This window comes from Streptomyces sp. NPDC088197, from assembly GCF_044741185.1.
GTDB lineage: Bacteria > Actinomycetota > Actinomycetes > Streptomycetales > Streptomycetaceae > Actinacidiphila.
On record NZ_JBIUSD010000014.1, the window covers coordinates 55639 to 167974 of the forward strand.

Annotated in this window: 106 protein-coding genes, 1 tRNA gene and 1 pseudogene (2 of these 108 running past the window's edge); 49 read left to right on the plus strand and 59 right to left on the minus strand. The window is 72.2% G+C overall.

The features are described from left to right. Positions 1-103: the end of a flavin reductase family protein gene (locus tag ACIOC1_RS27835; RefSeq protein WP_355342226.1), read on the plus strand. It extends 416 nt beyond the left edge of the window; the window shows 103 of its 519 coding nt (coding positions 417-519); its start codon lies off the left edge, out of view; its stop codon occupies positions 101-103. A 70-nt stretch (positions 104-173) separates the two neighbouring features. Here the strand turns inward: ACIOC1_RS27835 and arfB are convergent, their stop codons facing one another. Then, a complete protein-coding gene (arfB, locus tag ACIOC1_RS27840; protein WP_355342223.1) occupies positions 174-611 on the minus strand; it encodes an alternative ribosome rescue aminoacyl-tRNA hydrolase ArfB in 438 nt (145 codons plus the stop codon). Positions 612-788: 177 nt separating this feature from the next. Here arfB and ACIOC1_RS27845 point away from each other — a divergent pair, with 177 nt between their 5' ends. The 6 genes from ACIOC1_RS27845 (at position 789) to ACIOC1_RS27870 (ending at position 5730) form a co-directional block, all read left to right on the plus strand. Next, entirely contained in the window at positions 789-1364 is a 576-nt protein-coding gene (locus ACIOC1_RS27845; protein WP_355342220.1) for a TerD family protein, read from the plus strand. 167 nt (positions 1365-1531) lie between these two features. Further along, positions 1532-2020 (plus strand): hypothetical protein, encoded by a 489-nt coding sequence (locus ACIOC1_RS27850; RefSeq protein WP_391049648.1) that lies wholly within the window; start codon positions 1532-1534, stop codon positions 2018-2020. A gap of 145 nt (positions 2021-2165) precedes the next feature. Next, the gene (locus ACIOC1_RS27855; RefSeq protein ID WP_401856657.1) at positions 2166-3158 is read left to right on the plus strand and encodes a zinc-binding dehydrogenase; all 993 of its coding nucleotides are present in this window, start codon (positions 2166-2168) and stop codon (positions 3156-3158) included. A 149-nt stretch (positions 3159-3307) separates the two neighbouring features. Next, positions 3308-3763, plus strand: a complete 456-nt coding sequence (locus ACIOC1_RS27860) for a TerB family tellurite resistance protein (RefSeq protein WP_355342211.1) — start codon at positions 3308-3310, stop codon at positions 3761-3763. Between the two features lie 270 nt (positions 3764-4033). Next, positions 4034-4819, plus strand: coding sequence for a hypothetical protein (locus ACIOC1_RS27865; RefSeq protein WP_401856658.1), 786 nt, complete (start codon positions 4034-4036; stop codon positions 4817-4819). Positions 4820-4971: 152 nt separating this feature from the next. Beyond that, on the plus strand, positions 4972-5730 hold the full coding sequence (locus tag ACIOC1_RS27870) for a hypothetical protein (RefSeq protein WP_391049653.1): 759 nt from the start codon (positions 4972-4974) through the stop codon (positions 5728-5730). Between the two features lie 101 nt (positions 5731-5831). Here ACIOC1_RS27870 and ACIOC1_RS27875 read toward each other — a convergent pair whose 3' ends face one another. Further along, the gene (locus ACIOC1_RS27875; RefSeq protein WP_401856659.1) at positions 5832-6761 is read right to left on the minus strand and encodes an endonuclease/exonuclease/phosphatase family protein; all 930 of its coding nucleotides are present in this window, start codon (positions 6759-6761) and stop codon (positions 5832-5834) included. Positions 6762-7315: 554 nt separating this feature from the next. Here ACIOC1_RS27875 and ACIOC1_RS27880 point away from each other — a divergent pair. Both ACIOC1_RS27880 and ACIOC1_RS27885 read left to right on the plus strand, forming a co-directional pair. Continuing rightward, positions 7316-8707 (plus strand): ricin-type beta-trefoil lectin domain protein, encoded by a 1392-nt coding sequence (locus tag ACIOC1_RS27880; protein ID WP_401856660.1) that lies wholly within the window; start codon positions 7316-7318, stop codon positions 8705-8707. Between the two features lie 152 nt (positions 8708-8859). Continuing rightward, positions 8860-10536, plus strand: a complete 1677-nt coding sequence (locus ACIOC1_RS27885; RefSeq protein WP_391164061.1) for a beta-1,3-glucanase family protein — start codon at positions 8860-8862, stop codon at positions 10534-10536. A gap of 74 nt (positions 10537-10610) precedes the next feature. Here ACIOC1_RS27885 and ACIOC1_RS27890 read toward each other — a convergent pair whose 3' ends face one another. The 4 genes from ACIOC1_RS27890 to ACIOC1_RS27905 form a co-directional block, all read right to left on the minus strand. Then, positions 10611-11585, minus strand: coding sequence for a teichoic acid biosynthesis protein C (locus tag ACIOC1_RS27890; RefSeq protein ID WP_401856661.1), 975 nt, complete (start codon positions 11583-11585; stop codon positions 10611-10613). A 131-nt stretch (positions 11586-11716) separates the two neighbouring features. Next, a complete protein-coding gene (locus tag ACIOC1_RS27895) occupies positions 11717-12580 on the minus strand; it encodes an NDP-sugar synthase (RefSeq protein WP_401856662.1) in 864 nt (287 codons plus the stop codon). Between the two features lie 120 nt (positions 12581-12700). Continuing rightward, complete coding sequence (locus ACIOC1_RS27900) at positions 12701-13129, minus strand: hypothetical protein (protein ID WP_188280613.1); 429 nt, start codon at positions 13127-13129, stop codon at positions 12701-12703. 336 nt (positions 13130-13465) lie between these two features. Then, positions 13466-14596, minus strand: coding sequence for a sn-glycerol-3-phosphate ABC transporter ATP-binding protein UgpC (locus ACIOC1_RS27905; protein WP_355342187.1), 1131 nt, complete (start codon positions 14594-14596; stop codon positions 13466-13468). A 184-nt stretch (positions 14597-14780) separates the two neighbouring features. Here ACIOC1_RS27905 and ACIOC1_RS27910 point away from each other — a divergent pair. Together ACIOC1_RS27910 and ACIOC1_RS27915 are read left to right on the plus strand one after the other, a co-directional pair. Continuing rightward, positions 14781-14854, plus strand: a tRNA-Thr gene (locus ACIOC1_RS27910). 174 nt (positions 14855-15028) lie between these two features. Next, positions 15029-15577, plus strand: a complete 549-nt coding sequence (locus tag ACIOC1_RS27915) for a Uma2 family endonuclease (protein WP_401856663.1) — start codon at positions 15029-15031, stop codon at positions 15575-15577. Between the two features lie 216 nt (positions 15578-15793). Here the strand turns inward: ACIOC1_RS27915 and ACIOC1_RS27920 are convergent, their stop codons facing one another. The 7 genes from ACIOC1_RS27920 to ACIOC1_RS27950 form a co-directional block, all read right to left on the minus strand. Next, on the minus strand, positions 15794-17365 hold the full coding sequence (locus tag ACIOC1_RS27920) for a DoxX family protein (RefSeq protein ID WP_401856779.1): 1572 nt from the start codon (positions 17363-17365) through the stop codon (positions 15794-15796). Between the two features lie 342 nt (positions 17366-17707). Beyond that, on the minus strand, positions 17708-18667 hold the full coding sequence (gene rlmB / locus ACIOC1_RS27925) for a 23S rRNA (guanosine(2251)-2'-O)-methyltransferase RlmB (protein ID WP_355342096.1): 960 nt from the start codon (positions 18665-18667) through the stop codon (positions 17708-17710). Positions 18668-18849: 182 nt separating this feature from the next. Further along, positions 18850-20241 (minus strand): cysteine--tRNA ligase, encoded by a 1392-nt coding sequence (gene cysS / locus ACIOC1_RS27930; RefSeq protein WP_355342093.1) that lies wholly within the window; start codon positions 20239-20241, stop codon positions 18850-18852. A gap of 134 nt (positions 20242-20375) precedes the next feature. Continuing rightward, the gene (locus ACIOC1_RS27935) at positions 20376-20765 is read right to left on the minus strand and encodes a PPOX class F420-dependent oxidoreductase (protein ID WP_355342090.1); all 390 of its coding nucleotides are present in this window, start codon (positions 20763-20765) and stop codon (positions 20376-20378) included. A 97-nt stretch (positions 20766-20862) separates the two neighbouring features. Next, entirely contained in the window at positions 20863-21378 is a 516-nt protein-coding gene (gene ispF, locus ACIOC1_RS27940) for a 2-C-methyl-D-erythritol 2,4-cyclodiphosphate synthase (protein WP_401724563.1), read from the minus strand. 109 nt (positions 21379-21487) lie between these two features. Then, positions 21488-22219: a 2-C-methyl-D-erythritol 4-phosphate cytidylyltransferase gene (gene ispD, locus ACIOC1_RS27945; RefSeq protein WP_391164090.1), complete on the minus strand. Its 732-nt coding sequence runs from the start codon at positions 22217-22219 to the stop codon at positions 21488-21490. Between the two features lie 322 nt (positions 22220-22541). Beyond that, positions 22542-23024, minus strand: a complete 483-nt coding sequence (locus tag ACIOC1_RS27950) for a CarD family transcriptional regulator (protein WP_033174074.1) — start codon at positions 23022-23024, stop codon at positions 22542-22544. Between the two features lie 544 nt (positions 23025-23568). On the opposite strand from ACIOC1_RS27950, the gene ACIOC1_RS27955 reads away from it, so the two are divergent. Further along, complete coding sequence (locus tag ACIOC1_RS27955) at positions 23569-24186, plus strand: DUF461 domain-containing protein (RefSeq protein WP_355342083.1); 618 nt, start codon at positions 23569-23571, stop codon at positions 24184-24186. Positions 24187-24318: 132 nt separating this feature from the next. On the opposite strand, the gene ACIOC1_RS27960 is transcribed toward ACIOC1_RS27955, so the two are convergent. Together ACIOC1_RS27960 and ACIOC1_RS27965 are read right to left on the minus strand one after the other, a co-directional pair. Continuing rightward, positions 24319-24999 (minus strand): response regulator transcription factor, encoded by a 681-nt coding sequence (locus tag ACIOC1_RS27960; protein WP_093716893.1) that lies wholly within the window; start codon positions 24997-24999, stop codon positions 24319-24321. Next, complete coding sequence (locus tag ACIOC1_RS27965) at positions 24996-26342, minus strand: sensor histidine kinase (protein ID WP_401856664.1); 1347 nt, start codon at positions 26340-26342, stop codon at positions 24996-24998. Before ACIOC1_RS27965 ends, ACIOC1_RS27960 begins: the two co-directional genes overlap by 4 nt. Positions 26343-26524: 182 nt before the next feature. On the opposite strand from ACIOC1_RS27965, the gene phoU reads away from it, so the two are divergent. Further along, on the plus strand, positions 26525-27208 hold the full coding sequence (gene phoU, locus ACIOC1_RS27970; protein ID WP_355342077.1) for a phosphate signaling complex protein PhoU: 684 nt from the start codon (positions 26525-26527) through the stop codon (positions 27206-27208). Positions 27209-27930: 722 nt separating this feature from the next. Here the strand turns inward: phoU and ACIOC1_RS27975 are convergent. Further along, positions 27931-28689 carry a phosphoglyceromutase gene (locus ACIOC1_RS27975; RefSeq protein ID WP_401313784.1) on the minus strand — a complete coding sequence of 253 codons (759 nt, stop codon included), beginning with the start codon at positions 28687-28689 and terminating at the stop codon, positions 27931-27933. A gap of 92 nt (positions 28690-28781) precedes the next feature. On the opposite strand from ACIOC1_RS27975, the gene ACIOC1_RS27980 reads away from it, so the two are divergent. After that, positions 28782-30194 (plus strand): MDR family MFS transporter, encoded by a 1413-nt coding sequence (locus ACIOC1_RS27980; RefSeq protein WP_401856665.1) that lies wholly within the window; start codon positions 28782-28784, stop codon positions 30192-30194. Between the two features lie 79 nt (positions 30195-30273). On the opposite strand, the gene ACIOC1_RS27985 is transcribed toward ACIOC1_RS27980, so the two are convergent. The 3 genes from ACIOC1_RS27985 to mshA all read right to left on the minus strand — a co-directional run bounded on the left by ACIOC1_RS27985 (position 30274) and on the right by mshA (position 33995). Beyond that, positions 30274-31995, minus strand: a complete 1722-nt coding sequence (locus tag ACIOC1_RS27985; protein ID WP_401856666.1) for a glycosyl hydrolase family 28-related protein — start codon at positions 31993-31995, stop codon at positions 30274-30276. Between the two features lie 121 nt (positions 31996-32116). Beyond that, on the minus strand, positions 32117-32707 hold the full coding sequence (locus ACIOC1_RS27990) for a YbjN domain-containing protein (protein ID WP_401856668.1): 591 nt from the start codon (positions 32705-32707) through the stop codon (positions 32117-32119). Next, positions 32700-33995: a D-inositol-3-phosphate glycosyltransferase gene (gene mshA, locus ACIOC1_RS27995; protein ID WP_391164089.1), complete on the minus strand. Its 1296-nt coding sequence runs from the start codon at positions 33993-33995 to the stop codon at positions 32700-32702. The genes ACIOC1_RS27990 and mshA overlap by 8 nt, the downstream gene beginning before the upstream one ends. A gap of 871 nt (positions 33996-34866) precedes the next feature. On the opposite strand from mshA, the gene ACIOC1_RS28000 reads away from it, so the two are divergent. The 3 genes from ACIOC1_RS28000 to ACIOC1_RS28010 all read left to right on the plus strand — a co-directional run bounded on the left by ACIOC1_RS28000 (position 34867) and on the right by ACIOC1_RS28010 (position 38592). Then, on the plus strand, positions 34867-35655 hold the full coding sequence (locus tag ACIOC1_RS28000) for a class I SAM-dependent methyltransferase (RefSeq protein WP_355342062.1): 789 nt from the start codon (positions 34867-34869) through the stop codon (positions 35653-35655). 139 nt (positions 35656-35794) lie between these two features. Then, the gene (locus ACIOC1_RS28005; protein ID WP_391164053.1) at positions 35795-36847 is read left to right on the plus strand and encodes an NlpC/P60 family protein; all 1053 of its coding nucleotides are present in this window, start codon (positions 35795-35797) and stop codon (positions 36845-36847) included. 302 nt (positions 36848-37149) lie between these two features. Then, a complete protein-coding gene (locus ACIOC1_RS28010; RefSeq protein WP_401856671.1) occupies positions 37150-38592 on the plus strand; it encodes a SpoIIE family protein phosphatase in 1443 nt (480 codons plus the stop codon). Positions 38593-38691: 99 nt separating this feature from the next. Here the strand turns inward: ACIOC1_RS28010 and ACIOC1_RS28015 are convergent, their stop codons facing one another. From ACIOC1_RS28015 to ACIOC1_RS28025, 3 genes are all read right to left on the minus strand, one after another. Further along, on the minus strand, positions 38692-39045 hold the full coding sequence (locus ACIOC1_RS28015; RefSeq protein WP_355342053.1) for a DUF2516 family protein: 354 nt from the start codon (positions 39043-39045) through the stop codon (positions 38692-38694). A gap of 124 nt (positions 39046-39169) precedes the next feature. Further along, complete coding sequence (locus ACIOC1_RS28020; protein WP_355342050.1) at positions 39170-39775, minus strand: hypothetical protein; 606 nt, start codon at positions 39773-39775, stop codon at positions 39170-39172. Further along, positions 39772-40248 carry a helix-turn-helix transcriptional regulator gene (locus ACIOC1_RS28025; RefSeq protein WP_355342047.1) on the minus strand — a complete coding sequence of 159 codons (477 nt, stop codon included), beginning with the start codon at positions 40246-40248 and terminating at the stop codon, positions 39772-39774. Before ACIOC1_RS28025 ends, ACIOC1_RS28020 begins: the two co-directional genes overlap by 4 nt. Before the next feature lie 153 nt (positions 40249-40401). Between ACIOC1_RS28025 and ACIOC1_RS28030 the strand changes: the two genes are divergently transcribed. Together ACIOC1_RS28030 and ACIOC1_RS28035 are read left to right on the plus strand one after the other, a co-directional pair. Beyond that, the gene (locus tag ACIOC1_RS28030; protein ID WP_401724423.1) at positions 40402-40698 is read left to right on the plus strand and encodes a trypco2 family protein; all 297 of its coding nucleotides are present in this window, start codon (positions 40402-40404) and stop codon (positions 40696-40698) included. Beyond that, positions 40695-44252: a trypsin-like peptidase domain-containing protein gene (locus ACIOC1_RS28035; RefSeq protein ID WP_401856674.1), complete on the plus strand. Its 3558-nt coding sequence runs from the start codon at positions 40695-40697 to the stop codon at positions 44250-44252. Before ACIOC1_RS28030 ends, ACIOC1_RS28035 begins: the two co-directional genes overlap by 4 nt. An 80-nt stretch (positions 44253-44332) precedes the next feature. On the opposite strand, the gene ACIOC1_RS28040 is transcribed toward ACIOC1_RS28035, so the two are convergent. Next, a complete protein-coding gene (locus tag ACIOC1_RS28040) occupies positions 44333-45946 on the minus strand; it encodes an MFS transporter (protein WP_401856676.1) in 1614 nt (537 codons plus the stop codon). Between the two features lie 109 nt (positions 45947-46055). Between ACIOC1_RS28040 and ACIOC1_RS28045 the strand changes: the two genes are divergently transcribed. Further along, on the plus strand, positions 46056-46733 hold the full coding sequence (locus ACIOC1_RS28045; protein WP_401856678.1) for a helix-turn-helix domain-containing protein: 678 nt from the start codon (positions 46056-46058) through the stop codon (positions 46731-46733). Here ACIOC1_RS28045 and ACIOC1_RS28050 read toward each other — a convergent pair. Continuing rightward, on the minus strand, positions 46730-47704 hold the full coding sequence (locus tag ACIOC1_RS28050) for an NAD(P)/FAD-dependent oxidoreductase (protein WP_401856782.1): 975 nt from the start codon (positions 47702-47704) through the stop codon (positions 46730-46732). The two genes, ACIOC1_RS28045 and ACIOC1_RS28050, sit on opposite strands and share 4 nt — an antisense overlap. A gap of 334 nt (positions 47705-48038) precedes the next feature. Between ACIOC1_RS28050 and ACIOC1_RS28055 the strand changes: the two genes are divergently transcribed. From ACIOC1_RS28055 to ACIOC1_RS28065, 3 genes are all read left to right on the plus strand, one after another. Beyond that, positions 48039-48641, plus strand: coding sequence for a helix-turn-helix domain-containing protein (locus ACIOC1_RS28055; protein ID WP_401856680.1), 603 nt, complete (start codon positions 48039-48041; stop codon positions 48639-48641). Positions 48642-48868: 227 nt separating this feature from the next. After that, positions 48869-49777 (plus strand): class I SAM-dependent methyltransferase, encoded by a 909-nt coding sequence (locus ACIOC1_RS28060; protein WP_401856682.1) that lies wholly within the window; start codon positions 48869-48871, stop codon positions 49775-49777. Between the two features lie 322 nt (positions 49778-50099). Next, positions 50100-50978, plus strand: a complete 879-nt coding sequence (locus ACIOC1_RS28065; protein ID WP_401856684.1) for a hypothetical protein — start codon at positions 50100-50102, stop codon at positions 50976-50978. Between the two features lie 24 nt (positions 50979-51002). Here the strand turns inward: ACIOC1_RS28065 and ACIOC1_RS28070 are convergent. Both ACIOC1_RS28070 and ACIOC1_RS28075 read right to left on the minus strand, forming a co-directional pair. Further along, a pseudogene (locus tag ACIOC1_RS28070) lies at positions 51003-51574 on the minus strand (sigma-70 family RNA polymerase sigma factor); the annotation flags it as partial. 209 nt (positions 51575-51783) lie between these two features. Continuing rightward, the gene (locus ACIOC1_RS28075; RefSeq protein WP_401856686.1) at positions 51784-52689 is read right to left on the minus strand and encodes an alpha/beta fold hydrolase; all 906 of its coding nucleotides are present in this window, start codon (positions 52687-52689) and stop codon (positions 51784-51786) included. 244 nt (positions 52690-52933) lie between these two features. Here ACIOC1_RS28075 and ACIOC1_RS28080 point away from each other — a divergent pair, with 244 nt between their 5' ends. Then, on the plus strand, positions 52934-55009 hold the full coding sequence (locus ACIOC1_RS28080; protein ID WP_401856688.1) for a BTAD domain-containing putative transcriptional regulator: 2076 nt from the start codon (positions 52934-52936) through the stop codon (positions 55007-55009). A gap of 47 nt (positions 55010-55056) precedes the next feature. Further along, a complete protein-coding gene (locus tag ACIOC1_RS28085) occupies positions 55057-55563 on the plus strand; it encodes a macro domain-containing protein (protein WP_401856690.1) in 507 nt (168 codons plus the stop codon). A 349-nt stretch (positions 55564-55912) separates the two neighbouring features. Here ACIOC1_RS28085 and ACIOC1_RS28090 read toward each other — a convergent pair whose 3' ends face one another. After that, on the minus strand, positions 55913-57196 hold the full coding sequence (locus tag ACIOC1_RS28090; protein ID WP_355341969.1) for a M14 family zinc carboxypeptidase: 1284 nt from the start codon (positions 57194-57196) through the stop codon (positions 55913-55915). Between the two features lie 305 nt (positions 57197-57501). On the opposite strand from ACIOC1_RS28090, the gene ACIOC1_RS28095 reads away from it, so the two are divergent. Continuing rightward, positions 57502-58626, plus strand: coding sequence for a HesA/MoeB/ThiF family protein (locus tag ACIOC1_RS28095; RefSeq protein ID WP_401856784.1), 1125 nt, complete (start codon positions 57502-57504; stop codon positions 58624-58626). A 395-nt stretch (positions 58627-59021) separates the two neighbouring features. Here ACIOC1_RS28095 and ACIOC1_RS28100 read toward each other — a convergent pair whose 3' ends face one another. The 3 genes from ACIOC1_RS28100 to ACIOC1_RS28110 all read right to left on the minus strand — a co-directional run bounded on the left by ACIOC1_RS28100 (position 59022) and on the right by ACIOC1_RS28110 (position 62045). Further along, a complete protein-coding gene (locus ACIOC1_RS28100; RefSeq protein ID WP_401856692.1) occupies positions 59022-60317 on the minus strand; it encodes a M14 family zinc carboxypeptidase in 1296 nt (431 codons plus the stop codon). Positions 60318-60492: 175 nt separating this feature from the next. Further along, entirely contained in the window at positions 60493-61215 is a 723-nt protein-coding gene (locus ACIOC1_RS28105; RefSeq protein WP_355341975.1) for a flavin reductase family protein, read from the minus strand. Positions 61216-61331: 116 nt separating this feature from the next. After that, positions 61332-62045 (minus strand): M15 family metallopeptidase, encoded by a 714-nt coding sequence (locus ACIOC1_RS28110; protein WP_401856694.1) that lies wholly within the window; start codon positions 62043-62045, stop codon positions 61332-61334. 150 nt (positions 62046-62195) lie between these two features. Here ACIOC1_RS28110 and ACIOC1_RS28115 point away from each other — a divergent pair, with 150 nt between their 5' ends. Further along, positions 62196-63233 carry an ADP-ribosylation family protein gene (locus ACIOC1_RS28115; protein WP_401856696.1) on the plus strand — a complete coding sequence of 346 codons (1038 nt, stop codon included), beginning with the start codon at positions 62196-62198 and terminating at the stop codon, positions 63231-63233. Between the two features lie 46 nt (positions 63234-63279). Here ACIOC1_RS28115 and ACIOC1_RS28120 read toward each other — a convergent pair whose 3' ends face one another. Then, positions 63280-64398 carry a MerR family transcriptional regulator gene (locus ACIOC1_RS28120; protein ID WP_401856698.1) on the minus strand — a complete coding sequence of 373 codons (1119 nt, stop codon included), beginning with the start codon at positions 64396-64398 and terminating at the stop codon, positions 63280-63282. A gap of 211 nt (positions 64399-64609) precedes the next feature. Here ACIOC1_RS28120 and ACIOC1_RS28125 point away from each other — a divergent pair, with 211 nt between their 5' ends. Further along, positions 64610-65833 carry an FAD-dependent oxidoreductase gene (locus tag ACIOC1_RS28125; RefSeq protein ID WP_401856700.1) on the plus strand — a complete coding sequence of 408 codons (1224 nt, stop codon included), beginning with the start codon at positions 64610-64612 and terminating at the stop codon, positions 65831-65833. A gap of 28 nt (positions 65834-65861) precedes the next feature. Here ACIOC1_RS28125 and ACIOC1_RS28130 read toward each other — a convergent pair whose 3' ends face one another. Then, on the minus strand, positions 65862-66311 hold the full coding sequence (locus tag ACIOC1_RS28130; RefSeq protein WP_355342340.1) for a MarR family transcriptional regulator: 450 nt from the start codon (positions 66309-66311) through the stop codon (positions 65862-65864). Between the two features lie 250 nt (positions 66312-66561). Here ACIOC1_RS28130 and ACIOC1_RS28135 point away from each other — a divergent pair, with 250 nt between their 5' ends. Continuing rightward, positions 66562-67104, plus strand: coding sequence for an ion channel (locus ACIOC1_RS28135; protein ID WP_355341990.1), 543 nt, complete (start codon positions 66562-66564; stop codon positions 67102-67104). Positions 67105-67291: 187 nt separating this feature from the next. Here the strand turns inward: ACIOC1_RS28135 and ACIOC1_RS28140 are convergent, their stop codons facing one another. After that, on the minus strand, positions 67292-68332 hold the full coding sequence (locus tag ACIOC1_RS28140) for an aspartate-semialdehyde dehydrogenase (protein ID WP_401856702.1): 1041 nt from the start codon (positions 68330-68332) through the stop codon (positions 67292-67294). Between the two features lie 113 nt (positions 68333-68445). Next, the gene (locus ACIOC1_RS28145) at positions 68446-69321 is read right to left on the minus strand and encodes a dihydrodipicolinate synthase family protein (protein WP_355341963.1); all 876 of its coding nucleotides are present in this window, start codon (positions 69319-69321) and stop codon (positions 68446-68448) included. Between the two features lie 84 nt (positions 69322-69405). Between ACIOC1_RS28145 and ACIOC1_RS28150 the strand changes: the two genes are divergently transcribed. Then, positions 69406-69846 carry a GNAT family N-acetyltransferase gene (locus ACIOC1_RS28150; RefSeq protein ID WP_401856705.1) on the plus strand — a complete coding sequence of 147 codons (441 nt, stop codon included), beginning with the start codon at positions 69406-69408 and terminating at the stop codon, positions 69844-69846. Positions 69847-69922: 76 nt separating this feature from the next. Here ACIOC1_RS28150 and ACIOC1_RS28155 read toward each other — a convergent pair whose 3' ends face one another. The 3 genes from ACIOC1_RS28155 to ACIOC1_RS28165 all read right to left on the minus strand — a co-directional run bounded on the left by ACIOC1_RS28155 (position 69923) and on the right by ACIOC1_RS28165 (position 72822). Next, positions 69923-71065 (minus strand): phosphotransferase, encoded by a 1143-nt coding sequence (locus ACIOC1_RS28155; protein ID WP_391049719.1) that lies wholly within the window; start codon positions 71063-71065, stop codon positions 69923-69925. A 132-nt stretch (positions 71066-71197) separates the two neighbouring features. Then, positions 71198-71923, minus strand: coding sequence for an HAD-IA family hydrolase (locus ACIOC1_RS28160; protein ID WP_391049721.1), 726 nt, complete (start codon positions 71921-71923; stop codon positions 71198-71200). Next, on the minus strand, positions 71920-72822 hold the full coding sequence (locus ACIOC1_RS28165) for a GntR family transcriptional regulator (protein ID WP_355341952.1): 903 nt from the start codon (positions 72820-72822) through the stop codon (positions 71920-71922). The genes ACIOC1_RS28160 and ACIOC1_RS28165 overlap by 4 nt, the downstream gene beginning before the upstream one ends. Before the next feature lie 235 nt (positions 72823-73057). Between ACIOC1_RS28165 and ACIOC1_RS28170 the strand changes: the two genes are divergently transcribed. Beyond that, entirely contained in the window at positions 73058-73225 is a 168-nt protein-coding gene (locus tag ACIOC1_RS28170; protein WP_355341949.1) for a hypothetical protein, read from the plus strand. A gap of 62 nt (positions 73226-73287) precedes the next feature. Here ACIOC1_RS28170 and ACIOC1_RS28175 read toward each other — a convergent pair whose 3' ends face one another. Next, positions 73288-74544 carry a GNAT family N-acetyltransferase gene (locus tag ACIOC1_RS28175; protein ID WP_401856708.1) on the minus strand — a complete coding sequence of 419 codons (1257 nt, stop codon included), beginning with the start codon at positions 74542-74544 and terminating at the stop codon, positions 73288-73290. A gap of 154 nt (positions 74545-74698) precedes the next feature. Next, positions 74699-75385, minus strand: coding sequence for an ABC transporter substrate-binding protein (locus ACIOC1_RS28180; RefSeq protein WP_391049725.1), 687 nt, complete (start codon positions 75383-75385; stop codon positions 74699-74701). Between the two features lie 201 nt (positions 75386-75586). On the opposite strand from ACIOC1_RS28180, the gene dtd reads away from it, so the two are divergent. Next, positions 75587-76012 (plus strand): D-aminoacyl-tRNA deacylase, encoded by a 426-nt coding sequence (gene dtd, locus ACIOC1_RS28185; RefSeq protein ID WP_391049727.1) that lies wholly within the window; start codon positions 75587-75589, stop codon positions 76010-76012. 122 nt (positions 76013-76134) lie between these two features. Here the strand turns inward: dtd and ACIOC1_RS28190 are convergent, their stop codons facing one another. The 7 genes from ACIOC1_RS28190 to ACIOC1_RS28220 all read right to left on the minus strand — a co-directional run bounded on the left by ACIOC1_RS28190 (position 76135) and on the right by ACIOC1_RS28220 (position 82050). Continuing rightward, positions 76135-77145, minus strand: coding sequence for a YgfZ/GcvT domain-containing protein (locus ACIOC1_RS28190; protein WP_401856711.1), 1011 nt, complete (start codon positions 77143-77145; stop codon positions 76135-76137). A 29-nt stretch (positions 77146-77174) separates the two neighbouring features. Beyond that, positions 77175-77612, minus strand: a complete 438-nt coding sequence (locus ACIOC1_RS28195) for a Fur family transcriptional regulator (RefSeq protein WP_355341937.1) — start codon at positions 77610-77612, stop codon at positions 77175-77177. A gap of 176 nt (positions 77613-77788) precedes the next feature. Then, entirely contained in the window at positions 77789-78352 is a 564-nt protein-coding gene (locus tag ACIOC1_RS28200) for an FABP family protein (protein WP_355341934.1), read from the minus strand. A 253-nt stretch (positions 78353-78605) separates the two neighbouring features. Continuing rightward, the gene (locus ACIOC1_RS28205) at positions 78606-79379 is read right to left on the minus strand and encodes a hypothetical protein (protein ID WP_401856714.1); all 774 of its coding nucleotides are present in this window, start codon (positions 79377-79379) and stop codon (positions 78606-78608) included. 140 nt (positions 79380-79519) lie between these two features. Beyond that, on the minus strand, positions 79520-80395 hold the full coding sequence (locus ACIOC1_RS28210; protein WP_401856716.1) for a hypothetical protein: 876 nt from the start codon (positions 80393-80395) through the stop codon (positions 79520-79522). Further along, positions 80392-81252, minus strand: a complete 861-nt coding sequence (locus ACIOC1_RS28215) for a hypothetical protein (RefSeq protein ID WP_401856718.1) — start codon at positions 81250-81252, stop codon at positions 80392-80394. The genes ACIOC1_RS28210 and ACIOC1_RS28215 overlap by 4 nt, the downstream gene beginning before the upstream one ends. Positions 81253-81306: 54 nt before the next feature. Next, a complete protein-coding gene (locus tag ACIOC1_RS28220) occupies positions 81307-82050 on the minus strand; it encodes a hypothetical protein (protein WP_391164033.1) in 744 nt (247 codons plus the stop codon). A gap of 181 nt (positions 82051-82231) precedes the next feature. Here ACIOC1_RS28220 and ACIOC1_RS28225 point away from each other — a divergent pair, with 181 nt between their 5' ends. After that, entirely contained in the window at positions 82232-82594 is a 363-nt protein-coding gene (locus ACIOC1_RS28225) for a DsrE family protein (RefSeq protein WP_355341920.1), read from the plus strand. Positions 82595-82605: 11 nt separating this feature from the next. Here the strand turns inward: ACIOC1_RS28225 and ACIOC1_RS28230 are convergent, their stop codons facing one another. The 8 genes from ACIOC1_RS28230 to ACIOC1_RS28265 form a co-directional block, all read right to left on the minus strand. Beyond that, the gene (locus tag ACIOC1_RS28230; RefSeq protein ID WP_355341917.1) at positions 82606-82992 is read right to left on the minus strand and encodes a DUF3099 domain-containing protein; all 387 of its coding nucleotides are present in this window, start codon (positions 82990-82992) and stop codon (positions 82606-82608) included. Positions 82993-83112: 120 nt separating this feature from the next. After that, positions 83113-83403, minus strand: coding sequence for a DUF1416 domain-containing protein (locus ACIOC1_RS28235; protein ID WP_355341914.1), 291 nt, complete (start codon positions 83401-83403; stop codon positions 83113-83115). A gap of 19 nt (positions 83404-83422) precedes the next feature. Next, a complete protein-coding gene (locus ACIOC1_RS28240) occupies positions 83423-84259 on the minus strand; it encodes a sulfurtransferase (protein ID WP_355341911.1) in 837 nt (278 codons plus the stop codon). A gap of 167 nt (positions 84260-84426) precedes the next feature. Continuing rightward, complete coding sequence (locus tag ACIOC1_RS28245; protein ID WP_355342331.1) at positions 84427-84507, minus strand: putative leader peptide; 81 nt, start codon at positions 84505-84507, stop codon at positions 84427-84429. A gap of 236 nt (positions 84508-84743) precedes the next feature. After that, positions 84744-85445 (minus strand): DUF2993 domain-containing protein, encoded by a 702-nt coding sequence (locus ACIOC1_RS28250; protein WP_355341908.1) that lies wholly within the window; start codon positions 85443-85445, stop codon positions 84744-84746. A gap of 247 nt (positions 85446-85692) precedes the next feature. Continuing rightward, the gene (locus ACIOC1_RS28255) at positions 85693-87399 is read right to left on the minus strand and encodes a hypothetical protein (RefSeq protein WP_401856722.1); all 1707 of its coding nucleotides are present in this window, start codon (positions 87397-87399) and stop codon (positions 85693-85695) included. 1 nt (position 87400) lies between these two features. After that, on the minus strand, positions 87401-87688 hold the full coding sequence (locus tag ACIOC1_RS28260) for a MoaD/ThiS family protein (RefSeq protein ID WP_391049740.1): 288 nt from the start codon (positions 87686-87688) through the stop codon (positions 87401-87403). A 113-nt stretch (positions 87689-87801) separates the two neighbouring features. Continuing rightward, on the minus strand, positions 87802-88671 hold the full coding sequence (locus ACIOC1_RS28265; protein ID WP_401856787.1) for an alpha/beta hydrolase: 870 nt from the start codon (positions 88669-88671) through the stop codon (positions 87802-87804). A 441-nt stretch (positions 88672-89112) separates the two neighbouring features. On the opposite strand from ACIOC1_RS28265, the gene ACIOC1_RS28270 reads away from it, so the two are divergent. The 6 genes from ACIOC1_RS28270 (at position 89113) to ACIOC1_RS28295 (ending at position 95047) form a co-directional block, all read left to right on the plus strand. Further along, a complete protein-coding gene (locus ACIOC1_RS28270) occupies positions 89113-89907 on the plus strand; it encodes a response regulator transcription factor (RefSeq protein WP_355341896.1) in 795 nt (264 codons plus the stop codon). A 43-nt stretch (positions 89908-89950) separates the two neighbouring features. Next, positions 89951-90976: a LacI family DNA-binding transcriptional regulator gene (locus tag ACIOC1_RS28275; protein ID WP_355341893.1), complete on the plus strand. Its 1026-nt coding sequence runs from the start codon at positions 89951-89953 to the stop codon at positions 90974-90976. 207 nt (positions 90977-91183) lie between these two features. Further along, entirely contained in the window at positions 91184-92365 is a 1182-nt protein-coding gene (locus ACIOC1_RS28280) for a S1C family serine protease (protein WP_401856725.1), read from the plus strand. 151 nt (positions 92366-92516) lie between these two features. Beyond that, the gene (locus tag ACIOC1_RS28285) at positions 92517-92798 is read left to right on the plus strand and encodes a hypothetical protein (RefSeq protein ID WP_355341887.1); all 282 of its coding nucleotides are present in this window, start codon (positions 92517-92519) and stop codon (positions 92796-92798) included. A 48-nt stretch (positions 92799-92846) separates the two neighbouring features. Continuing rightward, positions 92847-93587, plus strand: coding sequence for a response regulator (locus tag ACIOC1_RS28290; RefSeq protein WP_391049797.1), 741 nt, complete (start codon positions 92847-92849; stop codon positions 93585-93587). Further along, the gene (locus ACIOC1_RS28295; protein WP_355341884.1) at positions 93584-95047 is read left to right on the plus strand and encodes a HAMP domain-containing sensor histidine kinase; all 1464 of its coding nucleotides are present in this window, start codon (positions 93584-93586) and stop codon (positions 95045-95047) included. Before ACIOC1_RS28290 ends, ACIOC1_RS28295 begins: the two co-directional genes overlap by 4 nt. 14 nt (positions 95048-95061) lie before the next feature. Here ACIOC1_RS28295 and ACIOC1_RS28300 read toward each other — a convergent pair whose 3' ends face one another. Continuing rightward, a complete protein-coding gene (locus tag ACIOC1_RS28300; protein ID WP_401856727.1) occupies positions 95062-96861 on the minus strand; it encodes a bifunctional metallophosphatase/5'-nucleotidase in 1800 nt (599 codons plus the stop codon). Positions 96862-97155: 294 nt separating this feature from the next. Between ACIOC1_RS28300 and ACIOC1_RS28305 the strand changes: the two genes are divergently transcribed. The 9 genes from ACIOC1_RS28305 to pstB all read left to right on the plus strand — a co-directional run bounded on the left by ACIOC1_RS28305 (position 97156) and on the right by pstB (position 108647). Further along, entirely contained in the window at positions 97156-98352 is a 1197-nt protein-coding gene (locus ACIOC1_RS28305) for an MFS transporter (RefSeq protein ID WP_355341878.1), read from the plus strand. 68 nt (positions 98353-98420) lie between these two features. Next, on the plus strand, positions 98421-99362 hold the full coding sequence (gene mshD, locus ACIOC1_RS28310) for a mycothiol synthase (RefSeq protein ID WP_401724512.1): 942 nt from the start codon (positions 98421-98423) through the stop codon (positions 99360-99362). Positions 99363-100126: 764 nt separating this feature from the next. Beyond that, entirely contained in the window at positions 100127-102337 is a 2211-nt protein-coding gene (locus ACIOC1_RS28315; protein ID WP_355341872.1) for an RNA degradosome polyphosphate kinase, read from the plus strand. After that, positions 102315-103622 (plus strand): CHAD domain-containing protein, encoded by a 1308-nt coding sequence (locus ACIOC1_RS28320; protein WP_401856730.1) that lies wholly within the window; start codon positions 102315-102317, stop codon positions 103620-103622. Before ACIOC1_RS28315 ends, ACIOC1_RS28320 begins: the two co-directional genes overlap by 23 nt. Continuing rightward, on the plus strand, positions 103619-104047 hold the full coding sequence (locus tag ACIOC1_RS28325) for an NUDIX hydrolase (RefSeq protein ID WP_355341866.1): 429 nt from the start codon (positions 103619-103621) through the stop codon (positions 104045-104047). Before ACIOC1_RS28320 ends, ACIOC1_RS28325 begins: the two co-directional genes overlap by 4 nt. A gap of 429 nt (positions 104048-104476) precedes the next feature. Then, complete coding sequence (pstS, locus tag ACIOC1_RS28330; protein ID WP_355341863.1) at positions 104477-105634, plus strand: phosphate ABC transporter substrate-binding protein PstS; 1158 nt, start codon at positions 104477-104479, stop codon at positions 105632-105634. Positions 105635-105740: 106 nt separating this feature from the next. Continuing rightward, entirely contained in the window at positions 105741-106721 is a 981-nt protein-coding gene (gene pstC / locus ACIOC1_RS28335; protein ID WP_401856732.1) for a phosphate ABC transporter permease subunit PstC, read from the plus strand. After that, the gene (gene pstA, locus ACIOC1_RS28340; RefSeq protein WP_355341857.1) at positions 106718-107800 is read left to right on the plus strand and encodes a phosphate ABC transporter permease PstA; all 1083 of its coding nucleotides are present in this window, start codon (positions 106718-106720) and stop codon (positions 107798-107800) included. Before pstC ends, pstA begins: the two co-directional genes overlap by 4 nt. Before the next feature lie 70 nt (positions 107801-107870). Further along, complete coding sequence (gene pstB, locus ACIOC1_RS28345) at positions 107871-108647, plus strand: phosphate ABC transporter ATP-binding protein PstB (protein ID WP_188285540.1); 777 nt, start codon at positions 107871-107873, stop codon at positions 108645-108647. 152 nt (positions 108648-108799) lie between these two features. Here pstB and ACIOC1_RS28350 read toward each other — a convergent pair whose 3' ends face one another. Next, positions 108800-109795 (minus strand): inorganic phosphate transporter, encoded by a 996-nt coding sequence (locus ACIOC1_RS28350; protein WP_355341853.1) that lies wholly within the window; start codon positions 109793-109795, stop codon positions 108800-108802. Between the two features lie 5 nt (positions 109796-109800). Further along, the gene (locus tag ACIOC1_RS28355; RefSeq protein WP_188285542.1) at positions 109801-110421 is read right to left on the minus strand and encodes a DUF47 family protein; all 621 of its coding nucleotides are present in this window, start codon (positions 110419-110421) and stop codon (positions 109801-109803) included. Between the two features lie 191 nt (positions 110422-110612). On the opposite strand from ACIOC1_RS28355, the gene ACIOC1_RS28360 reads away from it, so the two are divergent. Further along, positions 110613-111008, plus strand: coding sequence for a metal-sensing transcriptional repressor (locus ACIOC1_RS28360; protein ID WP_391049799.1), 396 nt, complete (start codon positions 110613-110615; stop codon positions 111006-111008). A 57-nt stretch (positions 111009-111065) separates the two neighbouring features. Here ACIOC1_RS28360 and ACIOC1_RS28365 read toward each other — a convergent pair whose 3' ends face one another. After that, positions 111066-111281 (minus strand): hypothetical protein, encoded by a 216-nt coding sequence (locus ACIOC1_RS28365; protein ID WP_355341850.1) that lies wholly within the window; start codon positions 111279-111281, stop codon positions 111066-111068. A gap of 153 nt (positions 111282-111434) precedes the next feature. Further along, a protein-coding gene (locus tag ACIOC1_RS28370) for a hypothetical protein (RefSeq protein WP_401856736.1) crosses the window boundary here: on the minus strand, positions 111435-112336 show its 3' portion. 43 nt of this gene lie beyond the right edge of the window; only the last 902 of its 945 coding nucleotides appear in the window; its start codon lies off the right edge, out of view; it ends in the stop codon at positions 111435-111437.

A 112336-nucleotide genomic window follows, 5' to 3' on the forward strand; every position in this document is an offset into this window, starting at 1 on the left:
TGACCACACCCTGGTGGTGGGGCGGGTGCTGACGGCCAGGACGCCGAGCGCCGACGGCGGGCCGCTGACGTACTTCCGCGGCCGGTACCGCTACCTGCGCTGAGCCGTGGGCTCCCGCCCGCGCCGAGCCGTGCGCCGTATACCCGGGTATACGGGTCCCCGAGGCGGTCCGCTCAGTCCCAGCCGCCGCCGCTGCGGCCCCGCTTGGTCTGACTGCGCTGCTTCTTCACGCGCAGCCGCCGCTCGTTGATCCCGCGCGGGATCTTCGTGGCGCGGCGCGCCTTGGGCGGCGGCGCCGTGGCCTGCGCCAGCAGCGCGGCGAGGCGGGTGAGCGCCGTCTCCCTGTTGCGCCACTGCGAGCGGTGCTCGGACGCCTTGACCGTCAGTACGCCGCCGGTCAGCCGTCCCGCGAGCCGTTCCAGCGCGCGTTCCTTCCACACCGGCGGCAGCGACTCCGTACGTGCGAGGTCGAAGCGCAACTCGACTTGCGAGTCGGAGGTGTTCACATGCTGACCGCCCGGCCCCGAGGAACGCGAGAAACGCCACAGAAGCTCGGCCTCCGGCACGGAGACCGAACCGCGAATGAGAAGTGGCCCGGACATGTGTCCCATGATCCCGCGTCCGGGGCCCGCGCGTCACGGGGTTTTCGACAGCGGCGCAACAGTTTCGGCGGCTGCGCAACAGCACAGTTGCAGGATTACTGAACCGTACGATCCTGTGACCGCGTTCTGGGGAATGACGGTAGTTTCGTCGGAGTACCTATGACAGACCACAAAAGGGGACTCCTCATGGCTGTAAGCCTGTCCAAGGGCGGCAACGTCTCACTGACCAAAGAGGCGCCCGGCCTGACGGCCGTGACTGTCGGCCTCGGCTGGGACGTGCGGACGACCACCGGCACCGACTTCGACCTCGACGCCAGCGCCATCGCCGTGAAGGTGGACGGCAAGGTCTACTCCGACGGCCACTTCGTCTTCTTCAACAACAAGCAGACCCCGGACCAGACCATCGTCCACACCGGCGACAACCGGACCGGTGAGGGCGACGGCGACGACGAGGCGATCAACGTCAACCTCGCGGGCCTGCCCGCCGACATCGACAAGATCGTCTTCCCCGTCTCGATCTACGACGCCGAGGCCCGCAGCCAGAACTTCGGCCAGGTCCGCAACGCGTACATCCGCATCGTCAACCAGGCCGGCGGCGCCGAGATCGCCCGCTACGACCTGAGCGAGGACGCGGCCACCGAGACCGCCATGGTCTTCGGCGAGCTGTACCGCAACGGCGCCGAGTGGAAGTTCCGCGCCGTCGGCCAGGGTTACGCCTCCGGCCTCGTCGGCATCGCGACCGACTTCGGTGTGACCCTCTAACACACGGGTCACCGTCAGAGCCGCCCACCGCACGGCCCCCGCCCCGGACGCTTCCGGGGACCGGGGGCCGTTCGCGTGTCCGGGCGCAGGTTCTCCCGTGTCCGCCTGTCCGCCTGTCCGCCTGTCCGGGTGTACGGGCCCGCGCGCGCGGGTGACACCATCGGTGGGTGATCGACCTCGGATACGCCCTTTCGCGCCGCTTTCCCGACCCGCCGCAGATGGATTACCGGACGGCGGATGTGCGGACCCTGCGGCACGATCTGTTCTGCGGGGATGTGTATGTGGCCGAGGGCGAGCGGGAGTTGTCCACAGGCTGGGGATGGGTGCCGGTGCTGGACTTCGCCTGGGCGTTGTGCGACATCGTGGAGGAACTGGACCGGGACCCGGCGGGGAGCAGGGCGGCGCGGCCGCAATATGCGGAGTTCGACTTCACGGAGTCGGCGGACCGGCTGAGGTTCGTACGGCGTTTCGGCTATGTGGACGTGACGGCCGACTGGGTCGAGGACGAGCCGCCGTTGTCCTTGCACCACGCGGAACTACGGCGGGAGGCGCGGGATTTCCTGCACGATGTGGTGGCCGACCTCACGGATATGCACGAGGGCCTGGACGGAAATCCGGTGATCTGGGATCTGCTGAGCCGTTTCCCGCGGGTGTGAGGCGGGTGTGAGGCGGATGCGGGACGGGCGTGAGGCGCGTGTGAGGCGGTCACGGAAGTGAGGGCGCCGCTTGACCTCAAGTCCGCTTGAGGTTGTTGGCTGGGGTCCGCACGCGCCGCGCCCGTACCCCGACAGGAGACCCGCCATGCACGCCGTACAACTGCACGCCTTCGGCCCTCCGGAGAATCTGCGGTACGAGGAGGTGCCGGACCCCGTGCCGGGCGCGGGACAGGTGCGGATCGCGGTCGAGGCGGCCGGAGTGCACCTGGTGGACACCACACTGCGGGCCGGGAAGTACGAGGGCGGCCCGATGCCCGCGCCCGAACTGCCGACGATTCCGGGCCGGGAGGTGGCGGGCACCGTGGACGCGCTCGGGGACGGCACCGACCCGGCGTGGCTCGGCCGCCGCGTCGTCGCGCACCTGGGCATGGTGCCCGGCGGGTACGCGGGGGCCGCGGTCACTGACGCCGCCCGGCTGCACGCGCTGCCCGACGGCCTGGACGCCGCCGCGGCCGTCGCGATGATCGGCACGGGCCGTACGACGGTGGGCATCCTGCGGCTGGCGGAACTGCGGGCGGCCGACACCGTGGTGGTGCTGGCCGCCGCGGGCGGCATCGGGACGCTGGTGGTGCAGTACGCGCGGCAGCTCGGCGCGACCGTCGTCGGCGCGGCGGGCGGCGCGGAGAAGACCGAACGGGTCCGCTCGCTGGGCGCGGGCCTCGCCGTCGACTACGGGCGGCCGGAATGGACGCGGGAGGTGCGGGACTTCCTCGGGGGCGCGGGCGCGACCGTCGTCCTCGACTCCGTGGGCGGCGGCCTCGCGCGCGCCGCGGTCGGCCTGCTGGCGCCCGGCGGCCGGCACCTCGTCTACGGCTGGTCCTCGGGCGAACCGCTGCGTTTCGCCGACAGCGAACTCGCCGAGCGCGGCATCACCTCGCGGGTCGTCGTGGGCCCGGCCCTCCAGAAGTTCACCGGCACCCCGGAAGGGATGCGCGCGCTGGAGACCGAGGCGTTGGAGGCCGCCGCCGACGGCCGACTGCGGCCCGCCGTACAGCGTTTCCCGCTCGCGGACGCCGCCGGGGCGCACCGGGCGCTGGAGTCGCGGGCGACGATGGGCAAGGTCGTCCTGATCCCGTAGCCGGGACTTCGGGCGGGGGACGGCGTACGGCCCGCACACGCGCTCGCCGGGTGCCGTCTTTCCGTCTTGGGAACTCCTTTACGCTCCCCGAGAGTTCTCAGATCGCGTACGGACCACGTACCGAACCCCGCCCGAGGAGAGACCCGCTCATGGCCCTGTGGGACCGCTTGAAAGACTCCACCAAGACGATGCAGACCCAGCTCAACGCGAAGAAGAACGACCTGAAGAGCGGGGCCTTCCGCGATGCCAGCATGGCGATGTGCGCGCTCGTGGCCGCCGCCGACGGCTCCGTCGACCCGTCCGAGCGGCAGCGCGTCGCGTCGCTGATCGCGAGCAACGACGTGTTGCAGAATTTCCCGGCGCCCGACCTCCAGCGCCGTTTCGAGGACTACCTGACCAAGCTCACCGCCGACTTCGCCCTCGGCAAGGTGGCGATCCTCCAGGAGATCGCCAAGGTGCAGAAGAAGCCGACGGAGGCGCGTGCCGTCATCCAGATCGGCATCGTCATCGGCGGCGCCGACGGCGACTTCGACAAGACCGAGCAGGCCGTCGTGCGCGAGGCGTGCTTCGCGGTGGGCCTCAACCCGGCGGAGTTCGACCTCTGACCGGCCCCGCGTGACCGGGGGTCTCCGTCACCGGGGGCTTCCGCGACCGGGGTTCGTGGTCCGGTCGAGTTCGTGATCCGGCGCCCCTGCCTCCGGCGGTGCGCGGCCTGGTGACGGCCGCGCCGCCGGGCGGCACATGCCGCGTGCCCATTTTTGGCCATATTGGGCTGTTCGAATGACATGACCCTCCGCGTCCCCATATCTTCATGCTGATACCAGCGGAAACCGGTACAGCACTGCGCGCCACCGGGCGACTCCTGGGGAAGCGAGGTGCTGACCGTGCCGGTGGAGGGCTCCGCGTGCCGCGCGGCCGCCGTGGCGGTACGAGCCGTCACACCGGTCGCCGTCGCCGTCTTCGCCGTCGCTGTCTTGGCAGGCGTCGTGGCCGGGGCGGGCCGGGCGTCGGCCGCGACGGAAACCGGCAGCGGCGGGGAAGCCGGGAGCGGCGGGCACCAGCCGGTGACCGTGGCGGTGTGCGTCGACGGCAGGATCATCAGCCGACTGCTGCATCTGGATGTCTCCTTACGGCTCCCGGTTGGCCGCCTCACCGTGAAGGTCGGTGAACCCTGCGGCCCCAGGCCGCCGTCCGGCGGGGGCTCGCCGACACCCACGCCGACGTCGTCCCCGACCCCCACCTCCTCCCCCTCCCCCACGTGCACCCCCACCGCGGCCCCGACGGCCTCGGGCCCCGTAGCCGTACCGCCGCCCGTGACACCGCCCACGAATGGCGCGGGCCGCCCGACACCGTCCCCCACGGGCTCCGCGCCCGTTCCTCCCCCGTCCGCAGCGCCCGCCGACGCCGCGTCCGCCCGGCACCGTACGGCCGCCGGGCCCGGCGTACGCCCGGCCGCGCCCTTGTCACCGACACCGTCGTCGGCCGGGGACGACGACGCGAAGCCGCGCGGCACGGGCGCCGAACCGCCCTTCGACGCGCAGCCGCCGCCGTCGCCCGGCCCCGACGAGAGCGTGTCGCGCTGGTGGCTGCTGTCGATGCTGGCCGTCCTGTTGCCCGCCGCCCTCGCGGCCCTGCCGCGCTTCGTCGCACGTCGCCGCTGACCTCGGTTCGTCCGGAGCGGTCGCGTCGTCAGAGGTCACCTCGCCCAGAGGTCACCTCGTCCAGAAGTCACGTCGTCCAGAGCAGGCGCGCACCCGCGCGCACCGAACCACCTGAGACCTGAGCACCGCCGTACCGAAGCCCCAGGAGTCGTATGTCCATGTACGTCGTCTCGCTGCTGTCCGTCCTCGGCGGTGTCGCCTTCGCCGTCCTGCTGGGCCACTTCCTCGGCCAGGAACAGCGGCTGGCGAGCGTCGAGTTCAACGGTCAGGCGCTGTCGCTCATCGGCGGTGTCCTGCTCAGTTCCTTCATCCTGCTGACCGGTTTCCAGGTCGCCGGCAGCTGGTCCGCGCTGAGCACCGCGCGGTCCCGTACGTACGACGAGGCCAGGGCGCTGGGTGACACGTACTGGGCGGCGGGCGGTCTCGCGAGCCCCGACCGCGTCAAGGTGCGGGCGCTGCTGCGGCAGTACACCTCCGACGTCAGGACCGTGGAGTTCCCCGAACTCGCCCACGGGCACACCAGCCCCGAGGCGTGGCATGCCCTCGACCAGGTGCGCGCGGCCATCGGCGCCGCCGCGCCCGGCCACCAGACGGCGAAGTCCGCCGCCACGACGGCGCTGGCCACGGTCTACGAAACGCGCACCGACCGCGCCGCCGAGGTCAAAGCGGGCATGCCCCGGATCACCTGGCTCGCCATGCTGGTCGCCGGCGGCTTCCTCATCGCCTTCCCCCCGGTCCTCGGCCTCACCGCCACCGCCCGCCATCTCGTGGCCCTCTGTTTCGTGGGCGCCGCCATCGCCTTCGCCATCTGCCTCACCGCCCAGCTCAACCACGCCTTCCAGCACCCCTTCGGCGTCCGCGACACCGCCTTCACCTTCGCCGAGTCCCGCTTCCACCAAATGGACGGCTGACGTTCTGCGGACGGCTCGCCGCCGCGAGCGCGCCTCAGCCGTAACGAACGGCAGCCCGTTGCCGCGCGGGTGGACGGCAGGGGCGCTTCAGGAGGCGGGGGTCACCACTGCACGTCCGCCACCAGGGGGCGGTGGTCGGAGAGGGGGGTCAGGGGGGCGGTCGCCGAGGTCAGGGCGGGGCGGACCGAGGAGGGCGGGACGCCGTGGGCCAGGATGTGGTCGAACTGGACGAGGGGGCGGTGGGCGGGGTAGGTGGGGGTGCGGGCGAGGTCGTGCCAGCGCTCGCGGCCGGTGGCGGCGAGGACGGTCCTCGGTACGGCGCCGGTCAGGTTGAAGTCGCCCAGGAGCAGGTAGGGGCGGGGCAGGTCGGCGATCCAGCGGCGTACGGCGGCGAGTTGGCGGGCGTTCCAGCCGGGCACGAAGGACAGGTGCAGGGCGACGGCCGTGAACGGTCCGGCGTTGCCCTCCAGTACGGCGGCCAGCACGGCCCGCGGCTGGTCCCGTACCCATACGAGCCCCGGCCGTCCGGCCACCCGCAGCGGCAGCGCGAAGGGCGCGGGTGCGAGCCGCCGGGCCCGCCAGTGCCGTACCGGCAGCCGGGTGAGCAGGGCGACCCCGTGCGCGGGCGCATCGCCGTACGCCTCCACCCCGCCAGCCGCGCCCGCGTCCGTATCCGTATCCGTACCCGCACCCGCACCCGCACCCGCACCCGCACCCGGTGGACCGTAGACCCGGAGGTCCGGCGCTTTCGGGTCCAGGACCCATCCCTCGCCCGGGACGGACCGGCCGTGGACGGCGGAGGCGAAGCGCCAGTGCGCGGCGCCCATCGCGTCGGCCGCGACCCGCGCCTGGTCGATCCGCCCGGACCGTTCCTGTGCGCGGTCGACCTCCTGGAGTGCCACGACGTCGGCGTCCAGCGCCGCCACGGCCGCGCCCAACGGCTCCCCCGCCGCCTCCCCCACCCCGAACGCCACCGGTCGCCCCCCGGTCATCGCCTGCCCATGCAGCACGTTAAACGTCACAAAGCGCACACTCCGACGATAGCCACACCCCCGCTGACCAGCAGCACCCGACCGGGGCGGGGCGTATCCGCGAGTCGGGTGCCGCGAACCGCCCGGCGCGGACCGAGCCGTCGGTGAACCCCCCTTGTGGGTCGGTCGCCCCCCCGGTGCGCGGACTCCCGCGAGATCACGGACCCGCCGGAGGCCAACAGCCCGCCCTCCCAAGGCCGTTGGAGCCCGGCCCGGCGCCGGGCCGCCCCGCGGGCAGCGTTCCGGCCACCGCGGCCGGCCTCGGTCCCCCGCCCCCGGGCGGCAGCCCAGAGAGCGCTCTCACCACATCTTGACGGCAGCGCATGTACACGGGTTCAATCAACTTCGCTCAGTTGTCTACACCACCGGACGCCCCGCCTCCGCGCCGCGACCGGTCCACCGCCGCGCCCGTTGCACCCCCACTGCATCCGCCGCACTCGTCACACCCCGCCGTACCACCGCATCCGCCGCCGTATCCGCGGCACCGCTCCCCCTCCGCGTGTTCCCTGGCAACTCTTCCCGTCCGCCGATTGACGGACCGTCAGGAGCTCTCCGTGACCCACCGCTCATCCCCCCACAGCAGATCCCCGCGGTCGGCCTCGCGCGCCCGCGCCTTCTCCGGACCCGCCGCATTCCGCGCATTCCGCGCATGGCGCGCAGGGCGTCAACTCGCCCTCGCCACAGCGCTCGGCGCGCTCGCCGTGTTCGCCGTCGGCACCCCGTCCGCGGACGCGGTCACCGTGCCGGGCGCGCCGTCCGGCTGGACCACCGTCTTCAGCGACGACTTCGCCGGCGCGGCGGGCAGCGCGCCGAACGGGTCGAAGTGGACGTACGACACCGGCCCCGGTGCGAACTTCGGGACCGGCGAGATCGAGACGATGACCAACTCGACCAGCAACGTCCACCTGGACGGCAACGGTCACCTCAACATCACCGCGCTCGGCAGCGGCACCAACTGGACGTCGGGCCGCATCCACACGCCCACCGCGGTCGCGGGCGCCCCGGCGGGCGGCAAGTTGCAGGTCACGGCGTCGATCCAGCAGCCCAGCCCGGCCAACGGCCTCGGCTACTGGCCCGCGTTCTGGATGCTTGGCCCCGGCCAGTGGCCCGAGAACGGCGAGATCGACATCATGGAGGACGTCAACGCCCTGTCCCAGGTGGCGGGCACGATCCACTGCGGCACGTACCCCGGCGGTGTCTGCAACGAGGGCAACGGCATCGGCAGCGGCCTGCGCGCGTGTTCCGGCTGCCAGAGCGGCTTCCACACGTACTCGATGATCCTCGACCGGACGAACACGTCCAACGAGTCGATCACCTTCTACCTCGACGGCGCCTCGTACTTCAGCGTCACCGAGGGCCAGGTCGGCGCGGCCACCTGGCAGGCGGCGTACGACCACAACCTGAACATCATCTTCGACCTCGCGATGGGCGGCGGTTTCCCCAACGGCGTCTGCGGCTGCACCTCGCCGAGTTCGGCGACGACGTCCGGCGGGACGATGAGCGTCGGATACGTGGCCGCGTACACGACGACCGGCGGCGGTACGACCCCGCCGCCGTCCGGCGGCAAGGCCATCACCGGCTACGGCGGCCTGTGCCTGGACGACCGCGCGTCGAGTACCGCCAACTACAACCCCGTCCAGGTCTACACGTGCAACGGCACGGCCGCGCAGCAGTGGACCGTCGTGGAGGCGGGCAGCACCCTGCACGTCCTGGGCAAGTGCCTCGACGTCAACGGCGGCGGCACGGCCAACGGGACGCTGGTCGATCTCTACGACTGCAACAACACCGGTTCGCAGGTGTGGATACCGCAGTCCAACGGGTCGTTGTACAACCCGCAGTCCAACAGGTGCCTGGACGACACCGGTTGGTCGACCACCGCGGGCACCCAGGTGGAGATCTGGGACTGCACGGGCGGGGCCAACCAGGTCTGGCACCTGCCGTCCTGACGGTATTTCAGCTCTTGACGACCTGAGGCCCCGACGGCCTACGGCACTCCCGGCCCCAGGTCCTGACGTTCTTCCAGGCAGTCCCCCCACGCGAGCCGCCGCCCCGACGCACCGACGGCGGCGGCCCGCCTGCCACCTCCAAGGAGGAGTACGTGGTCTCCAGACGATCCTTCGTCACCGCGGTCGGCGCGGGCGCCGCCGCCGCGAGTTCCCCGCTGTGGGCACGCGGCCTGACGTCGCGGGCCGCGGCGGCCGGTCCGTCGCTGCCCGTCTCGCTGAAGAACAACTCGGGCAACGGCACGGTCTACGCCTACATCAGCGGCTCCGACAGCTCCGGCTGGCCCGGCTTCGTCACCTCGTCCGGGCACTTCCAGCGGCTGCCCAGCCCCTCGTCCGTCCTGACCCCGATCGCCGACTTCTCCCTCCAGTTGGGCGCCTCGGGCTCGGCCGCCACCACCTTCACGCTCCAGGACTACGTGATCGGCGGCCGGGTCTGGTTCTCGGTCGGCAAGAAGATCCAGTTCTACGTCAACCCGCCCGGCGGCAACGGCGGCGTACCCGGTCTCGTACAGCCCGGTTTCACCAGCAGCGACCCCAACTGGCTGACCAACTGGACCTTCTGCGAGTTCACGTACAACAGCGCCAACCTGTACGCGAACATCAGCTACGTCGACATGGTGGCGCTGCCCGTCTCCATGGCGACGACCGGCAGCGGCGGTTCGCAGTCGGTCAGCCCGCTGCCCTCGGGCGCGCTGGCCTCCATCGCCTCCGGGCTCCAGGCGCAGCACGCCGCCGACGGGGCGCCGTGGGACAAGCTGGTCGCCACCGACTCCTCGGGCGCCGCGCTGCGCATCCTGGCGCCCTCGCACTCGCCGACCGACTTCGGCGGGTACTGGAACAACTACCTGAACAGCGTGTGGAGTTACTACCAGTCACACACGCTGACCATCAACGGGCAGGGCGGCATCGGCTCGTACTCGGGCACCGTCTCCGGCAACACCCTGGTCTTCTCGGGTCTGAACACCAACGGCGTGCCGTTCACCAAGCCCAGCGCCGTCGACATCTTCGGCTGCGCCAGCGGCCCGCTCTACAACTCCGGCGGCGACGCCCGCGGCGCGGTCGCCGCCCGGCTGGCCGCCGCCCTCAACCGCAGCTCGCTGCTGGTCGGCGGCGGCAACAACCAGCCCGACGGCGTCGCGCCCTCCGCGTACTACACGGACGCGACGACCAACCACTACGCGCGGCTCGTCCACAAGTACGCCAACGTCGGATACGCCTTCCCGTACGACGACGTCGGTCCCACCGGCGCCGCTCCCGTCGACGGTCACATCCAGGACGGCGCGCCGACCTCCTGGACGGTCTCGCTCGGTCCCGGCGCGGGCTCCGGCACCACCCCGCCGCCCGGCGGTGGCGGCACGGGCGCCTATTCGACCGTCCAGGCGGAGTCCTACAGCGCCCAGAGCGGCACCCAGACCGAGGCGTGCACCGACTCCGGCGGCGGCCAGGACGTCGGCTACATCTCCAACGGCGACTGGCTCAAGTACGCGGCCCTCGACTTCGGTTCCTCCTCGCCCCTGCAGTTCACCGCCCGCCTCGCCTCCGGCGCCGACCCCGGCGTCAGCGGCGCCCTCCAGGTCCGCCTCGGCAGCACCACCGGGACCAAGATCGCCGAGATCGACTTCGGCAACAACGGCGGCTGGCAGAACTGGCAGACCGTCCCCGCCAACGTCACCGCCTCGGTCACCGGCACCCACGACGTCTATCTCGTCTTCTCGTCCGGCTCCTCCGCCGACTTCCTCAACATCAACTGGTTCACCTTCACCCACTGATCCGGGTCCGTCCCTCAGCCTCCGCCGGGTCCGGGCCGCGCGATGTGCGGCCCGGCCCCAGCGGGTGGGGAACGTCAGATCAGGACGTTCTTGTAGTAGACGCTCGCGTAGCGGGTGGAGCTGGTCATGGAGGGGCGGGAGGCGAAGCCGAAGCACAGGCGCGGGTTGTCGTTGACGGTCCGGTAGACCATCATCCCCTCGGGCTCGCGGTAGAAGAGGGTCTTGCCTGCCGCGGTGAAGGAGCGCTGGACGACCTTGCCGGTGTTCATGTCGGTGGCCGTCACGTAGGAGTTGATGTCGGCGGGGTCCTCGTGCCCTGTGCCGTCCAGCGTGTAGAGGTAGTTGTCGAGGAACGTGTAGCCCTGGAAGGTCACGGAGCCGTTGCCGAGGGTGGGTTGGGCGAAGTGCGCCAGCGGGCTGGAGAACTTGCCCGCGGCGGCGTCGGCGAGCGAGAACAGGCTGTAGTGCATGCCGCCGCTCTCGCTGCGGCGGACCAACAGCCGTTTGTTGACCGGGTCGGTGGCGCAGGAGATCGTCTTGCTGCCGGTGAGGAACTTCTTCACCGACGACGGGGTACCGCCGTTGACGAATTTGAAGCGGGCGAGCGCCGTGCCGCGACCGGCGTCACTGTGCTGGTCGGAGTCGCACTCCATCCAGATGTAGGACGCGGTGCCGACCGGCTCCACCCCGATCGACACACCGTGCCCCGCATTGCTGACGTGCATGTGGCCGGTCAGGCCGCCGCTGATGCTCAACTGGTTGACGCACAGGTCGTCGCCGTCGCTGCCGTTCTGGATCTGCGCGATGTACAGGCGCCGGTTGACGTTGTCGTAGGCCATGCCCTGCATCGCGTGGTGCGTCTCGTGCAGCGACACCCCGCGGAACCGCTCGTACGACGGTTGCGACAGGTCGAACCGTTGGGAGGCCGGGACGTCGGCCGCTGCCAGTGACTCGCTCAGCGCGACGCCCGCGCCGACTCCGAGCAGGCCGGTACCGGCCACTTTTAACGCCGTGCGGCGCGAGAGGGATCGCGACAGTGATTTCGACATTGCGCCACCCTGGCACCACCCTTCACACCCCGCAATGCCCAGGGCGGAGGCGGGGCGGGCGGTCAGACGGCGGCGGGCGGCTGCACGGGGCGGGCAGTCCTACGGGGCGGGCGGCTGCACGGGGCGGGGGGTCAGACGGCGGCGGGCGGCTGCACGGGGCGGGCGCTGAGTTCCTTGGCCGCCTCCGTGAGGTCCTTGGCGGTGTCGATGGCCCGCCAGTAGGCCCCCTGGGGGATCGGGAAACCGGCCAGCCTCCGCTCGCGGGCCAGCCGCGGGAAGGTGGTGCGCTCGTGGTCGCCCCGGTCCGGGAGCTGGGCGGTGAAGCCGGGCGCGAAGACGTACACGCCCGCGTTGATGAGGAAGGGCGAGGGCGGGGCCTCGATGAAGTCCAGCACCTGGCCGAACTCGTTGGTCTCGACGGCGCCCCACGGGATACGGGGGCGGGCCAGCGCGAGGGTCGCGATCGCGTCGCGCTCACGGTGGAAGGCGGCCATCTCGCGGAGCGAGAAGCGGGTCCAGATGTCGCCGTTGGTGGCGTACCAGGCTTCGTCGGGCCGGGGCAGCGAGGCCGCCGCGTACTTCAACCCGCCGCCGCGGCCCAGCGGTTCGCGCTCGACGACCGTGGTCACGTTCAGCGGCTGCGGGGTGCCGTCCAGCCACTCCTGGAGCACCTCGGCGAGGTGGCCGCAGGACACGACGGCGTCGGTGACGCCCTCGGCGGCGAGCCACGCGAGCTGGTGCCCGATGATCGGCGTCCCGGTGCCGGGGATCTCCACCATCGGCTTGGGGCGGTCGTCGGTGTACGGCCGCAGCCGCGAGCCCTGGCCGCCGGCCAGGAGCACGGCCTGGGTGACCGGCGCGGCGTCGTGGCGCGAGGCGTCATCCGGCGCGGCGTCGTGGCGCGAGGCGTCATCCGGCGCGGCGGCGTGGTGCGTGGCCTCGGCGCGCGAGGCGTCGTGGGCGGTCGAGGGGGAACGGTCGTCGGCGCGCGTCATGCAGCGCACCCTATGCGAAGGCGGCGTACGTCCCGCACCGGGCGGGCCGTACGCCGCAAGGGGTTCCTCGCGCGTGCCGGTGGTGGGAGGCGGCCGGAGAGGCCGCCGTCAACAGCGATGTCAGCCGACCGAGGCGACGCCCGTCGCGAAGGCGGTGTCGCACACCGGGCGCGACCACGCCTGGGCGCGCTGCGTGGCGCCGTCGTACTTGGCGACGGCGGCGCGCCCCAGCGACCGGGCGATCGACGCGCAGTACCGTGCGAGCGACGGCTGACGCGCCATCTCGACCTGCAACTGGGTCAGAGCGGCGCCGGGGTCCTTCTCCTGGAGTTCGTCCAACAGACGGCGGCGCAGCACCTCCTGCGGTGCCTTGGAGGCATCCTGCGCGGCAACCTGCTCCTTCGTCTTCGCGGATGCGGTGAGCACCTGCGAGTCGGAGGAGGAGTCCGCCCACGGGACGCGGGTGACGGCGAGCGTTCCCGACAGCACGAGAACGACCGGAAGAACGAGCGCGAATGTCTTGCCGAGACGGCGAGCTACCTGGTTCACGCATCGGATCGTAGCGACTGGTGATGATTTGGCGACATTTAGTCACCCTGACGAGGGAGTGAAAATCTCGGAGAGGGTGTTCGGGTGTTGACGAACACACCCGAAAGGCCGGATATGCGTATGTATTTGTCGACAACGTGTACGGATGGCGGGGGTGGGGGCGAGGCGGGGGGCGAGGCGGCGACGCGGCTCAGGTAGCGGCGGCACACGTACCGGCGGGACACGTACCGGTGGCACACGTACCGGCGGCTCACGTACCGGTGGTACACGGCGACGGCCCGCCGGTACGTGAGGAGTCACGTACCGGCGGGCCGTCGGCGTGGAGGAACCGGTGGATCAGCGGTTGTCGGTCAGGCGCTCGCCGGAGGAGGTGGCGAAGACGTGCGTCTCACCGGCGCGCGGCACGACGTGCAGCACGGAGCCCTTCTCGGGGATCGCGCGGCCGCCGACGCGGATGACGACGTCCTTGTCCTCGTCGCCGACCTTGGCCGAGCCGTACACGTAACCGTCGGCGCCCAGCTCCTCGACGACGTTGACGGTGACGGCGAGACCCGCCGGGCCCTCCTTCGTCAGCGCCTTGGAGCTGTCGTTCTCGGAGACGATGTCGAAGTGCTCGGGGCGGACGCCGACGGTGACCGTACGGTCGCCCTTGTCCGACGCGGCCTGCACCGCTTCGCGCTCGACGTTCACGACCGCGTTGCCGAACTTCACGCCGCCGTCGGTGATCGGCACCTCGATGAGGTTCATCGCCGGGGAGCCGATGAAGCCGGCCACGAAGAGGTTCGCGGGGCGGTCGTACATGTTCCGCGGGCTGTCGACCTGCTGGAGGATGCCGTCCTTGAGGACCGCCACGCGGTCGCCCATGGTCATGGCCTCGACCTGGTCGTGCGTCACGTACACGGTCGTGACGCCCAGACGGCGCTGGAGGCTCGCGATCTGCGTACGGGTCTGGACGCGGAGCTTGGCGTCGAGGTTCGACAGCGGCTCGTCCATGAGGAACACCTGCGGCTCACGGACGATCGCGCGGCCCATCGCGACACGCTGGCGCTGACCGCCGGAGAGCGCCTTCGGCTTGCGCGCCAGGTACTCGGTGAGGTCCAGGATCTTCGCGGCTTCCTCGACCCGCTTGCGGATCTCGGCCTTGTTGACGCCCGCGATCTTCAGGGCGAAGCCCATGTTGTCCGCGACGGTCATGTGCGGGTACAGCGCGTAGTTCTGGAACACCATCGCGATGTCCCGGTCCTTCGGCGGCAGGTGCGTGACGTCCCGCTCACCGATCCGGATCGCACCCGCGTTGACGTCCTCGAGACCCGCGAGCATGCGCAGGGAGGTCGACTTGCCGCAACCCGAGGGCCCGACGAGAACCAGGAACTCGCCGTCCCCGACCTCGATCTCCAGGCCGTCCACCGCGGGCTTGTCGCCACCGGGGTAGATGCGGGTCGCCTTGTCGAACGTGACAGTTGCCATGACTGATTACAGTCCCTTCACCGGCAGGAACGTGCCGGACGATCCGAGTAAAGGAAGGATTGGTCCAGTCCACACTGTGTGAACCTTCCCGTGACGCTACCTTGCCCCCCGCCCCTTGTCACCAGCCCCCCGCCCCCCACTTTCCCTCCCACCCCCCGATCCGTGCCCGCTACACTTCTCCTGCGCCTCCTTAGCTCAGCTGGCCAGAGCACCGCTCTTGTAAAGCGAAGGTCGTCGGTTCGAATCCGACAGGGGGCTCTCTGTGGACCCCGGCCCAGACAGGATCTGGGCCGGGGTTCTGCGTTGGCGGATGCGGTCGGCCGGGCGGGTGTGGAGAGTCCCGGTCGGAGCCCGTCAACGGTGCGGGCTCTGGGGCGTCAGGTCGGGCTAGGCTGGGAGACCGGTCGGCCCGTTCATGGGAGGCACAGCGGCATGGACCCGCAGCGCTTCGCACTCCTTGATGAGGCCCGCAGGAGTCTGCCGGACGGGTTCAAGACCGAGATCTCCGGCGACACGATCGTGATGATGGTCGGCCCCCCTGGCATCCACCAGCGCAATCTCCTGGTGGTAAGGCGCCAGTTCGACGCACACTGCCCTGGCGACCTGCTGCCGAGCGAGAACACCGACCTCGTCTCTCCCGGTGTGGGCAAGAGCCGCAACCCCGATCTGACGTACCTGCCCGCTGACGTGCTGGAGACCACCGACAATCAGGTCCCCGCGGAGAGCGCGGCCATCGCCGTCGAGCTGGTCTCGCCGTCGAACCCTGAGAACGACTGGGTGGGCAAGGTACGGGACTACCCGATGATGGGAATCCCGCTGTACCTCGTGGTCGACGCGAGGCTGAAGACGGTCACGCTCTTCAGCCGTCCCGACGGCGGGAAGTATCACCGTCGCGAGGACGCCGATTTCGGTGAAAGCCTTCGCGTCCCGCAACCGTTCGGCTTCGACCTGGACACTGGGACGCTGCTGCCCTCCTCGTGAGGTTCTTTCCCGCGCAGAGGTCCGCGCGTGGCGGTTCACAGGACGCAGAAGCCGGCGGGCGACTGCGCGAAGGCGGCGATGTCCTCACCGGGCCTGCCGGGGGCACCGCCGCGTTGCAGATCCGACCGGCGGGCAGGCTCGGGCCCCGGGGGGATCGGCGCGGCGTGAGGACCGCGTCCTCTGGGGTGGGGGCGCGGTCCTGGGGGTGGGGGAGGGTCAGGAGGTGCGGGTGGGGGACGGGGCGGAGGGGTCTCCGAGGACGTGGAGGCCGAGGAGGCCGCCGATGGCGCCCTGGGTGGGCTTGGGGGCCGGGGCGGACGGGGCGGGAGCCTCCGGCTGCGAGGGCGGGGCGGGCGGCGGGGCCTGCGAAGTCCCGCCGGAGGAACCGCCGCTGGAGGAGGACGTCGAGCCGCTGGTCGGGCGGGAGCCCGCGGAGTGGCCGCCGCCGGTCGACGAGGAGGACGTGGACGACGAGGACGTCGGTGCCTTGGACGTCGGCTGCCCCTTGGCCTTCTTCTTGTCCTCGCCCTTCTTCTTGGACTTCGGCGACGCCGACGGCTTCGGCGACGCGCCCTGCGGCCCGCTGCCGCCCGAGACCTCGGGCAGCGGGGAGCCGGGCAGATTGTTGGTCGGGATGACCGTCGGCCGCTGCGGCCTGTCGTCGTGCGTGCTGGACGCGCGGACGGCGGCGCCGAGCACCGAGCCGATCAGCAGCGTCAGACCGGCGATCACGGTGGCGAGCACCGTGCCGCGCCGCAGCACCCGGCGGCGCAGGTCCCACACCGTGACGCGCGGGCCGAGCCGCCGCCAGGCGTCCCCGGCGAGGTGACCGTCGATGGAGTACACCGGCGCGCCCGCGATGATCAGCGGGCTCCACGCGGCGAGGTAGATGAAGTCCGGGGCGTCGTACACCGGGACCGTCCGCCAGCTCACCGTCACCAGCAGCGCGATCGACAGGCCCGCGCCGAAGAAGGCCGCGACACGCTGCCACAGACCGCAGACGGTCAGAACGCCGACGACCACCTGGAGGAAGGCGATGCTCAGGCCCGCGCCCACCGGGTGGTTGAGCGCGGCGTCGCGCAGCGGCTCCGCGAGGGCCCACGGGTGCAGGGAGTTGAGCCAGGTGACCATCGAGCCGCGCTTGCCGCCGTCGAAGTAGACGGGGTCGCAGAGCTTGCCCATGCCCGCGTAGATCGACACGAAGCCGAGGAAGATCCGCAGCGGGAGCAGCACGATGCCGAGGTTCATCCGGCGGTCGGGGTACCAGGCGTGCTTGGCCGGTTCGCCGTTGCGGGTACGCGGCCTGCGCTCGGCGCCGTCGACGGACGAGGAGTCGCCGACGTAGCCCACCCGCTGCTCGTCGGAACCGCCGTCCGCGCCCTCGTCGTACGCGCCGGTCGCCGGGCGTACGCCGCTGAGCAGGCCGGTCGGCGACTGCGCGCCGCGCTGGCCCACGACGGTCGGCACGGGGGGCGCCACCGTGGTGTCGTCGATCCGCGGCAGCACCTGGGTGGCCGCGCCGGAGGAGTTCGCGCCGCCGGCCACGCCCGCGCGGCGGACCGCCTGGAGCAGTTCCCCGGCCGCCGGGTCGCCCGGCGTGGAGCGGCCCGACCACACCACCGGCGACAGCTTCCGCCGCCCGGCCGCGCCGGGCCGCGCTTGCGTCACGACGGGGATCTGCGCGGTGTCGTCGAGGCTGAGGGCACGGCCCGGGGTCGCGCCGAGCTGCACCCGGAAGCTCGCGTGATTGACGATGACCTGGGCGGGATCGCTCGGCACCCTGGCCATGCTCAACGGAGCGGGCTCGTCGAAGCCGGGCAACCCTCCCCCCGTAGGAGTGCGGGGTGTTCTGGTGTCCACACTCATCTAACCGAGTGACGGACGTTTAGGACACTGCCTCCGCGCCCCCACGATGTCCGAGACCCGTCAACGCCCGGTCAGCGCCCCGGCGATGACGATTCGAAGACGCGTCCGAGAACGCCTCAGGAAGTGTCACGGGGCTGCTCAGAGCCTGCGCCGCGCAAGCTTTTCAGCCCCGGCGCCACGACCCGGCACCACGACCCGCCACAGACGCGGCGCCACAGTCCCGGCGCCACGACCACGGCTCAGGCTCTGCGCCACAACCACCGCTCAGGCCCTGCGCCGCGACGCCTCGTACAGCACAACACCCGCCGCCACACCGGCGTTCAGCGACTCCGCCGCGCCGCCCGGCATCGGAATCCGCACCAACAGGTCGCACGTCTCGCTGACGAGCCGCGACAGCCCCTTGCCCTCGCTGCCCGCGACGATGACGACGGGCCCCGACAGGGCGTCCAGCTCGTGCAGTTCGAGGTCGCCGTCCGCGGCCAGGCCGACGACGGTGAGCCCGGCCTTCTGGTACGACTCCAGGGTGCGGGTGAGGTTGGTGGCGCGCGCCACCGACACCCGCGCCGCCGTACCCGCGGACGTCTTCCACGCACCGGCCGTCATCCCGGCCGCGCGCCGCTCGGGCACGACGACGCCGTGCCCGCCGAAGGCCGCCACCGAGCGGACGACGGCGCCGAGGTTACGAGGGTCGGTGACACCGTCGAGCGCGACGATCAGCGGGTCCTCGCCCGCGTCGTGCGCGGCGGCGGCCAGATCGTCCGGGTGCGCGTACTCGTACGGCGGGATCTGGAGCACCAGGCCCTGGTGGTTCAGGCCCGCGGTGAGCCGGTCGAGCTCGGGGCGCGGGGCTTCGAGCAGCGGTACGCCGCGGTCGGTGGCCAGCCGCAGCGCCTCCCGTACCCGGTCGTCGTTCTCGATGAACTGCTGGACGTACACAGCTGTGGCCGGGATGTCGGCGCGCAGCGCCTCCACCACCGGATTGCGGCCGACGACCAGCTCGGAGGTCGACTTGGAGCCGCGGCCCGACGGGCGCCGGGACTGCGAGGAGACGGCCCGCTTGGCCGCGGCGTTGGCGACGCGGTTCTTCTTGTGGCCCTTGCGCGCCTCCGCGGGCGGCGTCGGGCCCTTGCCCTCAAGGCCCCTGCGCCGCTGCCCGCCGCTGCCGACCGTGGCGCCCTTTTTGTTGGATGTACGGCGGTTCCTGCGCTGGCTGTTCCCGGCCATGGGGCACTCTCACTTCGCTTCGGTCATGCTCGCCGGACATGGGTCCGGCGTACGGATATACGGGTCGGGTCGGGTCGCGTCGACGGGTCGGGCCCGTCGGCCGGGGCCGCGGAGGCGGTCCGCCACGGAGGCGGTCCGCCACGGAGGCAGTCGGCCGCCGAGGCGGTCGGCCGCGGGATCGGTCAGCCGCGCAGCGTCCAGCGCGAACCCGTCGGTGTGTCCTCGATCTCCAGACCCGCCTGTACGAGCTGGTCGCGGATCGCGTCGGCGGTCGCGTAGTCCTTGCGGGCGCGGGCCGACTGCCGCTGTTCGAGGACCAGCCGGACCAGGGAGTCCACGACGCCGTGCAGGTCGTCGCCGCGGTCGGCGCCCGTCCAGTGCGCGTCGAGCGGGTCGAGGCCCAGCACTCCGAGCATCGCACGGACCTCGGCCAGACGCGCGACCGCGGTCTCCTTGTCGTCCGCCGTCAGCGCGCTGTTGCCCTGCCGGACGGTGGTGTGGATCACGGCGAGCGCCTGCGGCACTCCCAGGTCGTCGTCCATCGCCTCGGCGAAGGCGGGCGGCACCTCGGCGGCGGGCTCGACCGGCCCGGCTTTCTCGATGACCCGCTGCACGAAGCCCTCGATCCGCGCGAAGGCGGACTCCGCCTCGCGCAGCGCCTCCTCGCTGTACTCGATCATCGACCGGTAGTGCGGGGTGCCCAGGTAGTAGCGCAGCACGATCGGCCGCCAGCGCTGCACCATCTCGGAGACCAGCACCGAGTTGCCGAGCGACTTGCTCATCTTCTCGCCGCTCATGGTGACCCAGGCGTTGTGCACCCAGTAGCGGGCGAACTCGTCGCCGTACGCCTTGGCCTGCGCGATCTCGTTGTCGTGGTGCGGGAAGATCAGGTCGATCCCGCCGCCGTGGATGTCGAAGACGCTGCCCAGGTACTTGTGGGCCATCGCCGAGCACTCCAGGTGCCAGCCGGGACGGCCGCGGCCCCACGGCGTCTCCCACGACGGCTCGCCGGGCTTGGTCGACTTCCACATCGCGAAGTCCCGCTGGTCCCGCTTGCCGGTCTCGCCCTCGCCCTCGGGCTGGCGCAGATTGTCCAGCTCCTGGTTGGACAGCTCCAGGTACTCGGGGAACGAGCGCACGTCGAAGTACACGTTCCCGTCGGCCTCGTACGCGTGCCCGCGCTCGATGAGGCCGCGCATCATCTCGATCATCTCCGGTACGTGGCCGGTGGCGCGCGGCTCGTACGTGGGCGGCTGGCAGCCCAGCGCGTCGTAGCCCGCGGTGAAGGCGCGCTCGTTCTCGTACCCGATCGCCCACCACGGGCGGCCCTGGTCGGCCTCCTTGGCGAGGATCTTGTCGTCGATGTCCGTCACATTGCGGATGAACGTGACGTCGTAGCCGCGGTAGCGGAACCAGCGCTGGATGATGTCGAAGTTGAGCCCGGACCTGATGTGCCCGATGTGCGGGGCCGCCTGCACGGTGGCGCCACACAGGTAGATCGAGACGCAGCCCGGCGTGAGCGGGACGAAGTCACGGACCTGGCGCGCGTTGGTGTCGTACAGGCGAATAGTCACTCCACAAGGGTAGTGGCCCGGAGCGGGTGCCTTGTGCGGTCTGACACAGGGCACACACAACGGTGACAATCGGCTGTACGGCGACCCCCGCGCCCCGGCCCCGCCCGGCTGTACGGACGGCGGCCCCGCGCGGCTCAGCCGTGCTCGACGATGCGGTCCGCGCTCACCCGTACGACGACACGCACGTCCCCGGGCTCGTCGTTGCCGTACTCCTCACCGGTGTACTTCCGGCTCAGCGCGTTGATCAGGTCGTCGCCGCCCTCACGGGTGAGGGTCGCCGTGCCCCGGATCTCCAGGTACTTGTACGGGTTGTCGACCGGGGTCACCAGCACGGTGGTGCGGGGGTCCTTGAGCAGATTGAGGTGCTTGCGACGGCCCTCCTTGGTGGAGACGAGCACGTCGTCACCGTCACGCGTCACCCACACGACGGACAACTGGGCCTGGCCGTCGGGCTGGAGGGTGGCGATGGTCGCGAAATTCTTGCCGTCGATCAGGGCGCGGGCGGAGTCCGGGAGGGCGGCCATGAGCGGGTCCTTTCACATGCCGGGGCGGTGATCTTCCGGCTACGCAACGTGCCGGACGGGCGGAGAATTCCCTCACCCGCCCGTGGGTTTTCCTCGCTCACTCGTGCGGGTGAGCGCGGACCACCAGTGCCGTCGCGACGGCCGCGAGGCCGTCGCCGCGGCCGGGGAAGCCCAGGCCGTCGCTGGTGGCGGCGCTCACCGAGACGGGGGCGCCGACCGCCGAGGTCAGGACCTTCTGGGCCTCGTCGCGGCGGCGGCCGATCTTGGGGCGCTTGCCGACGACCTGGACCGCCACGTTGCCGATGACGAAGCCCGCGTCGCGCACGATCCGGGCGGCCTCGGTGAGCAGGGCGGTCCCGGAGGCGCCCGCCCACTCGGGCCGGTCGGTGCCGAAGTGGGCGCCGAGGTCACCGAGCCCGGCGGCGGAGAACAGGGCGTTGCAGGCCGCGTGGGCGACGACGTCGGCGTCGGAGTGCCCGGCGAGCCCCGGCCCCTCCCCCTCCCAGAGGAGTCCGGCGCACCACAGCTCGCGCCCTTCCTCGAAGGCGTGGATGTCGGTGCCGATGCCGACCTGGGGAAGCACGTAGCCGGGCGGCAGGCCGGAGCCGGGCAGACCGGACCCGGACAGGCCGCCGCCGGGCAGACCGGACCCGGACGGATCGCCGCCGGGCAGACCGGAACCGGGCAGATCGGACCCGGACACCCCGTGCCCGAGCGGGCCGTCAGTAGCCATCGGTGGCCCTCCTGCGGGCGAGTACGGCCTCGGCGAGTACGAGGTCCAGCGGGCGGGTGACCTTGAACGCCTCTTCGTGGCCCGGCACGACCAGCACCGGTACGCCGAGCTGTTCGACCATGCTCGCGTCGTCGGTGACATCGCGGGTGACGGTGGCGTGCGCCTTGGCGAGCGTGCCGCGGTCGAAGCCCTGCGGGGTCTGGACGGCGCGCAGCAGGGCGCGCTCCGGGGTGCCGGTGACCAGATGGGTGACCGCGTCGACGCTCTTGACGGTGTCGGCCAGCGGCAGCGCGGGGACGACGGCGGGGGCGCCGCCGCGTACCGCCTCGACCACGCCGTCCACGGTCTCCACCGGCACCAGCGGGCGGGCCGCGTCGTGCACGAGGACGACGTCCACGTCGTCGGGGAGCGCGGCGAGGCCGAGCCGTACCGACTCCTGCCGTACGTCACCGCCGGGGACGACCCGTATGTCGGTGGACTCGGGCAGGCCGTGGGCGTCGAGCAGCGCCCTGACCTCGGGGACGCCCTCGGGCGGGGCGACGACCACGATCACGTCGACGGCGCGGGCGCGGGCCATCGCGCGGACGGCGTGCACCAGGATGGGCACCCCGCCGAGGGTGCGCAGGGCCTTGGGCGCGCCGGGGCCGAGCCGAAGTCCACGGCCGGCGGCGGGAATGACTGCTGCGGTACGCAGGTTTGTGTCCTTGTATGAGGTGGGTATCGCCTGGGAGTACCCCCAGCCGAGGTTGGGGACAGTGCCGGGCAAGCGCTCACCGCGGACCCCTTCCGTGAAGTCCGCGGGGATGTGCCACGCCCGGTACCGCCTGGTGAGCGGTGCCGTATGTCTCCGGCCGTATGTCTCCGTACGCGGGCACAAGCATGCCGCAGCACCCGGTCGTCATGCCCGACCGGGTGCCGCGGTAATTCCCTCGGGTGGTGTTTCCGGGGGCAGTGCGTCGCCGTACGTCACGGTCGGCGTGGCCACGCCGATTGAGACGAGAAACGAGAACCTCGATGGCACGTGGTGGGCGCGCGCGAGGATCTTAGGACGCGAGAACCTCGTCGAGCAGCGCCTCGGCCTTGTCCTCGTTGGTGTTCTCCGCCAGAGCGAGTTCGCTGACCAGGATCTGCCGGGCCTTGGCGAGCATGCGCTTCTCGCCGGCCGACAGGCCGCGCTCGCGCTCACGACGCCACAGGTCGCGGACCACTTCTGCGACCTTGATGACATCGCCGGAAGCGAGCTTCTCCAGATTTGCCTTGTATCGCCGGGACCAGTTGGTGGGCTCCTCGGTGTACGGCGCGCGCAGCACCTCGAAGACCCGGTCCAGACCCTCCTGACCGACCACGTCGCGTACGCCGACGAACTCCGCATTGTCCGCGGGCACACGTACCGTCAAGTCGCCCTGGGCGACCTTGAGCACCAAGTAGGTCTTGTCCACGCCTTTGATCTGGCGAATTTCGATTGCCTCGATCAGCGCGGCCCCGTGATGGGGATAGACCACGGTGTCGCCAACCTTGAACGTCATGTGACAGGTACCCCTTCCGTGGCTATCCAGGGTAACACGGGAACGCCCTCATCTGAATGGCGTTTTCGCAGGTCAGAGCATATCTCAGGGCTTGACAACGGCCCCCGGGACGTGCTGGAGCATGCCTCCCGCGCGAGGTATCCGCAGGTGGGAGCAGGTATACGGGGAGGCTGAAACGCCGCCGTTACAGGCTCTACCGCCGCCGAACAAGGGGCAGTACGTCCCTATTTGTCGCTCCCGGACGAGTGGATCATCGCTACTCCGTTCGGGAACCTGCCCGCAGATGATCCAATTTTGCACAGTCGTGGAACAACGGCGGAACACTCGCGGAAAACCGGCCGCGCCGATCATGAACGACGTCGGGTAATCACGTCGGGGGAATGCGGAATGCAATGGGTACGCGCACCCGGCCCGCCACCGGGCGGGTGAACCGCGCGGGTGAGCCGGGCTCCCAGGGGCCACCCGGTGCGCGGGCGCGTCAACGGCTCGGTAATCTAAGGCCGCTGGAAGATCTTCCGAACCTGATCTAGGAGATGCCGCCGCCGTGGTCCGCAGCTTCCGTCGCGGCGCCCTCGCCGCCGTTTTCGCGCTCTCGCTCGCCCCGCTCGCCGCCTGCGCGGCCGGGAACGACGCGCAGACCCTGAAGGTCCAACCGGACAGCGACTCCGTGACCCACGGCGTGATCAAGGTACAGAACGCCGTGGTGCTCACCCAGAGCGCCGGCAACGGACCCGCGACGGTCTCCGCGCGCCTGTTCAACAACGGCGACGACGCCCAGACCCTCCAGTCCGTCCAGCTCGGCTCGACCAGGGTCACGCTCGCGGACAAGGACGGCGGCCAGACCGTCAGCGTCCCCGGCCACGGCACCGTGCTCCTCGGCGGCAAGGGCAACCCGTCCGCCGTCGTGGACAGCGGCACCGAGGCGCTGCGGGACGGCGACGTGCAGAACGCCGTGTTCGAGTTCAGCTCCTCCGGGCCCGTCGCGATCCAGCTCAACGTGATCCCGGCCACCGGCGACTACCAGCAGTTCGGTCCCAGCTCGCTGCCGACCACCCAGGCGCCGACGCCGAGCACCACGCCGACCGGTTCTGCCACGCCCACCGGCTCGGCCACGCCGACGGACACCGCGACCCCGACGGGCACCGCCACCCCGACCTCCTGAGGTCGGTTTTCGGACAACCTGAAACGGCCCGGTGGCACGCTCGCCACCGGGCCTTTCCCGTATACGAATCCGGGACGCGCTCTGCCGTCCGCGCGCTGTGTCAGGGCCCGGGTCCAAGGCCCGGACCCGGGTTTACGGCTCGAACTTGTAGCCCAGGCCGCGGACCGTCACCAGATAGCGCGGCGCGCCCGGGTCGGGCTCGATCTTGGCGCGCAGCCGCTTGACGTGCACGTCGAGGGTCTTGGTGTCACCGACGTAGTCGGCACCCCAGACCCGGTCGATGAGCTGCATACGGGTCAGGACGCGGCCCGCGTTGCGCAGCAGCATCTCCAGCAGGTCGAACTCCTTGAGCGGGAGGTCGACCTTGCCGCCGGAGACGGTGACCACGTGCCGGTCGACGTCCATCCGGACCGGACCGGCCTCCAGGGCGGCCGGGGAGATCTCCTCGGGCTCGCCGCGGCGGCGGAGCACCGCGCGGATGCGGGCGACCAGCTCCCGCGAGGAGAACGGCTTGGTCACATAGTCGTCCGCGCCTATCTCCAGGCCGACGACCTTGTCGATCTCACTGTCCTTGGCGGTCACCATGATGACCGGGACATTGGACTTCAGCCGGAGCTGGCGGCAGACCTCGGTGCCGGGCAGGCCCGGCAGCATGAGGTCGAGCAGCACCAGGTCGGCGCCATTGCGCTCGAACTCGTCCAGCGCGTCGGGCCCGGTCGCGGATATGGCGACCTCGAAGCCCTCCTTGCGGAGCATGTACGACAGCGCGTCGCTGAAGGACTCTTCGTCCTCGACGACGAGTACGCGTGTCACGGAAGGACCTCCGAGGCGGGGATGTGTTCGGGGAGAGAGCGGAAGAGCTGTTCGTCCGACGGCTCGTCCAGCGACTCCTGGTCGGAATCGAGATCGGAGTCGCGGTCGGAGTCGGGATCGGAGTCGGGGTCCGCGTCCGCCTCGGCCACGGGATCGGTGCCGGGCGGCAGTGCGCGGTCGCGGGCGATCCCGGCTTCGGGAAGCCGCAGTGTGAAGGTGGAGCCCTGACCCTCGGCGCTCCACACGGTGACCTCCCCGCCGTGCGAGGCGGCCACGTGTTTGACGATGGACAGCCCGAGCCCGGTGCCGCCGGTGGCCCGCGAACGCGCCGGGTCGACCCGGTAGAAGCGCTCGAAGACCCGGTCGCGGTCCTTCTCGGAGAGGCCGATGCCCTGGTCGGTGACGGAGATCTCAATGAGATCCCCGCCGGGTGCGTTGATCCTGCGCCCCGCGATGCCGACCCGCGTACGGGCCGGACTGTAGTTGACAGCGTTCTCGACGAGATTGCCGAGGGCGGCGGCGAGCTGGCCCCGGTTTCCCCATATGTGCAGGTCAGGGGTGGTTCCGGTAGCCATGGTGATCTGTTTGGTGTTGGCCTGGTGACGGCAGCGGTCGACGGCCTCGGCGACGAGGTCGTCCACGGCCACCGGCTCGGCGTCGTCGAGCAGGTCGTCGTCCTGGACCCGGGAGAGGTCGATGATCTCCTGGACCAGGCTGGTCAGCCGGGTGGCCTCGATCTGCATCCGGCCCGCGAAGCGGATGACCGCCTCGGGGTCGTCGGAGGCGTCCATGACGGCCTCCGACAGCAGGGAGAGCGCCCCCACGGGGGTCTTCAGTTCGTGGCTGACATTCGCCACGAAGTCACGGCGGACCGCCTCGATCCGCCGGGCCTCGGTGAGGTCCTCGACCAGCAGCAGCACCAGCCGGGAGCCCAGCGGGGCGACCCGCGCCGAGACCGCGAGACCCTCGCCGCGGCTCACACCGCGGCGCGGCAGGTCCAGTTCCACCTGCCGTATCTCGCCGTCCCGCCGGGTCTCGCGGGCCATCTGCAGCATCTGGTCGACGGCCAGCCGGCCGCCGCGTACCAGCCCGAGGGCGTACGCCGCCGAGCTGGCCTTGACCACCGTGTCGCCCTCGTCCAGGACGACGGCGGAGGACCGCAGGACCGAAAGGACGGTGTCCACGCCCGGCGGCAGCGCGCCGGTCATGTTGTCGGGCCGCATGGCCGTACGGGTGGGGCGGGCCTGTTCCCGCTCGCTCCAGCGGAACGCGAGCACGGCGATCACACCGGTCAGCAGACCGGCTATCGCACTGGCTGCGGCGACTGCCGCGTTCACGTCCATAGCCCCAGGTTAGGTGGGTCGCGCAAGCGATCCACAACCCCGGAAGCTACCTCTCGGATGCTCGTTGCCAAGAGTTCACCTTCACGTGGGGAGTGGTTCACTCAGGGTGTGCGGTCGGTACGCGTACGCCCATCAGCGTGGCAGCGTGGAGGAGAAACCTCTGTTCGGACGGAAGGAAAGCGATGCGGGACGCATATCACGAGGAGCTGGACTCGATCGGTGACGGTCTGGTCGAGATGGCCCGGCTCGTCGGCTCCGCGATCGGCCGCGCCACCACCGCGCTGCTCGACGCGGACCTGAAGGTCGCGGAGAGCGTCATCGCCGCCGACGAGAAGGTCGACGAGATCCAGCGGGAGCTGGAGAACCGGGCGATCACCCTGCTGGCCCGGCAGCAGCCGGTCGCCACCGACCTGCGGATCGTGGTCACGTCGCTGCGGATGAGCGCGGACCTGGAGCGGTCCGGCGACCTCGCCCGCCATGTGGCCAAGCTGGCCCGCCTGCGCTTCCCCGAGTCGGCCGTGCCGCGCGACCTGCACAGCACCATCCTGGAGATGGGCCAGCTCGCGCAGCGCCTGGTCGCCAAGGCCGGCGAGGTCATCGTCAGCAAGGACGTGGACGACGCGCTCCAGCTCGAAGCGGACGACGACCGCATGGACGAGCTGCACCGCACGCTCTTCCAGCACCTGCTGGACGACCGCTGGAAGCACGGCATCGAGACGGCCGTGGACGTGACGCTGGTCGGCCGGTACTACGAGCGCTTCGCCGACCACGCCGTGTCGGTCGCCAAGCGCGTCGTCTACCTGGTCACCGGTGAGCACGCGGACGAGATGACGCCGCAGACGCCGTCGGCGGTGGAGGGCGCGTAACGCCGTCCGGCGCGGGCGGGGGCTTGGGCGGCGCGTCGCGGGCCGGTGGCGGCGCGGAGGTCTTTCGCGGGGGCGGGGGTCTTTCGCGGCGCGCGGGCCGGTGGCGGCACGGAGGGCTTTCGCGGCGCGCGGGTCGGTCGCCGCGCGTAGGGCGCGTAAGGCATTCGGGGGAGGCCGGAGTGCGCTCGTGCGCCGGGGGTGCGCTATTGAAGGGCGCGGCCGGCGCGGAGTTCACTGGTGGGTAGGCAAGCCTGAGGAGGGTGTACTGATGCAGGAATCCCCCGTCACGCCAACTCCCGTACACGACCAGCCGTCTTCCGACCACGCCCCGCGGCCGCTCCGGACCCCGCTGCCGCTGGTCGCCGCGTGCGGCTGCGGCTCGGGGTGCGGCTGTGGCTGTCAGTCCGGCGGCGCCTGCCAGTGCGGAGGCTGCACCGGCTGACGCCCCGTCCGTCCCGACTCGTCTGATCCGTACCGTCCCGTCGCACCAACCGTTCACACGGACGACGGCCCGCGCTTCCTGACGGACGCGGGCCGTCGTCATGCCCGGCCAACGACGACGGCCGCGCCCTCGGACCGCCCTTGTGACGACTCGGAAGGCTCCGTCGACGTCCTGCCGGCCGACGGGCTGCTCGGCCGCCGACCCGCCGTCGACCCGTGAACGACAACGCCCCCCGTCTGCGGGAAAACCCGCGGACGGAGGGCGTGGCGGTGCGAGAGGACTACTTCTTGCCCTGGTTCTTGACCGCCTCGATGGCGGCTGCCGCGGCGTCGGGGTCGAGGTAGGTGCCGCCCGGGTTGAGGGGGCGGAAGGAGGCGTCGAGCTGGTAGGAGAGGGGGATGCCGGTGGGGATGTTGAGGCCGGCGATGTCGGCGTCGGAGACGCCGTCGAGGTGCTTGACCAGGGCGCGCAGGGAGTTGCCGTGCGCGGCGACCAGGACGGTGCGGCCCGCGAGCAGGTCGGGGACGATGCCGTCGTACCAGTACGGGAGCATGCGCAGGACGACGTCCTTGAGGCACTCGGTGCGCGGACGCAGCTCCGGCGGGATGCTCGCGTACCGCGCGTCGTCGCTCTGCGAGAACTCGGCGCCGTCCTCCAGGGGCGGCGGCGGGGTGTCGTACGAGCGGCGCCACAGCATGAACTGCTCCTCGCCGAATTCGGCGAGGGTCTGCGCCTTGTCCTTGCCCTGGAGCGCGCCGTAGTGCCGCTCGTTGAGCCGCCAGGAGCGGTGGACGGGCACCCAGTGGCGGTCGGCGGCCTCCAGGGAGAGCTGCGCGGTGCGGATCGCGCGCTTCTGGAGGGAGGTGTGCACCACGTCGGGGAGGAGACCGGCGTCCTTGAGCAGCTCGCCGCCCCGGACCGCCTCCTTCTCACCCTTGTCGTTGAGATTGACGTCCACCCAGCCGGTGAACAGATTCTTCGCGTTCCACTCGCTCTCGCCGTGGCGGAGCAGGATCAGTTGGTACGGAGCAGCAGCCATGGGCCCGAGCCTAATAGAAATCCCCTGGCGCCACCCGACCGCCCTCTGTAATATTCTCCAGCCGGTAGAGGTCATTACACAAAGGGGTCGCGGTGACGGCGTTCAGTCGGGCGGTACGGGAGACGGTGAGCGGTCTTCCCCGCCAGTTCTGGTGGCTGTGGACCAGCACCCTGGTGAACCGCCTCGGCGGCTTCGTCGTGACGTTCCTCGCCCTCTATCTCACCGTGCAGCGCGGCTACTCCGCCTCGTACGCGGGCCTGGTCGCGGCCCTGTTCGGGCTCGGCGGCGCCGGGGGCGCGGTGCTCGGCGGGGTCCTCGCCGACCGGATCGGCCGCCGCCCCACGCTGCTCGCCACCCAGCTCGGCGCCGCCGCCACCACCGCGGTGCTCGGCTTCGTGACCAACCCGCTGGCCATCGCCGCCGTCGCCACCCTCGTCGGCCTGACCAGCAGCGCCTCCCGGCCCGCGCTCTCCGCGATGATCGCCGACCTCGTACCCCCGAAGGACCGGGTGCGCGCCTTCTCCCTCAACTACTGGGCGATCAACATCGGCTTCGGCGTCTCGGCCGCCGCCGCGGGCTTCATCGCCTCCGAGGGATACGTGTGGCTGTTCGTCGGCGACGCGCTGACGACCGTGCTGTGCGCGGTGGTCGTGTACGTCAAGGCGCAGGAGACGCTGCCGGTGACGGCGAAGGTGACGTACGTGGACGGGAGGACGGTGAGCGGGAAGGCGGTGAGCGGGAAGGCTGGAAGCGAGAAGGCTGGGAGTGGGACGACGGCGAGCGGGACGACGGCGAAATCCCGTCCCCGTAAGGCGACTTCGCGGCGCGCTGCGGACTCCACCGACATCCGGCTCTCCGACGTCCTGCGCGACCAGCGCTTCATGGCCCTGGTCGGCCTGACCTTCCTGCTCGGCTCGGTGATGAACCAGGCCAACTCCACACTCGCCGTCGACATGGGCGCGCACGGCCTGTCGGCCCGCCAGTTCGGTGTCGTCATCGCCATCAACGGCCTGGTGATCGTGCTGCTCCAGATCCCCGTCACCCGGCTGGTGCGGCGGTACGGCAACGCGGCGCTGCTGGGCGTCGGTTCACTGCTGATGGCCTGGGGCTTCGGCCTGACCGTCCTCGCGGGCTCGGTCGCCCTCTACTCGCTGACCGTCGTCGTATGGACCCTCGGCGAGATCGTGCACGCCCCCGCCTCGATGTCGGTGGTCGCCGACCTCGCCCCGGCCACCGCCCGTGGCCGCTACCAGGGCATGTACACCCTGTCCTGGTCCGCCGCGGCCTTCGCCGGTCCCCTGGTCGGCGGCGTCACCCTCGACCAGCTCGGCCGCACCACCGTCTGGCTGGGCTGCGCCGTCCTCGGCACGCTCGCGGGCGCCGGTTACTACCTGCTGCTGCGCGGCCGTCCGGCCGCCCCGGTCCTCCCCACCGCCCCTGTGGCGGCCGGAGTCGAGGCCCAGGCCCCGGCTCCCCGCGACGCCCCGGAACAGGTCGGCGGCTGAGCGCCGCGGGCCGTTCGCCGACCGGGACACCAGCCGGGACGCCGACAGGGCCACGAAGGCGCTCGGCCGGAAGCCCCGGTCAGCGGCGGAGCCGCAGAGCGCGCTGCGCCTCGTAGAGGTTCGGCGGGTCGATCCCCGGAGTGCCGTAGGACTCCAGGCGAGAGTGCAGCGGGCCCGCGAAGTCGGGGACGTCGATCTGGCTGAAGGGGGTCACCGTGGAGATGCCGACGGTCGCGCTGTAGGGCGCGATGTCGTCGATCTTGACGCAGCCCGCGCGGCCGTTGGTGACGGTGACGTTCCAGTGGGTGAAGCGGGCGCCGTACAGCGGTCCGGCGGAGGCGTCGCCGCCGTGCTGACCGTCGTTGGAGACGGTGATGTCGGTACGGACGCAGGCGAACGGCAGGCCGCGGTGGGTGTCGAAGGTGCCCATCTCCATCCGGCCGCGCGACCAGACGTTGTACGACGACAGGCCCTCGGCGTTGATGCCGTGGAGCTGCGTACCGGACGGGGCGGGCACGGTGCGCCGGTCGATCGCGAAGTCCTCGACGAGGTTGTCGTGCGAGCCCTCGCGGCAGGCGTACGGGTGGTGGCTGCCGCGCCCCGAGACGCGGGTACGGCGGAAGGTGGTGGCCTTCGCCGCGACCATCAGGAAGCCGTTGTCGACATCGACGGCGTGCACGTCGTCCACCCAGCAGTCCCAAGTGCACTGCGCGACGAGCCCGTTGTACCCCTTGTCGAGCAGATGCGGCGACTGCGGTGTGGGCGTCATTTGGATGGTCAGGCCCTCCACACCGGAGTTGACCAGCGGCTCGACCATCGTGGTGATCCTCGGCCGCCACAGCAGCCGGGTGTCCAGCGGCAGCGGCCGGTCGAAGGTGACGCGCCGTCCCCGGACTTCGGTGATCAGGGCCGGCCATTCGTAGGGGACGTACGAGAGCAGCTTGCTCTTGTCGGACCAGTCGTACGTGGCCGCGCCGTCGACGTCGCCCGCCATGTGGTCGAGCAGGCCGTGCGCGGGGTCGTCGGCGTATTGCAGCAACACGCGTGCGCCGGGTTGCAGTTGGCGGGCGCTGTCGACGGTGACGCTCCAACTGCCCTGCGCGGCCTCCTCGGTGACGGTCGCGAGCGTCCGCCACTGGTCGCGCCTGTTGCCGGTCCAGCCCTCGAACGGCCAGTCCTTGGCGCGGATCGCGTCGGTCAGGGAGGCGTAGCGGTCGGCCGGGCACATCCATACCAGGCCGCCCGCCCAGGACCACGACGACTTGTCGCCGCCGTACCGGCTGCCGTACGGGCCGATGAGGTCGGTCAGCGACCTGGTCGCGTACAGCACGGTGCGTCCGCTGCCCGCGCCGCGCAGGGTGGTGTTGCTCCAGCCGAGCCGGATGACGTCGTCGATGCGGTACGTGCCCGGCGGGAGGTGGACGGTGCCGCCGCCCGCCCGGCCGACCTCGCGCAGGGCGCGGTTGATGGCGGGGGCCGCGTCGGCCGAACCGTCCGCCTTGGCGCCGTAGCGCAGGACGTTCGCGCGGACGGGGTGGCGGCGGAAGCGGCGGGAGCCGCCGTCGTAACCGGCGCGGGCGACGTACGGGATCTGCGGGTGGGTGTACGGGGTCACGGTGAACTCCCGCCAGAGGGCGAGGGGTTGGCGGCTCCCCTGCCCGGACGGGTCGACGGCCGCGTCGGCGGCCTTCGCCGTACCGCCGAACGCCGTACCGCCGAACGGCGTGCCGCCGAGCGCCGTCGCGGCTGCCGCCGCCGAGGTGACCTGGACGCTCGCGGTCAGCAGCTTCCTGCGGCTCATCGCCATGCTTCCACCCTTCACACGTAGGCCACTCTCATGTATCTGAACGTGGTTCAGATCTACGACTGACGTGAGGGTGTCATGTGGTACGGACCAAGGGGAAGGGGTCGTGCGGTGATTCTTAGGACTGACCTTCGGTCAGGTGAGTGAACGCGTCCAGATTCCTGGTGGACTCGCCGCGCGACACCCGCCACGCGTACTCCTTGCGGATGGAGGTGGCGAACCCCAGCTCCAGCAGCGTGTTGAAGGAGCCGTCCGCGTTCTCCACGACCGCGCCGAGCAGCCGGTCGACCTCCTCCGGCGTGACGGCGGCCAGCGGGAGGCGGCCGTTGAGGTAGACGTCACCGAGCCGGTCGATGGCGTAACTCACCCCGTACAGACGGAGGTTGCGCTCCAGCAGCCAGCGGTAGAAGGCTTCCTGATTCTCGTCGGGGTGGCGGACGACGAAGGCGTTCAGCGACAGGGTGTGGGCGCCGACCAGGAAAGAGCAGGTGGTGGAGAGCTTGCGGGTGCCCGGCAGTTGGGTGACGTACGTGTCCGGGCGCGGCGACTCCCACGGCAAGTCGGCTTCGCGCAGGGCCTGTTCGAGCGCGCGGACGGCTCGCGCCCGGAGGTCGCCGCGCGGGGCGCCGGGGGTCGCGCCGCCATGGGCACCGTCATGGGCTCCGTCGTCGGTGTCACCGTTGACGTCCACCGGGGTCTCCTCAGCCATGCGCCGATCGTAGGTGACGGCGGTGTTCGGCCTGCGCAGCCGCGTACACCTCGGTGGTGTCGGCCGCGGCCTTCCCCCAGCCGAACTCCCGCGCGTGCCGGGCCGCCGCCGCGCCCAGCGAGTCGCCGAGCGCCGGGTTGTCGATGAAACGGCGCAGCACCCGCGCGTAGTCCCGGGGGTCGTGCCCCGGTACGAGGAAGCCGGTGCGGTCGTCCGCCACCGCGACCGGCAGCCCGCCGACCGCCGCCGCGACCACCGGCGTACCGCACGCCTGCGCCTCTATCGCGACCAGCCCGAAGGACTCGTTGTACGACGGCATGACCAGGACGGTCGCCGCCCGGTACCAGTCCGCGAGCCGCTCCTGGTCCACCGGCGGCTGGAACCGTACGACGTCGGACACGCCGAGCCGCGCGGCCAGCTTGTGCAGCGCCTCCGGCTTGGCCAGGCCGCTGCCGCTGGGGCCGCCGACGATCGGCACGAGGAGGCGGTCGCGCAGCGTCGGGTCCTCGTCCAGTAGCACCGCGACGGCGCGGATCAGCACGTCGGGGGCCTTCAGGGGCTGTATCCGGCCCGCGAAGAGCGGGATCACCGCGTCCTGCGGGAGCCCGAGGCGCCGACGGGCCGCCGCGCGGCCCGGCTCCGGGCGGAAGCGGTCCAGATTCACGCCGGGGTGCACGACCGCGACCTTCGAGGCGGTCGCCTCGTAGTACCGCACCAACTCGTCTGCTTCCTCAGCGGTGTTGGCGATCAGGCGGTCGGCCGCCGCCACGACCTGCGTCTCGCCGATCACCCGCGCGGCGGGCTCGGGACAGTCGTCCTCGGCCAGCGCCGCGTTCTTGACCTTGGCCATGGTGTGCATGGCGTGCACCAGCGGCACGCCCCAGCGCTGCGCCGCCAGCCAGCCGACGTGGCCCGAGAGCCAGTAGTGCGAGTGCACCAGGTCGTAGTAACCCGGGCGGTGGCCCGCCCACGCCTGCATCACCCCGTGCGTGAACGCGCAGAGCTGCGCGGGCAGCTCTTCCTTGGCCAGGCCCTCGTACGGGCCCGCGTCCACGTGCCGCACCAGCACACCGGGGGCCAGCTCGACCGCCGGGGGCAGCGCCCCCGTGGTGGCCCGCGTGAAGATCTCGACCTCCACGTTCAGGTCGGCGAGGCGCTTGGCCAGCTCCACGATGTAGACGTTCATGCCGCCCGCGTCGCCGGTGCCCGGCTGGTGCAGCGGTGACGTGTGCACGCTCAGCATCGCGACTCGGCGTACGCGGCGGCCTCCGGTGCGGCGACCCCTCATCCCCAGCGCGTGCTTGTGCTTCTGCGCACCGCGCAGCGCGGCGAGCCGGGACGACGTCTGCTGGGTCACCATGCGTTCCTTCCGAAGGCCGTACCCCCGCGTTCAACCATGGGGAACGCCGGAACTGGCGGTTCCATTTCCTTGTTGCCGAAGCGTGACCTTGGGGGGTGGGTGGTGTCTTGGTCTTTTTGTCTTTTTTTCCCGCCCGCCCACCCGTGCGGGTGCTTTCTTCGTCTGCGGGTGCCGCCTGTGCCTGGTCGGTCCCGGCCCGGGGCACCTCCTCGGGCGACGAACCTGCGGCCACCTGCGCCTGCTTCTGCCCCTGCCCGTTCGTCCCCCTGCGGGGGCACCCCGCACCGACCCCTCCGGTCCGCCGGCGCCCGCCTGTCCGCTGTGGCTGAGGAGGGAGGGGGTGGGTGGGGGTGCGGCCCCCACGCGACCGACCGTCCACCCGGGGCGGGAGGAGGGGGCGGGCGCAGGTAGGCCTGGCGCGGGGCGGCCCATCCGTGGGGGCCGGGGAAGGGTCGAGGCTCTCGGAGGTCGCTCGCCCATGGGGGCCTGGGAAGAAGGGGTAAGCCCTTCGGTGGTGGCCCATCCGTGGGCGCCGGGTGGGTGACGCAGGGCGGCTCGCCGAAAGACCCCCCTCCCCCGGCAACCCCCACCGGATAGGCGGACGCCGACGAGCGAGGAGGGGACGGGCCGGGGTGCCCCCGCAGAAATGCGGTGACACGAACGGCACCGGATACGCGGGACCAGGTAGCCGCATTTCGAGGAGGTGCCCCGGACCGGCACCGACCCAGGCACAAGCGGCACCCGCAGACGAAGAAAACACCCGCACGGGTGGGCGGGCGGGAAAGACTAGAGTCGAGGAATGCGCGGCATGGTGGGGGTGGTGACCAGAGGAACCACCGGGCCCAACCGGCTGCGCCGGATGGACCGGTGGATCGCCACCGCGCTGGAAGCGGAACTGCGGCGAGCCGACCACCCCGTCGTCGTCGACCTCGGATACGGCGCCGCCCCCTGGACAGCGGTGGAACTCCTCAGCCGCCTCCAGGCGGTAAGAGAAGACGTCCAGGTCGTCGGCGTCGAGATCGACCCGGCCCGCGTCGCGGCAGCGAAACCGTACGAGCGCGACAACCTGAGCTTCATACACGGCGGCTTCGAGGTCCCCCTCCCCCACGGAAGCCGCCCCGTCCTGATCAGGGCGGCGAACGTCCTGCGCCAGTACGACGAAAGCGAGGTCGCCGCCGTATGGACCCGGCTGCGCGGCCGGCTCGCCCCCGGCGGCCTCCTCGTGGAAGGCACCTGCGACGAGATCGGCCGCCGCCACGTCTGGGTGGCGCTCGGCCCCGAAGGCCCCCGAAGCGTCACCTTCGCCACCCGCCTCGGCTCCCTCGACCGCCCCTCCGACCTGGCCGAACGCCTCCCGAAGGCGCTGATCCACCGCAATGTGCCCGGCGAACCCGTGCACGCGTTCCTCACCGCCTTCGACCGGGCCTGGGCCTCGGCCGCTCCCCTGTCCGCCCTGGGCGCGCGCCAGCGCTGGATCCGCGCCGTCACCTCGCTGCGCGCGGACGGCTGGCCGCTCGTGGACGGCCCCGCCCGGTGGCGCCAGGGCGAGGTCACGGTCGCCTGGCCCGCCCTCGCCCCGCACGCGTAACGCCCTCTCGCCCTTCCCCTTTACGGCTCGCCGTGCCACCATCCGCCAAGATGTGACGGCCCGTCAGATAAACCCTGCGTTCAGCGGCGCGAGCAGCCGCGCGAACAGCCACCGCGCCCGTGACGTGAGGGAGGCTCGGATGACCCGCGGAATCCGAAGCGGCACCTGCGCGGCAGCGCTCACGGCGCTCACCGCCACGGTCGCGCTGACCACCGCCACCGCCACGGCCCCGGCGCAGGCCGCACCCCCGCGCACCGTGGCGCAGGTCAGGGCCGAGGTGGACGCGCTGTACCGGCAGGCGGAGGCGGCGACGGACGCGTACAACGCGGCCGGGGAACGCGTACGGGCCCAGCAGCACGACCTGGTGGCGCTGGCGGTGGCCATCGACCGTACGCAGACACGCCTGCGCACGCTCACCGCGCAGGCGGGGGCGCTGGCCCGCGCGCAGTACCGGGCCGGCGGGGTGCCGGACACGCTGCGGCTGGCGATGTCGGGGGACCCCGACACCTTCCTGTCGGACGCGGGACTCGCCGCCCGCGGCGCCCGCGCGGCGAGCGCCACGATCGACGCGCTGGCCGACACGCGCGGGAAGCTGGACGGCTACGCGCACGCCGCCACCGAGCGGTGGCAGCAACTGGTCGACGCGCAGCGGACGGCGGCCGGGGCGCGGCAGCGCGTACGGGCCAGGCTCGCCGAGGCCACCGCGCTGCTGGCCACGCTCAAGGAACAGGAGCGCGTCCGGCTCGCGCGGCTCGAGGACGAGGCGGCGTACCGCGCGCAGAGCGACTGGCTGGCGACCGGTGACGCGAAACGCCTGGTCACCGCCGCGTCCACGGCGTCCTCCGCCGCGGGCCGCCGCGCCGTGGCCTTCGCGACCCGGCAGATCGGGAAGCCGTACGTGTGGGGCGCGGCGGGCCCGTCCTCGTACGACTGCTCCGGGCTCACCTCCCAGGCGTGGGCGGCGGCGGGCCGTCCCATCCCGCGCACCTCGCAGGAGCAGTGGGCGCGCCTCCCCCACGTGCCCGTGGACCGGATGCGCCCCGGCGACCTCGTCATCTACTTCTCCGACGCCAGCCACGTCGGCATCTATGTCGGCGGCGGCGCGATCGTCCACGCGCCGCGCCCGGGGCGGGACGTGGTGGTGGCGGGGGCCGGTTCGATGCCGATCCTGGGGGTCGTACGACCGGGTTGATGACGGTTCGCGCGTGTCTGGGCGGAGGGAGACGTGGGGCGCGGAGGGATACGTGGGCGGGTACGTGTACGCGCGACGGGCGGCGGTCCGGATGCGGGCGGCGGTCCGGATGCGGGTCGCGGCGGGGGCGGGGTTGTGGCCGCCACGCGTGACCTTGGTCATGTGCGGATCAACACATCCACCGCGAAATCCCCTGCTGACCGCCGCATATGACGCTGACGGTTCACTCTCTGCCCTCCCGTCACCTTGCCTCCAGCCACTAGGGTCTCCGGAGGTCCTCGGGGGAGGGAAGGAGTCGCTTGATGTCCGCAGCCCAACGCGGCACCGATCGGCCCTCAGCCACCGACGAGACGCGCGGGGCCGAGGGCCCCGCTGCCGTACCCGGTTCGGGGACGGCTTCCACGGCCGGGCCCTCGCCCATTTCCGTACCGCCGTCCGTACCGACATCGGTCGCCGTGCCGGGGTCCGTCCCCGTACCGCCGTCCACCGCCGTACCGCCGTCCGTCCCCGTACCGGCGTCCACCGCGCCGTACACGGAGTCCGGCGCCCTCTCGCTGCCCCGGCAGCGGCAGGATCCGGGCAGCGGTCCCGCGATCTTCACGCTGCTGGTGATCGGCGAGGACGCGACGGACGCCTTCACCGCGCCGTGGTTCCAGGAGGGCGGCGGGCCGCGAATCCGTATCCTGCGGGCACGTAATCTCACCGCGGCCGGCCGTCTGCTCACCGACGACGTGCACTGCATCCTCCTCGACCTGCCCGACGTGCTGGACGGCCTGCGGCAGGTGCTGCGGCTCGCGCCCGGCACCGCCGTACTCGTCCTGACCGACGGCGCGGACGACGGGCGGGCGGCGGAGGCCGTACGGGTCGGCGCCCAGGACCACCTCGCGCGGCACGAGGTCGACGCCGGGACCGTCACGCGCGCCGTCCGCTACGCCGTCGAGCGCAAGCGCGCCGACCTCGCGCACCGGCAGCTCACCGAGACGAAGCTGCTCGCGCAGGAGAACTCCCGGCTGGAGCGCGGCCTGCTGCCGACCCCGCTGCTGGACGGCGCGAGCCTGCGTTTCGCGGCGCGTTACCGCCCGGGGCGCAGCCGCGCCCTGCTCGGCGGCGACTTCTACGACACCGTCCGCGCCCCCGACGGCACCGTCCACGCGATGATCGGCGACGTCTGCGGCCACGGCCCGGACGCCGCCGCTCTCGGGGTCCAACTCCGCATCGCCTGGCGCGCGTTGACCTTCGCCGGGCTCGGCGGCGACGCGCTGCTGCGTACGCTCCAGCAGGTGCTCGAACACGAGCGGTCGGACGACGAGATCTTCGCGACGCTCTGCACCGTCGACATCGCGCCGGACGCGCGCAGCGCCGATCTGCATCTGGCCGGACACCCGGCGCCGCTGCTCTCGACCCCCGGCGCTCCCGGCAGCGTGCCGGAACTGCTGCCGTACACGGAGGGCGGCCCGGCGCTCGGCCTGCTCCCGGACGCCCGCTGGCAGCGGATACCGGTACGGCTGCGCGGCGAGTGGAGCCTGATGCTCTACACCGACGGCCTGATCGAGGGCCGGATCGGCCAGGGCACGCAGCGGCTCGGGCAGGACGGGATGGTACGGATGACCGCCCGGCTGCTGGCCGAGGGCCTGCGCGGCGAGGAACTGCTCGACGCGACGCTCACGGAGGCGCGGGAGCTGAACGTCGGGGAGCTGACGGACGACGTGGCGGTCGTGCTGCTGGAGCGGCCGAAGCGGATCTGAGGCCGGTCCGCTGGGGAGCCGGTCCGCCCGATATATATGGCCCGGTGGGTACGGGCCCCGGTGGATACGGCCCGGGGGGTACAGGCCGGTGGGTACGCGTCAGCCGTTGTACGGGCCGTACGGGCCGTCGCTGCTGCTGCCACCGCCGCGGCGCCGCCGCAGGCCGCCGCCACGGCGGGGTCCGGTGATCTGCCGTACGGCGGGGCGTACGTCCACCATGTACACGATCACGGCGACCAGGCCGATGACCGGCAGGAACGACAGCACCGAGAACAGCTTCATCACCACGGCCGCGATGCCGAGGATGATCAGCCAGAACGCCTTGGTGTTCTTGTCCGCCGCCCGGTACGCGTCCTCACGGCGGATCGCCGCGTCGACGAAGGCGAAGGCCGCGAAGAGGAAGAGCGCCCACGACACCAGGCCGAGCACCCCGAAGAACCCCGTGATCAGCACGCCGTCCACCGCCCTTGTCGCTGTCGGCCGGCACCGTGCCGACCGTCCGCTTGTCGCCCGCCCAACCGTACCGGCTCCTGCACGAACAACGGGCCGGGCTCGCAAAGCGTGCCCGGCCCTCACCTCACTCCGCGGACTTGTCGGTCGCCTTCTTCGCGCCACTCGGCTTGCGGGGCGTGGTCTTGCGGGCGGCCGGCTTGTCGCCGGACGTGTCGGCGGGCTTCGCGGCCAGCCGGTCGCCGATCGACTCGGTCAGCGGCTCGTCGGCCGGGATGTCCGCGAGCTTCACGGCCGGCGGGATCTCCATGATTTCGTCGGCCGCGCCGCCGCGCCACTGAGCGACCGCGCCCTTGCCGCGCTCGGCCAGCTCGTCGTACGTCTCGCGCGCCTTGACCGCGTACTCGGCGGCCCGGCCCACGCCCTGGAGCGCCAGGTCCTGCACGGACCCGCCGATCTTCTTCAGGTCCAAGTCGATGCCGCTGATCGTCTCGTTCAGCCGCGTCTGCGCCTTGGTCGACGCGTCCTTGGCCTGCGCGGTGACCCGCTGCTGCACGTCCTTGGGGTCGGTGCCGCGGATCTTCTCGATCCGCTCGGGCGCCTGGTCCTTCAGCTTCTCCAGCAGCGCGGGCACCTCGCGGAGCTTCGCCGCGGCGAGGTCCGCCGTACCCGCGACCGCGTACAGCGGGGTCGGGTTGCGCAGGCTCTTGACGATGTCGTCGGTGATGGTCATTTCTCGGATTCCTCCCGTACGAGTGTCGGAGACGAATCCGCCTCCACGTTCTTCCGCTCTTCTTCGGCGTTCTTCTGTTCTTCTTCGGCCTGTCGTGCGGCTTCCTCGGCCTTGGCGGCCGATTCCGCGGCGGCGTTCTCTTTCCTGAAGGACTCGTAGATCTGGATGAGCACCTGCTTCTGCCGCTCGTCGATCGACGGGTCCGACATGATCACCGCCGGCACCTCCAGCTCGTCCCGCTCCCGCGCGTCGAGCATCCCCGCCTGCACGTAGAGCGTCTCCGCCGAGATCCGCAACGCCTTCGCCAACTGCTGCAGGATCTCCGCACTAGGCTTCCGCAGCCCGCGCTCGATCTGGCTCAGATACGGATTCGACACACCGGCCGCCTCCGCCAACTGCCGCAGGCTGAGCCGCGCCCCCCGACGCTGCTCCCGCAGGTACTCCCCGACGTTGCCCACCTTCAGCGAAGCCATGCCTCCACCTTCCCCCACCCCGCTAACTTTTGCAAGCACACCGCTTGCAACAGTAACCCTCCCAGCCTCACCGGCCGGCTCTCCCGAACTGACGGTCGTATCGGCGGTCGGTGCCTACGATGAAGGGTCGGGGCGGTGGATGAGGGGGACGGTGTGATCGAGCTGTCGGCCATGATTCGGGAATTACGGCGGGAACTCGACTCCGCGATGACCGACGGAGAAGGAGAACGCCTGCGATTCGAGCTGGGGACGGTCGAGGTGGAAGCGACCGTGACCGTCGGCAAGGAGGCAGGCGGTCAGGGAAAGGTCAGGTTCTGGGTGGTCGAGGCCGGAGGCGACGGAAAAGTCGCCCGCTCGGACGTTCAGAAGATCACGCTGACACTTCAGCCACGGCTCGCCGGTGGTGGGGCGGCGCTGATTGCCGGGGATGAGATTCCCGGGGAGCGGTGACAGAGGTGGCGGGCGGTTTCGACGCCGCCCGGGTGGCCGAGATCCTCGTGACACGGGACGGGGCAGCGGGACGTAGGGGTTCGGGCTACGTGGTGGCGGCCGGTCGGGTACTGACGGCCGCGCATGTGGTCGCGGGGGCGAGCACGGTCCGGGTGCGGCTCGATGCCGGCCTGGCCGCTGAGCGCGTGTTGAACGCGGAAGTCCATTGGGCGGAAGCGGAGGTCGACGTAGCCGTGCTGTCGGTGAGCAAGGAGGGCCAGGAGGCCTTCACGCCGGTGGAGTACGCCCGGGTGTCAGCACGTAGCGCGCGGTTGACGTGCGCCGTGATGGGCTTTCCGCTGTTCAAGGTGCGTGACGAGTGGGGCGGTGCGCCGTTCCGGGACGCATTCCATGACGCCCAGTGCACCTGCGACGTGCTGTCGAACCGCAAGGAGGGCACCCTCGACCTGCGGGTCGCGCCGCCGGCGCACTTCGCGGATCCCACCCGGTCGCCGTGGGCAGGCATGTCGGGCGCAGCGGTGTGGTGCCGTGACCGCGTGATCGGCATCGTGGGCCATCACCATCCGACCGACGGGCTGGACCATCTTGCGGTGCTGCGTGCCGACGCCTGGCACGCGCGGCTCGGAGACGCCGCGCACCTCCTCGAGGAATCGGTCGACGTGACCTTGGACCCCGGGCAGTTGGTGGACGTCGTGCCCACAACCTCCGTGGAAGACCTGCCCAGGGAGGGGGAGTTGGACATGCGCTTGCGTAGCTACCTCGACGACGCCGGACACATCTCCGTACGCCATCCGTACCGTTTCCCTTCGTTGGTGGAACCGCCGCTGAACGAGGTGTATTTGACACAGCTGGCCAGCAGGCGCGGGGGCCGGGCAGCCGGCGGGGACACTGAGCCGCCCGGGACGGAACGCGTCACCGCTGAGAGCCTCGTCGGCCGCCACCGCGGCGTGCAGGTCGTCGGCGGTCCGGGCGCGGGCAAGTCCAGTCTGCTGCGCAGCATCGCGGGCGACTCCGCTCGTCAGTGGCTCGAAGGCGGCGGCGGTGCCGCCGAGGGGGTGCCGACGGTCCTACCGATCCTGGTACGGGCCGAGGACCTGATCACGGAGCCCGGCGGCATTCCCGACCGGCTCACCCGCGCGGTCCAGCGTGAGCTGGGCGGCACCACTCTCGGCACCGATGAACTGAACGCGCTGTTCCGACGCGAACCACCTGCTGGCACAAGGTGGTTGGTGTTGATCGACGGCCTGGACGAGGTGCCGTCCTGGCGCCGTATCGACGTACTGCACGTCATCGGAAGGCTCCGCGACCGGCCCGGCTGGCAGGTGATGGTGGCCAGCCGTCCGCTGCCCGACGGCATCCTGAACCGGATCGGTGACGACGAGCACCCCACATACGCCATCGAGCCCTTCCTCCCTGAGGAGTTGCCCGCCTTCGCCGAGAAGTGGTTCCGCGCGGTGGGCAAGCCCGACCCGGTCGCGACCGCCGCCCTCTTCACCAGGGAGGTAGAACGCAACCCGCGGCTCCGGGAGTTCGCCCGGATTCCCCTGATCGCGACCATGATGTGTGTGGTCTACGCCGAGGATGTCGAGGGTCCCGGCAAACAACTGCCCTTCAACCGCTCGGAGTTGTACGAGCGGTTTATCGACATCCTCGTCCAGCATCGCAATACGGCGGATGCCCGGCAGCGGCACCGCAGCCTCATCGACGAGGGCGACGCCGAGGCGCAGCAGGGTGTCACGGACCTGCTGCGTGAGGTGCTGCCGCTGCTGGAACGGCTGGCTCACGACCGGCTGGTGTTCGGGGGCACGGGCAGCGATCTGCTGGACCGGGCGACAGCTCTGTCCGCGGTGCCACGTCCCGCGTCGGTCACGCCTCACACCTGGAGGCAGATCCTGCGCGGCGTGCTGGAACACAGCGGCCTGCTGGAGCAGCGCGAGGGGAGTCTGCGCTTTCTCCACCCGTCGATCGAGGAGTATCTGGCCGCGCTCTACCTGTTCGGGCATGGGGGCCCGCGACGACACCTGGAGCGGCGGCGTTGGCCGTGGGAGGACCTGGAGACCAAGGTCTTCCTGGCCGGTCTCCAGGCGGCAGCCGACCCTGCGGGGCTGGAAAAGCCGCTGGCCAGGCTGCTGAGGTGGCCGGATCGGGGCACTCACCGCTTCGTCGTGGAACTCGTCGCCAACGGCATCCCCGTACCGGACCGGATCCTACGGCGCGCCGCGGTGATACTGCGCGAGGTGGTGATCCGCTTCGACCGCGGGCAGTCCGCCGAGGAGTGGGAGGCGGCGTGCCGTCAACTCGCGCTCCTGGACAAGCAGGAGCTGGTCAGCGCCCTGGAACGGCTCGGCGGCAAGAACCGCAGGGACGGCAACGCCCGCTCGCGGGTGGCCGAGACAGCGGCGGCGTACGACCGGGCGCTCGGGCTGCGGCTGATGTCCGCCGTCGTCACGGACCGCGGCCTGGACAGCGGTGTGCGGTTGCACATGGCGAAGACGCTGGGCCGGTACGCCCCCGACAACACCGTCGCCGTCCACGAAGTACTGGCCGCTGACGAGACGATGGGGGATCACCGGGCCGAAGCGGCCGAAGCGGTGGACCGGCACGACCCCGCGCGGGGCCTTGTGCTCTTCCGGCAGTTGACGAGGGTAGGGCCCGCGGCCGACGGCCCGGACCCCCTACGGGTGGCCATGGCCTACACCCGGTGTCACCTCGGTGAAGGGCTGAACTACCTGGAAGAACTGGCCAACGGCAGATGGGGGCTCGGTGGCGAGAGGCGCGTTGCCGCCGCGCGTGCCTTGATGGGGTACGACGCGGGACGGGGAGTGAGCACCGCGTACCGTCTCGTCGACGATCGTCAGCTCCAAGGTGCGGAGGAGACCTGGCGGATCGAGGCGGCAGGGCTGCTCCCCATGTTCGGCCAGGACACCGCCCTGCGCTCCCTCTTGAGACTGTGCGCCGACCCGAGCCTGTCGGACCGGGGCCGTGTCACGGCGGGGCGGACGGCAGGCCGGTTCCACCGGCAACTTGGCGCGGAGGCCTTGGTGCGACTGGCCGACTCATGGACTCCGGCCAGCGGTGCCATGGCGGTGGAAGCCGCGACGGCGGCGATCGACTTCTTTCCGCGGTTGGGCGCGGAGGCTCTGGAGCGGATCGCGCGCGGAGGCGCGCACGAAAGCTTCCGGCTCCAAGCGGCGCAGGCGTTACCCACGACCGGCTACCCGGGCCACGAAGTCCGGGAGGTATGGCGAGCGCTGTGCTGGGACCGCGCGCTGACCGACTCGACCAGACTCACGGCTGCCAGAGAAGCCGATCGTCGAGGAGACGCGGGACGCGCGGAAGCCCTGCTGCATCTGGCTTACGAGGACAGTGTCACACCTGAGTTCCGCTTACGGGCGGCGAAGTCGGCCGCTGAACGCGGTGATCCCTCCGCTGCCAGTGCGTTGTCCGCCCTCGCGCTGTCGGAGTATCTGGCCAACGACGTACGCCGTGCCGCGGCGGAGGCTGTGCCCGACCCGGCGGCCCGGGCACACCTGCTGTACCAACTCGGCCCGTAGACCGGGTCCGTCGGGAACGGGCGCGTGGGAGACCGACCCGAACTGAGCAGTCTTGCAGCCTGGTTCGGGTCGGGCCGGGGTCACGGAGTCCGGGCGGGGCGGGAGTTGCCGGGAAGAAGGAGGTAGGCGAGGAGGAGGGTCATGACGGCTACGCCGGCCCACATGGCTTGTTGCCAGCCGTCGACGAAGGACTGCTGGGCGGCGCGGACGAGGGCGGGGGCGGTGGGGCCGCCGGTGGCGTGGGCGGCTTCGACGGCGTTGGCGATGCCTTCGCGGGCGGTGGCGGCGGTGGCCGGGGGCACGCCGTCGAGGCGGGGGCCGATGGCGCCGCGGTAGCCGGAGGAGAGGAGGGCGCCGAGGAGGGCGACACCGAGGGCGGTGCCGAATTCGCGGGTGACGTCGTTGAGCGCGGAGGCGACCCCTTGGCGTTCGCTGGGCAGTGAGCTGGTGATGGCCTCGGTGGCGGGGGTCATGGTGAGGCCCATGCCGATGCCCATGGCGAGCATGCCGGGCAGGACGGAGAGGTAGCCGCCGTCCACGGAGACGAGGGTGGCCATCAGGGCCAGGCCCGCGCCGCCGAGGAGGATGCCGAGGGCCATGGTGCGACGGCTGCCGACCCGTTCGGCGAGACGCGGCGCGAGGCCCGAGGTGGCCATCATCAGGACGGCCATCGGCATGAGGGCCAGCGTGGACAGCAGGCCCGACCAGCCCAACACGGCCTGGAGGAACGGGAAGAGGACGACGAAGATCCCGGCCTGGACGCCGAAGACGGCCAGCAGCGCGACGGAACCGCCGGCCAGGCCGCGCTCGCGGAAGAGGCGGACGTCCAGCAGCGGGCCGTGCCGCCGCAGCTCCCAGACCACGAAGCCGGCGGCGGCCAGGACGCCGACCAGCAGGCTGAGCAGGGTCACGGGCGCGGCCCAGCCCCGCTCGGGCCCTTCCTGGAGTACGAAGATCAGCCCGACCACCGCGACCACCGAGGTCAGCGCCCCGACCGTGTCGAAGGAGTGCGTCGCCGCGTCGCGCGAGTCGGGCACGGACCGCACCGTCATCACGGCGGCCACGAGCACGAGCGCCACGGGCAGGACGAAGAGATAACGCCAGCTCGCCACGTCGACCAGCGCGGCCGACAGGAACATGCCCAGGATGCCGCCGCCGCCCGCGACGCCGGTCCACACCCCGATCGCCCGCCCGCGCTCCTCGGCCGGGAAGGTGGAGGTGATGACGGCGAGCGTCACCGGCATGATCATCGCCGCGCCCACACCGCTCAGCACCCGCGCCGCAATCATGACCTCGGCCGATGTCGCCAGACCGGCGACGACGCTGGCGCCGCCGAAGACGGCAAGTCCCGTGAGCAGTACGGGCTTTCGGCCCCATCGGTCGCCGACCGCGCCGAGCGGCAGCAGCAGCGCCGCCAGGCTCAACGTATAGATGTTGATGATCCACAGGATCGTGCTCTGCGAGGCGTCGAACGCGACGGCCAGGTCCGGCTGCGCGACGTTGAGGCCGGACACCGAGGCGATGACGGCCATCAGCGCGACGCAGACGGAGATCAGGATCGCGCGGCGCCGACGCGGGTCGTCAACACCCGCCGCATCAGGGGCTGTTACGTCGACCGGTACGTCAACGCCCTCGCCCACGACTGAGGCTTCGGCACTGACCCGCGCGGGCCGGTTCGGACTCTCCGTACTCATCTGGACGGACCTTTCACCAGGGACGGTCAACAGGGGAAACGTGGGGGCGATCGTCGCCACGACCCGCCCCGATGTGCAAAATTGTTTGCCGATCGGCAAACTGGGCTCGATGGATCACACGGACGGCACGGCTGGCGCGGACGGCACGGACGGCACGGACGGCGCGGGCGGCGCGGACGGCACCGACGACGAAGTGGGCCGCACCCTCGACGCCGTCGGCCCCCGCCTGAAGAATCTGCGGCTCGGCCGGGACCTGACGCTGACGCATCTGGCGGCGGCGACCGGCGTCTCGGTCAGTACGCTGTCGCGGCTGGAAGCGGGCCTGCGCCGTCCCACGCTGGAGCAACTGCTGCCACTGGCAAGGGTGTACGGCGTCACCATCGACGAGTTGGTCGACGCGCCCCGCACCGGCAACCCGCGCCTCAACCTGCGCCCGATCGCCTGCAAGGACGGCTCGACCGTGCTGCCGCTGACCCGCAGGCCCGGCGGCATCCAGGCGTACAAATTCGTCCTGCCCGCCCCGCCGCGCGGCCCCGTGGAGCTCGTCCTGCGCACCCATGAGGGCTACGACTGGATCTACGTGCTCAACGGCACGCTCCGGCTGGTGCTCGGCGAGCACGACCTCGTGCTGAAGCCGGGCGAGGCGGCCGAGTTCGACACCCGTACGCCGCACTGGTTCGGCTCCACCGGCTCGGGGCCCGTGGAATTCCTCAGCCTCGTCGGCAAGCAGGGCGAGCGCGCGCACGTACGGGCGGCGCCCGACCCCGCCGCGTCAGAGCGCTCCTAGGGCGCGTCCGCCGCGGCGAGAGCCGCCTCGGTGTCGGCGGCGGCCAGGTCGGCGTTGATGTGCGCACCGGCCAGGGCGCCCGCGGCGGCGGAGGCGCCGACCTGGGCCGTCAGGTCGGTGGCGTTGCCCGCGACCCACACGCCCGGCACCGACGTGGTGCCCGCGGGGCCGGTGGCGGCGAAGCGGCGGCCCATCCCGCCCGGCAGGTCCTCCATCGGCAGACCGAGCCCGGCCAGTCCGTCGGTACGGGCCAGCATGCGGGTCGCGACGGCCAGGACGCGGCGCGGTACGAACCGGCCGTCGGTCAGCCGTACGCCCGCGATGTGCCCGCCCGCGGCGGACCCGGAGCCGTCCGTGGGCCCAAGGCTCTCCGTGGACCCGGAGCCCCGTGTGGACCCGGAGCCCTCCGTGGACCCGGTCGACTCGACCGCCGCCACCGGGGTGTCCTCGACCCGGATCGCGCGGGCGGCGAAGCGCGTACGGGTCTCGTCGTCCAGGTCGGTGCCGCGCGTGAAGTAGACCAGGTCGTCGGTCAACTGCCGGAAGAGCAGGGCGTGGTGGACGGAGGCGGGACCGACGGCGAGTACGCCAACGGGCTCGTCGCGCACCTCCCAGCCGTGGCAGTACGGGCAGTGCACGAGGTCGTGCCCCCAGTGCCGGGCGAGGCCGGGGATGTCGGGGAGTACGTCGCGCAGGCCGGTGGCGACCAGGAGGCGGCGGGCGCGGAGGGTGGCGCCGTCGGCGAGGGTGACCGTGAAACGCGGGTCGGCGCCGGGGACGGCCTCGGCGGCGGTCACCTCGCCGACCAGCACCTTGGCGCCGTACCGCCGTACCTCCTCCCGGCCCCGGCGCAGCAGCTCCGCCGGGGGGATGCCTTCGAGGCCGAGGAGGCCGTGGACGCCGTCGGCGGGCGCGTTGCGGGGGGTGCCGCTGTCGACCACGGCGACGGAGCGGCGGGAGCGGGCGAGCATGAGGGCGCCGTTGAGTCCGGCGGCACCACCGCCGATCACCACGGCGTCGAGGGTCGGGGCGAAGGCGTCGGCCCCAAAGGCGTCGGCCCCATCGGCGGGATCGGTCGCGCCGGCCGGATCGGTCACATCGGCGGGATCAGTCGCACCGGCCGGATCGGTCACACCGGCCGGATCGGCCGGATCGTTCACGTGCGCGGGAAGCGTCGCGGGCATGGGCGTACCTCTCTATACGTGTCGGCTCTCTACGCGTCGGCTTGCGCCCTTGCGATGAGCGGGAGCCCCGTCCGGGGCCCGGTACGACCACGCTAAGCGGACCTTGCGCGCGAGGCATAAGATGTTGCCTATGACGCAAGGCGATGAAGATCTGGACAGCCTGGTGCGCAAGCGGATTCGCGCGCTGCGGGTGGCGCAGGGCTGGTCGCTGGACGAACTGGCCGGCCGCGCCCGGCTCAGCCCCTCCACGCTCAGCCGGATCGAGAACGGTCAGCGCCGCCTCGCGCTGGACCAGCTCGTGACCCTCGCGCGCGCCATGGACACCACGCTCGACCAGCTCGTCGAGACGGCCTCGGAGGACGTCATCTCCAGTCCGATGATCGACTCCGCGCACCAGACGATGCGCTGGGCCGTGAAGGCCGACCCGGGTATGACGGTCGTACGGCAGCGCCTGACGAATCCGCCGCCGGACAGCCCCTCCCGGCTGCGCGCCCACCCCGGCCGCGAATGGCTCGTCGTCCTGTCGGGCACGGCCGTGCTGCTCCTGGGCAACCGGCGCTTCCGCGTGGAGACCAACCAGTCGGCCGAATTCCCGACGATGCTGCCCCACGCCATCGGCGCGGAGGGCGGGCCCTGCGAACTGCTGGGCATCTTCGACCGTGACGCGCGGCGCGGGCACCAGCGCGGCGACGAGAAGAGCGGCGGCGAGGGGGACGGGGTCTGAGCCCGTTCGGCGAATCGGGTACGCCGGGGCCCGCGCAGGCCGGGGCCCGCGAATCGGGTACGTCGAGGCCCGCGAATCGCGCAGGCCGGGGCCCGCGCAGGCCGGAGCCAGCGAATCGCGCGGGCCAGGGCGCGCGACTTGCGCCGTCGGCAGCCCGGACGCCCACCGTCTTGCCGTTCCCGAAAGCGACCGGGCGGCCCGCCCACGGCCCTCATACGGTGGGCGCCATGACTCACGCAGCCCCCCACGCGGCCCACGACGCCCACGGTCACGCCCCGCACGACCACGATCACGGCACCCCAAAGGCCAGCGCCTCGCACCACGACGCCGAGGCCGACAGCCAGGCGGACATCCTCGACCTCGACGCCGAAGTCCTCGCCGAGCACACCGCCTCGATCACCGCGTGGCTGCCCGTCGAAGCCGCCCCCCGTCACATCGTGGACCTCGGCTGCGGCACCGGAGCCGGGACCCTCGCCCTGCTCCGGCGCTTCCCCGAGGCCGAGGTCATCGCAGTCGACACCTCGGCCGACCACCTGCACCGCCTGCGCCGCAACGCGGAGGCGGCCGGGGTCGCCGGGCGCGTCCGTACGGTCCAGGCCGACCTCGACACGCGGTGGCCCGACCTCGGCTCGCCCGACCTGGTCTGGGCGTCGGCCTCCCTGCACCACATGGCGGACCCGGAGCGCACGCTGCACCAGGTCCGCGACACGCTCGCGCCCGGCGGGCTCTTCGCCGTCGTCGAGTTGGCGGGCTTCCCGCGTTTCCTGCCCGAGAACGCGCCCGCGGAGCGCCCGGGGCTCGAAGAGCGCTGCCACGCCGCGCTCGACCACCACCACGCCGAGCACGTGCCGCACCGCGGCGCCGACTGGGGGCCCATGCTGAGCGCCGCGGGCCTGACCGTCGTGGGCGAGCGCGTCGTGACCGTGAACATCGGCCCGCCGCACGCCGAGGCCGTCGGCCGGTACGCGCTCACCAGCCTGACCCGTATGCGCGGCGGCATCGCCGAGACCCTGGCACCGGAAGACCTCGCCGCGCTCGACCGGCTCCTCGACGCCGAGGGACCGGACAGCATCGCGCGCCGCGACGACCTGACCGTGCGGACCGAGCGGACGGTGTGGGCGGCGCGGCGCGCGTGAGTACGACCGTGGCCAGCGCCTGATCCGGGACGTTCGTCCGTACGACCATCCGCCGGTACGCCCCGCCGTGGACCGGCACCGCACGGCCGCGGTGCGGGCCGTGCGGCGCGGGGGCAGCGGGCGGTGCGGGTGACCGGGCGGACAGTCGAGGCGCCAACGCCCTTGCCCGTCAAGGCCCTTGCCAGTCAAGGCCCTTGCCCTCGACTGCCCTTCGGCCAGAGTTCACCCGCCACCGGTGGGCTCGTCCGCCGCCCCGCTGCTCCAATGGATGCCGCCGATGGCCAACTGGCCTTGTCAGCGGTCGACATGGAGGTTCGGGCTGATGAAGATCTGGCGAGCGGGAAGCACGGTGGCCGTCGCGGCCACCCTGGCGCTGCTGCCGCAGGCGGCGTACGCGACGACCTGGCAGCGCCTCCCCGCGTACTCCACCTGGACGGGCATCACCGCCCTGGAGCGCGGGCAGGGCATCGCCACCGACGGCACGTACTTCTACTACTCGGGCACGTACAGCCTCGACAAGGCGACGGTCGAGGGGAACCACGAGACGGCCTCCAACGCCCTTGCCATTCCTGGTGCGTTGAGCGGCGCCTACGGTTCCGACCACATCGGGGACATCGACGTGTACGGGGGCTACGTCGTCGCCCCGATCGAGGACGGCAACGGCTACCGGAATCCGCTGCTCGCCCTGTACTCCGCCAACGACCTGAGCTGGACGGGCCGTTACGTACGCCTGCCCCTCGCGCTGCTGCCCGGCGGCGTCCCGTGGGTGGCCGTCGACCCGGCCACCGGCCTCGTCTGGACCGCCCCCTGGAACCAGGACAGCGCCCAGGGCACCGACGAACTCGTCGGCTACCGCCTCAGCGACCTCCTCTCGCTCCCCGCCGGAGCCGAACTCCCCGTCGCCACCACCGTCCGCCTCTCCCGCCCCCTCAGCCGCATCCAGGGCGCCACCATGCTCGACGGCTCCCTCTACGCCTCCGTGGACGGCGACGGCGACGGCGACAAGGCCGTCTACGCCATCGACCCCGCCACCGGCACCGTCACCCGCGCCTTCACCCAGGACGTCCAGCCCGACGACGAGGTCGAGGGCATCACCGCCCTCGACCTCGGGCCCTCCGGCGGCCGGCTCCACGTCCTCAACGTCGGCAGCGGCTGGAAGTCGATCTTCCTCTACCTCCAGCACTACCAGCCGGCGGGCTGACGCACCGGCGCCGTCCGACCCGCCTCAGCGGGCGAGGCGGGTCGGGACGGGGCCGAGGCGGGTGAGTTTCTCGGGGTTGGCCACCGCGTGGCGGCCCGGGCCGGCGAGGAGGCCGCCGCCGTCGGCGACGAAGACGACGTCGGGGGCCATGACGTCGAGCAGGTCCTGGACCCGGCCGGTGCGCAGGGCGGGCGAGGAAGCGTTCCACGACGGCCTGCCGCTGGCGAGCGGCCGACCTCGACCCGTGGCCGCCGGGCCGCCACGTGGTCGCGGGCGCGCCGGACGATCCGGCGTACCGCGGCCACGGACTTCCCGACCGCCTCGGCGATCTCCCCGTACGGCGTCCCGAAGACCTCGCGCGGCACGAAGACCGCCCGCTCGGTCGGCCCGAGCGTTTCGAGGACGGTGAGCAGCGCCATCGAGACGCTGTCGGCGACTTCGACGTCCTCGGCGACGTCGGGGGCCGTCAGCAGCGGCTCCGGCAGCCCCTCGCCGACGTACTCCTCGCGGCGGCGCGCCAGCGTGCACAGCCGGTTGAGCGACTGCCGCGTGACGACCCGTACGAGGTACGCCCGCGGGTCGCCGACCCGCGACCGCGGACCAGATCTCTCCCGTGTACGGGGACCTGCACACCCACCGCGACCAGGCGGAACGGATCTTCACCGTCTGACCGCCGCCGGAGCCGGAACCCGGCGGCACCGCACCCCCGACGGGCACGGGCCCCGTCGGGCCGCCACGACCCGCCGGGCCGCCGCCCGACCACGCGTCCCCGACCGCGTCGTGTTCCGGCGGGCGGGCCTCCGGATCAGCGGGCGAGGAGGTCGCGGAGGGCCGTGACGACCGTCGCCGGGGACTCCTCCGCCATGAAGTGGCCGGTGTCGACCGTGGTGTGCCGGAGGTCGGGGGCCCACGCGGACCACAGCGCGGCGGCGTCGAACCCGAGCGCCGCGCCCCAGTCCTGCTGGAGGACGGCGACGGGCATACGCAGCCGGTTGCCCGCGGCGCGGTCGGCCGCGTCGTGGGTGACGTCGATACCCGCCGAGGCGCGGTAGTCCGCGACGATCGAGGGGATCGCGGCCCGGCAGGCGGCCAGGTAGACGGCGCGCACGTCGGCCGGGACGGCCTCGGGAGCCCGGACCCACAGGTCCAGGAAGTGGCCGAAGAAGAGGTCGGGGTCGGCGGCGATCATCCGCTCGGGCAGACCGGGCGGCTGCGCCATCAGGTAGAGGTGGAAGCCGACGGCGGCCGTGGTGCCGTGCATGGCGTCCCACATGTCGAGGGTGGGCAGGACGTCGAGGCAGGCGAGGTGCGTGACCGTTCCGGGGTGGTCGAGGGCGGCGCGGAAGGCGACCAGGGCGCCGCGGTCGTGGCCCGCGAGCGCGAAGCGGTCGTGTCCGAGGGCGGCGGCCACGGCCACGATGTCGGCGGCCATGGTGCGCTTGGCGTAGACGGCTGGTGCCGTCCCGGCGGGGGCGGCCGTGTCGTCGGCCTCGGCCGGCTTGTCGCTCGCGCCGTAACCCCGCAGGTCGGGGCAGATCACGGTGTGGTCGGCGGCGAGGTCGACGGCCACGTGCCGCCACATCAGGTGGGTCTGCGGAAAGCCGTGCAGCAGGACGACGGGCGGCCCGGAGCCGCCGACGGCGGCGGTGAGGGTGACGCCGTCGGCCGCGGGGACGCGGCGGAGGTCGAAGCCGGGGATGGCGGGTGGCATGGGGTGCCCCTTTCGGTGGGTGGACGTACGCGGGCCGTGCCCCGTACGCGGCGGCCGGTCGGTCGTACGCGAGCCGTGCGCGTACGCGGTCCGGGCGTATACGCGGTCTGTGCGCGTACGCGGTCCGGGTCGTACGCGGGCCCGGCGCGTCAACGGGCTCGTGCTTCCAGCGTGTGGGCGACGGATGAGCAGTCGATGAGCGCGCTACCGTGACCTGGGGGAACTCCCGGAGAGGCGGTACGCGGTGCGGGTGGCGTTCGGCGTGCTGGGGCCGGTGGTGGCCTGGGCCGAGAGCGGGGACGGCCCGGACGAGGCGGTACGCGGTGCGGCCCTCGCGCTGAGGGGGCCACGGCACCGGGCCGTACTGGCCCGCCTGGTCATCGCCCGCCGCCGCGTCGTACCGGTCGCCCGGCTGGTCGAGGACCTGTGGCCGGAGCGGCCGGGGAACGACGGCGCGGGTCCCGGCCCCTCCCCCGCGCCGCCCGCCGATCCCGTCGGCACCCTCCGTACCTTCGTCGCGGCCCTGCGCCGCACCCTCGAACCCGACCGGCCGCCGCGCGCGCCCGCCCGGCTGCTGGTCACCGAGGGCCCCGGGTACGCGCTGCGCGCCGCGCCCGACACGGTGGACGCGTGGCGCTTCGAGCAGGCCGTGACCGAGGCCGCCGGGCTGCCGCCGAAGGACGTACTCGCCCTGCTCCAGCGGGCGTTGGGGTGGTGGCGCGGGCCCGCGTACGCCGAGTTCGCCGACCAGCCGTGGGCCCGCGCCGAACGCTCCCGCCTCGCCGAACTGCGGCTGCACGCCGTGGAACGCCGGGCCGAGGCCCGCCTCTCCCTCGGCCTGGCCGCCGAGGCCGCCGCCGACCTCGACGCCCACGCGGCGGAGCACCCCTGGCGCGAGGACGCCTGGCGCCTGCTGGCCCTCGCCCTCTACCGTTCGGGCCGCCAGGGCGACGCCCTAGCCGTACTGCGCCGCGCCCGCGCCCTCCTGGTCGAACAGCTCGGCGTCGACCCCGGGCCCGGCCTGCGCGCCCTCGAAGCCGACATCCTCCGGCAGGACGACGACCGCCTCGACCCCGGCGCGGGCGGCGCCGAACGCGTCTGGGCCGAGGCCACCGCCGCCTACGACCGCACCGTCCCCACCGGCGCCCGCGCCCGCCTGGAATCCACCGTCACCCTCCTGCGCGGCCTCGCCGTCACCGGTGGCGACGGGCTCCGGTCCGCCCGCCGCCACCGCCTCGCCGCCGTCTCCGCCGCCGAAGAACTCGGCGACCCCCACCTCTGCGCCCGCGTCATCGGCGCCTACGACGTCCCCGCCGTCTGGACCCGCCTCGACGACCCCGCCCAAGCCGCCCAGGTGGTGGCCGCCGCCGAGCGCACCCTGACGGCCCTGCCGCCGGGCCCCGCCGAAGAGGCCCTGCGCGCACGGCTGTTGGCGACGATCGCGCTGGAGACGCGGGGCGCGGACGTCGGCGGCGCGAACGTCGGCGGCGGGCGCGGTGGCGGCGGGCGCGGGGCGCAGGCGGCCCGGTTGGCGCAGGAGGCGGCGCGGCGGCTGGACGATCCGGTGCTGCTGGCGTTCGCGCTCAACGCGACCTTCATGCAGACGTTTCAGCGGGCGGGTCTGGCGCCGGAGCGCGATGCGATCGGTGCGGAGCTGGTCGAACTCTCCGCGCGGCACGACCTGTTCACGTCCGAGGTGCTCGGCCGGCTCATCCGGCTCCAAGCGGCCTGCGCACGGGGCGACTTCGGGGCGGCGGACGAGCACGCCGCCGCCGCCGACCGGCTGGCGGAGCGTCATGAGCTGCCGCTCGTAGGGGTGTTCACCCGGTGGTACGGGGCGCTGCGGCTCGCGGAGACCGGGACCTTCGAGGCGGCCGAGGCCGCGTACGGGGATGCCGCCGCCGAGCTGACGGGGGCCGGGATGCCGGGGCTGGAGCGCGGGCTCCTCTCTCTCGCCCTTCTGTGCCTGCGGCTCCGGCACGGCCGCGACCTGCTCGTCCTCGCGCGGACCGACGCCGACTGGGGCCCGTACGTCCCGTGGGTCCGCCCCCTCCTCCTGCTCGCCGAGGACCGCCGCCCCGAGGCAGCCGCCGCCCTCCGGGGTGCCCCCGCGCCCCCGCACGACCTCCTCTACGAGGCCATGTGGACCCTCACCGCCCGCGCCGCCCTCGCACTCGACTCCCCGCCAGCCGCACGGCGTGCCCACGCCGAACTGCTGCCCGCCGCAGGTGAGCTGGCCGGCGCCGCCAGCGGACTCCTGAGCCTCGGCCCCGTCGACAGCCACCTGCGCGACCTGGCCGCCGCCCTGCGGACCCCCTGACCGAATTCGACGTGCCCCGACCCGCCTTCCCCCGCCATCATCAGTCCATGGTCCACATCGAGGTCGTCCAGGGCGACATCACCAAACAGGTCGTCGACGCCATCGTCAACGCCGCCAACGAGTCCCTCCAGGGCGGCGGCGGAGTCGACGGCGCCATCCACTGGGCCGCCGGCCCCCGTCTCGCCGAGGCCGGCGCCGCCGTGGCGCCCTGCGCGCGGGGGGACGCCGTCGCCACCCCCGGGTTCGACCTCGACCCCCCGATCCGGCACGTCATCCACACCGTCGGTCCCGTATGGAAGGGCGGCGCCTCCGGCGAGGCCGACGTCCTCGCCTCCTGCTATCGCCGCTGCCTCGAAGTGGCCGACACCCTCGACGTCTCCACCCTCGCCTTCCCCGCCATCTCGACCGGCATCTTCGGCTTCCCCGCCGACCAGGCGGCCCGCATCGCCGTCGCCGTCCTCACCCACGCGTCGACTCGCGTCGAACACGTACGCCTCATGGCCTTCGACCGCCCCTCCCACGCCGTCCTCACCACCGCCCTCGCCGAAGCCTGACCCCTCCCCGGGACCCGTGGCGACACTCAGCCCCGTCGTGCCTCGTCGCGCCCACGCGGCACCAGCCGCCAATAACACACAGCCCCGCGCCCCTAAAAACCTCGACCCACCCACCCCGCACGAGTCCGAACCCCACAGGGGCGCGGGGAACTGCGCGGGCAACCCCCACCGGGCTTTCAGCCCGGAAACAACAGCATCTGCCCCGCTGGGGCCGGTTTTCAAAGCCGCGCCACCGCGGTGGCTGACCGCGCAGTTCCTCCCCCGACCTTCGGCCGGGAGGTGCCCCCAGCGCCCTGAAAGCACCGCCCTGCGCGAGGGCGGTGGGGTGGGGGCGCGCCCCGGAGGGGGGTCAGGTCTCGTTGAGGAGGCGGAAGGCGGCGAGAACTGTTTCCGACTGAAGGTCAACTTGGTCGGGGACCGGCACCCACGTCAACTCATGACCGGCGGCCAACTCGGCCGCCCAGCGGGCGTGCTGGGCGGAACAGACGCCGTGGAGGGTGCGCGCGGCGGAGCCGCCGCGGCCGTCGAGGAGGCGGAGCATGATCCCGGTGGCGCGCAGGGAGATGCGGCGGGCGGCGATGTCGAGGGCGTTGAGGTGCGCGAGGGTGAGGGGGACGGGGGAGGGGTGGAGCCCGTCCCAGTCGTCGGCGACGCTGCGCATGATGGCGGGCATGCCGCCCGTGATGCGCAGGAGGGGGCGGGTGGCCGGGGAGCCGGGGTCGGGGACCAGCGGCCGTACGGCGTCGAGCAGGGCGTGGGTACGGTCGGCGTGGCGGCGCAGAAGCGCGGCGAGAGCCGCGAGCGCGCGGGCCGGGTCCGGGTGCGCCGTGGTGTCGGCGACATCGCGGCTGGCCCACATCGGGACCTCGAAGAGCGCGGTCATCCCGCCGTAGCGGTGCGGGCGGATCCAGGTCGAGCGGTTGACGTCCTCGGGCAGGTTCTCGAACTGGGCGCGCTGGCCCGGCGCGGGCATCAGATAGACGCCGGGCCCCGACACCGTCCAGTACAGGGCGTCGTACGTGCCGGTCTGCACGGGCACGTCCCGCTCGGCGGAGAGCTTGCCGAGAGGTTCGGCCAACCCCGGTATGTCACGCGTGAGTTGGACCCAGCTGCCGCCGAGGTCGTTGCCGTGCAGCGAGCACTGCAACTCCGGCCGCAGCTCGTCGATGAGGCTCACCAGCGCCTGGGACTCGGGGAGTTGGTCGTCCGGCGGCCGGATCGACGGCGCCCACTCCGGCTGTTCGTCGGCGGGCGGACGGTACGCGTGCCGGAAGTGCTCGGCGGGCGTGCGCCGCACCGGCGGCCCGGCCTCGCTGCGTACGGTCCCGTCCGGGTCGAGACAGAGCAGGAAGTGCCAGGAGGCGCCCGCCCCGGAGTGCAGGCGGCTGTCGGCGGCGACCCGGTGCGCCAGCCGCAGCGCGGTCGCGGGCCCGACGCGCTCGTCGGAGTGCGGGCCCGCGACGACCAGGATGTGCCGTCGGCCGCGCCCGACGGTCAGCAGATGCAGCGGACGCCCCTGCCGGGACCGGCCGACCACCCGCAGGGTGCTCAGCACGGGCCGCGAGTACGCGAACGCGGAGGCCGCCGCTGCGACCTCCGCGACGCTGGGATAGGCGTCGGCGTCCGACGTCACGTGCCGTTGGAGTTGCTGTCGCCGGTGGTCTCTTCCTTGTCCAGCCGTCGGATGACGAGAGTGGTGTTCGCCACGGTGACTCCTCTCTGTCCAAGCAGGGTGCAGCGCTGAGGAGTTGAACGGTTTGGCCCCTGGATCCCCCACTGATTCCCCCGCACCTTGCCAAGGCTCCGGCGGCCCGGCGACAGTGTCAAGGTCCGTACGTACTCATGCGTACGGGCGGAGCACGAGGGGGTCGGCTGATGACGGCACCACCGCACACCGAACCGCACACCGATGACTCCGAGGCACTGCTCAGGCCGCGGATCAAACCCGAACACCAGGCCTATCGCACCGCCGACGGCAACGTCAGGATCGGCAGTGTGATCTACGGGATCGGCGCCGAGATCGAGGACCCTGACGGCTGGATCTGGACCCTTACCGAGGCGATGGACGGCACACGCACCGCGGCGCAGATCGCCGCCGAAGTCGCCGCCGCGCACCCCCGCTTACTTCTGGACGCCGCCACGATCGGCTCCGCGATGGCGGACTTACGGGAGGCGGGTTTCGTGGACGACGCGGCGGCGCCGCTGCCCGCGGGGCTCGTCGACCGCGACCGCGTACGGCACGCCCGCGGTGTCGCGCTGCTGCGCTGGATGGACCTCAGCTCACGGGCCAGCCCGTGGAACGCCCAACTGCGCCTGGCGGGCGCCCGCGTGCTGGTCCTCGGCGTCGGCGGTACGGGCGGCATGGCAGCGCAGGCGCTGGTCGCCTCCGGCGTCGGTCACGTCCACACCGTCGACCCCGACGTCGTGGAACTGTCCAACCTCAACCGGCAGACGCTCTACCGCGAGGCCGACATCGGGCGGCCGAAAGCCGACGCGGCGGTGGCCGCGCTGCGCGCCCTCAACTCCGATGTCACCGTCACCGGTGAACGGCGGGAGATCCGCGGCCCCGACGCCCTCGCCGCGCTCCTCGCCCCGGACGGCGGCGGCCGGTCACCGTACGATCTGCTGGTCCTCGGCGCCGACCGGCCGCCGGAGATCCGCCGTTGGGCCAACCGCGTCTGCATCGCCCTCAACCTGCCCTGGGTGGAAGGCGGTTACCGCGGCCCGCTGGTCACCGCGGGCGTCCACGTACCCGGCGACGGGCCCTGCTGGGAGTGCCAGCGCGCGGGCGAGGACGCACGGCGCGATCTGCGGCTGCGCCCCGGCCAGAGCGAGGACGCCGCCTCGCCCCGCATGCCGTGGAATCCGGCGAGCGCCGTCACCGCCGGTCTGTCCGGCACGCTCGTCGCCCACGCCGCCATCGCCCTGCTCACCGGCGTCCCGCGGATGCGCCCCGGCTTCCGCTACGGCATCAACCTCATGGCGCTCGGCGACCCCGTACTCCAACGCCACCCGCGCCGCCCCGACTGCCCGGCCTGCGGCCCGCTCGACCACCCCACGTAACGGCCCAAGGCCCCAGCGGCGGGTGGTGACCTGCGGAAGCGTCGTGCCCGGGCCCGCCCAACTGACCGGCTCGCCGCCCGGACGAAAGGCGGTGCGCCCCGTCAGGGGTGCGAGGAACCGCGCGAGCGACCCACCACCGGCGGGTGGCCCGGACACCACCGGGCTGCTCCTCGGGGGCGGGTGGTGACGTGCGGGGAGCGTGGCGGTCGGGCGCGCGGTTCCTCGGCCTTCGGCCGGGAGGTGCCCCCGGCGCTCCTTCGGGGGCACGACCCGCCGTGCGAGCACCGCGCCACCGTCGTGGCCGAACGCGCGGTTCCTCGGCCTTCGACCGGGAGGTCCCCCGGCACGGTGCGCCGATCTCTCCGGGGTGCGGGCGGGGTCCTTGAGGGGGCGGGTCACCGCGTTGACGTGAGGTCGACGGTTGCCAGGACGGTCCTGGCCTGGAGTTCGGCCTGGTCGCCGACCGGCACCCAGTGGGCGTCGGTCGCGGCCAGCAGGTCACGGGCGCCGGAGTCGATCCGGCGCTCCAGCCGGCCGCGCAGGCGGCCGTGGTCGCCGCCGGGGTCGCCCTCGCCGCCGCGCTCCTCGTCGAGCAGCCGCAGCAGCATCCCGGAGGCGCGCAGCGGCATACGGCGGGCGGCGATGTCGAGGGCGGCGACGTGGGCCATGGTCAGGGGGACGGGGGAGGCGTCGGCGAGCGTCTCGTAGTCGTCGGCGAGGCCGGAGAAGGCGCCGACGGCCTGCTCGACACCGCGCAGCAGCGGGCTGTGCGCGGCCTGCGGGGAGAGCAGGCGCCATGCGCGGTCCAGCGCCGACGCGGTGGCGGCGCCGTCCTTGCGCAGCCGGGCGGCGAGGGAGGCGACGGCCTGGGCGGGGCCGGGGTGCGCGTCCTGGTCGGCCACGCGCCGGGTGGCCCACATCGGGACCTCGACCACGGCGGTCAGCCCGCCGTGCCGGTGCGGGCGGGCCCAGGTGGAGCCCGTCGCGTTCTCCGGCTCGTCGGTGAACCGCCCGGGCGTGCCCGCGGGGGGCCGCACGAAGACGCCGGGCCCCGACCCGGTCCAGTGCAGCGCGTCGTAGGCGCCGGTCTGCACCGGGATCTCCAGTTCGGCCGCGTATTTGCCGAACGGCTCGGCCAGGCCCGGCACATCGGCGGTCAGCCGCACCCAACCGCCGCCGACGTCGGTGCCGTGCAGCGTGCACTGGAGGAACGGCTTCAGCTCGTCGATCGCCGCCAACAGGGCCATCGTCTCGGGCAGTTCGTCACCCGGCGCGCGGAAGGCCCCGGCCCGCTCGGGCTGATCGGCCGGCGCCGGGCGGTAGGTGTGCCGGTAGTGGACGGCGGGCGGCCGGGGCCCGGCCGGACCCGTCTCGTTGAGCACGGTGCCGTCGGGGTCGAGACAGAGGAGGAAGTCCCAGGTCAGATCCGCGTCGGCCTGCCGCTGCCGGTCGGCGACCGCGTGCTCGGCCAGCCACAGCGCGCTCGCCCCGCCCGTCTGCTCGTCCGGGTGCGCTCCGGCCACCACCAGCACGTGCCGGCTGCCGTGTCCCACCGACAGCAGCCACAGGGGCCGCCCGGCCCGCGACTCCCCGGCCAGCCGCATCCGGCACAGGTCGGGATGCCGCCGGGTCAGTACGCGGGCCGCCGCCGCGACACCTGACACGGTCGGATACGCGTCTGGCCCGCGCATGACGGCTCCTCCTCGTCCCACATCCACGACCACGGCGGCGTCCACTCGCCGTGCCCTCCCCCACCGCGCTCCGAACCGGCGCGCCGCGTATCGCACATCGCGCGCCACCGGCGGAGTAGCGGAGTTCGGGTGCCGTGGGCGCGCCACCCAAGGCTGTGCGGGCCGCCCCCGGGTGTCAAGAGCGCCCCGTGGCCCCCGAGTCGGCGCGCGACCGCCCGATGTCGGGCCCCCGGTAGAGGCGTTCGGGGATGGTGGCCAGCGCCGATTCCCGCAGTCGCGGGCCGAGCCCGTAGAAGTGCTGGAAACTCATCACCAGGGGCCGCCACATGTCCGGATCGATCCGGTCCCGCGTGCCCGCCGCCCGTACCTTGTCGTGCACCAGCACGCGCGTGATCCGTACCTCGAACACCACGATCCCGCCGCGCTGTTGAGGGTCGTCCTCGGCCAGCGGGTGGGTGGCCTCGACCACCGCCTCCAGCGCCACCGGGCACTCGGCGACGCGCGGTGCCGCGACCGTCTCCGACGCCACCGGGGTCAGCCCGGCCAGCTCGAACTTGCCGCCCTCGTAACGGTATCCGCGCCGCGCCTTCCCCTCGGGCACCGGATCGCGCCCGGTGGTCAGCGCCAGCCGGTCCACGGCCGCCGCCATCGAGTCCTCGGGCAGATTCAGTACGCACGCGCCGTCGCGCAGCAGATTGCGCGCCGTCTGCGACCGCGCCCCGAGCCCCAGCATCGCCCGCCACCCCAGCCAGAACACCGACGACATCGGCGCGAGATTCGCCGACCCGTCCTCGTTCACGGTGGAGAGCAGCACGACGGGCGTGCCGAAGTAGAGGATTCCGGGCTCGATGCGTGAGTGGACGGCGGGTGCGGTCGCCGCGGTGATCTCTGAGGTCATACGGCCAGTGTTGTGCGCGGGGCCGCCGGTCGCTGGCGGGTATCGGACGTCGCGTACGGGGACAGTGAGGCCCGGTACGGGGGCCCGTACGCCCCGGTACGGGGGTGTCGGCGGGGTCAGGAACCGGGCCGCTCGCGGGGGCCGTAGCGGGCGTGCGGCGCACCCGTGGCCAGCGCCCAGTAGCGGTCGCCGTAGGACCAGTGCCACCACTCGGTGGGGTAGTTGACCAGGCCCGCGGCGGTGAGCGCGGCGGACAGCGTACGGCGGTTGGCGCGGGCCTCGGCCGACAGCCCCGGCGCGTCGGTGTAGCAGGCGCCCGCGCTCTCCTCGGGATTGGCGTTCACGCGGGTGCCCATGTCCAGTTCGCGGCCGTCCGCGACGAGGGTGAGGTCGACGGCCGCGCCCGCGCTGTGCGGCGCGATCTCCGGCGGGGACACGTAACGGCTGGCGGCCTCCCTGATCCGCGCGGGCGTCCACTCCGGCCGTGCGGCGCGCAGCTGCGCCGAGTACCCCTCGAAATAGGCGCGTTGGAGGGACGGCGGCCGGTAGCCCTCCACGAACAGCAGGCCGACGCCGTCGGGCAGCAGCGTGCGCGCGTGCGCGAGCCTGGTCAGGACGCCCTCGCGCAGGTGGGCGAAGCTGCCGTCGTCGTCCTGGCGGCGCGGGTCGACGGCGCCGAGCGGTCCGTCCGTACCGGGGCCGCCGCTTCCCGCCCCGCCTCGTCCGCCACCGCCCCGTACGCCGCCCCGCACGTCGAGCAGCGGCTCGTCGCAGTCCTCGACGGGGATGGCCGCGATGCGCGGGTCCGACATCAGCACGATTTCGCTCATGGTCCGATCATCGCCTGCCGCCCGCCCAAGTGCCGCGCCCGGCCCCGCCCCGCGCCCGGCCCCGCCACCGCCCCGGCTGCGCGGCCTTCGCTAGCCTGCGCGGGTCGGGGACAGAGCCGGGCGCGGGGCGTCGTGGAACGGGGCGGACGGATGAGCGAGCAGGACCGGGACCAGGAGCAGGAACGGGACCGGAACCGGGACCGGGACCGAGAGCGGGACCGGGAGCGGCTGCGGGCGGCGGTCGAGGCGCGCGTGCTGGCCGACTGGGGGTTCGAGCTGCCGGACTCGCTGTTCCGGTTCCACGACTTCATCGGGTCGCTCGACCCCGTCGAGGCGTCGGCCTTCGCGGACCTGGAGCTGTGGCCGTACGGCGTGATGGACCTCTTCGACGCCCCCGCCGCGCAAGCCCGCGACGGCGTCGACATCCGCGCGCACGGCCGTTACTACCGTGACCCGCCGGAGTTCCTGACCTTCCTGCACGGCGGCACCGACGGCCTGCACTACGGCCTCTGGTACGACGACGGCCGCACCTGCGCGGGCGTCGGCTCGTACTACAACAACGACGACGGCGGCGGCATCGACCGCACCTGCCGCACCCCGCTGGAGGCGGTCCGCGTCACGCTCGAACGCCACTGGTACGACCTGCACGAGGACACCGGCCGGGAGCCGGAGGAGGTCGCGGAGCGCGCGCCGGGGATGGCCCGACTCCGGTCGAAAATCGGCGAGTTCGAGACCGGCGACCGTACCGCGACCGGCGCGGACTACGTACGCACCCACACGTACGGCTACCGGCGCCCGCCGGTCGAGCCCGGCCGGATCACCACGCTCGACGGCGGCGGCGCCCTCGCGGCGGGCGAGACCGCGCTCGGCCGCCCGCCGCACAACGGCGCGGACGAGCACGCCTTCGGCACGCACATGGCCGCGGTCTTCGCGGACCCCGGCGAGCTGGCGGCGGCCGTCGCCGAGGCGCGGCGGCGCCTCGCGGCCGGTGATCCGACGGAGGCGCTGGTCCTCGGCCGCGACCTGCACTGGGCCTCGGTCGGCGACGCGACCCGCGAGGGTCACGCCCATGAGCTGCTGGCCGCGGCCTACCGTGCCCTGGACCGGCCCGCGTTGGCCGCCGTCGCCGACGCGCACCACCGGCACCGGGACCTGCCGCGCGTGGACGTGCTGGAGCCCAAGTCCTAGGGCCCAAGTCCTAGGGCCCGTCCGGTGGATCAGCGGGCCATGGGCGTCAGGCGGGCAGCTCCACGACGTCCGCGACCACGCAACTGACGTTGTCCGGACCGCCGTTGCGGTTGGCGAGGGCCACGAGCGCGCGGACCGCGTCGTCGGGGTCCGGGGTCGTCACGAGCGTGGCGTGTACGTCGTCGGCCGGGACGACGGCGGACAGCCCGTCGGAGCAGAGGAGATAGCGGTCGCCGGGGCGGGCGTCCTGGAGCCGGATGTCGGCGCCCGCGCTCCCGTCGGTGGCCGGGCCCGTACCGGACAACGCCCGCGCCAGCAGAGACCGTTGGGGGTGGGACTCGGCCTCGGCCGGGCTGAGGCGGCCCTCGTCCACCATCGACTGGACCATCGTGTGGTCGTGGGTGATCTGGAAGAAGCCGCCGTCGCGCAGCAGATACGCGCGGGAGTCGCCGATGTGGACGAGGGCGAGCTGGGAGCCGGTCCAGAGCATCGCGGTGAGGGTGGTGCCGACGTGTCCCGGCTCGCGCTCGGCGGCGGCGACGCCGCGGACGGCCCGCCCGGCCTGCTCGACGGCGTCCTCCAGGGCGTTCAGCAGCTCACCGGCGGGGACGGTGTTCGCGCCCGCGTCGAGGCGTTTCAGTACGTCGACGGCCGCGGCGCCCGCGGGGGCGCCGCCGGTCCCGAAGCCGTCGGCGACGGCGAGCAGGCGGGAGCCCGCGTAGGCGGTGTCCTGGTTGCTCTCGCGGACGAGCCCGGTGTCGGACAGGGCGGCGTAACGGATGCCGAGCGGTGCGCTGGCGGCTGACATGGCGGGGTCCTTCCAGGACAGGTAGTCGATGAGGAAGGCGGCCAGGTCCCGCCGGGCGGCGGTGTCGGCCTCGACACGGGTCCAGTACGCGCGGACCGACAGGGCCGCGTCCCGGCCCTCCTGGGCGCAGACCTCCTGGATTCCGGCCAGCGGCATCCCGAGGCGGCGCAGCCACGCCACCAGGCGGGCCTTCTCCAGTTGCTCCGGTGCGTACCAGCGGTAGCCGGTCGCCGGGTCCACGTGGGCGGGGGAGAGCAGGCCCAGCTCGTCGTAGAGCCGCAGCGCCCGCTGCGACAACCTGGCCGCCTTCGAGAAGGCCCCGATGCCCATCAGGCCGGGTCCCGTGTCCCGCTCCATGCCCGCGCTCCTCCGTCCCTCCTCGCGCCGGGCCTCCGTCCGGCGCGCGTCCGATGCTGGGGTCTTCCCCGACGTGAGAGTCAAGCAGGTTCGCGGCCTTCCGCCTCTCCCGCCGTCCGCGCCCTCACCTGCGCGGCTTTACGGTTCGCTCTACGAACTAATATGGTTCGTAGAGCGAATGAAATGTCGAGGCGTGCGGGGAGTGGTGAACATGGCGGGTGCGGGTGCGGGTGCGGGTTCCGGCGTCGGCGGTGGTGCTGGTGCTGGTGCTGGTGCGGGTACGGAGGGCGCGGCGCGTGCGGCGGGTGCGGTGCGGACGGTCGCGGTCGTCGGCGGGGGGTACGGGGGCGCCGCCGTCGCCAAGGCGCTGGACCAGGACACGGACGTCGTGCTGATCGAGCCGAAGGACGCCTTCGTGCACGCGGCGGGCGCGCTGCGCGCCCTGGTCAGGCCCGACTGGGCGGCAAACATGTTCTTCCCGTACGACCGGCTGCTGGCGCGCGGCCGGGTGGTCCGCGAGCGCGCGGCCTCGGTGGACCCCGGCGGCGTCACACTGGCCTCCGGCGCCCGCGTCGACGCCGACTTCCTCGTCCTGGCCACCGGCTCCGACTACGCCTTCCCGGCGAAGACCGAGACCGACTCCACGGCCGAGGCGCTGCGCAGGCTGCGCGTCGGTCACGACGAACTGGCGCTGTCCGAGCGGGTGTTGATTGTCGGAGCCGGCCCCGTCGGGCTCGAACTCGCCGGTGAGATCAGGGCCGTGTGGCCGGACAAGCACATCGTCGTCCTCGACCCGGCCGAGCGGTTGCTGTCCGGTTTCATGCCGGAGCTTCGGGACGACCTGCTGCGCCAACTGGACGCACTGGACGTCGAATTGCGGCTCGGTACGACCCTGGCCGCGCAGCCGCCGACCGAGCCGGGGCAGGCGAAGACGTTCACGGTCGCCACGTCCTCCGGTGACCAGGTCACCGCCGACATCTGGTTCCGCTGCTACGGCGTACGCGTCAACAGCCACTACCTCGCCGACGGCCGCCTCACCGCCCGTACGGCCAAGGGGCAGGTCCGCGTGACCGACACGCTCAACGTCCATGGCAACGGCGGGACGTACGACCGCGTCCACGACCACGTCTACGCGCTCGGCGACCTCACCGACCTCGCCGAGGCCAAGATGGCGGGGTACGCCATGAAGCACGCCGCCGTCGTCGCCGAGAACATCCTCGCCCAGGTGCGCGGCGAACGGCCCTCGGCCGTCTACCGGCCCTCGCCCGTACCGTCCGTGCTGCTGCCGCTCGGGCCCGGCGGGGGTGTCGGCCAGACCCTGTCCGACGACCGGCCGACCCCCGTACCCGTGCTCCTGCCGGCCGAGCGGGTGGCCGCGTACAAGGGGCGGGATCTGCTCGTGGGGCGGTTCGCGGCGCTCTTCGGCACGGGCTGAGCCCTCGGGTACGGGACGTGGCGCGCGCTCAGTGCGCGACGGGGCCCTCGTCCAGTTCGAGGAAGACGGCGGGCACCTTGTTGTCGCGGACCACGCGGCTGAGCAGACCCGCGAGCGTGACCCGTTCCGCCTCGGTCAGGCCGGACGGCAACTCCTCGACGCGGCGGCAGGTGTCGGCGTAGAACGCGTCGACCAGCGACCGCCCTTCGGCGGTGAGCGCGACCCGTACCGCGCGGCCGTCGCTCGGATCGGCCTCCCGCCGTACCAGCCCGCGCTGCGCGCAGCGGTCCACAAGACCGGTCAGGCTCGACTTCGCCAGCCCCAGGATGCTGCCCAACTCGCCCATCCCCAGGGGCTGTCCCATCAGCACGCACAGCAACTGCCCCTGCTGCGGCGTCAGTCCGTACCCCCGGCCCGCCTCCGCGTACACGGCGTTCACCAGGAAGGAGGAGCGCACCAATGCGGTGACGACTCCCATGTGCTCGCCCGCGTCCTTCCCCATACCGCCAGCCTACGGGATAGGGGCGATCGGGTGGTGGTTCGTGACGCGAACTATGGAAGGGGTGGGAGGGGGAGGAGGGGAAATAGGGAACGCGGTGCGTTCCCGTTCGGACCCGTCCTTTCCCGTCCGTTCCTGTCCGTTCCCGTTCGGACCCGGCCGGATTGCCGCCGGGGCGCGGGCGTCGGACGATCGAGACCGGCGGTCCGTCCGGCGAGGGAGTGATGCGATGAGCGCGCGGCGGCTGGCCGACCTCGACCGCCCCGAGCGGCGCCGGGCGATGGCCGCGAGTGTGGTCCGCTGCGTGCTGTCCACGGCGGCGATCCTGGTCCTGTACTACTTCCTGCCGCTCAACGGCGGCCGTCCCGACGCCGCCGCCCTGATCCGGCTCGGCATCGGCGCCGTCGTCTTCGTCGCGGTCATGCTCCTCGAACTCCGCCGCATCCTCCACGCCGATCTTCCTCAGCTCCGCGCCGTGGAGACCCTCGTCGTCACATTCGCCTTCTTCCTCGCGCTCTTCGCCAGCGCCTACGTCTCCCTCTCCCACCTCTCACCCGGCAGCTTCACCGAGCCGGTCGACCGCACCGCCGGGCTCTACTTCGCCATCGTCACCCTCGGCACCGTCGGCTACGGCGACATCGCCCCCACCAGCGATTTCGCCCGCATTCTCGTCAGCGTCCAGGTCCTCATCGACCTCGTCTTCCTCGCCTTTCTGCTCCGCCTGGTCATCGACCTCACCCGCCTCACCCTCCACCGCGACCAGCCCCCCTGACGGGGGTCCCGCCCCCTCCCGGCCCCCGCTTTCCCGGCCCCCGGGTCCGGCAGGGCTTCCCCGCGCCGTTCCTCCCCCGACCTTCGGCCGGGAGGTGCCCCCAGCGCCCTAAAAAGATCGGCCCACCGCCCCGGTGGAGGAACCGGACCGGGCCGCGCGGCTCCTGGGGGCGTACGCCCGAGGGGGGCTAGAGCGCCGAGGTAGCGGCAAGCTCGGCGGCGACGAGCTCGGCCACCTGAACGGCGTTCAAAGCGGCCCCCTTGCGAAGGTTGTCGTTCGAGACGAAAAGCGCGAGCCCGTTCTCGACGGTCTCGTCGAGGCGGATGCGGCCGACGTACGACGGATCGCGCCCGGCGGCCTGAAGCGGCGTGGGAATCTCGGAGAGCTCGACGCCGGGTGCGGACCGCAGAAGGTCATAGGCACGGGCGACGCCGAGCGGCCGGGAGAAGCGGGCGTTGAGCTGGAGGGAGTGGCCGGAGAAGACGGGGACGCGTACGCAGGTGCCGGAGACCTTGAGCTCGGGGATCTCGAGGATCTTGCGCGACTCGTTGCGCAGCTTCTGCTCCTCGTCGGTCTCGAAACTGCCGTCGTCGACGAGGTTGCCCGCGAGGGGGACGACGTTGAAGGCGATGGGCCGGGCGTAGACGGCGGGCTCGGGGAAGGCGACGGCGTCGCCGTCGAAGGTGAGCTGGTCGGCGGATTCGACGACCTTGGTCGCCTGGCCGTGCAGCTCGGCGACGCCGGACAGGCCGGAGCCGGAGACGGCCTGGTAGGTGGTGGCGACCAGGGCGGTCAGCCCCGCCTCGGCGTGCAGCGGGCGCAGCACCGGCATCGCGGCCATGGTGGTGCAGTTCGGGTTGGCGATGATGCCCTTGGGGCGGTGGGCGATGGCGTGCGGGTTGACCTCGGAGACGACCAGGGGGACGTCGGGGTCGCGCCGCCAGGCGGAGGAGTTGTCGATGACGACCGCGCCCTGGGCGGCGACCTTCTCGGCGAGGGCGCGGGAGGTGGCGCCGCCCGCGGAGAACAGCACGATGTCCAGGCCGCTGTAGTCGGCGGTGGACGCGTCCTCGACGGTGATCTCGCCGTCGGCCCACGGCAGAGTGCTCCCGGCGGACCGGGCGGAGGCGAACAGCCGCAGCTCCGTCACCGGGAACGCGCGCTCGGCCAGCACCTTGCGCATGACCGAGCCGACCTGTCCGGTCGCTCCGACGATTCCGATCCTCATCCGGCTCTCTCCGATCGATGTGTGCCGTTCCGTACGGCTGCGTGCCGTTCCGTACGACTGCGTGCCCGCCCGGTCGAGTATCCCCCGAGGCGGGAGCGGGGCGGCGGGGCATTTCAGGGGACGAGACGCAGCCTGGTCAGGGCGTCGTCCACGACGGCGGGCGGCGGGGGCAGCAGCGGCAGCCGTACGTCGGGGGTCGGGATGCGGCCCTCCGCGTGCAGCACGGCCTTGATGACGGTCGGGTTCGGCGCGCGGAAGAGGGCGGCGGCCAGGGCGGCGAGGCGGTGGCCGAGGGCCGTGTCCCCCTTGGCGTCCCCCGTGGCCGCGGCCTCTGCCAGCCCGGCCCAGCGGGCGGTGGCCAGGTGCGCGGAGGCGAGGATGCCGCCGGGGGCGCCGAGGGCGAACAGGGCGGGCGCGAAGACGTCGTCGCCCGCGAGGATCTCGAAGCCGTCCGGGTGATCGCCGAGCAGGTCGACGGTCTCGGCGTCGATGCCGCCGGTGGCGTACTTCACACCGGCCACGCCCGGCAGCGCGGCCAGCTCGCGCAGCGTGCGGGCGGTCAGCGGCTGCCCGGTGCGGTACGGCACGTGGTAGACGATCAGCGGTACGGGACCGGCCGCGGCCAGCGCCGCGAAGTGGGCGAGGACCCCGGCCTCGCCCGGCCGGGAGAAGGACGGCACCGTGGCCAGGACGGCGTCCGGCACCACCGGCGCCCCGGCGAGCGCCCCCAGCTCCCGTACGGCCGCCGCCGTGGCGCCGCCGGCCGCGCCGAGCACGAAACGCGCGCCGTGCTCGCGGCAGACCCGGCCGACGACCGCCGTCACCTCGGCGCGTTCGCCGGGGTCGAGGGCGGCGGCCTCCGCGGTCGTGCCGAGCGCCACGAGCCCGGCCGCGCCGTCCCGCAGCACCTCGTGCGCGAGCCCTTCGAGGGCGCCCACGGCGACCCGGCCCTGTGTGTCGAACGGCGTGACCAGCGGTACGAGGATCATGTCCGCGAGTCTGACCCGAGCCCATGGCGAAGGTCCAGTTAATTGTCGTGCACGGAACCGTTAAGCAGCGCTACTCTCCCGCGCATGTACGAGATCTCCGCGGACCCGGCCCGCCTCGACGTCCCCCGTATCCACGACTGGCTCTCCACCGACGCCTACTGGGCCCTGGGCCGCACCCTCGCCACCCAGCAGGCCGCCATCGACGGCTCCCTCAACTTCGGCGCCTACCACCCCGCCACCGGCGCCCAGCACGCCTACGCCCGCGTCGTCACCGACCTCGCGACCTTCGCCTACCTCTGCGACGTCTACGTCGACCCCGCCACCCGCGGCCAGGGCCTCGGCACCACCCTCGTCACCGCCATCCGCGACCACCTCACCCCCTACGGCCTGCGCCGCGTCGTCCTCGCCACCGCCGACGCCCACGCCGTCTACGCCAAAGTCGGCTTCACCCCCCTCACCGACCCCGACAACTGGATGACCCTGGGCCTCCAGAACCCTTCGGTGCGGGAGCCGTGGAACCGCTGACGCGGCCTCAGCGACGCAGGCGGCCCGCACCGCCTACGGGAATGCGCGGCTCACGGGGCCTGCGGGCATACGCGGCCTACGCGGCCTCGGCGATGTCATCGCGCAGCGGCGGGACGCGCACGCCGTCGCGCTGCCGCTTGCGCACCCAGTCCACCAGCGCCCGCTCGACCTCCGTACGCGTGGCCACCCGGCGCAGCCGCAGCGGCACCGCGGCCAGGTGCAGCGCCGCCCGCACCCGGCTCACCCCGGCCCCGACCATGCCAGGACCCGGATGCGCGTCGAGCGCGAGCGCCACGCGCATGGTGTCGGCGAACAGCGACTGGGCCCGTTCGTAGGCGGTGTACACCGGCAGGTCCCGTTCGAGCCCGGCGGCGGCCTCCGGGTGTACGCGGAGCACCGCACGCCGCCAGCGCTCGATGACCTCGGGCCGCTGGTCGGCCGGGTACCGCATCCGCACCAGGTGGATGGCCAGGTCGTGCAACGGGTCGCCCCACATGGCGAGTTCCCAGTCCACGACGGTGAGGCCGCCGTCGGCGCGGACGATGAGATTGTGCCGGTGCAGATCGCCGTGGAGCAGCGCGAAGGGCCGTCGGCGCAGCGGCGGCATCCGGTCGCGGAACCAGCGCAACGCGTTCGCCGGGACTTCCAGCGCGGCGAAGAGCGGTGCGAAGTCGGCCCAGTTGGCGGCGCGCACATCGTGCTCGGCGAAGTCCGCGCGGGCTCTGAGGAAGGCGTTGGAGTCGCCGTCCGCGGCCCAACCGGCGGGCAGCGGGGGCAGATCGGCCGCCGACACCCGGGTGAACCCCGCCATCTGACCGACGATGGCGTCCACGACGAAGGGATCCACCGGCTTGCCCGGCGCGCAGACCTCCGCCAGCGCCTGCCCTGGCACGTACTCGTGGACGGAGAATCCGCCGAGCCCCACGTAGTGCCGGGGGGTGTTCTCCACAACCGCCGTGCGCTGCAAGGCGTTCAGGATCTCGCCCTCGTCGGGCCAGACCCGCTCCACGACCTTCAGCGAACCGTCCAGCGGCACCCGCACCTTGACCGGGGTGTGCGCCTCGAAGCGCAGACGCTCCGCCATGCCGGGCGCCAGATCGATGACGTAGTTGCTGTTGTGATGACCTGTCAGCCGCTCACCGAAGCGCGTGGCATCCTGCCGGACCGTGTCCCAAGCGGCAGCAAGGCTCTGCTCCCGGCCGGTCGTCAGGACGCCCAAAGCATCGCTCCCACGCGCTCGCGCACTCACGAGACCGCCGAAGGGCGGCCAGTGTTTGGCACGAACATTAGTGGGTAACGGCAGCCCCCGCCATCGGAGAGCCGTTAAGACCCGGTTACGGACCGCGACGCCTCACCCGTTCGGGCGACGACTCAACGCGCTCGCGGCGACGACGAGGTCACGCATCCCGACGACCACCGGATGGGGCTCGATCTCCTGGAGCCGCGCCACCCGGCTCCTGGACCGCGCGTAACCGAGGAAACGTACCCGCGCCGCCCGCGCCGCCTCCGCGTCCCGCGGCGAGTCACCGATCATCAGGCACTGCTCCGGCCGTACCTTCAGCGCCGTCATGGCCCGCAGCAGGCAGTCGGGGTCCGGCTTCATCCTGGCCGGGTCGTACTGGTCACGGCCGTAGATCCGCGACCCGAAGACGCTCTCCAGCGAATGGCTCTTCAGATACGTCTCGACGGCCTGGGGCGAGTTGTTGGTGGTGATGGCGAGCAGTCGGCCACTGAGCGCCACGGCCCGTACGAATTCGTCGGCGCCCTCTGTCTCGCGCGCGGACGGTACGGCCGACTCCTCGCCGTGCGCGAGTATCCGCTCGAGCTCGGCGGCCACTCCGGGCGGCCAGGGCTCGCCGAGCATGGCGTGCGGGTCCTTGCTGCGCGCCGTCGCCGGATTCGGGGGACGTATCCCGTGCCGGTCGAGGTACCGGCGCATCTCTTCCGCTATCAGGCTGGCCGGATGCCTCGCGAACAGTTCGCAGACCGGTCCGTCGAAGTCGAGCAACAGGCATTCCGCCGCGTCGAGCAGGGCGAACGGGCTGCTCTCAGGTGATTCGAAGTACGTAGGAGTCACTCAAGGAGTGTCAGCGGCTCGGCGATCGTTGACCAGAGTGAGTCAAACCACTCCTGGGACTCGGTGACGAACTGCGAGTCCCGCTCCTTGGGCTTGTCGGTGTTCAGGCCGAACGAGAAGAGCGTCGCGGTGATGCCGAGGACGTCGTAGATGTTGCCCTTGCCCCGCTGGCCGAACTCGACCTCGCGGTCGATCACTTGATAGTGGCCGAACAGCGCGGTCCGCCCGTTGATGAGGTAGAGCTTGTGCATCGGGGTGATCGGTACGGTCCGCACCTCGACCGACTGCTCGACGTCGGGCTGGAATTCGGCCAGGGCCGCGAAAGCGGCGCGCACGGTGAGGACATGGGCGCGGACGAGTTGTCGTAGCCGCCACAGCGGGCGCTCGTCGGAGGCGTCGGCGACCAGCCGGGGAATCGCCAACTGCGCGGACAGGCTGGGCATCATGAGGCGGAGGCGGATCGACTCGGGTTTGAGGTCGCCGTCCTGAACCCGCGTCAGAGGTACGACCAGCGCGCGGCTGAGGGTTTCCGTGGTCAGCGAGTAGGCGTCGATGGTGACGTGCTGGTGCGTGAACGCCTCGTCGATGTGCGGCCGGAGGGCCTTGGAAGCACGTCCAGGCTCCTGGAGCCGAGTCTGCGAATCCGGGCGGTCTTCCTCCCAGCGCAGCACCTCGGACGGGCGTCCGCGCTGATTGTCGATGTAGCCGTCGTCGCGGAGTACGCCCAGCGCACGCTGGATCGTGGGACGGGAGACGTTGAAGCGCTCTTCCAACTCCGCCTGAGAAGGTATGCGTCCGCCGACCGGGTAGCGACCGTCGACGATCTCACCGCGGAGTACGTCCGCGATGTAGCGGTATGGGGGTCGGGAACCGTTGGTTCCGGCGTCTTCCTCGTCCACAAGACGACGTTACAACTTCCGGCGGGACAACGGTGCTTACCTGACCCGAGTTTATCGATCTCGGCCAACTGGGCACACCCTTGATAGAGGCAGCCTCTCTCAACTTCTCATTCGGGTAGGGAAGTTGAATGATCCAGCCTCATCGGGGGTCGCCAACTTCCCGTCCGATGGCGTGCGGGACATCGCAGCCACCCGCCTTCTGCAAAAGCGCGGAGTCGCGAAGGAGGGATCGGTCATGCTCGCTCTCAGTTTGTGCGCATATGCCTTCGAAGAGATCATCCAGTGGCGGTACGGCGCGGCAGGGGCCATCGCCGTCGGGCTGGTGGGACTCGGTCACAAGATGCGGAACACCACGTTCACCTGCATAGGAATCACCGCGATAGCGCTGCTGCTGGCGCAGTGACGGGCCGCGGAAAAGCGGGCAACCGGGTAAGCGGGTAAGCGGGTAACGGGTCAGCGCGGGGATCAGAAGACGTCGGGGCACCAGGGCCGGCGTGGGGTGCGGAACAGGGCGTCGGCTGTCCTGGCCGCACCCGTTCGGTGTTCGGAGACACGGCCGAGGGCGGCGAGGCGGACCGGGGACTCGTCGCCGAGGTAGAGGCAGCCGAGGTCGGCGACGGACAGGGAGAGGTCGGCGGAGGCCGAGGTGGGGGTGCAGGAGGCGGCGCCCGAGGGCGAGGTCTCCAGGAGGAAACGGCCGCCGGCCAGGCCCGCGGGGTCGTGGACGTCGAGCACGAGGGCGGCGGGGCCGCCCGCGTAGGTGCGGGCGGACAGGGCGGCGGGCACGTCGAGCATCCGCAGCCACATGAAGTCGGCGTAGGTCTCGGTGCGGGCGGCGCGCGGGTCGCCGAGGAGCAGCGGCAGGAGGTCGTCGGGCGCGCGGTGGCCGGACTTCAGCAGCGTCACCCAGTCCAGCGCGAGCAGGAAGCGCCACAGCGCGGTCTCGGCGGCCGGGGAGGCGGCGATCAGCCCGTGCACGCTCAGCTCGACCTTGGGGAACTTGCCCGGCCAGTGCTCTTCCTTGGCGGCGTACGCGGCCAGGCCGTCGACCCGGCCGTCGGCGTCGCGGTAGACGACGAAGAAGGGCTCGGTCCACGGCTGGGAGTCCAACGGCCGCTGTCCGGTGTTGACTTCCCACCAGTAGGGGGTGCGGTTGATCGCGCCGGGCGTCACCGCGCGGACCCGCTCGTGCAGCGCGGGGCCGACCTTGCGTACGTCCTCGACGGTCACGAGGTCCACCCGGCCGCCGTCCGTCGGACCCGCCCAGCGCCGGTCGAGGCCCGCGCGCGGCACGTCGATCTCCCAGTCCGCCACCCAGGTCGCCGCGCCGAAGCCGTACCGTCCGTAGATCGGATATTCGGCCGCGACCAGGATCGACACCGGCTCGCCGCGCTCCTTGGCGGCGGCCAGGTCGGCCGCCATCATCCGGCTGGCGAGGCCGCGGCGGCGGTGTGTGCCGGTCACGGACACGTTCGTGACGGCGGAGGCCGCGACGGCCGCGCCGCCGGGCACGGTGAGCTGGCGCGGCATGCTGCGGAAGGTCGCCACGCAGCGGCCCTGGTCGAAAGCGCCCTGCGTCCGGCTCAGGTCGAACGCGGCCCTGCGGGCCTCGACCTCCGCCGCGCTCACCGAGGGCGCGAGATGGAAGCCGGCGAGCTTGGCCCGCACCCAGTCGGCGACGTCGGATTCGGCCAGCGTGCGGATCTCAGGGCTCGAGGTCATACGCGCACGCTACGGACGCCCCCGGCCGTCCGCACCCGAATTTCGGCCGGGGAGCCGCCGGGCGCGCCGCCCCGCCGCCACCCCGCGCCGAACCGCGCCGGGCCGCCCCACCGCGTCCGACGGCACCGCCCTCACCCGTCCGACGACACCGCCCTCACCCGTCCGACAGCAGGTCGTCCACCTTCGCCTCGCCCTCCCGGTACCGCCGGGTGATCTCCGCGCTGCACCCGTCCACCGTCTGCTGGAGGGCCTGGCGGCGGCGTGAGACCTGCTGCTCGTTGCGGACCAGGCGGCCCATCGCCGCGTCCAGCTCCGGGTCGGTGCGGGCGTCGAGGTCGGACAGCTCCACCTCGGCGAGCATGTCCTCGGCGAGCTGCCGCACCCGCTCGGTCAGCGGGGTGCCGAGCGTGACGTGGCGGGCGGAGGAACGGACCCGCGAAGGCCCGTCGGTCAGGATCTCCGAGAGCCGGTCGAGCACGGGCGACGTACTCGGCGCGTCGGGGCCCTGCCCCGCGGCCGTACCGCGCGCGTCCCGCCCGCTGCGCCTGGCCTGCTCGGCCTGGAGGATGTCGATCCTGCCGTGCAGCATCCGCCGCAGATACGACAGGTCGGCCTCCTCCTGCTGCGCGTCCCTGCGCAGGGCGCGCAGCGCGCCCAGGTCGAGCGCGCCGAGGTCGGGCGCGGGCAGGTCGGCGAGCGGGTTGCGCGGCGCGGGCGTGCGCAGCGGACCCCGTGAACCCAGCGGACCAGATCCGTCGGCCTTCAGCATGCGGTGGCCCTTCGTGGTGGGCGCCGTCGGTACGGCAGTGCCGGAAGTCTCTCCAGCGCCGGAAGTGGTCATGCCTGTTGTCCCCTCCGTGGCGGCGCCTGCGCCGCCACCCTTCCGATGCTGCCACCTGCCCCTGTCACCCCGCAGCGACTCTGCACCCGAACGGCCGTCGCAACTGTTGTGCGAAGCCGCCGACCGGGCGTACGTTCCCCTCCCCGCGCTCCCCCTCACCCGTGTGGGTGGCGTGCGGGCGCGGCAGGCCACAATGGGCGCATGCGAGCGGTGGCCCAGCGGGTGAGCGAAGCGGAAGTCGTGGTCGACGGGGAGAGCGTCGGTGCCATTACGGGGCCCGGCCTGTGCGTCCTGGTCGGCGTGACGCACGACGACACGAAGGAGAAGGCCGCGGCGCTGGCCCGCAAGTTGTGGACGCTGCGGATCCTGCCCGACGAGCGGTCCTGTTCCGACATCGGCGGCCCGCTGCTCGTCATCAGCCAGTTCACGCTTTACGGTGACGCCCGGAAGGGTCGCCGCCCCACCTGGAACGCCGCGGCGCCCGGCGACCTCGCCGAACCCCTGGTCGACGAGGTCGTCGCCCAGCTCAGGGCGCTCGGCGCGACCGTCGAGACGGGCCGGTTCGGCGCGGACATGAAGGTCTCGCTGACGAACGACGGCCCGTTCACGGTGGTCATCGACATGTGAGGCGGAGGCAGGCGAGGCAGGGGTAGGCGAGAGGGGGCAGGCGAGAGGGGCTTACGGAGCCCGCGCCCCCGACAGGGGCCTCACCGCACCCGCGCCCCGAAATGCCACACGCGCCAACGGACCTACGGCGCCACGACCGTCTCCTGCGACGCCGCCGTCTGCTCCGCCATCAGCACCGCGTCCTCCGGCGTGTTCCGCTTCACCAGGGCCAGTGCGATCGGCCCCAGCTCCCAGTGCCGGGCCGAGGACGTGACGAAGCCGATCGCGCGGCTGTCCTCGCCGTCCGAGGCGAGCCGGACCGGGGCGCCGTGGCCCGGCAGTCGCACCTCGCTGCCGTCCAGGTGCAGAAAGACCAGACGGCGCGGCGGGCGGCCGAGGTTCTGAACGCGGGCGACCGTCTCCTGTCCGCGGTAGCAGCCCTTCTGGAGGTGCACCGCGGTCTCCAGCCAGCCCAGCTCGTGCGGGATCGTACGATGATCGGTCTCCAAGCCCAGCCGCGGCCGGTGCGCCTCGATGCGCAGCGCCTCCAGGGCCAGCGCGCCGATCGGCGGCGCGGCCTTCGCGGCGAAGGACTCCAGCTCGGCGCGCGGCACGAAGACGTCCCGGCCGTACGCGGTCTCCCGTACGGCCCACTCCGACGGCACCGCCGTGATCGAACCGGCGGGCAGGTACACCACCGCGTAAGCGTCCGTGGCGTCCGCGGTCTCGACGCGGTAGAAGAACTTCATGCTCTCCAGGTAGGCGAGCAGCGCGCCCTGCGTGCCGGGCTCGACGTGCATCCAGGTCGTGGTGCCGTCGTCCACCAGGTAGAGGGCGTGCTCGATGTGGCCGTTCGCCGACAGGACCAGCGCCTCGGTCGCCTGCCGGGGGGGAAGTTTCTCGACGTGCTGGGTGAGCAGCAGGTGCAGCCAGGACAGCCGGTCGTCGCCGGACACCGTCACCACACCGCGGTGCGACTGGTCCACGAAGCCGGTGCCGTCCGCGAGGGCGCGCTGTTCGCGGAAGAGGTCGCCGTAGTGCGCGGCCACTCCCTCGTCGGGGCCCTCGGCGAGGACAGCGCCGGGCAGCGACAGCAAAGGACTCTTCTTCACGCCGGTGGTCGCGCCGTCCGTCATGTTCACGCCGTCAGTCATGCCGTCAAGACTACGACTCCGCGCCGGTGCTACGACTCCGCGTCCGAACGCCTGTCCGCGCAGTCCCGGCAGCGGCCGAATATGGCGAAGTGCTTCATGTCCGTCTCGAAGCCCAGCTCCGCGCGCAGCCCGTCCTTCAGCGGCTCGGCCAGCGCGACCGGCACCTCCGTGACGGAGTCGCAGTCGCGGCAGACCAGGTGCATGTGGTCGTGCCGGTCGGCGAGGTGGTACGTGGGGGCGCCGTGGCCGAGGTGGGCGTGGCTGACCAGGTCCAGCTCTTCCAGCAGCTCAAGGGTCCGGTAGACGGTGGAGATGTTGATCCCCGAGGCGGTCTTGCGGACCTCGCACAGGATGTCGTCGGGCGTCGCGTGCTCCAGTACGTCCACGGCCTCCAGCACGAGCTGGCGCTGGGGCGTGAGCCGGTAGCCGCGCTGCCGCAGATCGGTCTTCCAGTCGATGGTCACCACACGGCCAGTGTAGGACCGTCCCGGAAAGCCGACCGTCCCGGAAAGGCGCCCTGGCTTCCCCGGCGTACGCGGGGCGCGGACCCGGGCGTACGCACGATGCCGGGGCGTACGCGCGATGCCGGGGCGTACGCGCGATGCCGGGGCGTACGGCCGGCTCCGCCTCCGTGAAGCCCGGCCTACTTGAAGAAGGCGATGCCGTCGTCCGGCAGGTCCTTCAGGTCGGCGGCCCACTCCCGCGGGTCCACGACCTTCTTCAGGTGCGCCGACATGTACGCGCGCAGCGGCACCGCGGGGGTGGCCTTCTCGCCGACCCACATCAGGTCGCTGTTCACGTACCCGTACAGCCGCTTGCCGCCGCTGTAGTCGGGCGCGCCCGCGAGCCGTGCCACGGCGTCCGTGACCAGGTCGATCTGCGGCTTGCCGTCGGCCAGCTCGCCGGTCCAGATCTCCACGACGCCCTCGTCACGCGTGGTGGTGACGTCGACCTTGCGGTCCTTGTCGATCCGCCAGAAGCCGCTCTCGCTCTCCAGCGGCCTGACCTTCTTGCCCGCCTCGTCCAGCACCCACGAGTGCGAGGTGTACTCCAGGAACGGGCGGCCGTCGTGCGTGAAGACGACCTCCTGCCCGAAGTTGCACTTCTCGGAGCCCGGGAAGTCGTGGACGCCCGCGCCCTCCCACCGGCCGAGCAGGAACACCAGCGGTACGAGGTCGGGGTGCAGGTCGGACGGGATCTCGATCATGTCAGCGCTGGCCCTGGTAGAGCTTCTTCACCGCGTAGAACGCGAAGAGCGCGACGCCCAGGCAGACGAGCACGAGCAGGGCGTCGTAGACATACTCAATTTGCACGGGACGTGCTCCTCGGACGGATCATGCGGACGGGCCGCGCACGAGTCTAGTGCGCCGCCCGTCCGAAGGCGCGGCCAGGCCGCGTGACGTGCGCCCCAGCGCCCCGCCCCGCCGCCCCGCCGCCCCGCCGCCCGCGGCTTCAGGCACTCAGCCGAGCAGCTGCGCCTGGAGCCGTACGGTCTGGCGGAACGGCACCGCGGGTGTGCCCCGCTTGACGCCCGCCTGCCAGCCCGTCGACTGCACGACCAGCGCCAGCGTGTCCCCGGCGTGGACGAAGGCGTACCGCGTCGCCGTGTCGTCGTACGGCGGGGTCTGGGCGTACGCGGAGACGGTGACGGGGACGGGCAGGGAGTCCGACTCCACGGAGTTGTCGCCCTCCTTGCTGTCGACGCCGGTCAGCGTCGTGTACTCGGCGCTGACGGCGTAGTCACCGGCGTAGGCGGTGCTGACGAACTGCACGAGGTAGATCTGCGTACGGGTGCCGTCCGGCATGGACCAGGCGCGGCCCGCGATGTGCCGCAGGCCCTGTGCCGTGAGCGTGGTCCCGGCGCCGGCGCGGTCGCCGACGTCGAACCGCCCGACGTAGTCCTCGGCGGGCACCCAGCCCTTGACGCCGGGCAGCGTGGTGTCCTCGACGGCGCCTTCGGGCAGCGGCAGCAGCAGTGACCTGAGGTCGGCGTAGTGGCGGCCCGAGGGGTTGACGCCCGTGTCCAGCGCGCCCGGCTTGCCCGCGGGCAGCTTCGGCAGCGCCAGCGGCGGAAACGTCCACCGTCCGTCGTCCGGCGTCTTGAGCCCCGGCACCTTCGTCCGCTCCGGCTGCGTCACCGCGTACGCCGTCGCCCCGCCGAACGCCGCGAAGACCAGAACGGCGGCCGTCCACCGCGCCAGCGCCCGCAGCCGCCGCCTCGGGCGGCGGGCCACGGGAAGGAGGTGCGGCTCGACGGTCGGCGCGCCGCCGGGCCCCTGGGGCGCCGGCCGGGACTCGGAAAGCCGCTCCGGCTGAGACGGCGGCTGCGGCGCGAGGGGGGTTGCGGGCTCAGCCGCAGGCGAATTGTCGGGCATCAGACGGCCTCTCCCGGGTCCTTGATGCGGTCGAGTTGCTGGGCGAGGAGTTTGGCGGCCTCGTTCTTCTGGAGCGGGACGACACCGGAGGCGGTGACCGTGACCATGAGGTCGCCCTCGGTGGCCTGGCAGAGCATCTCGTCGAGTTTTTCGCCGGGCTCGGTCGGCGGCAGCACGCACGTCGCGCCGGGGTGGCCGTCGATCGTGGGCCCGTTGCGGAAGACGCCCAGCGCCTTGGTGAACTCGGTGAAGTAGTCGGTCTGGGCGTGCGCCGCCGACTTGTTCTTCATCTGGACGATCTCGATCTCGACGATCAGATTCTCGATCGACCGGTACGTCCGCATGCCCGCGCCCTCGATGTGCAGCTGCGCGAGAGCCTTCTCCGTCTTCGCCCGCTGCTTCTTCGTCAGCCCGCCGAGGTCGCCCTTGACCAGGTCGGCGGCCTTCGTCGCGTTCAGTTCCACGTCGTTGCCGAAGCCCTCGACGTCCGGCCCCGGCCCGTAACCGGCGGGCATCGGCAGCAGCAGCTCGCTCAGGCTGCCGTAGTGGCTGCCGCCGGACTTCGCGCCGAAGTCCTCGGTGGCGGTCGGCGCGGGCGGCGTCCAGGGCGTGGCCACGGCGGGCTTGGCCGACGTGCCGTCGTCGCGCTGCTTCAGCACCGCGTAGCCGATCCCCCCGCCCGCCGCGACGGCCACCAGCGCGCCGACGGCGATCAGCGCGGGCCCGCGCCGCGACCGTACGGGAGCGGGCACGGGCACGGGCGCGGGAGCGGGCGCGGGCACGGGTGCCGGAGCGGGAGCGGGCGGGGGTACTGCCGGGGGCCCGAAGGGGGCGGCGGGGACGGACGGCGGTACGTTCTCGGGCTCGTCGGTCACAGCCGCTCCAGTTGCCGCTTGATGAGGGACATGACGGCCTTGACCTTGACCGGGTGCTCCGAGTCCAGGACGACCTCGACGAAGAGGTTGCCGACGCGGGCGAATCCGATGCCCCGGTACTGGGGCAGATAGCCGTCGCTCTCGTACGGCATTCCCGAGCCCCACGCCTGGCCGTCGGCGGTGCCGGGCACGGGCGCGTTGTGGGCGAAGTGCGGGTTGGTGCCCGCGGCTCCCACCTGCTCGGTGAGGTGCCTGCCGGTGTACAGGGTCGCCTCGTCACGGAACTGCACGACTTCCACATGGGAGAAGTCGTGGCGGGCGTCCGTCCAGCCGGCGCCCGCCACCCGGCGGAAGTCGTTCTGGGCCAGCCGGGTGAAGGCGATGTCGGGGCGGCCGTAGCCGTCGGCGTATTCGACCAGCGACTGCCAGCCGCGTTCCAGCTCCTTCGTGCCCTTCGTCTTCGGTGTCGGCACGAGCAGTTTCAGCAGGTCGCCGTCGTAGACCGCGTTCCGGTCCTGGGCGACGGGGAGGGCCGGGACGTCCGGGCCCGTCCCCTTCGGCTGGGCCAGCGCGGGGCCGGTCAGCGGGGGCAGCGGCGTCGGCTCACGGTCGTGCTGGATCTTGTAGCCCACGCCTCCCCCGGCCAGCACGCCGAGCACCAGCGCGGCGGCGATCAGCAGCGTCGTGCGCCCGCGCGGGTGCGGCGGGTGCGGCGGCGTGGGCGGGAAGTCCGACGCGGACGGCGTGGCCGGGAGGCCCGGCGCGGGCGGCAGGGGCGGGAAGTCCGGCGCGGGCGGCGCCTCGGGCTCCGGCTCGGGGCCCCGCTCCTGGGCAGGGGTGTCTTCGGACAGGGACAAGGGGATCTCCACGAGATGGTTCGGAAGGAGAAGGTCGCGCGGCCGGACCCGAGGTCAGTGACCGGTCTTCAGCCGCTGGAACTGGGCGTCGAGCAGGCGCTGGACCAGCGCGGCGGACGGCGCCTTGCCGCCGGTCAGGGTGATCGTGATGTGGACGTCGCCCTGGTGGGCGACGGCGACCACGGCGCTGGTGCTCTCGGCCGAGGAGGACTGGAGGTTGTAGGCGCGGGCCGGATAGGCGGTGGTCAGCGGAATCCGGGCGCCCTGGTACGAGTGCTGCGCGTCGTACGCGGCGGTCTGTTCCGCGCTGCCGAAGCGGATCAGCCGGGCGCTGACCTCGAAGGCCCCGTCCCCGGTGAGGTAGGTGCGGTAGGCGCCGGTCCGGAAGCCGTACGTCTTCAGGGCCGCTCGGGCGTCGGACGGGTCGGAGGCGCTGCCCGCGATGTCGTCGGCGGTGTACGGCGAGCCGTCCGGGTCGCCGTAGACGTCGGCGTCCGAGGGCGCGGGGAGCAGGAAGAAGCGCAGGTCACCGGTGTGGACGCCGTGCGAGACCCGGCCCGGGACGCGCGCGGCGGCCGTGGGGGGTGCCGAGGAGGGCGTGGCCGCGCCGGTCGTCGGGGCCGCTGTCGCGGCGGAGGGCCTGGCGGGCGGGGCGACGGACGCGTCGGCGTGGCCGGAGGAGGAGCCGAGGGCGACGACCGCCCCCGCTGTCACGGCCGCCACGGCGACCAGTCCGGCCACGGCGCCGAACAGCGCGCCACGGCCGCGGCGGCGTACGCCACCGTCGTTCAGTTCCACAGAAGCCCCCCCGGGCGTACACGCGTGCGATGCACGCGGACTCGCATTATGTCGAGACGACACAGCGGCTTCACAACGAAATTTGCCGACGCCTGCGTGACGTACGACACAACCGGAGGGCAGAGGTGCCACCGGTACGGGTGCGGTGCGGCTCCGGGACGGCTGCGCCTACGCTGGCCGGATGGCGAAGAAGCTCGTGATCAAGGTGACGGCGGGCGCCGACGCGCCCGAGCGGTGCTCGCAGGCGTTCACGGTGGCGGCGGTCGCGGTGGCCAGCGGCGTGGAGGTCTCGCTCTGGCTGACCGGTGAGTCCGCGTGGTTCGCGCTGCCCGGCCGCGCGGCGGAGTTCGAGCTGCCGCACGCGGCGCCGCTGCCGGATCTGATCGACGCGGTGCTCGCCGCCGGGCAGGTCACCTTGTGCTCGCAGTGCGCGGCCCGCCGTGACATCAAGGAACAGGACGTCATCGCGGGCGTACGGATCGCGGGCGCGCAGCTCTTCGTCAGCGAGATCATGCCGGACGGCGTGCAGGCGCTGGTCTACTGAAGGCGCGGGCGCTACGGCGGACCGCCGCGGTCCAGCTCGTCCCACCACCGGTCGGACTCCGGGTCGCCGGACGAACCGTAGCTCTGGCGCTCGGACCGCGCCGGGGTCATCCTCCGGTGCTCCTCCATCGAGGTCGCGCCCGGCGGGGGCGGGTCATCGCGCTCTTTCCCGGTCGGCTTCCGTTCCTCGGGCCGCAGCGGCTCCTCGTCCCACCACCGGTCCTCAGGGCCCTTCCGGTTCGCCACGATCGCCGCGACCGGCGGGATCACCATCGCCACCAGGCACATCGCGATGGCCGCCGGCACCGACCAGATGCGGACAACCGACCACGCCATGACGAACAGCACCACGCAGGTGCCCATCATGGCGAAATACCAGTGACGGCGACGCGCGTTCACCCTTCAACGGTACGTCCGCCACGCCGGATCAGCACCCGCCGCGCACCCCCCGCCGGACGGAGTCCCGGAACAGCGAAGGGCCGCGCCCCCTTGCGCGGGGTGCGGCCCTTCACGGCGGGGTCAGACCGCGATGGCGACCTCGGACGGGGCGCCCTGTTGGGCGACGACGGTGCGGTCGACGGTGGCGCCGGGGACGAGGGCGCGGAGCGTCCAGGTGCCGGGGGCCGCGAAGAAACGGAACTGCCCGGTCGCGGAGACCGGCACCTCGGCGGTGAACTCGCCGCCGCCGTCGAGCAGCCGGACGTAACCGGTGACCGGCTCGCCGTCGCGGGTCACCGACCCCTGGATGATCGTCTCTTTCGCCACGTCAACTCCTGCCAGATCGGGCCCACCGGCCTTGGCTCCACACATAACGTTCAGTCCTCCGGGGTCAGTTGGAGCCGAGCTCGATCGGAACGCCGACCAGCGAGCCGTATTCGGTCCACGAGCCGTCGTAGTTCTTGACGTTGGCCTGGCCGAGCAGCTCGTGCAGCACGAACCAGGTGAGCGCGGAGCGCTCGCCGATGCGGCAGTACGCGATGGTGTCCTTGGCCAGATCGACCTGCTCCTCGGCGTACAGCGCCGTCAGCTCGTCGTCCGACTTGAAGGTGCCGTCGTCGTTGGCGTTCTTCGACCACGGGATGTTGCGGGCGCTCGGCACGTGGCCCGGGCGCTGCGACTGCTCCTGCGGGAGGTGCGCCGGGGCGAGCAGCTTGCCGGAGAACTCGTCGGGCGAGCGGACGTCGACCAGGTTCAGCGAACCGATCGCGGCCACGACGTCGTCGCGGTAGGCGCGGATCGAGGTGTCCTGCTCCTTGGCCTTGTACGTGGTCGCGGGGCGCTCGGGCACGTCCACGGCCAGGTCGCGGGAGTCCAGCTCCCACTTCTTGCGGCCGCCGTCGAGCAGCTTCACGGAGTCGTGGCCGTACAGCTTGAAGTACCAGTAGGCGTAGGAGGCGAACCAGTTGTTGTTGCCGCCGTAGAGCACCACGGTGTCGTCGTTGGCGATGCCCTTGGCGGACAGCAGCGCCTCGAAGCCGGCCTGGTCCACGAAGTCGCGGCGGACCGGGTCCTGGAGGTCGGTCTTCCAGTCGATGCGGACGGCGTTCTTGATGTGGTTCTTGTCGTAGGCCGAGGTGTCCTCGTCGACCTCGACAATGACCACCTTGGGGTCGTCGATGTGGGCCTCGACCCAGTCGGCGTCCACCAGGACGTCACTGCGGCTCATCTTGTTTCTCCTCCGGGGCAGTACGGATGTGCGGTGCGCGACGGGCGCGCGGGGCTTGCGAGGGATACGCGATGCGCGTGATGCGCGGGGATTCGCCTGGCAGGCAGGGGAGGCAGGCTGCGCCGGGGGCCGTTACGGCCGGCATCGGCACGGAGGAACCGCCACCCCTAGGGCATGCGACAGAGCATGGCGGCGACGCGGCACAGGTCGACTGCCCGCCGCTTCGTGAGATCCGCCTGTCGCTTCATGGTCCCGATCGTAGGGATATCAACCCGTAGGTGTCACCGTCGTGTCATATACCGAGACAAGATTGTCCGCATGGCGGAATCACCATGTCACGCAACCCGCGTCTCGGCCCGTCCGGCGGCCTGCCGACGGCGTACGAGCGGCTTAATACCCCATGCCGGACCGTTCCGAACCACCCGATCGGGCGATACGGTCACCCCGCCCACCTGCGGAGGACTGCGGTACGGACACCGCCGTCTCAGTTGGCGAGAACGACGTTCTTGCCGCCCGCCGCCACCGACAGCCCGTCCGGCGTGCTGGTCACGGACGTCAGCGCGATCCCGGAGGGCAGGTGGGTGAGCTGCCGGGTGAAGTCGATCTGCTGCCGCACCTGGTCCTCCAGGCCCAGCTCGGTGAACGCCTTCGGCAGCTCCGCCGCCTGGAGGCCGATCTCGTCGGCGCCGCGCACCGTCACCTCGCTGAGCACGCTCAGCCTCGCGCCCATGAACTCGCCGGTGATCTTGACCAGCGCGCCGCCGTCCTTGCTCTTGGCGTCGCCCGCCGACGAGACCGTGATCCCGGTGGGCGCGGCCTTCGTCAGGTCCTCGTAGGTGAGGAAGGCGATGCCGTCGGCGGTGTCCGCGACCGCCCGCCGGTAGCTGTCGGAGAGCCGTACGCCGTGCAGGTCGGCGTGGAAGGAGTCGATCCGCAGCGTCTGCTCGCCGTTGCCCGCCGCGATGTCCTTCGCGGAGATCTTGACCTCGTCCAGCTTGCCGCCAGCGGCCTGGGTGAGGAACGGGAAGCCCTCGATGGACACCTTGGGCTTGGTGGTCAGGCCCTCGGTGAGCGCGGCGCGGTCGGCGGCCTTGTTCTGCGCCACCGACACCGTGATCCGGTCGGCCGCGACGAAGAGGCCGCCGAGGATCACCAGGACGATCAGAACTGTCCGCGCCACTCGCATGTGCTGTCGCTCCCCGCTCGTTCCCCGCTGATCTCCCCTCAGCCCTGACGGCGGGGCAGACCCGACGGTTCCCCGCGCGGCCAACCGTTACCGCGGCTCAATCCGCCCTTCACACGGTGCGCACGTGACCTGTGCGCCGCCTGTGCGAACAATTCACCGCCCACGGGGACGGACCACCGCCCGGGCAGACGGATCACCGCCCGCGCGGACGGATCACCGCGCGGGCGAATCGAGCCGGTGGTCGCCGTCAGCCCGTGAGGACGCGGCCGAGGATGTAGACGGCCGGGGCCGCGGCGGTCAGCGGCAGCGCCACACCCGCGGTGAAGTGCACGAAGCGGGACGGGAAGTCGTAGCTGGCGACCCGCAGGCCGATCAGCGCGCAGACACCGCAGGCCGCGGCGAGCAGGACGGCGTCCCCGCCGCTCATCCCGGTGGCCGGTCCGGTGGCGAAGCCGGTGGCCGCGGCGGCCAGCAGCGCCACGACGACGGAGGCCGCGCCCGGCAGCGGCAGGGCGCGGACGAGGGCCGCCAGGGCCACCGCGACGGCGCCGACCACGACCGGATCGGACCCGGCGTCGGAGGCCGCGGTGGCGAGGTAGCCCGCCGCGACGACCGCGAGCAGCGTGGACGCGGAGGTCGCCGTCAGCGAGGACATGCGTTCGTCGGCCGAGCCGTGGTGCCGCAGTTGCAGGACGAGCACGAGGAGCAGCCATACGCCGAGGGTGCCGATCAGCACCGCGGGGCCGTGGTCGTCACCGGCGATCAGCAGGCCGATGTCGGCGGTCACGCCGGACAGGAACGCCAGCGCGATGCCCTGCCGGGCGGGCCACATGCCGTTGAGCCGGAACCATCCGGCCGCCGTCACCGCCTGGAGCACCACCAGCAGCACCGCGAGGCCCGGCTTGCCGAGCGCCGCGCCACCCGCCATCAGCAGGCCGAGCGCCGCCGTCAGCGCCGCGGGCTCCAGCCCGGGGGCGATGATCGGTGAGCCGGTCCTGACCGGTGCCTGCGGCTGCCCCTGGGCCGGGGACTGGCCCTGGCCCTGGCCCTGGCCCTGGTCGCCGTGCCTGCCCGGCGTCTGCTGCGGCAGGCTCTCGACCACCGGCAGCACGGCGGTCTGCTCGACCCCGCCCGCCTGCGGGTGCGGGTGCGCCGCCCCCTGGGCCCAGTCCGCGCCTCCCGCGTGCCCGCCCCACGCGTCCCCGGGCGTCGGCGGCGCGTACGGCGCCCCCGGCTCCGAGTACGGCGGCATGGGCCCGGCCAGCGGCTCCGGCACGTACGTCCGGCCCCCGTCCGGGTGGTCCCCGTATTCGCGGGCGCCATACCCCTCGTCGTGGCCGCCGACCGGATAGACCCCGGCCCCCTGACCGGCGTGTCGGCCGCCGCCGTCCTGACCGTCACCGGCGTACGCGCCACCGGGCGCCGCGTACCCCTGACCCGCGTACCCCTGACCCGCGTATCCCTGACCCGCGGGCCCGCCGGGTGCCTGGCCGCCGTACGAACCGCCGCCGGTCCCGCCGTACCCGGCGTCCTGGCCCGCGCCGTGGCCGCCGCCCGGATACGCGGTCCCGCCGTTGTCCCCGGGCGCTCCGTACCCCGCGGCCGGGTAGCCCTCGGGCGCCTGGCCGCCGTACGGGCCCCCGTGGGTGCCGTACCCGGAGTCGTGTCCCTCGGGTGCGTAGGAACCAGGGGCGTAGGAACCGGGGGCCTGGGGGCCGGGCGCGTCGGCGCCGTAGGTGCCGCCGTGGCCCTCGGCCGGGTACGTGCCGGGGAGCTGACCGCCGTAGCCGGGGTCGTAGCCACCGCCGGTACTCGCGTCACCCGGGGCTCGGTGCCTGGCGTGGTTCGGGTCGGACGGGGAGCGGCCGTCGTGGTCGCCCTGGGCGGTGTCCGGGTCCGCGGGCCGCCGGCCGGATTCGTCGCCGGGCTGGAAGCCGTGCCATTCGTTGGTCATGTCATCCTCCCGCGAACGGTGGGAGGACCTCCACCGTGCCGCCGTCGGCCAGTGCGACCGAAGTGTGGTCCCGGGTGCCGACGGGGTTGCCGTCGACGAGGTAGGAGCTGCGCAGCAGGACGCGGGCGAACTCCGGGCGCTGGGCGTGCCGTTCGCGTGCGGCGGCCAGGGCGTCGGCGAGGGTCGCCGCGCGGTACGGCTCCTCCGCCGTGCCCGCGGCGGCCTTGGCGGCGGCCCAGTAGCGGATCGTGCCCGCCGCCGGGCGCGCGGCCGTGTCGGGTGCGGCCATCGCGGCTCCGTCCTTCGTTCTGTCCTGTGCTCGCCGTACGTGTCACTCGCCGTACGTGTCACTCGCCGTGCGTGTCTGACGTGTGGTGCGGCGTCCATCATGGCCCGTCCACGTCACCTCGCGGGAACGCGGCCCGTCAGCCAGTCGCCGATCCGGCGCAGCAGCGCGTCGTCCGCGGCGTTCTCCGCGTGGCCGAAACCGGGTTCGATCCACAGCTCCGCCCGGTCCCGCCCGGCCGCGTCGGCCAGCGAGAGCGGGTGGTCCAGCGGGAAGTAGCCGTCCCGGTCGCCGTGCACGATGAGCAGCGGGATGTCCGGGTCGATCAGCGGGACGGCCTCGACCGGGGAGAGCGGCACCGGGTCCCAGTCCGCCGCGCGGATGCGGGTCTTCAGGCCGAGCCGCGAGACCAGGCGGCCCGCCGGGCGGGTGATCGCCCAGTGCACGCGGCGCATGGGCGCGGTGCCGCGGTAGTACCAGCGGGCGGGCGAGCTGACGGAGACGACCGCGTCCACACGCGCCGGTGAATGCGCCGTCGTGCGCCCGTCACGCGCCGGGCGCACAACCCCCCGCCCGTCCACCCGCGCGTTCCGTCGTACGTCGCCACGTACGCCGTCCTCACGTACACCGACCCCGCGCGCACCGGCCCCGCGTACGTCATGAGGCCCCGCCGCCGAGCACACCGCCGCGTGCACCGTCTGTCCCGCCGCGTGCCGCAGGACCACGGAGCCGCCCATGGAGAAGCCGACGGTGGCCACCCGCCGGTAGCCGAGGCGGCGGGCCCAGGAGACGGCCGCGTCGAGGTCGAGCACTTCGAGATCGCCGACCGTGGACAGGCCGCCGGACCGCCCGTGACCGCGGAAGGAGAAGGTCACGACACCGGCCGAACCGCCGAGGACACGGGCCGCCCTGCGCACCGCGGGCCGCTCCAGCGCACCGGTGAATCCATGGGCCACGACGATCGCCAATTCGCGCACTTCGGCCATCGATTCGCGCACTTCGGCCACCGATTCACCCCTCGAATCGGCGGCCGATTCACGGGTCGTTTCGACGCGCCGGACATCACCTGTCCGGTCCGCCGTATCGACCGCCGATTCCGTGTCCGCGGGCCGGTGTTCCGCCTCGATCCGTACGCCGTCGGCCGTCAGGAGCGTTCTCCGCCCAGCGGCATTACCGTCGCCGGAAGTGATCGGTGCTACACGGAAACGCTGGTCATCGGTCTCGGCAGGGCTGTCCATGTGGGCTATTCTTCCGTGCAAGAGGACCTGGGCAATGTCGCCCCCGGGTCCTTTCGTGCTTTCCGGCACGAGGTACGTCCTCGCAGGGACCGAGGAGGGTTCGGAAATGAGCAAGCGCACCGCGTGCGGAAACCGCGCACAGCCACGAGCACACCGACGAAACGTCCGGACGACCGACGGGAGCTGCCGGTGAGTTCTCTCCTGCTTCTGACCAATGCCCTCCAGCCCTCCACCGAAGTGCTGCCCGCGCTCGGGCTGCTGCTGCACAGCGTCCGCGTGGCGCCCGCCGAGGGCCCGGCCCTGGTGGACACCCCGGGCGCCGACGTGATCCTGATCGACGGCCGCCGCGATCTGCCGCAGGTGCGCAGCCTGTGTCAGCTCCTGCGCTCGACCGGGCCCGGCTGCCCGCTGATGCTGGTCGTCACCGAGGGCGGACTCGCCGCGGTGACCGCGGACTGGGGGATCGACGACGTGCTGCTGGACACCGCGGGTCCCGCCGAGGTGGAGGCCCGGCTGCGGCTGGCCATGGGCCGCCAGCAGATCACCACGGACGACAGCCCGATGGAGATCCGCAACGGCGACCTGTCGGTCGACGAGGCCACGTACAGCGCGAAGCTCAAGGGCCGGGTCCTGGACCTGACCTTCAAGGAGTTCGAGCTGCTGAAGTACCTGGCGCAGCACCCGGGCCGGGTCTTCACCCGCGCCCAGCTCCTCCAGGAGGTGTGGGGCTACGACTACTTCGGCGGCACCCGCACGGTGGACGTGCACGTACGGCGGCTGCGCGCCAAGCTCGGCGTGGAGCACGAGTCGCTGATCGGCACCGTCCGCAATGTCGGCTACCGCTTCGTGACCCCGGAGAAGGTCGAGCGGGCCGCCGAGGAGGCCGCCAGGAGCGAGGCCGCGCAGGGCCGCGGGCCGCAGCGTTCCGACGAGCCCGCGGACGTCCCCGTCGAGCGGCTGAAATCCGCCGAACAGACCGTATGACGAGCCATGTGACGACTGGATAGACACGCGTAGACTGCGCGACGTGCCCAAGGTGACGCGTGACGACGTGGCAAGGCTGGCGGGGACGTCCACCGCGGTCGTCAGCTACGTCATCAACAACGGACCCCGGCCGGTAGCCCCGGCCACCCGCGAGCGCGTGCTCGCGGCCATCAAGCAGCTCGGCTACCGCCCGGACCGTGTGGCCCAGGCGATGGCGAGCCGCCGTACCGACCTCATCGGCCTGATCGTGCCCGACGCGCGCCAGCCGTTCTTCGCGGAGATGGCGCACGCGGTGGAACAGGCCGCGTCGGACCGCGGGAAGATGGTGCTGGTCGGGAACTCCGACTACCTCGACGAACGCGAGGTGCACTACCTGCGGGCCTTCCTCGGCATGCGGGTCTCCGGGCTGATCCTGATCAGCCAGGGCCCCAGCGAGAACGCGGCGACCGAGATCGACGCCTGGGACGCGCGTGTGGTGCTGCTGCACGAGCGGCCCGAGGCGATCGACGACATCGCCGTGGTCACCGACGACATCGGCGGCGCGCAGCTCGCCACCCGCCACCTGCTGGAGCACGGCCACGCGTACGTGGCCTGCCTCGGCGGCATGGAGAAGACGCCGGTGATCGGCGACCCCGTCACCGACCACGTGGTCGGCTGGCAGCGGGCCATGCAGGAGGCGGGGCGGTCCACGGAGGGCCGCCTTTTCCAGGCCCCGTACAACCGGTACGACGCCTACGAGGTCGCGCTGGGCCTGCTGGCCGGGCCCGACCGGCCGCCGGCCATCTTCTGCGCCACCGACGACCAGGCGATCGGCGTGCTGCGCGCCGCGCGTGAGCTGCGGATCGACGTGCCGGAACAGCTCGCGGTCGCCGGGTTCGACGACGTGAAGGAAGCCGCGCTCGCCGATCCGCCGCTGACCACGGTCGCCTCCGACCGGCAGGCGATGGCCAGGGCGGCGGTGGACGCGGTGCTCGACGACTCGCTGCGGGTGCCGGGCGCCCGGCGCGAGCGGCTGCGGCAGTTCCCCTCCCGGCTCGTGGTGCGGGGGTCGTGCGGCTGCCACGGGTAGCCGCCGGAGCCGGGGCACACGGCCGCCGCGCGTAGCCGTACGCGCGGCGGTGTACGGGCGGTCGCGGGCGGGCCGCGGTGTACGGGCGGTCGCGGGCGGTCGGGACCGGGGGTTCCCGATCTTGTTTATATGGGGCATACCCACTTCTGCCGGGCTTCTCAGCGAGTGCTCAGGAAGCTCTCATCTTCCGGGCACAGAGTCATTGTCATGACCGAGAGCAGCCGCACCGGCGGCGAACACCAGAACCCGGACGAACCGCAGCTTCCGCTCTACTTCGGCAATGAGGCCCCCCAGGTCTCCGAGCCGGAGGCCCCGCAGTACCGCCAGGCCCCCGACTACGACGCCCCCTCCGCGACCGGCTTCCCGCCGCCGCCCCCGTACGACCCCGCCACGCCCGCCGTCGCCGGGGCGTCGCCCGCTCCCCGCCGCAAGGCCCGCAAGCCCGTCGCGCTGTTCGCCGCCGTCGCGCTCGCGGCCGGTGTGATCGGCGGCGGCGCGGGAGCCCTGATCGGCAACGCGACGCACGACAACGGCACGACGACGACGGCCAGTTCGGCGGTCAACGCGAGCGTCGTGAACGGCAGCGTCAGCAGCGTGGCCAAGGCGGTCAGCCCCAGCGTCGTCGAGATCAACGCGACGTCCGGCGCGGGCAAGTCCACCGGCGCCGGTGTCATCATCACCAGCGGCGGCGAGATCATCACCAACAACCACGTGGTCGCCGGATCGACCTCGGTGTCCGTGACGTACAGCAACGGCAAGACGGCCACCGCGACGGTGGTCGGCACCGACTCCGCCAAGGACCTCGCGCTGATCAAGGTGCAGGGTGCCAGCGGACTGCCCGCGGCCACGCTCGGCGACTCCTCGAACATCGCCGTCGGTGACTCCGTGGTGGCCATCGGCTCCCCCGAGGGCCTGACCGGCACCGTCACCAGCGGCATCGTGTCCTCGCTCAACCGCGACGTGACCGTGTCCACCGACGAGAACCAGGGCCAAGGCCAGGGCGGCCAGGGCAACGGCCAGTGGCCGTTCTCCTTCGGCGGCAACCAGTACAACGGCGACACCGGCAACTCCACCACCACGTACAAGGCGATCCAGACCGACGCCTCGCTCAACCCGGGCAACTCCGGCGGCGCCCTGATCAACATGAGCGGCCAGATCATCGGCATCAACTCCGCGATGTACTCCGACGCGTCGTCCTCGGGCAGCAGCTCCGGCAGCGTCGGCCTCGGCTTCGCGATCCCGATCAACACCGTGAAGTCCGACCTCGCGAGCCTGCGCGCGGGCGGCACCAGCGGCAGCGGCACGACCGACAACAACGGCAGCAGCAGCGGGAACGGCAACGGGAGCAGCGGCGGCGGTAACAGCGGCGGCGGCTTCGGCGGCTTCTGAGCCGACGGGACCGCGGGCACGCGGAACCGCTGAGGGGCCGCCCTCGCCTCTCCGCCCCTCCGCCTCACCGACCCTCCGCCTACCCAACCGTCCGTCCCCCCCGCCCCTCCGGAAAGAACGGCACCACCCCGAACCACCCTGGGAGAACGCCATGAGCAGCAGCACCCTCACCGTCAGCGCCAACCGGCTGCGCCGCGCCCTCAGTGCCGCCGTCTCCTGGAGTCCGCACAACGCGGCCGTCGCCACCGGGCCCGCCGATCTCGACCTGCCGCTCGCCCACATCGCCGCCGGCGCGGCCCGCGACGCGGCGGCGGACCGGGCCGTCCGGCGGGAGTCGGCCCCGCGCCCCGCCGAGGTCTCCGCCTCCGCGAAACCCGTGAGCCGCGCGCACCGCGGGACCGCACGACGCGGGACGCGCGCCGTGCGACGCTGAGAGAGTTCCGGCACCATTCCGATGTCCATCAGTGAGGTACCCGACACCATGAGCCCCGGCGACAGCGGCGAGGCCCCCGCCCGCATCCTGATCGTGGACGACGAGCCCGCCGTACGGGAGGCCCTGCGCCGCAGCCTCGCCTTCGAGGGGTACGACACCGCCCTGGCCGCGGACGGGCTCGCCGCCCTCGACCAGGCGGAGGCGTACCGCCCCGACGCGATCGTGCTCGACGTCCTCATGCCGCGCATGGACGGCCTCACCACGGCGCGGCGGCTGCGCGCCACCGGAGTGACCACCCCGATCCTCATGCTCACCGCGCGGGACACCGTCGGCGACCGCGTCACCGGCCTCGACGCGGGCGCCGACGACTACCTCGTCAAGCCCTTCGAGCTGGACGAGCTGCTGGCCCGGCTCAGAGCCCTGCTGCGGCGCAGTTCCTACGCCACCGTCGGCCACGAAGGCGACGGTGGCGGCCACGCGCTCACCTTCGCCGATCTGCGGATGGACACCACCACCCGCGAGGTCACCAGGGACGGGCGCCCGGTCGAGCTGACCCGGACCGAGTACACCCTGCTGGAGCTCTTCCTCACCCACCCGCGCCAGGTCCTCACCCGCGAGCAGATCCTCAAGTCCGTCTGGGGCTTCGACTTCGAGCCCTCGTCCAACTCCCTCGACGTCTACGTCATGTACCTGCGGCGCAAGACCGAGGCGGGCGGCATGCGACGGCTCGTCCACACGGTACGAGGAGTGGGGTACGTCCTGCGCGCCCCGGACGGCGGCCACGCGTGAAGCGGCTCCCCCTGAGGTCCCGGCTCACCATCCTCACCGCGGCGGCGGTGGCCGTGGCGGTGGCGGTGGTGTCGCTGGTCTGCTGGCTACTGGTGCGCGACCAGCTCATGAGCGAGCTGGACAAGTCGCTGCGCCAGCCGGACATCGTGCCGGTGCAGCAGATCTCGCGCACGCTCAACACCCAGGGCTGCCAGTCGAGCGTTCCGGCGATGAACAGCACGCAGGGCGCCAACGGCGGCTCCGTCGGCTTCATCACCACCAACACCCTGGCCCAGGTGGTGCTCTCCGACGGCACGCCCTGCTGGGTGCAGGGCCGTACGACCATCCCCGTCGGCCCCGCCGACCACGCGGTCGCGGACGGCCAGCGGCGCGACGCCCTCCACACGGTGACCGCGCCCAACGGCCAGAAGCTGCGCGTCTACACCTCACAGGCACGGATCAATCTCCAGCCGGCGGCGATTTCCGTGGCCCGGCCGCTGAGCGATGTCGACCGCCCGCTGACCACCCTGGCCTGGGTCCTGCTGGCCGTCGCCGGGATCGGCGTGGTCGGCGCGGCGAGCGCGGGGCTGTGGATCGCGCGGACGGGGCTGCGGCCGGTGGACCGGCTGACCGAGACCGTCGAGCACATCGCCCGCACCGAGGATCTGAACGTCAACATCCCGGTGGAGGGCGAGGACGAGATCGCCCGGCTGAGCGCGTCGTTCAACGCGATGACGGCCGCGCTGGCGTCGTCGCGCGACCGGCAGCAGCAGCTCATCGCGGACGCGGGGCACGAACTGCGCACGCCGCTCACGTCGTTGCGGACCAACATCGAGCTGTTGGAGCGCAGTGAGGCCACCGGCCGGGCGATCCCGCCGGAGGACCGGAAGGCGCTGATGGCGTCGGTGAAGGCGCAGATGACCGAACTGGCCTCGCTGATCGGCGACTTGCAGGAGCTGTCCCGGCCGGACGCCGTACCGACCCTTGAGGTGGTGGCGCTGCACGAGAGCGCGGAGACGGCGCTGGAGCGTGCGCGGCTGCGCGGGCCCGACCTGAAGATCAGCGCGGAGCTGGCGCCCTGGTATGTGCGGGCGGAGCCCGCCGCGTTGGAGCGGGCGATCGTCAATCTGCTGGACAACGCGGTGAAGTTCAGCCCGCCCGGCGGCGGGATCGAGGTGCGGCTGGCCGACGGGCAGCTCACCGTACGCGATCACGGGCCGGGCATCCCGGAGGACGAACTGCCGCATGTCTTCGAGCGGTTCTGGCGGTCGCCGTCCGCGCGGTCGCTGCCGGGCAGCGGGCTCGGGCTGTCGATCGTGGCGCGCACGGTGCAGCAGTCGGGCGGCGAGGTCGCGCTGACCCGGGCGCCGGGGGGCGGCACGCTCGCCGCCCTCCGGCTGCCGGGAGCGCCGACCGCGCCGCCCGAGGGGCCCGCCGTGTCGTCCGGCGGCTCGACCGTATTCGCCGGTTTCGACGAATGACCGTGCTCTGAGCCCTACTTGATGACGGTGACCCGGTCGGCGGCGGGCGGGGCGAGGGGCGCCGCGGCCGTGGAGTGGGCGGTCAGGTAGGTGGCGAAGGCGGCCAGGTCGTCGCCGCCGATCAGCAGGGACGTGCCCTGGGCGAGGACGGGGAAGCCGTCGCCGCCGCCGGTCAGGAAGTTGTTCATCGCGACGCGGTAGTTGGCAGCGGGGTCGATCGGGGCGCCGTTGAGCTTGACGGAGTCCGCGACGACGCGCGCCGCGCCGGACTTGGTCAGGTCGAGCGTGTAGGTGAGCCCGGCCGAGATCTGGAGGATCTTCGTCGCCGCCTCGTTCGGCCCGCTGACCTGCTGCTGGAGCGCGGTCACGAGCTGCGCGCCGGTCAGCGTCTCCAGGTTCACGGTGTTGCTGAACGGCTGTACGGCGAAGCCCTCGGCGTAGGTGACGACGCCGTCGCCCTCGCTGCCGGAGGCCGCGTAGACCAGGTCGGTGCGGATGCCGCCGGGGTTCATGAACGCGATCTGCGTGGTCGGGTCGAGGGTCTTGGCGTATTCGAGCTGCGCGTCGGCGATGAGGTCGCCCAGCGGCGTCTCGTTGGTGCCGGTGCGGGCGATGTCGCCGCTGATCCAGCCGACGGTGCGGTTGGCGATCGGGGCGGCCAGCGCGTTCCAGCGGGTGATCAGCGAGGTCATGTCGGCGGCCTTGGGCTGGACGCGGTCCACGACGTGGTTGCTGCCCTTGACCGAGGTGCGCACGATGTCGCCGGTGCGCTTGTCGACCTTCATGTCCAGCTCGGTGTAGAGCCGCCCGAAGGACGAGGCGCTGGTGACCAGCCGGGGCTTGCCCGCCGGGTCGGGGATGGTGCAGACGTACGCGTTGTGGGTGTGGCCGGTGACCAGCGCGTCGACATCCGGCGAGATCTTCTTCGCGATGTCCACGATCGGGCCGGAGATGCCGGTGCCGGGACCGCCGCTGTCGCAGTCGTAGTTGTAGCTGCCGGAGACCGGGAAGCCGCCCTCGTGGATCAGCGCGACGACCGACTTGACGCCCCGCTTGCGCAGTTCGGCCGTGTACTTGTTGACCGTCTCGGCCTCGTCGAGGAACTTCAGGCCCTTCACACCGGACGCGGTGACGATGTTCGGGGTGCCCTTGAGCGTGACGCCGATGAAACCGACGCGGACGCCCTTGACGTTCTTGATCGTGTACGGGGCGAGCAGCGGGCGGCCGGTCTTCTCGTTGACGACGTTCGCCGACAGGATCGGGTAGTCGGCGCCCTTGAACTTCTTGCCCTTCTCGTAGCAGCCCTCGACCGGGTGGCAGCCGCCGTTCTGGAGACGGAGCAGTTCGTCCTTGCCCTCGTCGAACTCGTGGTTGCCGACGCCGGTGACGTCGAGGCCGATCTTGTTCATCGCCTCGACGGTGGGCTCGTCGTGGAAGAGGCCGGACAGCAGCGGGCTCGCGCCGACCAGGTCGCCCGCGGCGACGGTCAGCGAACGGTCGTGGCCCTTGCGGGCGTTGCGCAGGCTGGTCGCCAGGTACTCGACGCCACCGGCGTCGATGGTCTTGACGGTGCCGTCGGCCTGCTGCTCGGTGACGCGGCCGGAGGAGCCGGCCGGGGGCTCCAGATTGCCGTGGAAGTCGTTGATCGTCAGCAACTGGAGGTCGACCGTGTTGCCGGACTGCCCGTGGCCCGGCTTTCCGGGGTGGCCGGGCCGGTCGTGGCCGCCACCGTGCTGGGCGGGCCCGGCCGCGACAAGCGCGCCGACGGCCACGAGCCCGACGGCCGCGACGGAGATTCTGCGCGTCAGAGACATGGATCCCCTCGGATCAAGGACTGGCGTCGGCTGGGGTCAGCCGCCGTCAGCTGAAGTCAACAACTGGTCAAATACGGGTCACGCGGAGGGCAGCATAGAGTCAACGCGCGTAGCGCGGCAGGGGGGCGGGGGTTAAGACCCGGTTACCGCCCGGTGGGCCGGGATCGTCCGGGTGAGGTCCGGTGGCGCGATGTCGCCGTATCGGGTCTCACGATGCGAAACGAACTGTCTCAAACTGCGGAGCAGCCGCCATAGTTGGATGCACCACCCACTCACCGAGGAGGTGCTTCCGACGTGCGTCGTTGGATCATGCTGGCGCTGGGAACGGCCGCGCAGACCGCGGCCTGCGCCTTCGTGTACGGGGTCCCGTATCTGGCCGACGAGCTGCGCGGACAGCAGGGGCTGAGCCTCACGCGGGTCGGTTTCCTGGTGGCGTGCCCGACCGCGGGGCTGGTGCTCGCGCTCTACCTGTGGGGCGCGGCGGCCGACCGGTGGGGCGAGCGGGTGGTGATCGCGCTCGGCCTCGGCATCGCGGCCGGCGCCCTCGGCGGGGCCGCCTGGGCCGCGCACGGCATGGTCGCGCTCGGCGCGCTGCTGGTGCTGGCGGGCGCGTCCGGCGCCTCGGTCTACTCGGCCAGCGGACGCCTGGTGATGGGCTGGTTCTCCGCCGAGGAGCGCGGGCTGGCCATGGGCATCCGGCAGACCTCCACCCCGCTCGGCATGGGCGTGGCCGCCCTCGCCATGCCGCCGCTGGCCGCCGCGCACGGGCTGCGCGGCGCCTTCGGCTTCCTCGCCGCGATCTGCGCCGTCATCGCCGTGCTGATCGCGGTCTTCGCCGCCGACCCGGCGCGCGCCGAGGCCGCCGCGGCAGGACCCGCGCCGAACCCGTACCGCGGCTCGCGGCTGCTGCCCCGCATCCACGGGTCGGCCGCGCTGCTGGTGATCCCGCAGTTCACCGCGGGGGCCTTCGCGCTGGTGCTGCTGGTCGACGTACGCGGCTGGTCGCCGGTGCACGCCGGGCAGCTCATCGCCGTCGCCCAAGGTCTGGGCGCGGTGTCCCGCATCCTGGTCGGCCGCTGGTCGGACCGGGTCGGCGACCGGCTGCGGCCGATGCGGCAGCTCGCCGTCCTGACCGCCGCCGTGGTGGCCGCCACCGCCGTGAGCACCGCCTTCCCCTCCCCGCTGACCCCCGTGCTGCTGGTCGCCGCCATCGCGATCACCTCAAGCACCAACGGCCTGTCCTTCACCTCCACCGCCGAGCACGCGGGCCCCGCCTGGTCGGGTCGCGCCCTCGGGGTCCACAACACCGGCCAGAATCTGACCGCCGCCGTCGTCCCGCCGGTCATGGCCGCCGTCATCTCGGCCACCGCCTACTGGCCCGGCTTCGCCCTCGCCGCCGCCACGACCTGCGTCTCCGCCGTCCTCATCCCGATCCCCCGCCGCGCCGCCCCCGCCGACGCCGAGGGCGCCCGCCGTACGGTCTCGGCCTGACCGACGCTTTCGGCTCCGCGGGCACCCACCGCCGCCGATGCCGGGGGCACCCGCCGTACGATCTCCGCATGACCGACGCGCGGATCGAGGCCCTGACAGAACTGCCCGCTGACACCGCCGAAGCGGTGCTCGGCCTGATCGGGGCGGCGACCGCCGCGGACGGGCAGCCCGCCGTCTCCGAGAGCGGACGGCTCCATGTGCGCGGCGGCGCGCGCGAGGGCGTACGGCACCTGCTGCTGTGGACGCCTGGACAGGACGGGGCCGGGGGGGCCGACGGGGCAGGGGCCGACCTCACCGGATACGCGCAGATCGACGGCTCGGACCCGGTCGAGGCGCCCTCCGCCGAACTCGTCGTCCACCCCGCGCGGCGCTCCCGCGGCCACGGCCGCACCCTGGCCGCTGCCCTTCTGGACGCCACCGGCAGGCGCGTACGCGTCTGGGCCCACGGCGGGCACCCCGCCGCCCGGCACCTCGCCGTCCAGCTCGGCCTCAAGCTCTTCCGCGAGCTGCGGCAGATGCGGCGGCCCCTGACCCCGGACGCCGCCGACCTGCCCGAGCCGCGGCTGCCCGACGGCATCACCGTCCGCACCTTCGTCCCCGGGCGCGACGACGCCGCGTGGCTCGCCGTCAACGCCGCCGCCTTCGCCCACCACCCCGAGCAGGGCTCCCTCACCCAGCGCGACCTCTCCGACCGCCTCGCCGAGCCCTGGTTCGACCCCGCCGGCTTCTTCCTCGCCTTCCGCGGCGAGGACCTCGTCGGCTTCCACTGGACCAAAGTCCACCCCGAAGGGCTGGGCGAGGTCTACGTCGTCGGCGTCCTCCCCGCCGAGCAGGGTTCCGGCCTCGGCCGCGCCCTCACCGCCGTCGGGCTCCGCCACCTCGCCCGTGACCGCCGCCTTCCCGCCGCCCTGCTCTACGTCGACGCCGACAATCCCGCCGCCCTCTCCGTCTACGAACGCCTCGGCTTCACCACCCACGAGGTCGACCTCATGTACCGCACCGAAACCTAAGCCCCCCCCCCGCAGGGCCTGCCCTTCCGGGGGGCGCGCCCCCCTTGGGTCCACCCCCCCGCACGGCCTGCCCTTCTGGGGGCGCGCCCCCAGTGCCTCCACCCCGCGCACGGCCTGTTTTTTTAGGGGCGCGGGGAACTGCGCGACCAGCCCCCACCGGGCTGTCAGCCCGAAAACAACCGCATCTGCCCCGCTGGGGCCGGTTCCTCACCCGCGCCACCGCGCGGGCTGAGCGCGCAGTTCCCCGCGCCCCTAACTACACGGCGTGCCGCCTCGGCGAAAGAACCGCCCAGGGGCGCGCCCCTAAAAGATCGGCCCACCCCCCTGGCAGAAGCCCCCCCCCGGGGCCGCGCCCCAAAAAACACGTGGCCGGCGCCCGGCAGAAGAACCGTCCAGGGGCGGCCCCTGGGAAGATCGGCCCACCCCCCGGCAGGGGACCCGCGGGGCCGCGCCCGTGGAAAGGGGCTCACCTGCGCGAGGTGGAGGGGGAGGGGGCGGACCGGAGGGTGCGGACGGGGCGCGAGCCGTGCTTCGAGGGCACCCCCGCTGGAAGCGTCCCGCTTGCCTGACGGCAACGCTCTCGTTACCGGCGATTCAACCTCGCTTGCGAGCATCGCAGGATGCAGCCCGCTGCCCCCGCACCCCCTCCCCCGCCCGACCTGCCGAAACCCTCGGGTACACGGGACAATGGACCGACGGCCCACGGTCGCCCCGAGCCGGCCGCAGGCCGCCCCGTGCCGGACCAGGAGGAGGGCTCGCATCCCATGGCCCAGACGAATCACCCCAGTTTTCCCGCCCAGCCCCAGCAGTCGTTGGCGTCCGGGACGTTCCGCCCCCGCGTCGTACCGAATCCGGACCCGGGATCGTCGAGCCTGGGCGAGGCGAGCGAGGAATTCGGTGAGGAATTGCCGCAGGGCCGCTTCCTGGACCGCGAACGCAGCTGGCTGGCGTTCAACGAGCGGGTGCTCGAGCTGGCCGAGGACCCGGCGACCCCGCTCCTCGAACGGGCTAACTTCCTGGCGATATTCGCCAGCAACCTGGACGAGTTCTTCATGGTCAGGGTCGCGGGCCTGAAGCGGCGTATCGCGACCGGTGTCGCGACCCGCTCGGCGTCCGGCGCCCAGCCGCGCGAGGTGCTGGACCTGATCCTGACCAGGTCGCGGGAGCTGATGGCCAGGCACGCGGCCTGCTTCCAGAACGACGTGGCGCCGCAGCTCGCGGACGAGGGCATCCACGTCATCCGCTGGCACGAGCTGACCGAGAAGGAGCAGGCGCGGCTGTTCACGCTGTTCCGGCAGCAGATCTTCCCGGTGCTGACCCCGCTGGCCGTCGACCCGGCGCACCCGTTCCCGTACATCTCGGGTCTGTCGCTGAATCTGGCGGTGGTGGTACGGAATCCGGTCTCGGGCAACGAGCACTTCGCGCGGGTGAAGGTGCCGCCGATCCTGTCGCGCTTCCTGGAGGCGGGCCCGCAGCGGTACGTGCCGCTGGAGGACGTGATCGCCGCGCACCTGGAGGAGCTGTTCCCCGGCATGGAGGTGCTCGACCACCACATGTTCCGGGTCACGCGCAACGAGGACCTGGAAGTGGAGGAGGACGACGGCGAGAATCTGCTCCAGGCGCTGGAGAAGGAACTCATGCGCCGCCGCTTCGGCCCGCCGGTCCGCCTGGAGGTCGAGGAGTCCATCGCCCCGCGCGTGCTCGACCTGCTGGTGCACGAGCTGAAGATGAAGCACAACGAGGTGTATCCGCTGCCGGGTCCGCTGGACCTGACCGGGCTGTTCGCCATCGCGGGCCTGGACCGCCCCGAGCTGAAATACCAGAAGTTCGTGGCGGGCACCCACCGCGACCTGGCGGAGGTCGAGTCCGCGTCGGCGCCCGACATCTTCGCGGCACTGCGCCGCCGGGACGTGCTGCTGCACCACCCGTACGACTCCTTCTCCACCTCCGTGCAGGCGTTCCTCGACCAGGCCGCCGCCGACCCCGACGTCCTGGCGATCAAGCAGACGCTGTACCGGACGTCGGGCGACTCGCCGATCGTCGACGCGCTGATCGACGCGGCCGAGGCGGGCAAGCAGGTGCTGGTGCTGGTCGAGCTGAAGGCGCGCTTCGACGAGCAGGCCAACATCAAGTGGGCGCGCAAGCTGGAGGAGGCGGGCTGCCATGTCGTGTACGGCCTGGTCGGCCTCAAGACGCACTGCAAGCTGTCGCTGGTGGTCCGCCAGGAGGACGACACCCTGCGCCGCTACAGCCACGTCGGCACCGGCAACTACCACCCGAAGACGGCCCGGCTGTATGAGGACCTCGGTCTGCTGACGGCCGACCCGCAGGTGGGCGCGGATCTGTCGCACCTGTTCAACCGGCTGTCCGGCTACTCGCGCCGCGAGGTCTACAACCGGCTGCTGGTCGCGCCGCGCAGTCTGCGCGACGGCCTGATCTCCCGGATCATGGAGGAGATCGCGCACCAGCGCGCCGGGCGTCCCGCGTATGTCCGGCTGAAGGTGAACTCGATCGTCGACGAGCAGATCATCGACGCGCTCTACCGCGCCTCGCAGGCCGGGGTCCCGGTGGACATCTGGGTGCGCGGGATCTGCGCGGTACGGCCGGGTGTCGCCGGTCTGTCCGAGAACATCAAGGTCCGCAGCGTGCTCGGACGCTTCCTCGAACACTCGCGGGTGTTCGCGTTCGGCAACGGCGGCGAGACCGAAGTCTGGTTCGGCAGCGCCGACATGATGCACCGTAACCTCGACCGCCGCATCGAGGCGCTGGTCAGGGTCGCCGACCCGACCCACCGCGCCACCCTCAACCGCCTGCTGGAGGACGGGATGTCGGACACGACCTCCTCCTGGCACCTGGCGGCGGACGGTAATTGGACCCGGCACAGCACCGACCCGGACGGGAAGCCGCTGCGCAATGTCCAGGAGATGCTCATCGACGCCCGGAGGCGCCGGCGTGGCCCAGCAGCAGCTACCTGACAGCCCCCCGCTGACCCCCGCGGGGAGCGGCGACCCGGGCCCACCGGCCGCCGCCCCCGCACCGGGCGGCACGACGGGGACACGTACGACGCAAGCGCGTACACCGCAGTCGCGGACGGCCGCGGCGCCCACGGCCGACGCGGGCCCGGCGCCCGCGGGCCCGCCCGGCGGTACGGCGGGCGGCACCCTCGCACGCTATCTGCACGACCAGGCCACCGCCTTCCTGCGGGCCCTGAGCCTGCGGGGCGAGCACGAGGGCGACGCCGACGCACTGCTGCGGGCCAGCGCCCGGCGGATCGGCGGGGTCCTGCACATCTACGCGCCGCTGACCGACCCGGTGTGGGCCGAGTCGCTCCGCGCCGAACTGGGCTGGCTGGCCACCACCTTGGCCCGCGAGCCGCAGTACACCGCCCGGCTGGCGCGGCTGCTGGAGGCGCTGCGGCGGCTGTCGGCCGCCGCGGACCCGGACCCGGACGCCGGCGGCAAGGCCCCCGCGGACACCGGCGACGTCCCGGGGCCGCCCGCGCCCGCGGTCCCGCCGCCCCCGGCCGGGAGCGGTCCGCTGGCGCTGGGCGCCGCGCGCGCCGGGGCGCTCCTGGAGCGGCAGCTCACCCTGGCCCGTACCCGGGCGCACTCGGCGACGCTCCAGGCGATGGGCTCCTCGCGTTTCCACGCGCTCGCGGACAACATCGCCGTCCTGGCCTCCGAGGTGCCGCTGACCGCGGCGGCCGAGGGACCGGCCGCGACCGTACTGCCGCCGCTCGCCGCGCAGGCCGACCGGCGGCTGGCCGACGCGGCGGGCGCGCTGCCGCTGCTGCGCGCGGCGCACCCGTACAACGCGGAGGCCGTCCAGGCGGCGCTCGGCACCGAGCTGACGGCCGACCTCCAGGACTCGCCCTGGCACCAGGTGCGGGTGCTGCTGCGGCTGAGCCGTTACGCGGCCGAGGTCTGCCGGGGCATCGACCCGGACGGCGAGGCGGCGGCGCAGCGGCTCGCCGAGGCGGCCGTGCTGCTGGCCAGGCACCGCGAGGCGGCCGAGTGCGCGGCGGCCGTCGCGGCGGCGGCCCGCACCCCGCGCATAGCTCCGGCGACCGCGTACGCGCTGGGCGTGCTCCACGCCGACCAGCGGCACGAGGTGGAAGCCGCGCGCTTCGCCTTCTCGCGGCTGTGGCAGCCGGGCTCCGGCGCCTCTCGGCCCGGTCCGCCCGGTCCCGTAGCGAGTGCCGCGCCGGGGTCCGCACCGGGCCCTGGGCCGAATTCCGTACCGGGGGCGCGCACGGAATGAAACGCGCGGGCGACAAGAGCGGAACGACCGTACGGGCGGCGGGCGTCGTGCTGTGGCGCGTCTCGCCGTACCACGGCGGGATCGAACTGGCGCTGGTGCACCGGCCGCGTTACGACGACTGGAGCCTGCCGAAGGGCAAGCTGAAGCGCGGCGAGGAGTTCCCTGCCGCCGCGCTGCGCGAGACCCGTGAGGAGACCGGCCTGGGCTGCTCACTCGGCGCCCCGCTGCCGACGTCGCGCTATCTGGTGGACGGCCGCCCCAAGGAGGTCCGCTACTGGGCGGCCGAGGCGTGGGAGGGCTCTTTCGTCCCCAACGACGAGGTGGACCGGATGATCTGGCTGCCGCCCTCCGCTGCCCGCCGCAGGCTCACCCACGACCGCGACCGGCCCCTCGTGGACGCGCTGCTGCACGCGCTGGCGGGCTGACGGCGGTCGGCGGAGCGGTCCCACAGCGGGCTCATCGGGCCGGCCGTACCGGCTCGCGGGGCCGGAGCGGGGGCACGAGCGGGCACCCGAGCGGGTGGACGGCCGGTGAACCGGCGTACCACCGCGTGCCGATCGGCCCGCCCGGCGGCCGTAACCGGCCCGTGTCACCCCCGTGACCTGCCCGTGTTCCTTTGTGACACAACGACAGCCCCGGATACCACTTCGTCACCACGGCGCGCGTAACGCGCGTAGCGGCACCACCCTGATAGACGAGGTTCACCTGGCGTTCACCCCCTTCCGTCGGTCGCTTCACTTCATCTGCCTAATTTCGGGCTTACCGGTGAGCATCACGCGACGCCGGGTGGATGCAGAACCCATAACCCTCTGCTTCGCCGTCCACCGGCGGGCTTTTGGAAGGAACACACGAAGGTGAAGCTTCAGCGTAAGAACGGGCTGCGGGCCCTGACCGTCGGCGCGGTCGCGATTACCGGCGCGCTGGTCCTGAGCGCCTGTGGTTCGGACAACAACAACGACTCCACGTCCACGCCCAGCGGCAGCGCCTCGGCCAGCTCGTCCGACAGCAGCGCCAACGCGAGCGGCATCGCCTGTGAGAAGGGCCAGATCCTGGCCTCCGGCTCCAGTGCCCAGCAGAACGCGATCGAGTCGTGGGTCAAGGACTACCAGCAGGCCTGCTCCGGCGCGACGATCAACTACAAGACCTCGTCCTCCGGTGAGGGCATCGTCGACTTCAACCAGGGCACGGACGCCTTCGCGGGCTCCGACTCGCCGCTGAAGCCCGAAGAGGTCACCGCCTCGAAGAAGGTCTGCACCAACGGCCAGGGCATCAGCATCCCGATGGTCGGCGGCCCGATCGCCGTCGGTTACAACCTCTCCGGTGTGAGCAACCTGGTTCTGGACGCGCCCACCCTGGCGAAGATCTTCAACTCGAAGATCACCAACTGGAACGACGAAGCGATCAAGAAGCTCAACCCGGGTGTCACCCTGCCGAGCTCCAAGATCCAGACCGTGCACCGCCAGGACGAGTCCGGCACCACGGACAACCTGACCAAGTACCTGAAGGGCGCCGCTCCGGCCGACTGGCCGTACGAGCACGCGAAGGCGTGGATGGGCAAGGGCGGCCAGGCCGCCGCGAAGTCCGCCGGTGTCGCCGCGCTGGTCAAGCAGACCGAGGGCTCCATCGGTTACTTCGAGCTGTCCTACGCGACCGCCAGCACCATCCCGACGGTGAAGATCAACACCGGTGCCTCCGCGCCGGTCGAGGCCACCTCGCAGAACGCGTCGGCCGGTATCGCCTCCGCCAAGGTCGTCGGCACCGGTTCCGACCTGTCCCTGGACCTGGGCGCCGCGTACACCACCAAGGCGGACAACGCCTACCCGATCGTCCTGGTGACGTACGAGATCGCCTGCGACAAGGGCAACAAGGCCGACACCCTGCCGCTCACCAAGTCCTTCCTGACCTACATCGCCAGCGACGCCGGTCAGGCGAAGCTCTCGGCGGCCGGCTACGCCCCGCTGCCGACCGAGATCGCCACGAAGGTCCGCTCCACCATCACCGCCCTGTCCTAGTCGAGTCGGCGGGCCCCGCGGTCCTGGCGACCGCGGGGCCCGCCGTACATCCGGTGCACCGCCGCCGGGGGACCGAACGTCCCCCACCCAGACCGGAGAAATCCCTATGACCACCACCGCCCCTCCCCCTACCGCGCCACCGGTGGAGACGAAGACCGTCACCCGGCCCGGCGACCGGATCTTCGCGGGACTCTCCCGCGGGTCCGGCATCTTCCTCCTCGTCGTGATGGCGGCCATCGCCGTCTTCCTGACGGTCCGCTCGGTGAGCGCGATCTCCAAGGACCACGGCAACTTCCTGACCACCTTCGAGTGGAACGCCAGCCTCAACCCGCCGGTGTTCGGCATCGCCGTACTGGCCTACGGCACGGTCGTCAGCTCGGTCATCGCGATGGTCATCGCGGTCCCGATCGCCGTCGGCATCGCCCTGTTCGTCACGCACTACGCACCGCGCCGCCTGGGCGGTCCGATCGCCTACGTGATCGACCTGCTCGCCGCGGTGCCCAGCATCATCTACGGCCTGTGGGGCGCGCTCTTCCTGGTGCCGCACCTCAAGGGCCTCAACCTCTGGCTGGACAAGTACTTCGGCTGGACCGTCATCTTCGAGAAGCAGGACCCGAACTCGGCCGCCCGGTCGCTGTTCACCGTCGGCATCCTGCTGGCGATCATGATCCTGCCGATCATCACCAACGTCAGCCGCGAAGTGATCCGCCAGGTGCCCAAGATGCACGAGGAAGCGGCGCTCGCGCTCGGCGCGACCCGCTGGGAAGTCATCCGCCTGTCGGTGCTGCCCTTCGCGCGCTCCGGCATCATCAGCGCCTCGATGCTGGGCCTGGGCCGCGCGCTCGGCGAGACCATGGCGGTGGCCACCGTGCTGTCCGCCTCGCCGCAACTGTCCGCGCACATCCTGGACCCGCTCGGCGGCACCTTCTCGCAGAACATCGTCGCCAAGTTCGGTGAGGCCGACGAGTTCGGCCGCGACGCGCTGATCGCCTCCGGCCTGGTGCTCTTCTTCATCACCCTGCTGGTCAACGGCGCGGCCCGACTGATCATCGCCCGCCGCAAGGAGTACTCGGGGGCCAACGCATGAGCGACCTGATCGTGGACGACAAGCCGCCGGCCCCGGCGGAGGCTCCCGCCACGCCGCCGCTGGCCTCCCGTCAGCTCCCCAAGTGGGCTCCGCTGGCCATCGCGGCCGGAGCCGTCGTCGTCGCCGGAGCGATCGGCGCGGGCTTCGGGCTCGACAGCAAGATCCAGTGGGGTCTGATCGCGCTGCTCCTCTTCGTCGCCGGTTCATACGTCATCACCGCGCAGGTCGAGGGGCGCCGCCAGGCCAAGGACCGGGTGGCCACCAGCCTCGTCTGGTCCAGCTTCATCCTGGCCGTCATACCGCTCTACTCGCTGGTCGAGACGACGATCAGCAAGGGCGTCAAGGTCCTCGACGTCAACTTCCTGACGCACTCGATGAACAACGTGCTGACCATCCAGCCCGGCGGCGGCGTCTACCACGCCATCATCGGCACCCTGGAGCAGGTCGGCATCGCCGCGGTCATCGCCGCGCCGCTGGGCATACTCACCGCGATCTACCTGGTCGAGTACGGCAAGGGCGCGCTGGCGAAGTGGGTCACCTTCTTCGTCGACGTCATGACCGGCATCCCGTCGATCGTGGCCGGTCTGTTCATCCTCTCGATGTGGTTCGTGCTGATCGGCAAGGCCCCCGCGACCGGTTTCGCCGGCTCGCTGGCCCTGGCCATCCTGATGATGCCGATCGTCGTCCGCTCCACCGAGGAAATGCTCAAGCTCATCCCGAACGAGCTGCGCGAGGCCTCCCTCGCCCTGGGCGTCCCGAAGTGGCGCACCATCGTCAAGGTCGTCATCCCCACCGCGATCGGCGGCATCACCACCGGCGTCATGCTCGCCATCGCCCGCATCGCGGGCGAGAGCGCGCCGATCGCCCTGCTGGTGTTCGGCAGCAACCTGATCAACACGGACCCCTTCAAGGATCCGCAGTCGTCGCTGCCGTTCTTCATCTACCAGCAGTACGGCAACGGCAACGAGCCGAGCTACGACCGCGCGTGGGCCGCGGCTCTGGTGCTCATCGCCTTCGTGATGATCCTCAACCTGGTGGCCCGCGGCATCGCCCGCTGGAAGGCCCCGAAGCATCGATGAGCGGCTCCGCCGCGTGGCAGGTCGCTGACGCGGCCGACATCAGACGACCTTGAGAAGAGAAGTGATCCCCATGGCCAAGCGAATCGACGTCAGCGGCCTCACCGCGTACTACAGCGCCTTCAAGGCCATCGAGGACATCTCGATGACCGTGGAGCCCCGCACCGTGACCGCCTTCATCGGCCCGTCCGGCTGCGGCAAGTCCACCTTCCTGCGCACCCTGAACCGCATGCACGAGGTCACCCCCGGCGGCCGCGTCGAGGGCAAGGTGCTGCTGGACGACGAGAACCTGTACGGGACGGGCGTCGACCCGGTGACCGTACGCCGCACGGTCGGCATGGTATTCCAGCGGCCGAACCCGTTCCCCACCATGTCGATCTACGACAACGTGGCGGCCGGCCTCAAGCTCAACGGTGTCCGCAAGAAGGGCGAGCTGGACACCATCGTCGAGAAGTCCCTCAAGGGCGCCAACCTCTGGAACGAGGTCAAGGACCGGCTCAACAAGCCCGGCTCCGGCCTGTCCGGCGGCCAGCAGCAGCGGCTGTGCATCGCCCGCGCCATCGCGGTCGAGCCGCAGGTGCTGCTGATGGACGAGCCGTGCTCGGCGCTCGACCCGATCTCCACCCTGGCCATCGAGGACCTGATCGGTGAGCTGAAGACCCGCTTCACGATCGTGATCGTCACGCACAACATGCAGCAGGCCGCCCGTGTCTCCGACCGCACCGCGTTCTTCAACCTGGCCGCGGTCGGCCAGCCCGGCAAGCTCATAGAGATCGACGACACCGAGCGCATCTTCTCCAACCCGTCGGTCCAGGCCACCGAGGACTACATCTCGGGCCGCTTCGGGTGACAGGACCGCCGCGCGGTGCTGCATGGCGGTGCCACCGCAAGGCGCAGGCCCCGCTTCCCGGTGACGGGAAGCGGGGCCGAACCCATGTCAGGGGGCGTCGCCTTGATGCGCGCGACGGGTCAGCCGGAGACCAGCCGGGGTCGCACGACGGGTCAGCCGAAGATCAGCCGCACCAGGTAGAAGCCGATGGCGGCCACGAGACCGGCGGCGGGCATCGTGATGAACCATCCGGCCACGATGTTCTTGGCCACCCCCCAGCGCACCGCCTTGACCCGCTTGGTCGCGCCGACGCCCATGATCGCGGAGGTGATGACGTGGGTCGTGGAGACCGGCGCCTGGAAGATGTACGAGGTCGCGTAGAGGATGCCCGCGGACGTCGTCTCGGCGGCGAAGCCCTGCGGCGGGTCGAGGTCGATGATGCGACGCCCCAGCGTCCGCATGATCCGCCAGCCGCCCGCGTACGTACCGAGCGACATCATCGCGGCGCACACGAACTTGACCCAGATCGGGATGCCGTACCCGTTGCTCGGGTCGTGGATGACCAGGGCGAGGACGACCACGCCCATCGTCTTCTGCGCGTCCTGGAGACCGTGGCCGAGCGCCATCGCCGCCGCGGAGACGGTCTGCGCGATACGGAAGCCGCGCTTGGCCTTGTGCGGATTGGCGCGGCGGAAGAACCAGAGGATCGCCAGCATCACGAGATAGCCGACGACCAGGCCGACCACGGGCGAGACGAACATCGGGACGATGACCTTGTCGACCACGCCCGACCAGTGCACGGTGACGCCGCCGGCCAGCGCGGCGCCGACCAGACCGCCGAACAGCGCGTGGCTGGAACTCGACGGCAGACCGAAGTACCAGGTGACCAGATTCCAGATGATCGCACCGGCGAGCGCGGCGAAGAGGATGCCCATGCCATTGCGGCCGGTGGGGGTCTCGATCAGCCCCTTGCTGACGGTCTTGGCGACGCCGCTGCCCAGGAACGCGCCCGCGAGGTTCATCACGGCGGCCATGGCCAGCGCGGCCTTGGGGGTCAGCGCGCGGGTCGACACCGAGGTGGCGATGGCGTTCGCCGAGTCGTGGAACCCGTTGGTGTACGTGAAGAAGAGCGCGACCCCGATGGTCGCGACCAGAGCGAAGGTGTCCACGTAGGTCAGGACTCCTTGACCGCGATGGTCTCCACCGTGTTCGCCACGTGCTCGAAAGCGTCCGCGGCCTCTTCCAGTACGTCCACGATCTGCTTGAGCTTGAGCACCTCTATGGCGTCGTACTTGCCGTTGAACAGGTGCGCGAGCAGCTTGCGGTGGATCTGGTCGGCCTGGTTCTCCAGCCGGTTGACCTCGATCCAGTACTCGGTGAGGTTGGACATCGTGCGCAGGTTCGGCATGGCTCCCGCGGTCAGCTCGGCCGCCCGTGCCAGCACCTCGACCTGCTGCTCCACGCCCTTCGGCAGCTCCTCGACCTTGTAGAGGACGACCAGGTCAACGGCCTCCTCCATGTAGTCCATGATGTCGTCGAGCGACCCGGCGAGGGTGTAGATGTCCTCGCGGTCGAAGGGGGTGATGAAGGAGGAGTTGAGCTGGTGGAAGATCGCGTGGGTCGCGTCGTCCCCCGCGTGCTCCGCCGCCCGCATTCTCTCGGCGATCTCGGTCCGGGTAGCCGAATCGGCCCCGAGCAGTTCCATGAGGAGCTTCGAACCGGTGACGATGTTGTCCGCGGACGCGGCGAACATGTCGTAGAAGCTCGTCTCCCTGGGGGTCAGACGAAAGCGCACGTGAGGTCCTCGGTGTGCATCGGATTCGGTCTCGTTGATGCTAGGCGCATCATCCGGCCACGGCTAATGGGCGTCACCCAGTGTCGCCCATCCAGAAGTGTCCCCCTCACCGGGGATGCGTCGCACAAGGTGTCGATTCGGTACGATATACCCGGCAGGGGTATAACGGGACAGGAAGGGCGGGGTTGACGATGACGACGGAGGCCAGGGAACCGGCCGGGGTTGAGGCGGAGATCACGCCGGAACAGTCACCTCGGGACGCGGGGGCGGACACGGGTTCCGGCCCATCTTCGCGCCCCCAGGGGCCGCATGGATACAGCCATGACAAGGAGTCCCACCTCAAGCGGCTGCGCCGGATCGAGGGGCAGATCCGCGGCCTGCAGCGGATGGTCGAGGAGGACGTCTACTGCATCGACATCCTCACCCAGGTGTCGGCGAGCACGAAGGGCCTCCAGTCCTTCGCCCTCCAGCTCCTGGAGGAGCACCTGCGGCACTGCGTGGCCGCGGCGGCGGTCGGCGGCGGGCCGGAGATCGACGAGAAGGTGGCGGAGGCGACGGCGGCCATAGCGCGGCTGCTGCGGACGTAGGCGGGGGCGGCTCTTCCGGGGGGTTCCAGGGGGGCGTACGGGCGGCGCGCCCCGGTGTCAGCCGGTTGCGCGGTCGGAGAGCGGGGCGCGCACCAGGAGCGCGGGCATCGACTCGCGGTCGCACGCGACCCCCAGCACCTCGTCGATCCGGGCGAAGCTCAGCCGCTCCTCGTCGGCGGTGGACGCGGCGATCATCAGCTCACCGCAGAGTTCGATCTCCGCGAGGGCCACCGGATCGTCCTGGACGACCAGCATTCCGGGCGACGGCGCCATACGCGCACCACCTCCTCGTCCACGAGTGCCTGGCTCTTGGCTGTCTGCCACTGCCTCAAGCCAGGGTAGGGACCGGCACCCGGTCCGCGCATGGCACGGATGGACCATTTCGACAACGCCCTTTCCGGTGAGGGCCGTTACCGCGAAGACCCCTTACCCCTGCTGGGAAGAAACGATCTTGCCCGTCCAGATGTCGGCAGCTCGGGGCATGGTGACGGGGACGGCGCGGCCGAAATCGTCGAAGCGAGTGGTCGAGACCACGGTGACGTCGGGCGCGGCGGCGGTCGGCGTACGGCCGCCGGCACCGGTCGTCGTACGGGGGGTGTCGGGGCCGCCCTTGCCGTTCTCGCCGGTCTGCTTGTCGTTCAGGCCGGCCTGCTTGTCGATCTTCTTGTCCTTCTGGTCGTCCGAGCTGAAGGTGAACCGCTGGCTCACCTGGCGCAGCCGCCCCGCCTCGTCCAGCCACGCGTCGAAGGGCACCCGGGTGACCGTGAACCCCTTGGCCGCCGCCTGCAAGGGCCCGCGTACGCCGGGCGCGGCGGCCTTCGCCGCGCGCCCGATGTCGGCGGTCCCCCGGTAGTGCCACACCTTCGTACCGCGCAGGGTCTCGACGCCGACCAGCTCGACGTCCTGGGCGCCGCGCAGCAGTTCGGCGGCGGCCAGCGGCTCGGTGGCGCCGCCGGTCACCAGATTGCCGTCCGGCAGCCGGTCGGTGTCGACGCGTACCCACTTCCCCTCGGGCACGCCCTCGCCGCGGTCCTTCATATAGAGGGCGCCCGGCGTGAGCAGTTCGATGATCGGCTTGTGCTCCTCGGCGCCCGCCGCGTCCCTGGGCAGCAGCAGCCGCAGTTCGCCCTGCCGCTTCACGTAGTCGAAACCGCCGGTGCCGGTGATGGTCAGCCAGGTGCCGCCGCTGGCCATCCGCATCGAGGTGTCCACGTGCGAGCTGCCCGCCCGTACGAGGACGTCCGCGGCGCCGCGTACCGCCTGCGCCGGGTCGTGCCCCTTGGCGTCCTTGCCGCTCTCGGCCGCCGCGCCCTGCCCGACGCAGCCGG

What these genes read in the sequence shown, in the direction of transcription:
- arfB (WP_355342223.1), bottom strand. Translation starts at nt 611, where the DNA reads ATGGGACACATGTCCGGGCCACTTCTCATTCGCGGTTCGGTCTCCGTG.
- ACIOC1_RS27845 (WP_355342220.1), top strand. Translation starts at nt 789, where the DNA reads ATGGCTGTAAGCCTGTCCAAGGGCGGCAACGTCTCACTGACCAAAGAG.
- ACIOC1_RS27855 (WP_401856657.1), top strand. Translation starts at nt 2,166, where the DNA reads ATGCACGCCGTACAACTGCACGCCTTCGGCCCTCCGGAGAATCTGCGG.
- ACIOC1_RS27860 (WP_355342211.1), top strand. Translation starts at nt 3,308, where the DNA reads ATGGCCCTGTGGGACCGCTTGAAAGACTCCACCAAGACGATGCAGACC.
- ACIOC1_RS27870 (WP_391049653.1), top strand. Translation starts at nt 4,972, where the DNA reads ATGTCCATGTACGTCGTCTCGCTGCTGTCCGTCCTCGGCGGTGTCGCC.
- ACIOC1_RS27890 (WP_401856661.1), bottom strand. Translation starts at nt 11,585, where the DNA reads ATGTCGAAATCACTGTCGCGATCCCTCTCGCGCCGCACGGCGTTAAAA.
- ACIOC1_RS27895 (WP_401856662.1), bottom strand. Translation starts at nt 12,580, where the DNA reads ATGACGCGCGCCGACGACCGTTCCCCCTCGACCGCCCACGACGCCTCG.
- ACIOC1_RS27905 (WP_355342187.1), bottom strand. Translation starts at nt 14,596, where the DNA reads ATGGCAACTGTCACGTTCGACAAGGCGACCCGCATCTACCCCGGTGGC.
- ACIOC1_RS27915 (WP_401856663.1), top strand. Translation starts at nt 15,029, where the DNA reads ATGGACCCGCAGCGCTTCGCACTCCTTGATGAGGCCCGCAGGAGTCTG.
- ACIOC1_RS27920 (WP_401856779.1), bottom strand. Translation starts at nt 17,365, where the DNA reads ATGGCCAGGGTGCCGAGCGATCCCGCCCAGGTCATCGTCAATCACGCG.
- rlmB (WP_355342096.1), bottom strand. Translation starts at nt 18,667, where the DNA reads ATGGCCGGGAACAGCCAGCGCAGGAACCGCCGTACATCCAACAAAAAG.
- ACIOC1_RS27935 (WP_355342090.1), bottom strand. Translation starts at nt 20,765, where the DNA reads ATGGCCGCCCTCCCGGACTCCGCCCGCGCCCTGATCGACGGCAAGAAT.
- ACIOC1_RS27950 (WP_033174074.1), bottom strand. Translation starts at nt 23,024, where the DNA reads ATGACGTTCAAGGTTGGCGACACCGTGGTCTATCCCCATCACGGGGCC.
- ACIOC1_RS27965 (WP_401856664.1), bottom strand. Translation starts at nt 26,342, where the DNA reads ATGGACGTGAACGCGGCAGTCGCCGCAGCCAGTGCGATAGCCGGTCTG.
- phoU (WP_355342077.1), top strand. Translation starts at nt 26,525, where the DNA reads ATGCGGGACGCATATCACGAGGAGCTGGACTCGATCGGTGACGGTCTG.
- ACIOC1_RS27975 (WP_401313784.1), bottom strand. Translation starts at nt 28,689, where the DNA reads ATGGCTGCTGCTCCGTACCAACTGATCCTGCTCCGCCACGGCGAGAGC.
- ACIOC1_RS27985 (WP_401856666.1), bottom strand. Translation starts at nt 31,995, where the DNA reads ATGAGCCGCAGGAAGCTGCTGACCGCGAGCGTCCAGGTCACCTCGGCG.
- ACIOC1_RS27990 (WP_401856668.1), bottom strand. Translation starts at nt 32,707, where the DNA reads ATGGCTGAGGAGACCCCGGTGGACGTCAACGGTGACACCGACGACGGA.
- mshA (WP_391164089.1), bottom strand. Translation starts at nt 33,995, where the DNA reads ATGAGGGGTCGCCGCACCGGAGGCCGCCGCGTACGCCGAGTCGCGATG.
- ACIOC1_RS28000 (WP_355342062.1), top strand. Translation starts at nt 34,867, where the DNA reads ATGCGCGGCATGGTGGGGGTGGTGACCAGAGGAACCACCGGGCCCAAC.
- ACIOC1_RS28005 (WP_391164053.1), top strand. Translation starts at nt 35,795, where the DNA reads ATGACCCGCGGAATCCGAAGCGGCACCTGCGCGGCAGCGCTCACGGCG.
- ACIOC1_RS28010 (WP_401856671.1), top strand. Translation starts at nt 37,150, where the DNA reads ATGTCCGCAGCCCAACGCGGCACCGATCGGCCCTCAGCCACCGACGAG.
- ACIOC1_RS28020 (WP_355342050.1), bottom strand. Translation starts at nt 39,775, where the DNA reads ATGACCATCACCGACGACATCGTCAAGAGCCTGCGCAACCCGACCCCG.
- ACIOC1_RS28025 (WP_355342047.1), bottom strand. Translation starts at nt 40,248, where the DNA reads ATGGCTTCGCTGAAGGTGGGCAACGTCGGGGAGTACCTGCGGGAGCAG.
- ACIOC1_RS28040 (WP_401856676.1), bottom strand. Translation starts at nt 45,946, where the DNA reads ATGAGTACGGAGAGTCCGAACCGGCCCGCGCGGGTCAGTGCCGAAGCC.
- ACIOC1_RS28045 (WP_401856678.1), top strand. Translation starts at nt 46,056, where the DNA reads ATGGATCACACGGACGGCACGGCTGGCGCGGACGGCACGGACGGCACG.
- ACIOC1_RS28050 (WP_401856782.1), bottom strand. Translation starts at nt 47,704, where the DNA reads ATGCTCGCCCGCTCCCGCCGCTCCGTCGCCGTGGTCGACAGCGGCACC.
- ACIOC1_RS28055 (WP_401856680.1), top strand. Translation starts at nt 48,039, where the DNA reads ATGTTGCCTATGACGCAAGGCGATGAAGATCTGGACAGCCTGGTGCGC.
- ACIOC1_RS28060 (WP_401856682.1), top strand. Translation starts at nt 48,869, where the DNA reads ATGACTCACGCAGCCCCCCACGCGGCCCACGACGCCCACGGTCACGCC.
- ACIOC1_RS28065 (WP_401856684.1), top strand. Translation starts at nt 50,100, where the DNA reads ATGAAGATCTGGCGAGCGGGAAGCACGGTGGCCGTCGCGGCCACCCTG.
- ACIOC1_RS28075 (WP_401856686.1), bottom strand. Translation starts at nt 52,689, where the DNA reads ATGCCACCCGCCATCCCCGGCTTCGACCTCCGCCGCGTCCCCGCGGCC.
- ACIOC1_RS28085 (WP_401856690.1), top strand. Translation starts at nt 55,057, where the DNA reads ATGGTCCACATCGAGGTCGTCCAGGGCGACATCACCAAACAGGTCGTC.
- ACIOC1_RS28100 (WP_401856692.1), bottom strand. Translation starts at nt 60,317, where the DNA reads ATGCGCGGGCCAGACGCGTATCCGACCGTGTCAGGTGTCGCGGCGGCG.
- ACIOC1_RS28105 (WP_355341975.1), bottom strand. Translation starts at nt 61,215, where the DNA reads ATGACCTCAGAGATCACCGCGGCGACCGCACCCGCCGTCCACTCACGC.
- ACIOC1_RS28110 (WP_401856694.1), bottom strand. Translation starts at nt 62,045, where the DNA reads ATGAGCGAAATCGTGCTGATGTCGGACCCGCGCATCGCGGCCATCCCC.
- ACIOC1_RS28115 (WP_401856696.1), top strand. Translation starts at nt 62,196, where the DNA reads ATGAGCGAGCAGGACCGGGACCAGGAGCAGGAACGGGACCGGAACCGG.
- ACIOC1_RS28120 (WP_401856698.1), bottom strand. Translation starts at nt 64,398, where the DNA reads ATGGAGCGGGACACGGGACCCGGCCTGATGGGCATCGGGGCCTTCTCG.
- ACIOC1_RS28125 (WP_401856700.1), top strand. Translation starts at nt 64,610, where the DNA reads ATGGCGGGTGCGGGTGCGGGTGCGGGTTCCGGCGTCGGCGGTGGTGCT.
- ACIOC1_RS28130 (WP_355342340.1), bottom strand. Translation starts at nt 66,311, where the DNA reads ATGGGAGTCGTCACCGCATTGGTGCGCTCCTCCTTCCTGGTGAACGCC.
- ACIOC1_RS28135 (WP_355341990.1), top strand. Translation starts at nt 66,562, where the DNA reads ATGAGCGCGCGGCGGCTGGCCGACCTCGACCGCCCCGAGCGGCGCCGG.
- ACIOC1_RS28140 (WP_401856702.1), bottom strand. Translation starts at nt 68,332, where the DNA reads ATGAGGATCGGAATCGTCGGAGCGACCGGACAGGTCGGCTCGGTCATG.
- ACIOC1_RS28145 (WP_355341963.1), bottom strand. Translation starts at nt 69,321, where the DNA reads ATGATCCTCGTACCGCTGGTCACGCCGTTCGACACACAGGGCCGGGTC.
- ACIOC1_RS28150 (WP_401856705.1), top strand. Translation starts at nt 69,406, where the DNA reads ATGTACGAGATCTCCGCGGACCCGGCCCGCCTCGACGTCCCCCGTATC.
- ACIOC1_RS28170 (WP_355341949.1), top strand. Translation starts at nt 73,058, where the DNA reads ATGCTCGCTCTCAGTTTGTGCGCATATGCCTTCGAAGAGATCATCCAG.
- ACIOC1_RS28175 (WP_401856708.1), bottom strand. Translation starts at nt 74,544, where the DNA reads ATGACCTCGAGCCCTGAGATCCGCACGCTGGCCGAATCCGACGTCGCC.
- ACIOC1_RS28180 (WP_391049725.1), bottom strand. Translation starts at nt 75,385, where the DNA reads ATGACCACTTCCGGCGCTGGAGAGACTTCCGGCACTGCCGTACCGACG.
- dtd (WP_391049727.1), top strand. Translation starts at nt 75,587, where the DNA reads ATGCGAGCGGTGGCCCAGCGGGTGAGCGAAGCGGAAGTCGTGGTCGAC.
- ACIOC1_RS28190 (WP_401856711.1), bottom strand. Translation starts at nt 77,145, where the DNA reads ATGACTGACGGCGTGAACATGACGGACGGCGCGACCACCGGCGTGAAG.
- ACIOC1_RS28200 (WP_355341934.1), bottom strand. Translation starts at nt 78,352, where the DNA reads ATGATCGAGATCCCGTCCGACCTGCACCCCGACCTCGTACCGCTGGTG.
- ACIOC1_RS28225 (WP_355341920.1), top strand. Translation starts at nt 82,232, where the DNA reads ATGGCGAAGAAGCTCGTGATCAAGGTGACGGCGGGCGCCGACGCGCCC.
- ACIOC1_RS28235 (WP_355341914.1), bottom strand. Translation starts at nt 83,403, where the DNA reads ATGTGTGGAGCCAAGGCCGGTGGGCCCGATCTGGCAGGAGTTGACGTG.
- ACIOC1_RS28240 (WP_355341911.1), bottom strand. Translation starts at nt 84,259, where the DNA reads ATGAGCCGCAGTGACGTCCTGGTGGACGCCGACTGGGTCGAGGCCCAC.
- ACIOC1_RS28245 (WP_355342331.1), bottom strand. Translation starts at nt 84,507, where the DNA reads ATGAAGCGACAGGCGGATCTCACGAAGCGGCGGGCAGTCGACCTGTGC.
- ACIOC1_RS28250 (WP_355341908.1), bottom strand. Translation starts at nt 85,445, where the DNA reads ATGCGAGTGGCGCGGACAGTTCTGATCGTCCTGGTGATCCTCGGCGGC.
- ACIOC1_RS28255 (WP_401856722.1), bottom strand. Translation starts at nt 87,399, where the DNA reads ATGACCAACGAATGGCACGGCTTCCAGCCCGGCGACGAATCCGGCCGG.
- ACIOC1_RS28260 (WP_391049740.1), bottom strand. Translation starts at nt 87,688, where the DNA reads ATGGCCGCACCCGACACGGCCGCGCGCCCGGCGGCGGGCACGATCCGC.
- ACIOC1_RS28265 (WP_401856787.1), bottom strand. Translation starts at nt 88,671, where the DNA reads ATGGCCGAAGTGCGCGAATTGGCGATCGTCGTGGCCCATGGATTCACC.
- ACIOC1_RS28280 (WP_401856725.1), top strand. Translation starts at nt 91,184, where the DNA reads ATGACCGAGAGCAGCCGCACCGGCGGCGAACACCAGAACCCGGACGAA.
- ACIOC1_RS28285 (WP_355341887.1), top strand. Translation starts at nt 92,517, where the DNA reads ATGAGCAGCAGCACCCTCACCGTCAGCGCCAACCGGCTGCGCCGCGCC.
- ACIOC1_RS28290 (WP_391049797.1), top strand. Translation starts at nt 92,847, where the DNA reads ATGAGCCCCGGCGACAGCGGCGAGGCCCCCGCCCGCATCCTGATCGTG.
- ACIOC1_RS28300 (WP_401856727.1), bottom strand. Translation starts at nt 96,861, where the DNA reads ATGTCTCTGACGCGCAGAATCTCCGTCGCGGCCGTCGGGCTCGTGGCC.
- mshD (WP_401724512.1), top strand. Translation starts at nt 98,421, where the DNA reads ATGACCGACGCGCGGATCGAGGCCCTGACAGAACTGCCCGCTGACACC.
- ACIOC1_RS28315 (WP_355341872.1), top strand. Translation starts at nt 100,127, where the DNA reads ATGGCCCAGACGAATCACCCCAGTTTTCCCGCCCAGCCCCAGCAGTCG.
- ACIOC1_RS28325 (WP_355341866.1), top strand. Translation starts at nt 103,619, where the DNA reads ATGAAACGCGCGGGCGACAAGAGCGGAACGACCGTACGGGCGGCGGGC.
- pstC (WP_401856732.1), top strand. Translation starts at nt 105,741, where the DNA reads ATGACCACCACCGCCCCTCCCCCTACCGCGCCACCGGTGGAGACGAAG.
- pstA (WP_355341857.1), top strand. Translation starts at nt 106,718, where the DNA reads ATGAGCGACCTGATCGTGGACGACAAGCCGCCGGCCCCGGCGGAGGCT.
- pstB (WP_188285540.1), top strand. Translation starts at nt 107,871, where the DNA reads ATGGCCAAGCGAATCGACGTCAGCGGCCTCACCGCGTACTACAGCGCC.
- ACIOC1_RS28360 (WP_391049799.1), top strand. Translation starts at nt 110,613, where the DNA reads ATGACGACGGAGGCCAGGGAACCGGCCGGGGTTGAGGCGGAGATCACG.
- ACIOC1_RS28365 (WP_355341850.1), bottom strand. Translation starts at nt 111,281, where the DNA reads ATGGCGCCGTCGCCCGGAATGCTGGTCGTCCAGGACGATCCGGTGGCC.